The sequence below is a fragment of the Pseudomonas sp. RW409 genome (assembly GCF_003184125.1).
Classification (GTDB): Bacteria; Pseudomonadota; Gammaproteobacteria; order Pseudomonadales; family Pseudomonadaceae; genus Aquipseudomonas; species Aquipseudomonas chlororaphis_I.
The window spans coordinates 326,677-439,155 of record NZ_QHHP01000042.1 but is presented as its reverse complement, the minus strand read 5'-3'; the positions used below and the strand labels follow the sequence as shown (position 1 = coordinate 439,155).

General features: G+C 63.2%; 101 protein-coding genes and 1 pseudogene (2 of these 102 cut by a window edge). 46 read left to right on the top strand and 56 right to left on the bottom strand.

What is annotated here, in order from left to right; translation table 11 throughout:
• Together DK261_RS28970 and DK261_RS28965 are read left to right on the top strand one after the other, a co-directional pair.
• Positions 1-131, top strand: the 3' portion of a protein-coding gene (locus DK261_RS28970) for an acyl-CoA dehydrogenase (protein WP_110177201.1). Its footprint begins 997 nt before the window's first position; 131 of the gene's 1,128 nt are visible here — the last part of the coding sequence; its start codon lies off the left edge, out of view; its stop codon occupies positions 129-131.
• A gap of 20 nt (positions 132-151) precedes the next feature.
• Positions 152-925 carry an enoyl-CoA hydratase gene (locus DK261_RS28965; protein WP_110177199.1) on the top strand — a complete coding sequence of 258 codons (774 nt, stop codon included), beginning with the start codon at positions 152-154 and terminating at the stop codon, positions 923-925.
• A gap of 12 nt (positions 926-937) precedes the next feature.
• Here the strand turns inward: DK261_RS28965 and DK261_RS28960 are convergent, their stop codons facing one another.
• Together DK261_RS28960 and DK261_RS28955 are read right to left on the bottom strand one after the other, a co-directional pair.
• Positions 938-2,131, bottom strand: a complete 1,194-nt coding sequence (locus DK261_RS28960) for an acyl-CoA dehydrogenase family protein (protein WP_256597615.1) — start codon at positions 2,129-2,131, stop codon at positions 938-940.
• Positions 2,132-2,134: 3 nt separating this feature from the next.
• Positions 2,135-3,256 (bottom strand): enoyl-CoA hydratase/isomerase family protein, encoded by a 1,122-nt coding sequence (locus tag DK261_RS28955; RefSeq protein ID WP_110177197.1) that lies wholly within the window; start codon positions 3,254-3,256, stop codon positions 2,135-2,137.
• A gap of 260 nt (positions 3,257-3,516) precedes the next feature.
• On the opposite strand from DK261_RS28955, the gene DK261_RS28950 reads away from it, so the two are divergent.
• Positions 3,517-4,380, top strand: a complete 864-nt coding sequence (locus DK261_RS28950; protein WP_007925718.1) for a LysR family transcriptional regulator — start codon at positions 3,517-3,519, stop codon at positions 4,378-4,380.
• Positions 4,381-4,564: 184 nt separating this feature from the next.
• On the opposite strand, the gene DK261_RS28945 is transcribed toward DK261_RS28950, so the two are convergent.
• From DK261_RS28945 to argH, 9 genes are all read right to left on the bottom strand, one after another.
• Positions 4,565-5,272 carry an HPP family protein gene (locus DK261_RS28945; protein WP_016702913.1) on the bottom strand — a complete coding sequence of 236 codons (708 nt, stop codon included), beginning with the start codon at positions 5,270-5,272 and terminating at the stop codon, positions 4,565-4,567.
• A gap of 157 nt (positions 5,273-5,429) precedes the next feature.
• Positions 5,430-6,614: an MFS transporter gene (locus DK261_RS28940; protein WP_110177195.1), complete on the bottom strand. Its 1,185-nt coding sequence runs from the start codon at positions 6,612-6,614 to the stop codon at positions 5,430-5,432.
• Positions 6,615-6,657: 43 nt separating this feature from the next.
• Positions 6,658-8,010 carry an MmgE/PrpD family protein gene (locus DK261_RS28935; RefSeq protein WP_110177193.1) on the bottom strand — a complete coding sequence of 451 codons (1,353 nt, stop codon included), beginning with the start codon at positions 8,008-8,010 and terminating at the stop codon, positions 6,658-6,660.
• The gene (locus DK261_RS28930; RefSeq protein WP_110177191.1) at positions 8,007-8,894 is read right to left on the bottom strand and encodes a polysaccharide deacetylase; all 888 of its coding nucleotides are present in this window, start codon (positions 8,892-8,894) and stop codon (positions 8,007-8,009) included. Before DK261_RS28930 ends, DK261_RS28935 begins: the two co-directional genes overlap by 4 nt.
• Positions 8,887-9,735, bottom strand: a complete 849-nt coding sequence (locus tag DK261_RS28925) for a polysaccharide deacetylase (protein ID WP_009048964.1) — start codon at positions 9,733-9,735, stop codon at positions 8,887-8,889. Before DK261_RS28925 ends, DK261_RS28930 begins: the two co-directional genes overlap by 8 nt.
• A 111-nt stretch (positions 9,736-9,846) precedes the next feature.
• Positions 9,847-10,671, bottom strand: a complete 825-nt coding sequence (locus DK261_RS28920) for an ABC transporter substrate-binding protein (RefSeq protein WP_110177189.1) — start codon at positions 10,669-10,671, stop codon at positions 9,847-9,849.
• Between the two features lie 53 nt (positions 10,672-10,724).
• A complete protein-coding gene (locus tag DK261_RS28915; RefSeq protein WP_009043823.1) occupies positions 10,725-11,489 on the bottom strand; it encodes an amino acid ABC transporter ATP-binding protein in 765 nt (254 codons plus the stop codon).
• Positions 11,490-11,510: 21 nt separating this feature from the next.
• Positions 11,511-12,389: an amino acid ABC transporter permease gene (locus tag DK261_RS28910; protein ID WP_009048966.1), complete on the bottom strand. Its 879-nt coding sequence runs from the start codon at positions 12,387-12,389 to the stop codon at positions 11,511-11,513.
• Between the two features lie 113 nt (positions 12,390-12,502).
• Positions 12,503-13,930, bottom strand: coding sequence for an argininosuccinate lyase (gene argH, locus DK261_RS28905; protein ID WP_110177187.1), 1,428 nt, complete (start codon positions 13,928-13,930; stop codon positions 12,503-12,505).
• A 304-nt stretch (positions 13,931-14,234) separates the two neighbouring features.
• Between argH and DK261_RS28900 the strand changes: the two genes are divergently transcribed.
• Entirely contained in the window at positions 14,235-15,200 is a 966-nt protein-coding gene (locus DK261_RS28900) for a LysR family transcriptional regulator (protein ID WP_016702918.1), read from the top strand.
• A gap of 376 nt (positions 15,201-15,576) precedes the next feature.
• On the opposite strand, the gene DK261_RS33705 is transcribed toward DK261_RS28900, so the two are convergent.
• The 10 genes and pseudogenes from DK261_RS33705 to arnB all read right to left on the bottom strand — a co-directional run bounded on the left by DK261_RS33705 (position 15,577) and on the right by arnB (position 26,507).
• The gene (locus DK261_RS33705) at positions 15,577-15,978 is read right to left on the bottom strand and encodes a GNAT family N-acetyltransferase (RefSeq protein ID WP_256597622.1); all 402 of its coding nucleotides are present in this window, start codon (positions 15,976-15,978) and stop codon (positions 15,577-15,579) included.
• 105 nt (positions 15,979-16,083) lie between these two features.
• Positions 16,084-17,691 (bottom strand): annotated as a pseudogene (locus tag DK261_RS28895) (ArnT family glycosyltransferase); the annotation flags it as partial.
• Complete coding sequence (locus DK261_RS28890) at positions 17,692-19,065, bottom strand: UDP-glucose/GDP-mannose dehydrogenase family protein (RefSeq protein WP_028683931.1); 1,374 nt, start codon at positions 19,063-19,065, stop codon at positions 17,692-17,694.
• A complete protein-coding gene (gene arnF / locus DK261_RS28885) occupies positions 19,062-19,475 on the bottom strand; it encodes a 4-amino-4-deoxy-L-arabinose-phosphoundecaprenol flippase subunit ArnF (RefSeq protein ID WP_041983903.1) in 414 nt (137 codons plus the stop codon). Before arnF ends, DK261_RS28890 begins: the two co-directional genes overlap by 4 nt.
• Complete coding sequence (arnE, locus tag DK261_RS28880) at positions 19,472-19,816, bottom strand: 4-amino-4-deoxy-L-arabinose-phosphoundecaprenol flippase subunit ArnE (protein ID WP_016702924.1); 345 nt, start codon at positions 19,814-19,816, stop codon at positions 19,472-19,474. Before arnE ends, arnF begins: the two co-directional genes overlap by 4 nt.
• Entirely contained in the window at positions 19,813-21,459 is a 1,647-nt protein-coding gene (arnT, locus tag DK261_RS28875) for a lipid IV(A) 4-amino-4-deoxy-L-arabinosyltransferase (protein WP_009048974.1), read from the bottom strand. The genes arnE and arnT overlap by 4 nt, the downstream gene beginning before the upstream one ends.
• Positions 21,456-22,340: a 4-deoxy-4-formamido-L-arabinose-phosphoundecaprenol deformylase gene (gene arnD, locus DK261_RS28870; RefSeq protein WP_009048975.1), complete on the bottom strand. Its 885-nt coding sequence runs from the start codon at positions 22,338-22,340 to the stop codon at positions 21,456-21,458. Before arnD ends, arnT begins: the two co-directional genes overlap by 4 nt.
• Positions 22,340-24,346, bottom strand: coding sequence for a bifunctional UDP-4-amino-4-deoxy-L-arabinose formyltransferase/UDP-glucuronic acid oxidase ArnA (arnA, locus tag DK261_RS28865; protein ID WP_038632326.1), 2,007 nt, complete (start codon positions 24,344-24,346; stop codon positions 22,340-22,342). The genes arnD and arnA overlap by 1 nt, the downstream gene beginning before the upstream one ends.
• Positions 24,343-25,362 carry an undecaprenyl-phosphate 4-deoxy-4-formamido-L-arabinose transferase gene (arnC, locus tag DK261_RS28860; protein WP_009048977.1) on the bottom strand — a complete coding sequence of 340 codons (1,020 nt, stop codon included), beginning with the start codon at positions 25,360-25,362 and terminating at the stop codon, positions 24,343-24,345. Before arnC ends, arnA begins: the two co-directional genes overlap by 4 nt.
• A complete protein-coding gene (gene arnB, locus DK261_RS28855) occupies positions 25,359-26,507 on the bottom strand; it encodes a UDP-4-amino-4-deoxy-L-arabinose aminotransferase (protein ID WP_110177185.1) in 1,149 nt (382 codons plus the stop codon). The genes arnC and arnB overlap by 4 nt, the downstream gene beginning before the upstream one ends.
• 779 nt (positions 26,508-27,286) lie before the next feature.
• On the opposite strand from arnB, the gene DK261_RS28850 reads away from it, so the two are divergent.
• Positions 27,287-28,078 carry an ABC transporter substrate-binding protein gene (locus DK261_RS28850; RefSeq protein ID WP_053269040.1) on the top strand — a complete coding sequence of 264 codons (792 nt, stop codon included), beginning with the start codon at positions 27,287-27,289 and terminating at the stop codon, positions 28,076-28,078.
• 56 nt (positions 28,079-28,134) lie between these two features.
• Here the strand turns inward: DK261_RS28850 and DK261_RS28845 are convergent, their stop codons facing one another.
• Positions 28,135-29,181 (bottom strand): hypothetical protein, encoded by a 1,047-nt coding sequence (locus DK261_RS28845; RefSeq protein ID WP_256597613.1) that lies wholly within the window; start codon positions 29,179-29,181, stop codon positions 28,135-28,137.
• Positions 29,182-29,515: 334 nt separating this feature from the next.
• On the opposite strand from DK261_RS28845, the gene DK261_RS28840 reads away from it, so the two are divergent.
• The 5 genes from DK261_RS28840 to DK261_RS28820 all read left to right on the top strand — a co-directional run bounded on the left by DK261_RS28840 (position 29,516) and on the right by DK261_RS28820 (position 34,281).
• On the top strand, positions 29,516-30,439 hold the full coding sequence (locus DK261_RS28840; protein ID WP_009048981.1) for an ABC transporter ATP-binding protein: 924 nt from the start codon (positions 29,516-29,518) through the stop codon (positions 30,437-30,439).
• Positions 30,436-31,170, top strand: coding sequence for an ABC transporter permease subunit (locus DK261_RS28835; protein ID WP_009048982.1), 735 nt, complete (start codon positions 30,436-30,438; stop codon positions 31,168-31,170). Before DK261_RS28840 ends, DK261_RS28835 begins: the two co-directional genes overlap by 4 nt.
• A gap of 10 nt (positions 31,171-31,180) precedes the next feature.
• Positions 31,181-33,067: a Gldg family protein gene (locus DK261_RS28830; protein ID WP_053269042.1), complete on the top strand. Its 1,887-nt coding sequence runs from the start codon at positions 31,181-31,183 to the stop codon at positions 33,065-33,067.
• A gap of 106 nt (positions 33,068-33,173) precedes the next feature.
• Positions 33,174-33,698: a cupin domain-containing protein gene (locus DK261_RS28825; protein WP_038632339.1), complete on the top strand. Its 525-nt coding sequence runs from the start codon at positions 33,174-33,176 to the stop codon at positions 33,696-33,698.
• Positions 33,699-33,846: 148 nt separating this feature from the next.
• Positions 33,847-34,281 carry a nuclear transport factor 2 family protein gene (locus DK261_RS28820; RefSeq protein WP_009043842.1) on the top strand — a complete coding sequence of 145 codons (435 nt, stop codon included), beginning with the start codon at positions 33,847-33,849 and terminating at the stop codon, positions 34,279-34,281.
• Between the two features lie 157 nt (positions 34,282-34,438).
• Here the strand turns inward: DK261_RS28820 and ispG are convergent, their stop codons facing one another.
• The 9 genes from ispG to idi form a co-directional block, all read right to left on the bottom strand.
• Positions 34,439-35,731, bottom strand: a complete 1,293-nt coding sequence (gene ispG / locus DK261_RS28815) for a flavodoxin-dependent (E)-4-hydroxy-3-methylbut-2-enyl-diphosphate synthase (RefSeq protein WP_103331238.1) — start codon at positions 35,729-35,731, stop codon at positions 34,439-34,441.
• A 25-nt stretch (positions 35,732-35,756) separates the two neighbouring features.
• The gene (gene ispH / locus DK261_RS28810) at positions 35,757-36,686 is read right to left on the bottom strand and encodes a 4-hydroxy-3-methylbut-2-enyl diphosphate reductase (protein WP_028683941.1); all 930 of its coding nucleotides are present in this window, start codon (positions 36,684-36,686) and stop codon (positions 35,757-35,759) included.
• Positions 36,687-36,785: 99 nt separating this feature from the next.
• Positions 36,786-37,820, bottom strand: a complete 1,035-nt coding sequence (locus tag DK261_RS28805) for a Rieske 2Fe-2S domain-containing protein (protein WP_232539777.1) — start codon at positions 37,818-37,820, stop codon at positions 36,786-36,788.
• Positions 37,821-37,941: 121 nt separating this feature from the next.
• Complete coding sequence (locus DK261_RS28800; protein ID WP_110177181.1) at positions 37,942-39,117, bottom strand: hypothetical protein; 1,176 nt, start codon at positions 39,115-39,117, stop codon at positions 37,942-37,944.
• Positions 39,118-39,381: 264 nt separating this feature from the next.
• Positions 39,382-40,542 (bottom strand): terpene synthase family protein, encoded by a 1,161-nt coding sequence (locus tag DK261_RS28795; RefSeq protein ID WP_110177179.1) that lies wholly within the window; start codon positions 40,540-40,542, stop codon positions 39,382-39,384.
• Between the two features lies 1 nt (position 40,543).
• Positions 40,544-41,572: a Rieske 2Fe-2S domain-containing protein gene (locus tag DK261_RS28790; protein WP_103331241.1), complete on the bottom strand. Its 1,029-nt coding sequence runs from the start codon at positions 41,570-41,572 to the stop codon at positions 40,544-40,546.
• Between the two features lie 21 nt (positions 41,573-41,593).
• A complete protein-coding gene (locus DK261_RS28785) occupies positions 41,594-42,541 on the bottom strand; it encodes a cyclopropane-fatty-acyl-phospholipid synthase family protein (protein WP_110177177.1) in 948 nt (315 codons plus the stop codon).
• A 25-nt stretch (positions 42,542-42,566) separates the two neighbouring features.
• A complete protein-coding gene (gene dxs, locus DK261_RS28780; RefSeq protein ID WP_110177175.1) occupies positions 42,567-44,492 on the bottom strand; it encodes a 1-deoxy-D-xylulose-5-phosphate synthase in 1,926 nt (641 codons plus the stop codon).
• A 57-nt stretch (positions 44,493-44,549) separates the two neighbouring features.
• On the bottom strand, positions 44,550-45,965 hold the full coding sequence (gene idi, locus DK261_RS28775) for an isopentenyl-diphosphate Delta-isomerase (protein WP_016702938.1): 1,416 nt from the start codon (positions 45,963-45,965) through the stop codon (positions 44,550-44,552).
• Positions 45,966-46,460: 495 nt separating this feature from the next.
• On the opposite strand from idi, the gene ispC reads away from it, so the two are divergent.
• From ispC to DK261_RS28735, 8 genes are all read left to right on the top strand, one after another.
• Positions 46,461-47,708, top strand: coding sequence for a 1-deoxy-D-xylulose-5-phosphate reductoisomerase (ispC, locus tag DK261_RS28770; RefSeq protein WP_009048993.1), 1,248 nt, complete (start codon positions 46,461-46,463; stop codon positions 47,706-47,708).
• A gap of 238 nt (positions 47,709-47,946) precedes the next feature.
• Positions 47,947-48,615 carry a GntR family transcriptional regulator gene (locus DK261_RS28765; RefSeq protein ID WP_009048994.1) on the top strand — a complete coding sequence of 223 codons (669 nt, stop codon included), beginning with the start codon at positions 47,947-47,949 and terminating at the stop codon, positions 48,613-48,615.
• Between the two features lie 82 nt (positions 48,616-48,697).
• A complete protein-coding gene (locus tag DK261_RS28760) occupies positions 48,698-49,522 on the top strand; it encodes an ABC transporter substrate-binding protein (RefSeq protein ID WP_177411738.1) in 825 nt (274 codons plus the stop codon).
• 11 nt (positions 49,523-49,533) lie between these two features.
• Complete coding sequence (locus DK261_RS28755; RefSeq protein ID WP_028683948.1) at positions 49,534-50,301, top strand: amino acid ABC transporter permease; 768 nt, start codon at positions 49,534-49,536, stop codon at positions 50,299-50,301.
• A gap of 2 nt (positions 50,302-50,303) precedes the next feature.
• Entirely contained in the window at positions 50,304-51,083 is a 780-nt protein-coding gene (locus DK261_RS28750) for an amino acid ABC transporter ATP-binding protein (RefSeq protein ID WP_009048997.1), read from the top strand.
• A 32-nt stretch (positions 51,084-51,115) separates the two neighbouring features.
• Entirely contained in the window at positions 51,116-52,726 is a 1,611-nt protein-coding gene (locus DK261_RS28745; protein ID WP_009048998.1) for a gamma-glutamyltransferase family protein, read from the top strand.
• 125 nt (positions 52,727-52,851) lie between these two features.
• Complete coding sequence (gene ppk2, locus DK261_RS28740; RefSeq protein ID WP_009048999.1) at positions 52,852-53,673, top strand: polyphosphate kinase 2; 822 nt, start codon at positions 52,852-52,854, stop codon at positions 53,671-53,673.
• A gap of 48 nt (positions 53,674-53,721) precedes the next feature.
• Positions 53,722-55,506: a SulP family inorganic anion transporter gene (locus DK261_RS28735; protein WP_110177171.1), complete on the top strand. Its 1,785-nt coding sequence runs from the start codon at positions 53,722-53,724 to the stop codon at positions 55,504-55,506.
• An 86-nt stretch (positions 55,507-55,592) separates the two neighbouring features.
• On the opposite strand, the gene DK261_RS28730 is transcribed toward DK261_RS28735, so the two are convergent.
• On the bottom strand, positions 55,593-56,252 hold the full coding sequence (locus tag DK261_RS28730; protein ID WP_053269050.1) for an O-methyltransferase: 660 nt from the start codon (positions 56,250-56,252) through the stop codon (positions 55,593-55,595).
• A gap of 129 nt (positions 56,253-56,381) precedes the next feature.
• On the opposite strand from DK261_RS28730, the gene DK261_RS28725 reads away from it, so the two are divergent.
• Complete coding sequence (locus tag DK261_RS28725; protein WP_110177170.1) at positions 56,382-57,020, top strand: TetR family transcriptional regulator; 639 nt, start codon at positions 56,382-56,384, stop codon at positions 57,018-57,020.
• An 86-nt stretch (positions 57,021-57,106) separates the two neighbouring features.
• On the opposite strand, the gene DK261_RS28720 is transcribed toward DK261_RS28725, so the two are convergent.
• A complete protein-coding gene (locus tag DK261_RS28720) occupies positions 57,107-58,039 on the bottom strand; it encodes a universal stress protein (RefSeq protein ID WP_110177168.1) in 933 nt (310 codons plus the stop codon).
• Between the two features lie 264 nt (positions 58,040-58,303).
• On the opposite strand from DK261_RS28720, the gene DK261_RS28715 reads away from it, so the two are divergent.
• The 4 genes from DK261_RS28715 (at position 58,304) to DK261_RS28700 (ending at position 61,966) form a co-directional block, all read left to right on the top strand.
• Complete coding sequence (locus DK261_RS28715) at positions 58,304-59,377, top strand: NAD(P)-dependent alcohol dehydrogenase (RefSeq protein ID WP_016702960.1); 1,074 nt, start codon at positions 58,304-58,306, stop codon at positions 59,375-59,377.
• A 41-nt stretch (positions 59,378-59,418) separates the two neighbouring features.
• The gene (locus tag DK261_RS28710; protein ID WP_016702961.1) at positions 59,419-59,661 is read left to right on the top strand and encodes a hypothetical protein; all 243 of its coding nucleotides are present in this window, start codon (positions 59,419-59,421) and stop codon (positions 59,659-59,661) included.
• A 42-nt stretch (positions 59,662-59,703) separates the two neighbouring features.
• Positions 59,704-60,942, top strand: a complete 1,239-nt coding sequence (locus tag DK261_RS28705; protein WP_016702962.1) for a DUF4010 domain-containing protein — start codon at positions 59,704-59,706, stop codon at positions 60,940-60,942.
• 106 nt (positions 60,943-61,048) lie between these two features.
• On the top strand, positions 61,049-61,966 hold the full coding sequence (locus DK261_RS28700) for a universal stress protein (protein ID WP_110177166.1): 918 nt from the start codon (positions 61,049-61,051) through the stop codon (positions 61,964-61,966).
• Between the two features lie 55 nt (positions 61,967-62,021).
• Here DK261_RS28700 and DK261_RS28695 read toward each other — a convergent pair whose 3' ends face one another.
• Entirely contained in the window at positions 62,022-62,585 is a 564-nt protein-coding gene (locus DK261_RS28695) for a GNAT family N-acetyltransferase (RefSeq protein ID WP_009049007.1), read from the bottom strand.
• A 228-nt stretch (positions 62,586-62,813) separates the two neighbouring features.
• On the opposite strand from DK261_RS28695, the gene DK261_RS28690 reads away from it, so the two are divergent.
• Entirely contained in the window at positions 62,814-63,710 is an 897-nt protein-coding gene (locus tag DK261_RS28690) for a universal stress protein (RefSeq protein ID WP_009049008.1), read from the top strand.
• Between the two features lie 12 nt (positions 63,711-63,722).
• Here the strand turns inward: DK261_RS28690 and DK261_RS28685 are convergent, their stop codons facing one another.
• Together DK261_RS28685 and fnr are read right to left on the bottom strand one after the other, a co-directional pair.
• Entirely contained in the window at positions 63,723-64,706 is a 984-nt protein-coding gene (locus DK261_RS28685; protein WP_038632365.1) for a zinc-dependent alcohol dehydrogenase family protein, read from the bottom strand.
• A 24-nt stretch (positions 64,707-64,730) separates the two neighbouring features.
• A complete protein-coding gene (gene fnr / locus DK261_RS28680) occupies positions 64,731-65,477 on the bottom strand; it encodes a fumarate/nitrate reduction transcriptional regulator Fnr (protein ID WP_009049010.1) in 747 nt (248 codons plus the stop codon).
• A 244-nt stretch (positions 65,478-65,721) separates the two neighbouring features.
• Here fnr and DK261_RS28675 point away from each other — a divergent pair, with 244 nt between their 5' ends.
• The gene (locus tag DK261_RS28675) at positions 65,722-68,097 is read left to right on the top strand and encodes a phosphoketolase (RefSeq protein ID WP_110177164.1); all 2,376 of its coding nucleotides are present in this window, start codon (positions 65,722-65,724) and stop codon (positions 68,095-68,097) included.
• A 3-nt stretch (positions 68,098-68,100) separates the two neighbouring features.
• On the opposite strand, the gene ftsH is transcribed toward DK261_RS28675, so the two are convergent.
• Together ftsH and DK261_RS28665 are read right to left on the bottom strand one after the other, a co-directional pair.
• Positions 68,101-69,936: an ATP-dependent zinc metalloprotease FtsH gene (ftsH, locus tag DK261_RS28670; protein ID WP_016702969.1), complete on the bottom strand. Its 1,836-nt coding sequence runs from the start codon at positions 69,934-69,936 to the stop codon at positions 68,101-68,103.
• Positions 69,937-70,018: 82 nt separating this feature from the next.
• The gene (locus tag DK261_RS28665; RefSeq protein ID WP_016702970.1) at positions 70,019-70,666 is read right to left on the bottom strand and encodes a BON domain-containing protein; all 648 of its coding nucleotides are present in this window, start codon (positions 70,664-70,666) and stop codon (positions 70,019-70,021) included.
• A gap of 233 nt (positions 70,667-70,899) precedes the next feature.
• Between DK261_RS28665 and DK261_RS28660 the strand changes: the two genes are divergently transcribed.
• The 8 genes from DK261_RS28660 to DK261_RS28625 all read left to right on the top strand — a co-directional run bounded on the left by DK261_RS28660 (position 70,900) and on the right by DK261_RS28625 (position 80,416).
• On the top strand, positions 70,900-71,154 hold the full coding sequence (locus DK261_RS28660) for an Lpp/OprI family alanine-zipper lipoprotein (RefSeq protein ID WP_016702971.1): 255 nt from the start codon (positions 70,900-70,902) through the stop codon (positions 71,152-71,154).
• A gap of 82 nt (positions 71,155-71,236) precedes the next feature.
• Positions 71,237-72,157 carry a universal stress protein gene (locus DK261_RS28655; RefSeq protein ID WP_028683964.1) on the top strand — a complete coding sequence of 307 codons (921 nt, stop codon included), beginning with the start codon at positions 71,237-71,239 and terminating at the stop codon, positions 72,155-72,157.
• A 97-nt stretch (positions 72,158-72,254) separates the two neighbouring features.
• Positions 72,255-73,643, top strand: a complete 1,389-nt coding sequence (locus DK261_RS28650) for an MBL fold metallo-hydrolase RNA specificity domain-containing protein (RefSeq protein ID WP_028683965.1) — start codon at positions 72,255-72,257, stop codon at positions 73,641-73,643.
• A 121-nt stretch (positions 73,644-73,764) separates the two neighbouring features.
• Positions 73,765-76,047, top strand: a complete 2,283-nt coding sequence (locus tag DK261_RS28645; protein WP_053269089.1) for a heavy metal translocating P-type ATPase — start codon at positions 73,765-73,767, stop codon at positions 76,045-76,047.
• 175 nt (positions 76,048-76,222) lie between these two features.
• Complete coding sequence (groL, locus tag DK261_RS28640; RefSeq protein WP_110177163.1) at positions 76,223-77,839, top strand: chaperonin GroEL; 1,617 nt, start codon at positions 76,223-76,225, stop codon at positions 77,837-77,839.
• Positions 77,840-78,112: 273 nt separating this feature from the next.
• A complete protein-coding gene (locus DK261_RS28635) occupies positions 78,113-78,997 on the top strand; it encodes a universal stress protein (RefSeq protein WP_016702976.1) in 885 nt (294 codons plus the stop codon).
• Between the two features lie 59 nt (positions 78,998-79,056).
• Entirely contained in the window at positions 79,057-79,764 is a 708-nt protein-coding gene (locus DK261_RS28630) for a phosphoribosyltransferase (protein ID WP_110177161.1), read from the top strand.
• On the top strand, positions 79,757-80,416 hold the full coding sequence (locus DK261_RS28625; protein ID WP_028683968.1) for a dienelactone hydrolase family protein: 660 nt from the start codon (positions 79,757-79,759) through the stop codon (positions 80,414-80,416). The genes DK261_RS28630 and DK261_RS28625 overlap by 8 nt, the downstream gene beginning before the upstream one ends.
• A 26-nt stretch (positions 80,417-80,442) precedes the next feature.
• Here DK261_RS28625 and DK261_RS28620 read toward each other — a convergent pair whose 3' ends face one another.
• Both DK261_RS28620 and DK261_RS28615 read right to left on the bottom strand, forming a co-directional pair.
• Complete coding sequence (locus DK261_RS28620; protein ID WP_028683969.1) at positions 80,443-81,810, bottom strand: erythromycin esterase family protein; 1,368 nt, start codon at positions 81,808-81,810, stop codon at positions 80,443-80,445.
• A 371-nt stretch (positions 81,811-82,181) separates the two neighbouring features.
• On the bottom strand, positions 82,182-82,724 hold the full coding sequence (locus DK261_RS28615; protein ID WP_016702980.1) for an Hsp20/alpha crystallin family protein: 543 nt from the start codon (positions 82,722-82,724) through the stop codon (positions 82,182-82,184).
• Positions 82,725-82,932: 208 nt separating this feature from the next.
• On the opposite strand from DK261_RS28615, the gene DK261_RS28610 reads away from it, so the two are divergent.
• Genes DK261_RS28610 through DK261_RS28580 form a run of 7 tightly spaced genes read left to right on the top strand, consistent with a single transcriptional unit; the run spans position 82,933 to position 89,230 of the window.
• A complete protein-coding gene (locus tag DK261_RS28610; protein ID WP_110177160.1) occupies positions 82,933-83,613 on the top strand; it encodes a thermostable hemolysin in 681 nt (226 codons plus the stop codon).
• A complete protein-coding gene (locus DK261_RS28605) occupies positions 83,603-85,084 on the top strand; it encodes an AMP-binding protein (protein WP_110177158.1) in 1,482 nt (493 codons plus the stop codon). Before DK261_RS28610 ends, DK261_RS28605 begins: the two co-directional genes overlap by 11 nt.
• On the top strand, positions 85,081-85,755 hold the full coding sequence (locus DK261_RS28600; RefSeq protein WP_009049015.1) for a TenA family transcriptional regulator: 675 nt from the start codon (positions 85,081-85,083) through the stop codon (positions 85,753-85,755). Before DK261_RS28605 ends, DK261_RS28600 begins: the two co-directional genes overlap by 4 nt.
• Entirely contained in the window at positions 85,742-86,551 is an 810-nt protein-coding gene (locus DK261_RS28595) for an SDR family oxidoreductase (protein WP_009049016.1), read from the top strand. The genes DK261_RS28600 and DK261_RS28595 overlap by 14 nt, the downstream gene beginning before the upstream one ends.
• On the top strand, positions 86,548-87,192 hold the full coding sequence (locus tag DK261_RS28590; protein ID WP_016702983.1) for a tetratricopeptide repeat protein: 645 nt from the start codon (positions 86,548-86,550) through the stop codon (positions 87,190-87,192). The genes DK261_RS28595 and DK261_RS28590 overlap by 4 nt, the downstream gene beginning before the upstream one ends.
• A gap of 11 nt (positions 87,193-87,203) precedes the next feature.
• A complete protein-coding gene (locus DK261_RS28585) occupies positions 87,204-87,866 on the top strand; it encodes a response regulator (protein ID WP_009049018.1) in 663 nt (220 codons plus the stop codon).
• The gene (locus tag DK261_RS28580) at positions 87,863-89,230 is read left to right on the top strand and encodes a HAMP domain-containing sensor histidine kinase (RefSeq protein WP_009049019.1); all 1,368 of its coding nucleotides are present in this window, start codon (positions 87,863-87,865) and stop codon (positions 89,228-89,230) included. The genes DK261_RS28585 and DK261_RS28580 overlap by 4 nt, the downstream gene beginning before the upstream one ends.
• A 71-nt stretch (positions 89,231-89,301) precedes the next feature.
• Here the strand turns inward: DK261_RS28580 and DK261_RS28575 are convergent, their stop codons facing one another.
• The 7 genes from DK261_RS28575 to DK261_RS28545 all read right to left on the bottom strand — a co-directional run bounded on the left by DK261_RS28575 (position 89,302) and on the right by DK261_RS28545 (position 95,041).
• Positions 89,302-89,625, bottom strand: coding sequence for a DUF2933 domain-containing protein (locus DK261_RS28575; protein WP_080577948.1), 324 nt, complete (start codon positions 89,623-89,625; stop codon positions 89,302-89,304).
• A gap of 95 nt (positions 89,626-89,720) precedes the next feature.
• The gene (locus DK261_RS28570; RefSeq protein ID WP_009049020.1) at positions 89,721-91,904 is read right to left on the bottom strand and encodes a heavy metal translocating P-type ATPase; all 2,184 of its coding nucleotides are present in this window, start codon (positions 91,902-91,904) and stop codon (positions 89,721-89,723) included.
• A 25-nt stretch (positions 91,905-91,929) separates the two neighbouring features.
• Positions 91,930-92,199 carry a DUF5676 family membrane protein gene (locus DK261_RS28565; RefSeq protein WP_009049021.1) on the bottom strand — a complete coding sequence of 90 codons (270 nt, stop codon included), beginning with the start codon at positions 92,197-92,199 and terminating at the stop codon, positions 91,930-91,932.
• Entirely contained in the window at positions 92,196-92,876 is a 681-nt protein-coding gene (locus tag DK261_RS28560; protein WP_009049022.1) for an isoprenylcysteine carboxylmethyltransferase family protein, read from the bottom strand. The genes DK261_RS28565 and DK261_RS28560 overlap by 4 nt, the downstream gene beginning before the upstream one ends.
• Positions 92,877-93,030: 154 nt before the next feature.
• Positions 93,031-93,438: a hypothetical protein gene (locus tag DK261_RS28555; protein WP_028683977.1), complete on the bottom strand. Its 408-nt coding sequence runs from the start codon at positions 93,436-93,438 to the stop codon at positions 93,031-93,033.
• A gap of 106 nt (positions 93,439-93,544) precedes the next feature.
• Positions 93,545-93,940 carry a hypothetical protein gene (locus DK261_RS28550; protein WP_028683978.1) on the bottom strand — a complete coding sequence of 132 codons (396 nt, stop codon included), beginning with the start codon at positions 93,938-93,940 and terminating at the stop codon, positions 93,545-93,547.
• Between the two features lie 177 nt (positions 93,941-94,117).
• On the bottom strand, positions 94,118-95,041 hold the full coding sequence (locus DK261_RS28545) for a LysR family transcriptional regulator (RefSeq protein ID WP_009049025.1): 924 nt from the start codon (positions 95,039-95,041) through the stop codon (positions 94,118-94,120).
• Between the two features lie 110 nt (positions 95,042-95,151).
• Here DK261_RS28545 and DK261_RS28540 point away from each other — a divergent pair, with 110 nt between their 5' ends.
• Positions 95,152-95,904, top strand: a complete 753-nt coding sequence (locus DK261_RS28540; RefSeq protein ID WP_009049026.1) for a 3-oxoacyl-ACP reductase family protein — start codon at positions 95,152-95,154, stop codon at positions 95,902-95,904.
• Positions 95,905-95,914: 10 nt separating this feature from the next.
• Positions 95,915-96,508, top strand: a complete 594-nt coding sequence (locus DK261_RS28535) for an NADPH-dependent F420 reductase (RefSeq protein WP_110177157.1) — start codon at positions 95,915-95,917, stop codon at positions 96,506-96,508.
• Positions 96,509-96,534: 26 nt separating this feature from the next.
• Here the strand turns inward: DK261_RS28535 and DK261_RS28530 are convergent, their stop codons facing one another.
• The 8 genes from DK261_RS28530 to DK261_RS28495 form a co-directional block, all read right to left on the bottom strand.
• Complete coding sequence (locus DK261_RS28530; RefSeq protein WP_110177155.1) at positions 96,535-97,557, bottom strand: XdhC family protein; 1,023 nt, start codon at positions 97,555-97,557, stop codon at positions 96,535-96,537.
• Between the two features lie 79 nt (positions 97,558-97,636).
• Entirely contained in the window at positions 97,637-98,986 is a 1,350-nt protein-coding gene (locus DK261_RS28525) for a cytochrome c (RefSeq protein ID WP_028683980.1), read from the bottom strand.
• Between the two features lie 15 nt (positions 98,987-99,001).
• Positions 99,002-101,251, bottom strand: a complete 2,250-nt coding sequence (locus tag DK261_RS28520) for a molybdopterin cofactor-binding domain-containing protein (RefSeq protein WP_110177154.1) — start codon at positions 101,249-101,251, stop codon at positions 99,002-99,004.
• Entirely contained in the window at positions 101,251-101,718 is a 468-nt protein-coding gene (locus DK261_RS28515; RefSeq protein ID WP_009049030.1) for a (2Fe-2S)-binding protein, read from the bottom strand. Before DK261_RS28515 ends, DK261_RS28520 begins: the two co-directional genes overlap by 1 nt.
• 494 nt (positions 101,719-102,212) lie before the next feature.
• A complete protein-coding gene (locus DK261_RS28510) occupies positions 102,213-102,482 on the bottom strand; it encodes a hypothetical protein (RefSeq protein WP_009049031.1) in 270 nt (89 codons plus the stop codon).
• A gap of 433 nt (positions 102,483-102,915) precedes the next feature.
• Entirely contained in the window at positions 102,916-103,638 is a 723-nt protein-coding gene (locus tag DK261_RS28505) for an SDR family oxidoreductase (protein WP_110177152.1), read from the bottom strand.
• A gap of 227 nt (positions 103,639-103,865) precedes the next feature.
• Positions 103,866-104,927 carry an AraC family transcriptional regulator gene (locus tag DK261_RS28500; RefSeq protein ID WP_110177151.1) on the bottom strand — a complete coding sequence of 354 codons (1,062 nt, stop codon included), beginning with the start codon at positions 104,925-104,927 and terminating at the stop codon, positions 103,866-103,868.
• A 12-nt stretch (positions 104,928-104,939) separates the two neighbouring features.
• Entirely contained in the window at positions 104,940-105,944 is a 1,005-nt protein-coding gene (locus tag DK261_RS28495) for an AraC family transcriptional regulator (RefSeq protein WP_009049034.1), read from the bottom strand.
• Between the two features lie 217 nt (positions 105,945-106,161).
• Here DK261_RS28495 and DK261_RS33275 point away from each other — a divergent pair, with 217 nt between their 5' ends.
• Complete coding sequence (locus DK261_RS33275) at positions 106,162-106,308, top strand: hypothetical protein (RefSeq protein ID WP_016703002.1); 147 nt, start codon at positions 106,162-106,164, stop codon at positions 106,306-106,308.
• Between the two features lie 10 nt (positions 106,309-106,318).
• Here DK261_RS33275 and DK261_RS28490 read toward each other — a convergent pair whose 3' ends face one another.
• On the bottom strand, positions 106,319-106,921 hold the full coding sequence (locus tag DK261_RS28490; protein ID WP_009049035.1) for a TetR/AcrR family transcriptional regulator: 603 nt from the start codon (positions 106,919-106,921) through the stop codon (positions 106,319-106,321).
• A 156-nt stretch (positions 106,922-107,077) separates the two neighbouring features.
• Here DK261_RS28490 and DK261_RS28485 point away from each other — a divergent pair, with 156 nt between their 5' ends.
• The 3 genes in view from DK261_RS28485 to DK261_RS28475 are tightly spaced (at most 27 nt apart) and all read left to right on the top strand, a layout consistent with a single transcriptional unit that may run on beyond the window.
• Positions 107,078-108,235 carry a MexC family multidrug efflux RND transporter periplasmic adaptor subunit gene (locus DK261_RS28485; protein ID WP_009049036.1) on the top strand — a complete coding sequence of 386 codons (1,158 nt, stop codon included), beginning with the start codon at positions 107,078-107,080 and terminating at the stop codon, positions 108,233-108,235.
• 27 nt (positions 108,236-108,262) lie between these two features.
• Complete coding sequence (locus tag DK261_RS28480) at positions 108,263-111,394, top strand: efflux RND transporter permease subunit (protein WP_009049037.1); 3,132 nt, start codon at positions 108,263-108,265, stop codon at positions 111,392-111,394.
• A gap of 4 nt (positions 111,395-111,398) precedes the next feature.
• A protein-coding gene (locus tag DK261_RS28475; RefSeq protein WP_009049038.1) for an efflux transporter outer membrane subunit crosses the window boundary here: on the top strand, positions 111,399-112,479 show its 5' portion. 344 nt of this gene lie beyond the right edge of the window; 1,081 of the gene's 1,425 nt are visible here — the first part of the coding sequence; it begins with the start codon at positions 111,399-111,401; its stop codon lies off the right edge, out of view.

The following is a 112,479-nucleotide window of genomic DNA, read 5'->3' as shown; positions in this document are numbered from 1 at the left end:
TGCAAACCCTGGGCGGCTATGGCTACTTGAACGACTTTCCGCTGGAGCGCATCTACCGCGACGTGCGGGTCTGCCAGATCTACGAAGGCACCAGCGACATTCAGCGCATGGTCATTTCGCGCAACCTCTGACTTTTAGCAGGAGCTGATCCATGAGTTACGAAACCATTCTGTTGGAGATCAAGGACCGCGTCGGCCTGATCACCCTCAACCGCCCGCAGGCGCTGAACGCCCTCAACGCACAGATCGTCAGCGAAGTGAACCAGGCCCTGGACAGCCTGGAAGCCAATCCGCAAATCGGCTGCATCGTCCTCACCGGCTCGAAGAAAGCCTTCGCCGCCGGTGCCGACATCAAGGAAATGGCCGAGCTGACCTACCCGCAGATCTACATGGACGACCTGTTCAGCGACAGCGACCGGGTGGCCAACCGGCGTAAGCCGATCATCGCCGCGGTCAATGGTTTTGCCCTGGGCGGCGGCTGCGAGCTGGCGCTGATGTGCGACTTCATCCTGGCCGGCGACAACGCCAAGTTCGGCCAGCCGGAAATCAACCTTGGCGTGCTGCCGGGCATGGGCGGCACCCAGCGCCTGACCCGCGCGGTGGGCAAGGCCAAGGCCATGGAAATGTGCCTGACCGGGCGTTTCATCGATGCGGTGGAAGCCGAGCGTTGCGGCATCGTCGCGCGCATCGTGCCGGCCGATGAGCTGCTGGACGAAGCGCTGAAAGTCGCGGCGCTGATCGCCGCCAAGTCGGTGCCCGTGAGCATGATGATCAAGGAAAGCGTGAACCGCGCCTTCGAAGTCAGCCTGTCGGAAGGCGTGCGTTTCGAGCGCCGGGTGTTCCACGCGGCCTTCGCCACCGAGGATCAGAAGGAAGGCATGGCGGCGTTCATTGCCAAGCGCGAGGCGCAGTTCATGGACAAATAGTCCGGGCTGTCGTTACCCATAAAAAATCGCAGCCAAGGCTGCGGTTTTTATTTGTGCGGTGTCTGTGAAGACGCTATCGCGGGCAATCAACATGCGCTGGATCTCGCTGGAGCCTTCGTAGATCTGGGTGATCCGCGCGTCCCGGTAGTAACGCTCCACCGGGTAGTCCTCGAGGTAGCCGTAGCCACCGTGGATCTGGATCGCCGAGGAGCAGACCTGCTCGGCCATTTCCGAGGCGAACAGCTTGGCCTGGGAGGCTTCCGACAGGCACGGCTGGCCGGCGCTGCGCAGGCGCGCGGCATGCAGGATCAGCAGGCGCGCGGCGTTGAGGCGGGTGTGCATGTCGGCCAGCAGGTTGGCGATGCTCTGGTGCTCGATGATCGGCTTGTCGAACTGCACCCGCTCGCGGGCGTAGGCCAGCGCCGCCTCGAACGCGGCGCGGGCGATGCCCAGGGCCTGGGCGGCGATGCCGATGCGGCCGCCTTCGAGGTTGGACAGGGCGATGGCCAGGCCCTTGCCGCGCTCGCCCAGCAGGTTGGCCTCGGGGACGGTGCATTGGTTGAAGGTCACCGCGCAGGTGTCCGAGGCGCGGATGCCCATCTTGTGTTCGCTGCGGTCGACGACAAAACCCGGGGTGTCGGTGGGCACCAGGAACGCCGACAGGCCTTTCTTGCCCAAGTCCGGATCGGTCACCGCGAAGACGATGGCCAGCTTGGCGCGCCGGCCGTTGCTGACGAACTGCTTGGCGCCGTTGATCACCCACTGGCCGTCCTTGAGTTCGGCGCGGGTGCGCAGGTTGTGGGCTTCGGAACCGGCCTGGGGTTCGGTCAGGCAGAAGCAGCCGATCGCCTGGCCGCTGGCCAGGTCCGCCAGCCAGGTCTGTTTCTGTTCCTCGCTGCCGTAGTTGAGGATCGGCCCGCAGCCCACCGAGTTGTGGATGCTCATCAGCGCGCCGGTGGCGCCGTCGCCGGCGGAGATTTCTTCCACCGCCAGGGCATAGGCCACGTAGTCGACATAGGTGCCGCCCCATTCCTCGGGGACCACCATGCCCAGCAGGCCCAGCTCGCCCATCTTCGCCACCAGGGCGTCGTCGATCCAGCCGGCCTTTTCCCAGGCTTGGGCGTGGGGGGCGATTTCACCGCGGGCGAAGTCCCGGGCCATGTCGCGGATCATCACCTGCTCTTCGCTCAATTCAATGTCGTGCATGGCTCAGCTCCGGCTCGGGTCGAAAGTGCTGAAGAAACTCGCCACGTGCGCGGCGTCCAGCGCCTGCAGGGTGGGCGGGTTCCAGCGTGGGTTCTTGTCTTTGTCGATCAGCAGGGCGCGCACGCCCTCGATCAGGTCGCCGCGCTCGAACCACTGGCGGTCCAGGTGCAGCTCCAGGGCGAAACACTGTTCCAGGCTCAGCTGGCGACCGCGCCGGAGCATTTCCAGGGTCACCGCCATGGCCAGGGGCGAGCGGGTCGCCAGCAGGTCGGCGGTGCTGCTGGCCCATTCGTGGGTATCGCCAACGGTCACTTCGCGCAACTGTTGCACGATGCTCGGCACGTCGGCCTGGGCGAAGAAATGGTCGATGGCCGGGCGCAGCGCCGCCAGCGGCGCGTCCGGCAACTGCTGCACGGCGAGCTTGGCCAGCAGGCCTTGCAGGTCCTTGAGCGGGGTGTCGCGCCATTGCAGGTTGTCGAGGCGCTGATCCAGCAGGCTCAGTTGGTCGCTCTCCAGGTACCAGTCCGCCAGCCCGCAGTAAAGGGCATCGGCGGCGCGGATCTGCACGCCGCTGACCCCCAGGTAGACGCCCAGCTCGCCGGGGATGCGCGACAGGAAGTAGCTGCCGCCGACATCCGGGAAATAACCGATGGCCACTTCCGGCATCGCCAGGCGGCTGCGCTCGGTGACCAGCCGCAGGTCGGCGCCCTGGACCAGGCCCATGCCGCCGCCGAGGACAAAACCGTCCATCAGCGCCAGCACCGGCTTGCGGTAATGGTGGATCGCCAGGTCCAGCGCGTATTCCTCGACGAAGAACGCCTCATGCAGGGTCTGGCCGTTCTTGTAGCTGTCGTAGAGGGTGCGGATATCGCCGCCGGCGCAGAAGGCTTTTTCGCCGGCGCCGCGCAGGACCACCGCGTGCACCTGCGGGTCCTGGGCCCAGGCATCGAGCTGGCGCTGCAGGGTGCGCACCATGCCGAGGGTGATGGCATTGAGGCCGGCGGGGCGGTTGAGGGTCAGGTGACCAATATGGTTGCGGACTTCGGCCAGCACGTCCTGTTGCGAGGCCTCGACCGACGTGGCGCCGGCGTCTCGCGTGGCCTGGGATGGAACCTGAGCAGTCATCACTAACTCCCTGCTTTTATTGTTCTTTATAGGTGTGTTCGCGCGCGAACGATGAGGGATCGTAACAGTGCAAATTTGCCATGTACAACCCGGATAACTGCAGGTTGGCTGTGCATTTTTGCATGAGGCGCAGATGCCCTCGACGCTGTTTGTCGTGCCGTCCGGGCCAGTATGGCGAGCCCGTATTTATCCGCTGTCCAGGCGCACCGGACGACCAGCGCCGCTACAATGGCGCTCGACTTTCGTGACCCAGAGGCAACATGGACATCGACCTGGCCCGCACCTTTTTGCAAATCGTCCGCAGCGGCAGCCTGATCGCCGCGGCCGAGCGCTTGCACCTGACCCAGACCGCGATCAGCGCCCGGGTGCAGAACCTCGAAGGCCAGCTCAACTGCAAGCTGTTCGTGCGCAACCGCGCCGGGGCCCGGCTGACCGCCGACGGCGAGGCGTTCATCGTCTATGCCAACCAGCTGGTGCAGACCTGGGAGGCCGCCCAGCGCGACCTGCCGTTGCTGGCCGGTTATCGCAACGTGCTGCACATCGGCGGTGAAGTCAGCCTGTGCAATCCGTTGATGCTCAACTGGGTGCGCCGCCTGCGCCAGGCGATTCCCAGCCACGCCGTGCGCAGCCAGATCGCCGAGGGCGCGAGCCTGCAACGCCAGCTGGAGTTGGGTGTGCTGGATGCGGCGCTGGTGTTCCAGCCGGTGTATGGGCCGGGGTTGCAGGTCGAGCAGTTGCTCGAGGAAAAGCTGATCCTGGTGCGCCTGGCCGGCAAACCCGAGCCTTATGTGTACATCGACTGGGGCGAGGATTTCCGCCGCCAGCACGACGCGGCGCTGCCGGACCAGGCCAAGGCCGCGGTGGGTTTCAACCTCGGGCCGCTGGCCTTGCAGTTCATCCTCGAAGGCGGCGGCAGCGGCTACTTCCGTACCCGGGTGGTGCAAAGCTACCTGGACAGCGGCGTGCTGGAACGGGTGGAAAAGGCCCCGGAGTTCAACTTCCCGACCTACCTGCTGTACGCCCGCGAACGGGATTCGGCCCAGCTGCAGCAGGCCTTCGAAGTGCTGCGCGAAGTCATCGCCAGCGACACCGACTGGTCGCAGCGTTGGGATCCGATGATCTGACTTAAAAAACGCGGCATCTGGTTTTACGACTGCTTCGCCCGAACGCGGACCGGGCCGATCGCAGCCTTCGGCAGCGGCTACAGGGACCGCGGTGTTTGTGTAGCCGCTGCCGAGCCTGCGAGGCTGCGATCGGCAACGCAGTTGCCGTCAAACCTGAGTCCGCGATCTGTCCGGATAACCCCGATCACACCCGCGACGCCAACACCTCGCCAATACTGCGCCGGCGCGCATGGGCTTCGCTGGCATGGATCAGCTGTTCCAGGTCTTGCGGGGTGACGTCGAAGAACTCCTGCATCTCATCCAGCGCCAGCTTGAGGTCGGCGGCGGTGATGGCCAGGGCATCGGTGGATGGCTGCTCGGCGGGCAGCCTGGTGGCGGATTCACTCTGGCCCTTGGGGTAGCGGATGCGGGTCAGGTTGTTGTAGGCCAGGGCGCTGAGCAACAGGCACAGGGCCGCCAGCATCACCGGGCCGAGGGCCAGCCAGTCGAGGGCGATGGTCGCCGGGTCGGCCAGCACCATCGTCAGGGCCACCGCGCCGGCCGGCGGGTGCAGGCAACGCAGCCAGCACATCAGCACCAGGGACATGCCGGCGGCCAGGCAGGCGCTGCCCAGGGTACGCCCGAGCACATGGGATACCAGCAACGCCAGGACCGCGGCGCACAGGTAGCCGCCGAGGATCGACCAGGGTTGCGCCAGCGCCCCGGACGACACCGCGAACAGCAGCACCGCCGAAGCCCCCAGCGGGCCGATCAGGTGCAGCGCCACCTCCATGCCGAACACCCGGCTGCACAACCAGACACTGAACAGCGTGCCCAAGGCCATGCCGAGCGCGGCGCGGCTCCATTCCGAGGGGCGGGTATTGATGGCGGCGGGTTTCCAGCGAGCAAGCATGACGAAGCGATCCAATTCCGGTTCAGCGGGCAAAAAGAAGGGCTTGTCTGGATTACCAGAAAGCCCTGAAGCGTTCCAACATTTGGGGGGAGGAACCGGCACAGTGTGCCGATCAATCGAAGTGCCTACAAATTCATAATAATGCTGTTTAAGTGCACTATTTTTGCACTATCGCAACCTGCGCCACCCGCCGTCCGCTGATGAAACACAGCAGCCCGCCGAGGGCGGTCAAGGCGCTCAGGGCATAGAACATGGTCGGTGCCGGGGTGTGCACCAGCAGATAGCCGCAGATCACCGGGCTCAAGGCGCCGCCCAGGGCCGCGAGGTTCTGCGCGCCGTAATAGCTGCCGCGCAGTGCCTCGGGGGCCAGGGTGTCGATGAACAGGAATTCCGCCGGGTAGATGATCATCTCGCCGAGGGTGAAGACGAACATCGCCAGGCACCAGCCCAGCAGGCTGTCGGCCAGGCTGAAGCCGATCAGGCCGAGGATGAACAGGCTGGTGCCGACGGCGATCCAGTAGCGCAATTGTTCGCGCTTGAGGAAGCGGCCGATCTGGTACTGCAGCAGGATCACGCTGATGGCGTTGCAGGCCAGCAGGGCGGCCATGGTGTCGAGGGCGCTTTTCGCGTCTTCGGTGACCAGCAGATACTGCGACAGGTACAGGGTGAAACGCCCGTGGACGATGGTGCTGAGCAGGCAGCCGCAGGTGAACATGATCAGCGTGCGGTCGTTTTTCAGGGTCACCAGGGTATTGAGGAAACTCTGCGGCTTGCTCAGCGAGGACAGGCCCGGCGTGGGTGGAATGCCGCGCATCAGCAGGGTGCTGAGAAAGGCGATGGCGCCGGCGATCAGGAACGGCGCCAGCGGCAGTTGCCCGGCGATCACCACGCCGAGCATGGGGCCGGTGGCGTAGCCGATATTGGTCAGGGTGTAGCGCAGGGAGAACACCTTGGCCCGCTGACTCACCGGCAGGTTTTCGCTGATGATCGCCTTGGAACCGATCAGGAACAGCGCCGAGGCGGTTTCGGTGATCACCAGGATCGCGGTGGTCAGGTAGAGGTTGTGGGCGAAGGTCAGCAGCACAAAACCGATGCCGCTGGAGAGCATGGTCAGGATCAGCAGCCGGCGCTTGTCCAGGCGATCGAGGATGTAGCCGCCATAGAGCGCGAGCAGGGTGGCGATGAACACCGCGATCCCCAGCAGCAGGCCGACGTCCTGCTGATCGAGGCTGAGTTTTTCGCTGAGGAACAGGGTGAGCAGGGGGCTGGTGATGGCGCGACTGACGACAATGGTCAGCGAGCAGATCATCAGGCGGCGGATAACCAGCGAATAAGTGGCCACGGTGGTGCACGAGTCCTTGTTGTCTGAGTGGGCTATGGGAGGCCTATGGTTGGAGCCAGCGGTCCAGCACGGCGACGGATTCCATATCCGCCAGCCGCCACAACTGTTGCAGCAATTCGCCGGCCCGTTCGGCGGGCAGCACCCGGGTCGCCAGGCTGAGAAACTTTTCTTGCAGCGCCTGATCGCCGAGCGGGTTGCCCGGCGCGCCCAACGGTACCCCGACGCACAGGCTGGCCTGGCGCCCGTCACGGGTACGCAGGGTGACCACGGGCTCACCATCCTCTGACAGTTGTGGATCCACTTCAAGGCGGATCCGTGCCATGGCGCTGGCGATCCGCGGTGTTTCGCGGCACGGGCGATCATAGGCATCCAGCCCGGCATGGCCATGCACCAGGCGTGCCGCGAGGGCGTAGGGCAGGCTCATCTGCGCGGCGGCCAGGGAGTCGATGGCGCGACTGCCGCACATGCCGTCGAGGAAGGCGCAGAGGGACACCTGAATGTCTTCCACCTGATCCGCCGTCACCTGCAGTTGTTCGAGCAACAGGCCCAGGGCATCGATGGCCGAGTGGGTGCCCCGGCAGGAGGCATAAGGCTTGATCGAGCAGCGTGCGAGCTTCCACACCTGGCCCAGGTTTTCGTCCAGGGCCTGGGGGATCGCATCGCTGCCGGCCAGGGTCTTGAGGAAGCCGCCCCAGACCTCCTCGAACAGCTGGCCCGGCCCGGTCACGCCTTGCCGGGCCAGCCGCGCGGCCAGCAGACCGCCTTCGGCCGCCCGGCCGCTGTGCAGTTTCTTGCTGTGCGAACCGTCGTGAATAAAGGCCCAGAGCCCGCCGCTGAAGCTGCCGGCCAGGCCCAGGGCCGAGCCCATCTGCCGGGCATCGAGGCCGAGCACCCGGCCGCAGGCGACGGCTGCGCCGAATACTCCGCAGGTGGCGGTGGAATGCCAACCGGCGCCGTTGTGGGCGGAATAACCGCCGCAGGCTTCCAGTACCCGGCGCCCGACTTCGTAACCCATGACCACCGCGGTGAGCAGTTCGCGGCCGCTGAGTGTGGTGCCCCGCAGGCTGACGGCGGCCATCACCGCCGGCAGCACCACCGCCCCGGAATGGTCGCAGCCGCCGGTGTCGTCCAGCTCCAGGGCATGGGCGGCGATGCCGTTGAGCAAGGCCGCCAGGGTGGCGCTGGTGCTCAGGTCGGTGCCCCATACCCGACTGGGGCCGGTTTCGTCGCCGAGGGCCTGTCGCGCCGCCGCGGCGACTTCGCTGTGCGCCCCGGCCAGCGCGGCACCGAAGGTGTCGAGGATATGCCGGGTGGCCTGGGCCACCAGGGCCGGGGGCAGGTCTTCGAAACGGCTGTCGACGCAGAATTGCGCCAGGCGTTGCAAACGATCGGTCATGGCAGGTAGGCCCGATAGTGACGTTCATAAATCGCCGCGGGGTGATCCTCCGCCAGCGGTTGCGCGCGTTCCGCCCACCACTGGGCGATTTCGCCGGCGCGGGCGATCCACGCATCCTCGTGCCGCTGGATGCCCTGCAACAGCTCGCGCAGCAGGCCGATGCGCCCCGGGGTGGCGATGATCTCCGGGTGCAGGCGCAGCACGTAGAGCAGGCCGAAGCGGTGGAAGCCGGCGAAGTCCAACTGCAGGTTGCCCAGGGTGTGGCTGTAGGAGGCGATCCGCGATTGCCCCGGCGGTACCGCCGGGCTGAGGTTGAAGGCGAAGTAGGGCTCGTCTTCCAGCTCGTAGTGCAGGGGCAGCTCTATCACTTGCGGCCGGGTCGCGTGGGGGAAGGGCAGGTCATCGCCGCGCCAGGACGACGACCAGCGAATGCCTTGCCCATGCAGCGCCTCGACGAACCCCGGGGCCCAGTTGCCGGCCGGAATGCGAAAGCCCCTGGGGCGCTGGCCGGTGAGGTCGGCCAGGGCCTGGCAACCGCGTTGCAGTTCCAGCTGCTGTTCGGCCAGGCTCAAGCGGTCGTAGTTGGCGTGGCGATAACCGGCGCAGGCGATTTCATGCCCGGCGGCCTGGATCGCCCGTACATGCCCGGGGTTTTCCTCGGCCACGATCCCCGGAACGAACCAGGTGGCCGGCACCCGCAGTTCGTCGAGCAGCGCCAGCAGGCGTTCGACGCCGCGCTGGCTGCCATAGCGCCAGACCGACAGGGTCTTGTCGCGCCCGGCCACTTCCGGGGCCTGGGTGAGGATGCCGTGGATGTCGTTGTAGTCGACCGTCACCGCCACGGCGCAGCGGTAGCCCTGGGGCCAGGCCTGGGGTTCAGCCATGGTGATGCTCCTTGAGCCACCAGCGGGCGACGTCGCGGCAGGTGGCGAACCACACGTCCTGGCGCTGGCGCATATGTTCGAACAGGCGCTCCAGCAGCAGGATGCGCCCGGGTTTGCCGGTGATCTTGGGGTGGAACAGGGTGGTCAGGCACAGCCCTTCGTCCATGGCGCCGTCGTACTCGCGGCGCCAGTTGTCCAGGGTCAGCTCGTAGCTGGCAGTGCGGTCCAGGCCCGCGGGGAAATCGGGGGCGCGGGTGTAGGCGATGGAGGCGTAGTCGTCCATCTCCCAGCGTCCGGGGATCTCCACCAGCGGCGTGGCATGGCCCGGCACCCGGACCAGGTACGGGCGGTCGTCGCCGCGCATGCTGCTGGAGTAAGTGACGCCGGCTTCCACCAGCATGGCCGGGGTCTCGGCCCGCCAGTCGCCGGACGGGGTACGGAAACCTTCGGCGCGGATATTCAGGTGCTTCCAGAACACCTCGCGGGATTTGGCCATGACTGCTTTCTGCTGCTCCAGGGGCAGGGCATAGAAGGACTCATGCCGGTAGCCGTGGTAGGCCACCTCGTGCCCGCGCTCGACGATCGCCTGGCATTGCCTGGGCCAGTTCTCCACCACCCAGGCCGGAACGAAAAAGGTGGTCGGGATCCGGAAGGCATCGAGCAGGTCGAGCAAGCGCGGCAGGGCCCGATAGGGGCCGTAGCCGCCAAAGCCGAAGTATTCCGGCTTGCGCCAGATCGAGCCGTCGAGCATGGCGTCGCCGGTCGGCCCGTCGAGGTCGAAGGCCAGGGCCAGGCACGCCTGGTGCCCGTCCGGCCAGGTGGGTTGGGGTGAGGAGGACATCGATAGCGCTCCAGTCATTGGGGCGGGCCGGTTTGCCCGCCATCCGCCGAGCAATAGCCACCTCCCGCGGACACGAATGGGCTCGCGCCCGCGGGGGGATTGCTCGGGTGGTTATTTACCGGCGTTGAGGGTCACGGTCTTGATCGCGCCCAGCTCCAGGTTCCATTTTTTCAGGATGGTCTGGTAGCTGCCGTCGTCGACCATGCTTTGCAGCGCGCTCTTCAGGGCTTCGGCCAGCTCGGGCTTCTTGTTGCTCACGCCCAGGCCGGTGAACTGCTCGGAGATCGGCAGGCCCAGGGTCTTGTAGGTGTCCTTTTCCTGGGTCTTGAGGTACGGCAGGGTCTCGCTGCCTTGCATGGCCGCGTCGATGCGGCTCTGGCGCAGTTGGGCGCGGGCGTCGGCCGAACCTTCGGCGCCGATCACCACCACCGCCGGCTTGCCATGGGCTTCGCAGTTGGCCTTGCTCCAGGTGGCGATTTCCGCCGGGAAGGTGGTGCGACGGCTGGTGCCGACCTTCTTCCCGCACAGGTCGGTGGCTTCGTTGATCGCGGTGTTTTTCTGCAGGGTGTAGAACTGCGGCCCGCTGGTGAAGTAGTCGACGAAGGTCACGCTCTTCTGCCGCTCGGCGGTGTCGGTCATGCCCGACAGCACCGCGTCCACGCGGTCGGTGGTCAGGGCGTTGATCATTTGCTCGAAGCCGGTTTCCTGCCAGGCGATCTTCACCCCCAGGCGCTCGGCCAGGGCGTTGCCCAGGTCGTAGTCGAGGCCGGTGAGCTGGTTGGTGGCCGGGTCCTTGAAGTCCATCGGCGGGTAGTTGGGCATGATCGCTACGACGATCTCGCCCTTGGCCTTGAGGCTGGCGGGCAGCTCGGCGGCGAAGGTCAAGCTGCTGGCCATCAGGCTTGCGAGTACTGCTGGAATGACGAAGTTCTTCATGGTCGTTCTCTTATGAGTGTTGTGAGGTCCGCTCCGGGTTTGCGAGCTCGGGCCTAGGTTCGAACGGCAGAAATGAAGCTTTGGGTGCGCGGGTTTTGTGGGCTTATTAGTATTTCTTCGGGGCTTCCAGCCTCCACGATCTGGCCGCCGTCCATGAACACCATGCGGTTGGAAACCTCCCGGGCGAAGCCCAGTTCATGGGTGACGACGATCATGGTCATGCCGGTCTGCGCCAGGTCGCGCATCACCGACAGCACCTCACCGACCAGTTCCGGGTCGAGTGCCGAAGTGGGTTCATCGAACAGCATCAGCTTGGGCCGCATGGCCAGGGCGCGGGCGATCGCCACCCGCTGCTGCTGGCCGCCGGACAGCTCGATCGGGTAGCTGTTGCGCTTGTCGGCCAGGCCCACCCGGGCCAGCAGTTCCAGGGCTTCCTCGTGGGATTCCTTGGGCGAGCGCTTGAGCACCTGGCACGGGCCTTCGACGATGTTTTGCAGCACGGTCATGTGCGGGAACAGGTTGAAGCGCTGGAACACCATGCCGGTGGCCAGGCGCTGGCGGGCGATCTGCGATTCGTTGAGCTCGTGCAGCTTGTTGCCGACGATGCGGTAACCCACCAGCTCGCCGTCGACCCACAGGCCGCCCTTGTCGATCTTCTCCAGCTGGTTGACGCAGCGCAGCAGGGTGCTCTTGCCCGAGCCGGACGGGCCGATGATGCACAGCACTTCGCCTTGCTCGACCTCGATGTTGACGTCCTTGAGGGCGTGGTAGTTGTCGTAGTACTTGTTCAGGCCCACAGCCTTGACGATGTTTCTCATGATCGGATTCTCCAGGGCTGCTTACGAGCGCTTGCCGGCGCCACGGGCGAAACGGCGTTCCAGGCGGCTTTGACCAAAGGACAGGACAGTGACGGCGGCCAGGTACCAGATGCCGGCGACGATCAGCAGCTCCATCACCCGGGCGTTGGCGTAGTAGATGTTCTGGGCGTTGTAGAGCAGTTCCGAGTACTGGATCACGCTGGCCAGGGAGGTCATCTTGACCATGCCGATGAACTCGTTGCCCACCGGCGGGATGATGATGCGCATGGCCTGGGGCAGGATGATCCGGCGCAGGGCCTGCAGGCGAGGCATGCCGATCGACTTGGCGGCCTCGTACTGGCCGGTGTCCACCGACAGCAGGCCGGCGCGCACCACTTCGGCGGTGTAGGCGCCCTGGTTGATGCTCAGGCCGAGCAGGGCGGCCACGAACGGCGTCATCAGGCTCACGGTGTCCAGCTCGAACACCCCGGGAATGCCGATGGTGGGGAAGATCAGCGCCAGGTTGAACCACAGCAGCAGCTGCAGGATCAGCGGCGTACCGCGGAACAGCCAGGTGTAGGTCACGGCCACGTAGCGCAGGATCGGGTTGGCCGACATGCGCATGATCGCGGTGATGACCCCGAACACGATGCCCAGGGCCATGGCCAGGATCGCCATGACCAGGGTGTTGAGCAGGCCGAACAGGATCGCCCGGGACGTGAGGAACTGGCCGATGTACGACCATTCGATCTTGCCTTCGGCGAAGGCCCGGACCAGGCCGACGAGGGCGATGACGATCACCGTGGCGAAGAAGATCCGCCCGTAGTAGCGCCGCGGCACATGTTCGTACTGGGTGATGTCGAACTGGTTTTCGGCTTGTTTGCGCTCGGCGAGGAGGCGCTCTGCCTGGGTCTGGCTCATGGTGTTTCTCCCAACGCAGGCGGATGGCGCCTGCGGTCTGTCGGTCATCATCCCGGCGGAGCGAGCGGGCGGCATCGACGCCGGCTCGCTCCCGCGGGACTGCGTTCAAGGTTTCAGAGACGGAAACCGTCGTACTGCGCGGCCCATTGCCGCTGCGCCGCCAGGGCGGTTTTCAGTCGGGCGATCTGCGTGCGTACCTGTTCCGGCGCGGTGCCGCCCCAACCGCTGCGGGCGGCGATGGCGGCTTCCAGGGTCAGGCTGTCGCGCACCTGCGGGGTCAGGCGCGCATCGATCTCGGCCAGCAGGGCCGGGGACGCTTCCCAGAGTTCGAGGTCGTGTTTTTCGCAGGCCTGGACCAGCGCGCCGGTGATTTCGTGGGCTTCCTTGAATGGCACCCCGCGCACCGCCAGCCAGTCGGCGACTTCGGTGGCCAGGGTGAAACCCAGTGGCGCCTGGCGCCGCAGTTCCTCGACGTTGACGGTCATGGTCGCGACCATCCCGGCCATGGCCGGCAGTACCAGCAGCAGGGTGTCGACGCTGTCGAGCACGCCGTTCTTGTCTTCGCTCAGGTCGCGGTTGTAGGACAGCGGCAACGACTTGAGGGTCGACAGCAGCCCGGTGAGGTTGCCGATCAGCCGGCCGGCCTTGCCCCGCGCCAGCTCGGCGATATCGGGGTTTTTCTTCTGCGGCATGATCGAGCTGCCGGTGGCGTAGGCGTCGTCCAGGGCCACCCAGCGGAACTGCCGCGACGACCACAGGCAGAACTCTTCGGCCAGGCGCGAGATGTTGATCCCGAGCATGCTGGCGACGAACAGGAACTCGGCCACGTGGTCACGGCTGGCCACCGCGTCGATGGAGTTCTCACAGACGCCGGCGTAACCCATTTCCCTCGCCGACTGCTGCGGCTGGCGGGCGATGGCCGAGCCGGCCATGGCCGCTGCGCCCAATGGCGACAGGGCGGTGCGGGCATCCCAGTCCACCAGCCGCTGCACGTCGCGCAGCATCGACTGGGCGTGGGCCAGCAGGTGATGGGCGAAGACGATCGGTTGGGCCTGCTGCAGGTGGGTGAAGCCCGGGCAGATGCTGTCCACATGCTGTTCGGCCTGTTCCACCAGCGCCTGTTGCAGGTCCAGCACCTGCACCGCCAGGGTGCGGACATGGTCGCGCAGGAACAGGCGCAGGTCGTTGGCGGTCTGGTCGTTGCGCGAGCGGCCGGCGCGCAGCTTGCCGCCGAGGGCGCCGAGACGCTCGGTGAGCAGGCGCTCGATGAAGGTGTGTACGTCTTCGTCGTCCAGGGTCGGGCTCACCCGGCCGGCGCGGAAGTCTTCGCCAATGCGTTCCAGGGCCTCGAGCATGGTGCGGGTTTCCTGCTCGTCCAGCAGGCCGGCGCGTTGCAGTTCCCGGGCATGGGCCTTGGAGCCGGCGAGGTCGTAAGGGGTCAGGCGGAAGTAGCGCTCGGGGCAACGCGACAGGGCGGCCAGGGCCTCGGACGGGCCGCTTTTGAAACGGGCGCCCCAGAGGCGATCGGTAGGCTGGTTCATTGTTTTTTCCTCGTCGATAACGCGAATTGAATTCGGTACAGCCGACCGGAAGGACACTCTGACAACCCGCGAAAGGGCATCGGAAAGTCTTCGGGTCAGGCAGGTTTCAAGAGGGCAGTAGCAAGTGGCGAGAACTGATCGAAGTGTCAGTTTTTAATTGCATTGAATCAGCGAGTTGCAGCGGGTCCAGGGAATACTTTGATGGTTGCCAAGCCTTGTTTTCTGTGTTCATTATTATTTGTCGGCTGTGTTTTTGTTGTGCAGCAAAGCCTGTTGAATATGCCGCCCGAGGTCAATAAGCATTATGGAAACCCCACTTTCCAATTCTGGAAACCCACCGATTAAAACCGCCCACAGAGCACCGCTGGCACTCAGCGGACTGGACTTCAAACTGCTCAAGGTGTTCAAGGCGGTGGTCGAGGCGGGCGGCTTCAGCGCTGCGCAAAACGAGCTGAACGTGGGCCTTGCGGCTATCAGCAAGCAGATCTCCGACCTCGAGATCCGCATCGGCATGCGCCTGTGCACCCGGGGCCGGGAGGGCTTTTGCCTGACCGAGGAAGGCAGCCTGGTGTACCAGGCCTCGATTGATCTGTTTGCCTCGGTGGACAACTTTCGTGATCGGCTTAGTTGCGCGCAGAATGAAATAATCGGCGATCTTGGAGTGGGGGTGATTGATAACACGATTACTGATGTTAATTCTCCGCTAGTTGCTGCCTTGCGGCGCATCAATATTGAATCTCCGAAAGTAAGGTTCAGGCTGTATGCTTCACAGCTGGATGAAGTTGAACGGGGGGTGGTGGAAGGACGCTTAGTTGCCGGAATAGTGCCGGTTTATCAAAAACGTGAAGAGTTCGACTACTTCAAATTATATGACGAAGAGTCCGCGGCTTATTGCGCCGAAGGGCATCCGTTGTTCAGCGTGGCCGATAGCGCAATCGACGCCGAGACGCTCAAGCAGCATGAGTTCATCAACCACCGCTACGCGATCCATCAGGAGAAGAGCCACTTCGCCGCGTACGACAGCTTTTCGGCGGCGGCCTCCCAGGTGGAGGCCGTGGCCATACTGATCAAGACCGGGCGTTTCCTCGGGTTTCTGCCCCGGCACTATGCCGCGGCGCTGGTGGAGCGCGGTGAAATGCGCGCGCTGCTTCCAGACCGGGTGCACTACAGCACGCCTTTCAGCCTGATCCTGCGGCACAACACGGTACGCAGCCCTTTGGTGAAGGCCTTCGCCCAGGCGCTGGGAGTGGATCTCAAGAGTAATGGCTGACACTACCCAAGTTCTCGGAGCGGGCTTGTCGGGGATTAAGGGGCTGTTGCTGAAGTCGCTGTGGAAAGTACAGCGGTCAATCAGGCGAGGCGCCTGCAGCGGGTGGCCGATATATCCTGCGTAATGGCATTTTCAACCCAGGACTACTGTCTTTTAGATTCCCGCGCGGTTATCCGCATGAAGTAACCGGTGAGTACAAGACATGCCATTGGCGGTCCCGCCCGCAAGCCACTTTAAATAACGCGGAGTGGCAGCCTTAGATGCCTGGAAACACCCCCGAACACCCCTCTATAGGAACGAAGCGTGCCCGCGATAAAGCCGGCACATTCAACATCGATATGGCCAGCCAGACCGCCACCGCGAGCAAGCTTCGCTCCTACGATGGGCTTGGTTTCGCAGGCAATGTCAGGCGCATGGCGCAGCGCCGGGCCGCTGGCAGGCCGTGGCGAACTTCCTCGGCCAGCACCTGTTGCAGGCGCGGCCCCAGTTGGTCGGCGTCCAGGGTGACGAAACCACAGCGCTGGTAGAAGGGTTCATTCCACGGCAATTGGCGAAAGGTGCTCAGGGTCAGGGCGGCGAAACCCTGCTGGCGCGCCTGTTCGCGCACCGTCTCCAGCAGGTGGCGGCCAATGCCGCGTCCCTGGGCGCTGCTGGCGACCGAGATTTCCCAGATATGCAGCGCATCGGCGCAGGCTTCGGCGTCGAGGAAGGCGCACACCTCTCGATCGAGCACGGCGACCCACACCCGCTGCTGGCGGATATGAGCCAGGTGATGCATAGCATCGGGCACCTCGGCGTCGGCCAGCCAGGCCAGTTCGGGGGCGCGGCGAAACAGCGCGGCGGCGCTGCGTTCGATGGCGGGGAGCAGAAGGGCATCGGCCTCGGTGGCCGGCAGTTGCAGCATGACGAAGTCGTTCTTGTCGAAGCGCCCGCTGAGCACCGGTACCAGCCGCGCCAGGGGCGTGGCCTTGAGCGTCGCCAGGTCACTTTGATCCATGATCACCCAGGCTGGGCCGGGGATGGCGGCAAGGGCCTCGGGGCGTTCGGTGAACAGTGGCTGCAGGTCCTGGTCGAGGTGGACCATGAACTTGATGGCCTTGGCATCCTTGCCCATATGGTGCAGCACCACCGGGGCCGGGTTCTGCTCGATCAGCGTCCAGGCGGCCAGGGTGAAGGTGCGGGTGTCGTAGAGCTGGCGGGCCAGCGGCTCGAACCCAAGGATATAGGCACTCCAGACGGCCAGCACGGCGCCCAGGGCCAGGCCGCCAATCCGCCAGCGCGGCATGCGCAACAGGCCCAGCGCCGCCAGTTGAAAAACGCCGAGCAACACCAGCAGAGGGGTCAAGCCGGACAAGGGTTCGGCAAAGCGCCGCTGCGCCACCAGCAACGCCGCTATCAGCAATCCGGGTGTCAACAGCCACAGGCCCTGGATACCCCGACGCAGCCAGGCCAGGCCGCGACCCTGGATATCGTGGAAGGGATAAGCCGCGACGATCGCCAGCATGGGCAACATCGGTAGCAGGTAGCGGGCTTTTTTCGCCTGGGGAATCGACAGGCCGATCAACACCAGCAGGGCCGCGGCGCTGCACAGCACCAGCAGCCTGCGCGCGCGGTCCTGCTGTTCACGGGGGCCGAGCCACACTGCCAGCCAGGTCAGGATCGCCAGCGGGTAGGCCAGGGCATAGTTGCCCAGGGAGCTGCTGAAGTAATAGAACGGGCCGCTGCTGCCTTCGCTGCCATCCATGCGCCCGGTGAACTGCATGCGGATCACCTCCTGGACAAAGGCCGGGCCGCCGCTCAGTCGGGCCAGCCCCAGCAACAGCGCCACGCACGCCAGCAGCAGGAGCAGGGCGCAGCCACCGAAGATGAACATCCGCCGCCACTGGCCTTCGAGCAGGTAATAGCTGCACAGCATGCCGCAGGGAATCACCAGGCCGATCGGCCCGCGAATGGCGAACCCCGCGACCAGCAACGCGAGGATCAGCCACAGGCGTCGCGGCGCGGCGAAATGATCGTGGGCATACCCCAGGTAGAACACCGCCAGGGCGATGGCCGCGAGCATCAGGTCGAGGGAGACGGCGCGGGTTTCGCTGATGAAGGTGCTGCTGAGCAACAGCAGGGCGATGCTGGTCAAGGCCCAGGTTTTTGAACTGGGCGCCAGCAGGCGGTACATGAGGTTGACGATCAGCGCCCCGGCAATGGCCGTGGGCAGCCAGGCCGCGAGGGTCGTGACCCGGCCCGAGGCCAGGGCGAACAGGTCGATCAGCAGGGTCGAGGCGCTGGAGTAGTCAGCGTAGGGTTGGCCGTAGGTGGTGGGAAAGAAGCCCGGTCCATGGCGCAGCATTTCCTTGGCGAACAGCACGAAGCGCGAATCGAAGCCGATCACCGTCACTTGCCCGGCGCCGGCACAGAACAGCAGCAGGGCCAGCAGCCCCAGCCCCCAGGCTTGCCAATGCAGGGTGCTGGAAGGCGTGCTGCCGACCCTGGGCATTCAGGCCTTGGCCCTGGCGTCGGCCCATTGCCGGTGAGGAATCGGCAGCTGGCGCGACTCGCCGCGACCGATCGGGAAGTAGGTGAAGCCGCCACGGGCCAGGCGCTCGGCGTCGTACAGGTTGCGCCCGTCGAAGATCACCGGGGCCTTGAGGCGCTGTTGCAGCAGCTGGAAGTCCGGCGCCTTGAACTGCTGCCACTCGGTGCAGATGATCAGCGCGTCGGCGTCGTTGAGCACCGATTCCGGGGTGCCCATCAGCATCAGCTTCGGCTCGTCGGGGTACAGGCGTTGGGTTTCCTGCATGGCTTCCGGGTCGAAGGCGCGCACATTGGCGCCGGCGGCCCACAGCGACTCCAGCAGCACCCGGCTGGGGGCATCGCGCATGTCGTCGGTGTTGGGTTTGAAGGCCAGGCCCCAGAGGGCGAAGGTCTTGCCTTTCAGGTCGCCCTGGTAGAAGGCGTTGATGCGCTCGAACAGCTTGTGTTTCTGCCGTTCGTTGATGGCTTCCACCGCTTGCAAAAGGTCGCTGGAGCAATGGGCCTGCTCGGCGCTGTGGATCAGCGCGCGCATGTCCTTGGGGAAGCACGAGCCGCCATAACCGCAGCCCGGATAGATGAAGTGGTAGCCGATGCGCGAGTCGGCGCCGATCCCCAGGCGCACCGATTCGATATCGGCCCCCAGGTGTTCGGCCAGCTCGGCGATCTGGTTGATGAAGCTGATCTTGGTCGCCAGCATGCAGTTGGCGGCGTACTTGGTCAGCTCGGCGCTGCGCAGGTCCATGAACATGATGCGGTCATGGTTGCGGTTGAACGGTGAGTACAGGTCGCGCATCACGTCGCGGACTTCTTCGCGCTCGCAACCGACGATGATCCGGTCCGGACGGCGGCAGTCGGAAACCGCCGAGCCTTCCTTGAGGAATTCCGGGTTGGAGACGATATCGAACTGCAGGGCGCGCCCGTCCAGGGCTTTTTCGATATGGGCTTTCAAGGTGTCGCCGGTACCCACCGGCACCGTGGATTTCTCCACCAGGATCACCGGCTGCTCACGGTGCCGGGCCACGGCGTCGCCCACCGACAGCACATAACGCAGGTCGGCCGAGCCATCCTCGCTGGACGGCGTGCCGACCGCGATAAACAGCACCTGGCCATGTTGCACCGCGAGCTTTTCGTCGCTGGTGAAGCTCAGGCGTTTGCTTTCCAGGTTGTCGCGCACCAGGCTCGACAGCCCGGGCTCGAAGATACTGACGTGCCCCTGTTGCAGCTGCTGGACCTTGTGCTCGTCAATGTCCATGCAGATGACATCGTGGCCGACTTCGGCCAGCACGGCGGCCTGTACGAGGCCGACGTAACCACTTCCAAATACGCTGATTTTCATGGGGTATTCCTGGGACTTGTCGCGGGAGCAGGTCGTGAGTTGATGGTAATGACGCCGAGGATGACCAGGGCCACCCCCAGGGTTTTCGAGAGACTGAACGGCTCGTTGAACAGCGGCAGCGCGGCGGCCAGCAAGTAGACCAGGGCGTAGCTGATGCTCAGCAGGGAATAGGCCCGGCCCAGCGGCAGGTCGCGCAGCGCCGCCAGCCAGCAGAGCATCGACAGGACATAGGCGAGGATTGCCGCCAGCACCACGCCCAGCGCCAGCAGGTCGACCTGGCCACTGGACAGCGCCGCCAGCCAGTCCGCCGGCGCCGGCAGGCGGGTCATGCTCCAGCGCATGCCCAACTGCGCGGCGCTGACCAGCAGCACGCTTCCCATGGCGAAGGTGAAACCCAGAGCCCGGCTCATGCGTGGCGACTCAACAGCAGTACGCCAGCGAGCACCAGCGCCACGCCCAGCCAGTGGCGGCGGTCGATGGCTTCATGGAAGACGAAGCGGGCGATCAGGGTGATCAGCACGAAGTTCAGGCTGAGCATCGGGTAGGCAATGCCGACCTCGACCCGTTGCAGCACCAGCAGCCACACCAGCAAGCCCAGGCCAAGGCTGGCCAGGGCCAGCCACAGCCAGGGCGAGCGCAGTTTGTCGAGCGCGCCCGAAGGCTGGCCGCGCCAGCTTTCCACGGCGAACTTCTGGGCGATCTGGCCCAGGCAGGTCAGCAGGCAGGCGACGAGCAGCAGCAACAGGCTCATGGTTGGCTCTGAGGGAAGATCAGGATCACGAGATTGCCCTGGTCATAACGTTTGAAATCCTGCGGCAACAGATCGATTTCGTAGTGTTCGTCGCCATTGATACGCATCACCACGGCCACCTGGCCCAGCTTGCGGGCCGCAGGCATCCATTCGCCGACCTTGCGCAGGTCGATGTAACGATGCTGGGTGTCAGGATAGGCCAGGCCATATTTCACTTCGCCTGTCGTGTTGTACAAGGCGATATCCGGGCGCTTGAGGCGCCAGGCCAGGGCCGAGGCGGCGCCCAGGTCGTTGCTCACCAGGGTGTGGCTCCGGGCGAGTTCCTCGGCGTGATCGATGATGAATTGATCCGGCATCTTGTTGTAGACCACCGAGTTCGGCAGGCCGGCGGGCAGCAGGGCGATGAACAGCCAGCTGCCAAGGGCCGGCGCGGCCCACAGGCGCAGCGGGCGGAAGGCCGGCAGCAGGTTGCTCATGTTCCAGCCAAGCAGGGCCAGGAACACCAGCACCAGATGCCCGGGCTCGTTGCTGTACAGCGGCTTCTTCAGCTGGAAGTACACCAGCGCCAACAGCAGCAACAGGCCCAGCACCAGGTTGAGCACCGCGTTGAGGCGGATGATCCGGGTCTGCCCGGCGTGCAGCCGGTCGCTCAGGCTATTGCCCATCAGCAGCGCCAGCGGCAGCAGGCACGGCAGGATATAGGCCGGCAGCTTGCCCTTGCTCAGGCTGAAGAACGCCAGCGGCAGGATCAGCCACAGCAGCAGGAAACCGATGCTCGCCTGGCGCCGGGCCTGCCAGGCCTGCTTCAAGGCGCCCGGAAGCACCAGGACCCAGGGCATGCTGAACGCCACCAGCAGCGGCAGGTAGTACCACCATGGCGAAGCGTGTTGGGCGTCTTCCCCGGCAAAACGACGGATGTGTTCATGCCAGAAAAAGAAGCGCCAGTAGTCCGCTTCCTGGGCATGCACCGCCAGGGCCCACGGCAGGCTGACGACAATCGCCACCAGCACCGCTACGCCGCCGTAGATGAACAGCTCGCGCAGGCGTTTCTGCCAGGCCATGTAGGGCAGGGCGATCAGCACCGGCAGCAGCCAGGCGAGGAAACCCTTGGTCATGAAGCCCATGCCACAGGCGAAGCCCAGGCCGGCCCAGGCCAGCAGGCGGCCGCGCAGCGTCTGGTTGTCCAGGGCGAACCACAGGGCCACCAGGCTCAGGTTGACCCAGAAGGTGAACTGCGGGTCGAGGTTGGCATAACCACCGGCGCCGACCACCACGCAGAAGCTCATGTACAGCAGGGCGCAGACCAGACTCTTGCGCGGGTCGTTCCACAGCCGCCTGGCCAGCAGGTAGGTGAGCAGCACGCTGAGGCCCATGCTCAGGGCCGAAGCCACGCGCACGCCGAACAGGTTCTGGCCGAACACCGCCTGGCCGAGGGCGATCATCCAGTAGCCGGCGGCCGGCTTCTCGAAATAACGGATGCCCATGAAATGCGGCGATGCCCAGTGGCCGGTCAGGAGCATTTCCTGGCTGATCTGCGCATAGCGGGTTTCATCGGGAATCCACAAACCGTGGGTGGCCATTGGCAGCAGGTAGAACAGGCCGAAGGCAAGCAGTAGAAGAGGCAGGGCCCAGCGTCTGGTCATGCGCCTTGCACCCCCAGCCAGCCTTCGCGGCCTTCGAGGGCGCCACGAATGACCTGCCCCTGGGGCAGGCTCTGCAAGGACGTGGGCAATAGGTTGCCCAGGGTATTGAAATGAATGTCGCGCTGGCGGGCTTGCGCCAGTAGCTGACGAAAATCGTTGGCCATCAGAATCCCTTCGACTTCGGCGTGAATGGTGTAGACGTTGAGCCTCTCAGGGCTGAACCGGTCCAGGATGAATGTGTTGAAGTCGTGGGCCACGACGGTCGGCCCGACCACCTCGTCGAAGGTCGGCAGGTCGACCGGAATCTGCGGGGCGCCCAGGCCTCCATCCGCCAGCCGTGGCTGGAAGATCGAGGTGCCGCGGCAGTCGCTGTTGTAGCGAAAGCCGAAGCCCTGCTTGGCTGCGATCACCGCCTCGTCGGCGCGCCAGCCGGCGGCCGCCGAACAGTCGATGCGCTGGCCGAGAATGTCATTGAGGGTGTCGACGCCCTGGCGGATCTGCTCGATCAGCTGCGCCTGGTTCCAGCGCCCGGCATTGGCCTGCCAGCCGTGGTGATCCCAGGCGTGCAGGCCGACTTCATGACCGGCGTCCCGGGCCTGACGCATCAGGTGTCCGAGGTCGCGGCCAATCGGTTTGCCCGGCCAGGCGGTGCCCGCCAGCAGGATGTCCCAGCCATACAGGCCGGCGGCGTTGGAGCGCAGCATCTTCCACAGAAATTGCGGACGGATCAGGCGCCACAGGTGGCGCCCCATGTTGTCCGGGCCGACGCTGAAGAAGAAGGTGGCCTTGATCCCGGCCTCGTCGAGCAGTTCCAGCAACCGCGGCACCCCCTCACGGGTGCCGCGATAGGTGTCGACATCGATTCGCAGACCTGCCTGCATCAGCATGCTTCTTCTTTAGAGGACTCCGCGATTTCGAGCATGGCTTCGCGCAGGAAGAAGTCCAGCGTGTTGCCGATGGTTTGCTTCATCTCGACGGTCGGTTCCCAGTTCAACAGGCGCTTGGCGTTGGCGATGCTCGGTTTGCGGTGTTCCACGTCCTGGTAGCCGGCGCCGTAGAACGACTTGCTCTCGACGTCGCGGAAACCGGCGAACGGCGGGAAGTTGCCACGCAGCGGGTGGGCTTCGAACTGACGCAGCAGCTCCTCGCCCAACTGGCGGATGCTGGCTTCGTTGTCCGGGTTGCCGATGTTGATGATCTGGCCGTTGCACACATCGTTTTCGTTGTCGACGATGCGCGCCAGGGCCTCGATGCCGTCGGCAATGTCGGTGAAGCAGCGTTTCTGCTCGCCGCCATCGAACAGGCGGATCGGCGTGCCTTCCACCAGGTTGAGGATCAGTTGGGTGATGGCCCGGGAGCTGCCGATGCGCGCCGAGTCCAGGCGGTCCAGGCGCGGGCCCATCCAGTTGAACGGACGGAACAGGGTGAAGTTCAGGCCCTTGCTGCCGTAGGCCCAGATCACCCGGTCCAGCAACTGCTTGGACACCGAGTAGATCCAGCGCTGCTTGTTGATCGGGCCGACGATCAGGTTGGAAGTGTCTTCGTCGAAGTTCTGGTCCTGGCACATGCCGTAGACCTCGGAGGTCGACGGGAAGATCACGCGCTTGTTGTACTTGACGCAGTAGCGGACCAGCTTGAGGTTCTCTTCGAAGTCCAGTTCGAACACGCGCAGCGGGTTGCGGGTGTATTCGATCGGGGTGGCGATGGCCACCAGCGGCAGGACCACGTCGCACTTCTTGATGTGGTATTCGATCCACTCGGAGTGAATGCTGATATCGCCTTCGACGAAGTGGAAATGCGGATGGTCGCGCAGGCGCTCGATGGCGTCGGAGCCGATATCCAGGCCGTAGACTTCGTACTTGTCGTCACGCAGCAGGCGCTCGGACAAGTGGTTGCCGATAAAACCGTTGACGCCGAGGATCAGCACCCGGGTGCGCCGCGGGGCACGGCCGGATTCGGCGCCGCGCAGCAGCGAGCCGTCCACCAGGCCCAGCTCGTTGGCCAGTTGCGGGCCGCTCAGATACAGGCCGTTGTCGTTGCGCTGGCCGGCGTTGATCAGCAGCGAGTCCTGGCCGCAGGCGATGCGCAGTGGATTGGTGCTGATCACCCGGCCCGGGGCCTGGCCTTCATTGCCCTTGACCACCTCGGCGCTCCAGACGATCAGCTTGTGCTCGCCCACGGCGCAGAACGCGCCCGGGTAAGGCTTGGTCACGGCGCGCACCAGGTTGAACAGTTGCTCGGCCGGTTTGCTCCACAGCAGCTTGCCGTCGGCCGCGGTGCGGCGACCGAAGTAGCTGGCCCTGGATTCGTCCTGGGCGGTCTCGCTGACCTTGCCTTGCGCCAGGGCTGGCAGGGTGTCGCGCAGCAGGCTGGCGGCGGCGTCGCGCAGCTTGCCGTGCAGGCTCAGCGCGGTATCGCTGCGCTCGATGGCCACCCGCTGCTGGGCAATGATCGCCCCGGCGTCGGCGCGCTTGACCATGCGGTGCAGGGTCACGCCGGTTTCGCTTTCGCCGTTGACCAGCACCCAGTTGGCCGGCGCGCGGCCACGGTAGCTCGGCAGCAGCGAACCGTGCAGGTTGAACGCGCCCTTGCTGGCGGTGGCCAGCAGCGCTTCGCTGAGCAGGTTGCGATAGTAGAAGGAGAAGATGTAGTCAGGCTTCAGCTTGGCGATGCGCTCGATCCACAGCGGGTGGTTGGCGTCTTCCGGGGCATGCACCGGGATGCCCTTGAGCGAGCACAACTGGGCCACGGAACCGTAGAAGGTGTTTTCCTGCGGATCGTCGGCATGGGTGAAGACCGCGCCGATTTCATAGCCTGCATTGAGCAGGGCTTCGATGCCTGCGCAGCCGATATCGTGATAGGCGAAGACAACAGCTTTATGACTCATGGCGAAACCTGATCGGAGAGAGTGGAAGTTAGACCGTCGACCGTGACAGCGGGAGCAGGGGCGGCAGGCTGGCTGCGCAGAACTTTTTCAATGAAGAAGCGCGGGCGGGCGCGCACATCGCTGTACATGCGGCCCAGGTATTCGCCCAGCAGGCCCATGCCGATGAACTGGCCACCGGTGAACACGAACAGGATGGCGAACAGCACGAACATACCGTCGCCGGCCCATTCGGCGCCGAACACCAGGCGCAGGAAAATCAGCAGCAGGGCGAACAGCACGCCGAGGCCGGCCATGCTGAAACCGATAATGCTCAGCAAGCGCAGCGGCGTGGTGGTCATGCAGGTGATCAGGTCGAACATCAGGTTGATCAGGCGCATCGGGCTGTACTTGGAATCGCCGTGTTCACGCTCGGCGTGGTTCACCAGCACCTCGGTGGTGTGGCGGGCGAAGCTGTTGGCCAGGATCGGGATGAAGGTGCTGCGTTCGCGGCAGGCGAGCATGGCGTCGACCACGCTGCGGCGGTAGGCGCGCAGCATGCAGCCGTAGTCGTTCATGGCCACGCCGGTGGAGCGTTGCACGGCCAGGTTGATCAGCTTCGACGGCCAGCGGCGCCAGGCGGAATCCTGGCGGTTGTTGCGCACCGTGCCGACCACGTCGTAGCCCAGCTCGGCCTGGGCCACCAGGCGCGGGATTTCTTCCGGCGGGTTCTGCAGGTCGGCGTCCAGGGTGATGACCACGTCGCCGCGGCACTGCTCGAAGCCGGCCATGATCGCCGCATGCTGGCCGTAGTTGCGGTTGAGGATCACCGCCACCACCGGGCTGCCTTCGCGGCTGGCGGCGTCCTCGAGGATCTGCGCCGATTCGTCGCGGCTGCCGTCGTCGACCAGGACGATCTCGAAATCGTGCTTGAGCTGGCGGCAGGCCGCTTCAGTGCGGCGCAGCAGTTCGGGCAGGCTCTGTTCTTCGTTGTAGACCGGAATGACGATCGACACGAACTGGATTGGATAAGGTTTCAAAGGTTTCGGTCCAGACAGGTTTTGATGGCGCCGACGACCCGCTCGACATCGTCGAGGCTCATGTCGGGGAACAGCGGAATCGAGCACAGGCGTGCCGAGTTCCATTCGGTGTTGGGTAAGTGCACATCCGGGAAGCGCTGGCGGTAATAGCTGTGCAGGTGAGTGGCGACGAAGTGGATGCCGCTGCCGATGTTCTGCTCCTGCAAGGCCTTCATGAAGCCGTCGCGATCGATGCCGCAACGCTCGGCGTCGATGCGCAGGATGAACAGGTGCCAGGCATGTTGCTGCGGATACGTCGGAAGCTGCAGCGGTTGCACCGGCAGGTCGCGCAGTTGCTCAAGGTAGGCGTTGGCCAGGACTTCGCGCCGGCGATTGATCGCGTCCAGGCGCTGCAACTGCACCAGGGCGATGGCGGCATTGATATCCGCCAGGTTGTATTTGAAGCCGGGTTCGATCACCTCGGCCTGGGGCTTGCGCCCGTGGGTCAGGCGGTCATAGGCGTCGACCCCCAGGCCATGGAACTTGAGCATGCGCACCCGGTTGGCCAGGGCCTCGTCATCGCTGACGAACATCGCGCCTTCGGCGCAGGTCATGTTCTTGATCGCATGGAAGGAAAAGATCGCCGTGCCCCGGGCGCCGACGGGCCGGCCGCGATAGGTGGTGCCGGCGGCGTGGGCGGCGTCCTCGATCACCGCGATCCGGTGTTTTTCGGCCAGGGCGTACAGCGGGTCGAGGTCGAAGGCGGCACCGGCGTAATGCACCGGGATGATCGCTTTGGTCCGTGGGGTGATCGCGGCTTCAACCGTGGCGGCGTCGGTCATCAGGGTGTGCGGGTCGACATCGACGAAGACCGGCGTCGCCCCCAGCAGGCAGATCATGTTGGCGGTGGAAACCCAGGTCTGCGAGGGGGTGATCACCTCGTCGCCGGGGCCGATGCCCAGCGCCAGCAGGGTGATGTGCATGCCGCCGGTGGCCGACGACAGCGCCACCGCGTGCTGGCAGCCGACCCGCGCGGCGAATTGCTGCTCGAGCTCCTGGTTTTTCGGTCCGGTGGTGATCCAGCCGGAACGTAGAACCTGCTCGACCGCGGCGACCTCTTCATCGCCAATACTCGGGCGCGAGAAAGGAAGGAAAACCTGGCTCATTGAGACCTCGGGGAAAAAGGATTTCAGCAATCGAAAGAAGAAAAAGCGCCTGTGCTACAGCGGGGGGCATTCAAAAAAGGCGTTTTTGGTTCGGTCATTGAAGCGCGTCCATAAGTGAGGTCGGTGTGGTCATCCATGCCTGATTGCAGTAAAGACCATGCAAGGTAAAAGTAAAGCCATATCAATGTGTTAGCTTTTGTTTCGATTAGATGACCGGGCTGACTCCCAGCGCCCCTGAATGGATTCAGGTTAAGCGGAAAAATGTGAAACGAACATGAAAAAAAGGCCAACGGCGCGTTTATCTTTCACCTAGACAGCCGGTGTTCAGACTTCGCCACGCGTTGACCGGGAAAACCCCGGTTACAGCAATCCCAGCGGTGTTTTTTTGCGCTGATGACACAGGTGAAAGTCGCTTGGCCGAGAGACGTTTTTTGCCTTTGCAGGCGCCACTGTTTTCAAACACCACCTGAACTAAGGAGCATCCGTTTGCCCACCAGCGATCCGTGGACGCTCTATCTGGCTGCCTTGACACCTTCGGGGCGCTCGACCATGGCGACCGATACGACCTGTGATAAAGCCATAGCGTTCCCGTCATATACTCCGTCGGGCTTGTAGCGGCGCCCGATCGTTTGCCTGAAGTCAAAAAACAGGGGGAAAAACCGACGCTATCGCTGTCCGAATCGGCAGAAGCAGGGCACGGACAACGACACTGCTCTACCATTCACCCCCTGACCACCAACCACTCGATATCGAATAAAAGCCAACAAGAGGCTCGTTGTGTGATTGACAGAACATCAGCCAAAGGCGTCTCTCTTTTCAGCTTATTGCTACTGCCGCTATTCCTGGGAACGGTTCCTGTGCTTGAGGCACACGAATCTCTCGAGTTCCTTATTCCGGACGCGCCGCCCCTGACCATGGCCAATCAGGGTGATCGTCACGGCATAGTCGGCGACATTGTCTTGCAGGCGCTGAAAAACAGTGGCTATGCCAGTGAACCCAGAACCCTGCCGTGGGCGCGGGCGCAGAAATACGCCATCGAAAAGGACAACGTCCTGATCGCTCCACTCAGCCGCACACCCGAGCGGGAACATCGCTACACCTGGATCGCCCCGATCATGCAGATGGACCGGGCATTTTTCAGCCTCGAACATAAAGTGGCGAACTTCGAAGAAGCCCGGCGACGTTTCAAGGCCATCGCCGTGGGGCTGGGCAGCGCCCAGGAAGAAATCCTGCGTAGCAAAGGCTTCGCCCCGGAACAGATCTATGCCATCAAGATCGGCGAGAACCCCGCGCAATTGCTGTTGAAGGGCAGGGTGGACGCCTGGTTCAACGGGGTCCAGGAAAGCCGCTATATCTGGAAGCGCGTCTCCAGCCGGCCGCTGTTGATGAGCCCGCCCATGGTCGGCCATGAGCTTTACCTCGCCTGTTCCAAAGTGTGCGACGTCGAGGTCGTGACCCATGTCGCGAAAGCCATAGAAACGATGCGTCGTGACGGTTATATCGAGAAAGTCAAAGGCCGTTATCTAAATAACGATCCGATGGAAAAGTCGACAAGGTCAGGCAGCTTGTAATTGAGTGGCCCACCAATTCTGGCAATAACGAAGTTTGCCTGGCAGCCAGGGTAGATTTATTCGGACAGCACATCCTCATTGACTCGAATGATCTCATTGAGGTTTTTCAGGGTGTTGTTGAAGTGGTCCTTGGCATGGTTGAGCTTCTTGAATTGCTGCGCCAGTTCCCTGGTCTTTTGCTGCAGTGCTTCTTCACGTTTATCCAGTTCGCGCTGACGTTCTTCTTGTTGCGCGCGTAGCGCACTGTCGGCTTGTCGATCCTGATCAAGTTGCCGTTGCCATTGCTGTAACTGCTCTTCCTTCTGTTCGAACAGGCGCTCTTTCTCCTGCAGTTGGGACTCCCTGGAGTTCAAGGTCTGTTGTTGTGCCTGGCTGTGCTGTTTCTGTTGCTTGAGCCGGTCGGCGATGCTGGAGAATTCCATCAGGCTGGCCTCGACATCCTGCAGGAACTGCTCGGGGTCGGTGCCCGGGAAAGGCCAGTCGTCATCCTGGAGGCCGCCCGGGTTCTGCTGCTCGGCCGGCATCGGCAGGGGGCCGGCGTCGGAGTAGCGAATTTCGGCCGCAGGCGCCTCTGGCCGGGGGCTTTCCGCGTCGCAGCCATCGGCCGTCTCGGTGGATTCGTGGTGTTTCTGTTCTTCAGCGCTGTCGTCCAGCTGTTCGTCGAGCTGTGCCAGGGCGGCGTCGAGTTGCTGGTCGTCGATGACGGTGGGTGAATGTTTGACCGCCGGGCCAAATTGAGCCGAAGCCTGGAAGCTCAGCAGCCTGGCGACCCATTCCTTCTTGGTGCTCAAGAGTCGATGGTGCGCCGCGGCGGCGGCAGGCAACTGTTGTTTGTTCAGGTCCAGCAGATGGTAGGGCACATCGCTTTCACGGCGTTCGCCAGTGGCGGCTTCGCGCAGGATCTGGCCGAACACGCGCATCGCCAGTTGTCCGTCTTCTTCCGAGTCCAGGGCGCCCAGGCAGTAATTGCCCCCTTCGTTGAATAACAAGGCGATATAGACGCGCAGATTATCCTCATCAATGCTTTCGTTCAGGCTATAGGCGAGAAAGTTTCGACCTGCTTCTGGAACAGAAAAACTGCAGAGCAAAGCCGCTGTCAGCATTTGCTGCTCTTTGTTTTCGATGAAGATAGTGCGTAAGAGCATATGTCACCCAGTAAACTCAAGTAAAAATATGAGCGGTAGGATACTAGGAAATAATGTCGGTTGGCGTTAAGAGCAATACTTCGAATGCGTAAGATAAATCTTATATTTCTATTGAATGGTCTTATTCATATGGCCTTATCCCCTCATTAAAAATATCAACGTGTATTGTATTGCGCCCATTCCGGCACAACACAGCTATTGATCCTGTTGCAACTACTCAATCTCAACCCCCGCTGAATATGAATGGCCTTTAGCTGTTCACCTCAGACTTCTCTTGCTGAACCTGGAAGCCATGATTGAAATATCCAAACTAACCAAGTCTTTTTCCGGACAGGTCGCGGTCGACGACCTGTCCTGTCATATCGGCCCGGGAGAAGTTCTGGGGATTCTTGGGCCAAACGGTGCAGGTAAATCCACCACGATGAAAATGCTCACCGGCTTTCTGGCGCCGACCTCCGGCACCGCGAGCATCATGGGCTTCGACATCCGCACCCAGACCCGTCACGCCCAGCAGCAGATGGGTTACCTGCCGGAAGGCGCGCCCAGCTACAGCGACATGGCGGTCCAGGGGTTTCTCGAGTTCATTGCCAGTGTTCGCGGCTATCGCGGCGCGCAGAAGCGCGAACGGGTGGACCGGGTGATCGACCTGCTGGAACTGGGCGACGTCCGCCGCCAGACCATCGAGACCCTGTCCAAGGGCTTCACCCGCCGGGTCGGCCTGGGCCAGGCGATCCTCCACGATCCGCGGGTGCTGATTCTCGACGAACCCACCGACGGGCTCGACCCGAACCAGAAGCAACTGGTTCGCCAACTGATCCAGGACCTGGGCCAGGACAAGATCGTGATCATCTCGACCCACATTCTCGAGGAAGTATCGGCCGTCTGTAACCGCGCCCTGATCATCAGCAATGGCCGCTTGCTGGCCGACAGCACGCCGTACGAGCTGGAACGCAGTTCGCGCTATCGCCAGGCGGTGACCTTGCAGGCCGACGAGCCGCTGGACCTGCTGGCCCTGGTGGTATTGCCGGGCGTGGCGGGCGTCGAGGAGAACGCGGCCGAGGGCAGCCTGACGCTGCTGGCGCGGCCTGGCGAAGTGATTTTCCCGCAGGTCAACGCGCTGGTGACGGCGCGTGGCTGGAAGATGAAGCGCCTGGAACTGGAGCAGGGCCGTCTCGATGAGGTGTTCCAGACCCTGACCCGGGGAGAATCGGCATGAGACAGTTACCAGTGATTTTCAAGCGCGAGCTGGGCAGTTATTTCGCCACGCCGCTGGCCTTCGTGTTCATCGAGATCTTCCTGGTGCTCTCGGGCGTCTTCACCTTCTACCTGGGCAGTTTCTACGAGCGCAACCAGGCGGACCTGGCGCCGTTCTTCGACGTCCATCCCTGGCTTTATCTGTTCCTGCTGCCGGCCCTGGCCATGCGCCTGTGGTCGGAGGAGCGCAAGTCCGGCAGCATCGAATTGCTGATGACCCTGCCGGTGAGCTGTTTCGAAGCGGTGGTCGGCAAGTTCCTCGCCGCCTGGGTCGTCGCTGGTCTCACCCTGCTGCTGACCCTGCCCATGGTGCTGACCGTGAATTACCTGGGCAACCCGGACAACGGCGTGATCCTGACCGGCTATCTGGGCAGTTGGTTGCTCGCCGGCACCTACCTGGCGATCGGCTCCTGCATGTCGGCCATGGCCAAGAGCCAGGTGATCGCCCTGATCCTCGCCTTCACGGTGTGTTTCCTGTTCGTTGCCTGCGGTTTCTCCCTGGTGCTGGATGCCATCAATCCGTGGGCGCCGCAATGGCTGTTGGACTTGCTGGCCTCGCTGAGCCTGCTGACGCATTTCGGCGCGATCAGCAAAGGGCTGATCGACCTGCGCGATCCGCTGTATTTCCTCAGCGTGATCGTCGCCTGGCTGATGGCCACGGTGGTGACGGTCAACCTGAAGAAAGCCGAGTGAGGACGATTCGATGAAACGCATGCTGTATTCCACTTCCGGCCTGTTGCTGATTGCCTTGCTGTTCCTGGCCTTCAATCTGGCGACCGGGTTGCTGCTCACCGGTGTCCGGCTCGACCTGACCCAGAACAAGCTCTACTCCATCAGCGCCGGCACCCGGCAGATTCTCGCGGAGCTGAAACAACCGCTCGACCTGTATTTCTACTTTTCCGACAGCGGCTCGAAGGAGCTGGTGCCGATGCGTGGCTATGCCCAGCGCGTCCAGGAACTGCTCAAGGTTTATGAGCGCGAGGCCGACGGCAAGATCCGCCTGCATGTCATCGACCCGCTGCCGTTTTCCGCGGACGAGGACAAGGCCAGCGAGTTCGGCCTGCAGGCCGTGCCGCTGGGGCAGGGCGGGGCGCCGGTGTATTTCGGCTTGGCCGGCACCGATGAGCAGAACAACGCCCAGACGATCGAGTTCTTTGCGCCGGACCAGGAGGAGTTTCTCGAGTACGACATCAGCCGCTTGCTGCAGGCCCTGGCCAACCCCAAGCGCCCGACCCTGGGCCTGCTGAGCAGCCTGCCGGCCAACGGTGGCTTCGATATCCGCACGCAGAGCAAGACCGAGCCGTGGATGCTGATCCAGGAGCTGCGCCGGGAGTTCGATCTGCAACAGCTCAAGCCCGATACCCAGGACATCCCGAAAGACCTCGACATCCTGATGCTGCTGCACCCGAAAAAACTCTCGCAGCCGACCCTGTACGCCATCGACCAGTTCGTGCTGCGCGGCGGCAAGCTGCTGGCCTTCGTAGATCCCTACAGCGAACAGGACTCCGGCGAGGAGTACTTCGGCATCCAGAGCAAGGACAAGTCGTCCAATCTCGAGCCATTGTTCAAGGCCTGGGGCATTCATATGCAGCCGGGCAAGGTCCTGGGGGACAACCTCTATGCCTTGATGGAGACTTCCGAGGAGGACGGGCGTCCGCTGCCGCGGCCGTTCACCCTGGGTGTGCCGCAAGCCGCGTTGAGCCAGCAGGACCCGAGTACCGCCGGGCTGAAGTTCATCGCCCTGAGCACCGTCGGCATCCTCGAACCGCTGGCCGGCGCCAGTACGCGCTTTACCCCGCTGATGTACAGCTCCGACTCGGCCAAGGCCTTCGAGGCGGACCGTTTCGACAAGCCCGCCGACCGCAAACAAATGTTGCGTGACCAGGAGCAGCCCAGCCAGCGCTACATCGTCGCTGCCCGAGTGCAGGGGCCGGTAAAGACCGCCTTTGCCGAGGGCATCGAGGGGCGCAAGGACGGCCTCAAGGAAGCGCAGCAGGTCAACCTGGTGGTGGTGGCCGATACCGACCTGTTGAGCGACCGGATGTGGCTGGAGATGCAGGACATCAACGGGCGCCCGGCAACGCGGCCATGGGCCGATAACGCCTCCTTCGTGCTCAACACCCTGGACAACCTCGCGGGTTCGGATGCCCTGAACAACCTGCGCTCGCGCGGCCCCTACAGCCGTCCGTTCGTGGTGGTGGAGCAATTGCGCCGCCAGGCTGAAGACAGCTTCCGCGCCAAACGCTTCGCCCTCGAGGAAAGTCTCGAGGAAACCGAAGGCAAGCTGCAGCAGCTGCAGGGCTCGTCGGAAAAGGGCGAGAGCCTCAGCACCGAACAGCAGGCGACGGTGCGCCAGTTCCTGCAGGAGAAAACCCGCATTCGCAAGGAACTGCGCGAGGTGCAATACCAGCTGAACGCCGATATCGATGAGCTGGGCAGGACCTTGAAGATGCTCAACATCGCTGCGGTTCCGCTGCTGTTGAGCCTTGGCATGCTGCTGGTCTGGGCCGTACGTTACCTGCGTCGGACCAGGACCCTGTCGCGCAAGCCTGCACCGGCCGGCAAGGTAGCCGGCACGCGGCGGGCGTAAGTGACCAGGGCCCGACCTGCCATTCGTACGGCAGGTCGGGCCAGCCAAGGGCGCCAGGGCGAAGCGCTGCTACGCTGGGAGCAACTCCCTGACCTGCGATCCCGCCATGACTGACCCGCTCCCGCCCAAGCCTGCTTGCAGCACCCAACAATTGCTCAGCGCCCTCAACCTGGAACCGCACACGGAAGGCGGCTACTACCGCCGGACCTTCCAGACGGACCAGCGGCCGATGCTCGCCAGCGCGGGCGGGCAGCGTTACTTGATGAGCTCCATCTATTACCTGCTGACCGGGGATTCGCCCATCGGTCACTTTCATCTGAACCAGTCCGACATCCTGCATTACTTCCATCTCGGGGATGCCCTCGAATACTGCCTGGTGTTCCCGGACGGCCGCCTGCAAACCCGGGTGATGGGCAGCGATGTCCTGGCCGGCCAATGCTTGCAGCTGCACGTTCCCGGCGGCGTATGGAAGGCCTCGCGGCTGCTGCCCGGCGCGGCGGGTTATGGGCTGATCAGTGAGGCGGTATGTCCCGGGTTCGACTACGCGGACATGCAGCTGGGCTGCAAGCATCGGCTCAGCGAACGCTTCCCGCAGCACGCCAGACTGTTCGAGCAACTCTGCCAGGCCTGAAGAGGCCGCCACGGGGATTGCTCATTGCGATCAGTCAAGTGTCACTTGCGATCATTGTTGCGCGCGGCGCCCGGCGCTTATGGTGGCTCGGTCATCGAAGCGAACCACAGCTCCCCAGTCCGACCCTTACCAGTGACAGGAGAACACCATGTCCGATCTGAAACTGCATCCCCAGGCTGCCGCCTCCCTGCAACGCTGGCACGCCATGCTTGCCCAGGGCGACCTGGGCGCCTTGCCTGAACTGCTGGATTCGAAAGTGGTATTCCGCTCGCCCATGGCCCATACGCCTTATCCGGGCGCGCCGGTGGTTTCGACCATCCTCAACACCGTGTTCAAGGTGTTCAGCGACTTCGCCTATCACCGCCAACTGGTCACCGCCGATGGCCTGAGCGTGGTGCTGGAGTTCAGCGCGCGGGTCGGCGAAAGGCAGATCAAGGGCATCGACCTGATCCGCTTCGACGAAGCCGGCAAGATTGTCGAATTCGAGGTGATGGTCCGTCCCATGAGCGGCCTGCAGGCCCTCGGAGAAGAAATGGCGCGCCGCCTGGCGCCCTATCTGGCGGCGAGCAAGGCGTCTGGCTGAGCAGCGAGCGAGAGCAGGGCGGCCATAGGCCAACGATCCGGGCGCCGTGACAGGCGCCCGTTTTTCGTGGGTTTCACAGGCCGTAGCTTTTCGGTTCCAGGCACCAGCAGCCGTTTGCCCTTGGTGTGGCGCTGGGCAGGTGATGTCGGTGGAGCCTTTAGCGCACCAGGATTTGCTGCTCTGCCGGGTCTTTCTGCAACAGGTGCTGCAACTGTTGGCGCGCCTGTTCCTGCCCGCCGTAACGGGCTTCGACATAGGCCTCGAGCAAGCGGGTGAAGTCGCTGGCGATCCCCGGCCCCTTGAGGGTCGTGACCCGTTCGCCATCCATGTACACCGGTGCCGAAGGATGCTCGCCGGCCCCTGGCAGGGAAATCCCGATATCCGCCAGCCGGCTTTCGCCCGGGCCGTTGACCACGCAGCCCATCACGGCCACGTGCATTTGCTCGACCCCGGCGAAACGGGTTTTCCAGACCGGCATCCGCGCTGCGAGGAACTGCTCGATCTGTTGCGCCAGTTCCTGGAAGAAGCTGCTGGTGGTGCGGCCGCAGCCGGGGCAGGCGACCACGGTCGGGGTGAAGGCCCGCAGCCCCATGACCTGGAGGATCTGCTGGGCCACCAGTACTTCGCGGGTACGCTCGCCGTTGGGCTCCGGGGTCAGGGAGATCCGCAGCGTATCGCCGATGCCTTCCTGCAGCAGCACCGCCAGGGCCGCCGTCGAAGCCACGATACCCTTGGAGCCCATGCCAGCCTCGGTCAGCCCCAGGTGCAGCGGAAAGTCGCAACGGGCGGCGAGATTGCGATAGACGGCAATCAGGTCCTGGACATGGCTGACCTTCGCCGACAGCACGATACGCTCCGCCGGCAAACCCACCTCGATGGCTCGCTGGGCGTTGTCCAGGGCCGAGACCACCAGGGCCTCGCGCATTACCGCATCAGCTTGCAGCGGCTCGGGCAACGCCGCATTGGCGTCCATCATGCGCGCCAGCAGGTCCGGGTCGAGGCTGCCCCAGTTGACGCCAATGCGCACCGGTTTGTCGTAACGACAGGCGACCTCGATCATGCTGCAGAACTGCTCGTCGCGCCGCGCGCCCTTGCCGACGTTACCGGGGTTGATCCGGTACTTGCCCAGGGCCTGGGCACACTCGGGGTAGGCCGCCAGCAAACGGTGGCCGTTGAAGTGAAAGTCGCCCACCAGGGGCACCTGGATATCGCGGCGGTCCAGCAATTCGCGAATACGCGCGACCTGGGCCGCCGCCTCATGCCCATTGACCGTGATGCGCACCAGTTCGGCGCCGGCCAGCGCCAGGGCTTCGACCTGCCGGGCCGTTGCCTGGGCATCGGCGGTGTCGGTGTTGGTCATGGCCTGGACTACGATGGGGCTGGCGCTGCCCAAGGTGACCGGGCCGACGGCAACCTGTCGGGTCTGGCGCCGGGCGAGGGGCGTGTTCATCGGTTCGACTCCTGTGGAGGGCGTCTCACTGGCGGGCGATCAGCCCGGCCGGCAGACGAAACTGGACCTGCTCTTCAGGCCCCGGCAGGCTCGTGATATCCAGTGGTGCGATGCGTGCCAGGGCCGCCAGCACATCGTCGATCATGGACTCCGGCGTCGAGGCCCCAGCGGTAATACCGACGGTCGGTCGCTGATCGAACCACTCGCGACGCAACGCACGGCCATCGGCAATCAGGTAGCTGGGAATGCCGCTTTCGCCGGCGATGTCGCGCAGGGTCACGGAGTTGGCGCTCTTCTGGCTGCCGACCACCAGCACCAGGTCGACACAGGCACTCAAGGCCCGCACGGCGACCTGGCGGTTCTGTACCGCGTAACAGATATCCCGGGTGTCGGGGCCGACAATCTGCGGGTAGCGCCGACGGAGCGCTGCCACGACCTGACGGGTGTCGTCGACGCTCAAGGTGGTCTGGGTGATGTAGGCCAGTGGTGTATCGGCCGCAAACTCGAGCGCCTCGACCTGGGCCACTGTCAGCAAGACCGTCACCTGTGCCGGAATCTGCCCCAGGGTGCCGAGCACTTCCGGGTGCCCGGGCTCGCCGATAAGAATCAACCGATAGCCGCGGGCCGCGTACTGACGGCCCTGGTTGTGCACCTTGCTCACCAGCGGACAAGTGGCGTCCAGCACCCGCAAATGGCGTTGGCGGGCCTGGTCTTCGACGACCCTGGCCACGCCATGGGCGCTGAAAATGACCAGCGCATTCGCCGGTACTTCATCCAGTTCCTCGACGAACAGCGCACCCTTGCGCCGCAGGCTATCGACCACATGCTGGTTGTGCACGATCTCGTGGCGCACATACACCGGGGCACCCTGCAGCTCGAGTGCCTGCTCGACAGTCTCTACCGCCCGCACCACGCCTGCGCAGAAACCGCGGGGCTGGGCAAGGATGATTTTCATGGCGATCCCTCAGTCGGTTGTTGCCGCACAGTGTTGGTCTGGCGTGAAGACTTGCCGGGCGTTCATTCCACCCCATAGCCCTGGAAGCATTGAATGAGGTCACTCGGTCAATTTCGCAGAAATTTTTTGCGCAGTCTGTTCCGCTCCGCGGATATCTAACTGTGGTTCGACTTCATGGGGATAAAACCGGGACGCCCAACGTCGGTACGCCATCAATGCGCCCTCGCCAGCGATCAGTTTCGGATCCACCACATAGCGTCGGTTGTTCCAGATAGGAAAGTCGTCACTGACCACTCGCACGAACCAGAGGTGTGCAAGCTTGATCAGAAGGGCATACGCAGGCTTGCGCAGAATGGCCGGGAACCTGTCCAAGTATGCAACGCGAACGATATCGGACCAGCGGAATGTCCACTCCAAAGGGCGCGTCTGAGTGGCAAACCCTCGGGTCTTTACTTGCACCCCGAAGCGCGGCATTTGGCTTTTTACAAGTACGTATCCAAGGCCATGACTTGTAACGTGCATGTGTAACGGCACCCCGCGCCAGCGAGCACTTAGATTGAGCTCCATCTTGGAGCTGTCTGTCTGGTGGGACATGGCGACGTCCGTGAACCCATGGACCCAGGCAAAGTGCAGCATATCCGCGCTATTTTCGATCATGTCCTGGGCATACCCGGCCAGGTCGTAGCGGCTATAGGCGGGAAGGGAGAACCCGGTGGTGTCGAGCTCCGGTATTTCCCAGTCAGGCGGGTATCCGCCGCTACTGTTCCATACCAGTACTACGCCATTGGATTCACGTGTCTGCTTGTGGGGCAATTTTGCACAAGGCGGCTTTTGCCCGATTCCGGTGCGTATGCAATGGCCTTCGGGGTTGAATGCCAAGCCATGAAACGGGCAGACCAGATTCTCGCCTTCGACTTTGCCACCATGCCCAAGATGCGCTCCGAGATGTGGGCAATATGGATCGACGGTGCGCACCTGCCCCGATCGAGTGCGGTACACCACAAGCTCCTGGCCCATGAACGGCAACGCAAGAACGGCTCCCTGCTTGAGTTCATGGCTGAAACATATCGCGAACCAACCATTGGCATAGGGCAATGGCTGACGTGTGTCGACGCTGGATTGGCGCTGATTCATGTGCACTCCCAGGCTTTTCAGGCCGCATATCAACGGCTGCCAATCTGCAGAGGGCATGCATCTTCAGTCCTTGACTTGCCGATGCTCCAAGTTCTGCTCAGCCGTTGTTTGATCGATGTGTTCAGCCCCGCTGTTGCTTGTAGACATAGGGCACTTGACGGGCGTTGAACTCACGCCCAGCTTGTCTGGCCGCTGCAACATGATCATTGGGATGGAACTTTTTGACAGGTGCAGGACGAGCAGGGTCGTAGTCCCACCACCATTGAATCGACGGTATGGGAACCGGATCGAGGCTGTGATCATGTGACTGGTCGGTACTGTGGCCACCTTCGTAACAAGGCGTGGGGTCTCCGGGGCCCAGAATGCGATAGCGCTCATCCATTCGATGCCACTCGAGGACGCCTGTCTGATAATGAATCAGCGCTTCAATATATTGTTCGACCTCGGCAGAGGCGTCCTGAAGCAGTTGTTCGCGCAAGCGGACAAACAAACCGATAATCCGGTCGTGCATCACGTTGAACCATGCCAGTGCTTGCCGCTCGGTGTAGTTGAACTCCCTCCTTACGGCATCGATGAGGTTGTGTCCACGCTCGTCGAGGCTGGCGCGCATACTCTCTTTCGCGTAGGAAAAAAACTCGTTTTCCCATACCACGAGAGTGGCTGCCATTTCCGTCATCGCCACTATCCGGCGGTCAAGAAACTCTTCCTGGCTAATATCGATACCGGCAACAACATGGGTAAGGCTCGGAAAAACCATCCCGCCGCCGCCCGTCAGACGCATGAACGTAGACTCATTCAAGCCGGGCGAAAGGGACGCCGCCTTGATCATTTCGATCATGAAATAGCCTTTTTGGGCTTCAACCACACGATTCACCTGAATGGGAGTGGCGTGTTGCTCGAGGCGGATGCGCAGTTCTTGCATGGACAAGGCATAACGGTCATCCGGGGCGACGGGGAACTCCGGGCATTCCAATGCCCGGTTCATTCTTGCGAATGCGACGATCATGTCCTCCGGCTTCTTTGTAACCGGGCTTTCATCGCACCACTCATCGTCCCAGGCAAAGGCCCACGCCATCCAGTCGGATGCGATCTGAATCAATTCGTCAGTGCCTTTGGGGTAGGCCAGTGATGCCAATACTCCCCAGCCAGGCCGAATCATTCTCTGTCTCTGTTTATCATCCCAATAGAGCTCCCAGTGTTGCAGCCAGTCCGCCGTGCATTGGTCGAACTGGTCGGCCTTTGGGTGTTGAGTGTGTGAAAAAGGGCAATAGATACTAGGTAACGTAATAATTGCCATGACACTCTCCTTAATTATGAATAGTCCTAGGCTGAATAGAGGGAAAGTGCTCCATCCATAACGCAGACTGGGCATCGGTGTGCTCGGAATCAGGATGAATGGCACTGGTGATGGGACGGTGGACTGTTTCATTTCCCTCTCCTTGGAACAAACCGACAAACCGAGTACATCATCAGGTTTTATATCGGGTCGTTAGGGTACTGCTGGGTTTTCGTCCGGTTATGCACGATCTTGTGACGCACATACATCGCTACGCCATACAGCCTAAACACTCGCCGGACGATACTTAAGGGTAGCCCCATCTGATGCTTGTTTATTGAGTGGGTCGTATTCCCACCACCATCTCACCCCGTCTATATCAATGGGCTTTGTGTTGCTGAAGACCTCCGGTGGTTGTGGCGCTGTTAACTGTCCTCCTACAAAAATATGGTCATCTATGTTGCCGCTCAATGACTTGTATCGCCTGGTATTTTGCGACCAGACAGTCGCGCCAACATAGTAGCGAATAACAGATTCAATATAGGCTTTAACCCCTTCGGAGGCATAACTGTCTACCTCAGCCTTCAAACGTAGAAAAAGACTTAGCAAGCGCAAACGCATTTCCAGATAATCTTCAACAGCCGAGTCGAAACTGCACTGGTTTTCGCGCATCATCACCCGGATCAAATTGTGCTCTTTATAGTTTGCCCCTCGCTCCATCTCCTTGCTGAAGGCATGGGGTTCCGTTTCCCAGGCCATTAAGCTGGAGAGCATTTCGAATAGCGCTCGCACACGCCGATCTTCATATTCCCGCTGGGTAATATCGATATCGGCAATAGCATGTCCCAATGCCGGAAATGCCCAGGCCCCACCGCCGGTAGCCCGCATAAAAACACAATCGCTGACAGTAGGCGTGGCATTGGTCGCTTTCCACATCTCCGCCATCAAATAGATACGCATGGCTTCGACAAACCTGCCGGTCTGCTCCGGCTTGGCATACTTATCAAGGCGAATACGCAAGTCCCGGGCAGCCAATGCATAACGATCGTTGGTCAGTTGGTATTCCGGAGATTCGAACTGCCGCCAGATTTCCACCGATGCCTGTATGAGTTTATTCGGGTCTCGGGCAATCGGCCCCTCGTCGCAATATTCATCATCGTAGGCAAAAGCCCACATGCAAAAATCAACACCAACCTGCAATAACTCCTCCGTCCCAGTCGGATACATCATGGCACCCAACCAACTACAGTGAATGTTTGCCAGGCGCTGACGCTGAATCTCGTCCTGATACAATTCAAAACGATCCGCATAGCCCCTGGTGACCCGCTCGAACGGACTATGATCGTAAATATCCAGATCAAGAAACGGACTCGGATTTCCAGGGCAATAACTCGGGTGCACGGCAAACGAGAAGGGTTGAGGTAGCGGGGGAAGTTTGATAGTCATTTCATGATTTTCCTGTTGGGTAGAACTGTGCGGACCAGCGGCGATAGATGGCAATGTTGCCTTCACCACTCATAAAGTGCGGGCGCTCCATATATTTCCGGTTGTTCCAGATTTCGAAGTCCTCCTGTACCGTTTTCACAAACCAGCGATGAGCATAGGGCAGCAAAATGGTGTAGCTGATGTAGCGCAGAAAACGAGGAAGTTTTTCTATTTTTGCAATATGGAGATCGTCGCTCATTCTCAGCGTCCATTTCCGCGGTGCGGTTTGTGTTCCTGTCACTTGCGTTCGAGCAATCAACCCCAAGCGCGGGAATGACGCTTCACCGAAGGCAAACCCCAGGCCATAGCAGACGATTTTCATACTGACCTGCTGACCAAGAAACTTGGCTTGCATAATGTAGGTCATCTTTATGCCGTCCTCTTGATGTTGAGTGTCAACGTCTTGAAGTCCGTGCAAGTAAGAAAAGTGGAGAACATCGGAACTGTTTTCTGTCATGTCCTGACAGAGCCCTTGCAGGTTGAATGTCTTGTACCTTCTCTGAGAAAAACCTTCTGGATGCAATATCGGCAACTGCCAATAGGGAGGGAGAGAGCCTTCATGGCACCAGATAAATATCCCGCCATTGATTTCGGTCGAGTAACGCTGCGTCAACGCGGCGGTCGGCGGCTTTTGGCCACTGGGGATCCCCACACAAATGCCATCTGGGTTAAATGCCATCCCATGAAAAGGGCAAACCAGCTCCTCCCCGACAATATTCCCGCCATGCCCCAGATGGGCACCAAGATGGGGGCAATAAGGGTCAATGGCTCGGGCAATACCGGACATGGTTCGATATATAACCAGCTCCTGCCCCATAAACGGGACTGTCAGTACCTGTCCGGGTTTCAGGTCATGGCTGAAGCAGGCGCAGAACCAACCATTGGGGTAGGGCAACACCGTTTCTTCCAGGCCGGTTTCGCTGCGCTTGCGCCCAGGCAAGAAGGTGATGGGGACGATGCTGTCTTGCTCTACCATCGAGAACACTTCCATGATTAATCTCCGGTCGCTGCCCTATTTTTTGCAGACAATCACGCTATAGGTCGAGACCTTGTTCTTGAGCAGCGCCACCGACCAGTTCTCCGCCAGCACCCGCAGTTCCTCCAGCGCGCCCGTGACCCCATGGGGAAATAGCTCTTTGTTTTCGATGTTGGCCTTGGCGTCCATCAACCAGCGGGCGACATCGATATTGGCCGGCAGGACCCGCATGTCATGGAGGGTGAAACCGCTCTGTTCGAGCACATCGCGAAAGTACCCCGGCGCCTTGCGGTGCTTGCAGGCCAGCCGGTCGACCTCGTCCGGGGTATCGGAGGTATAGGCTTGCGGCGGAGTGTTGTAGAGGTTGTCCGAGATGATCACGCTGCCGCCCTGGCGAACCCGGCCGGCAAGGGCGCGCATGGCGGTTTCGTACAGTTCGTCGGGGAAGTGCGAGATCACTCCGCGAATGATCACCAGGTCATAAGGCTCATCCGCGTCGGGCAACAACTCGATGTCCTTGGCATTGCATAGGTAGAGATCGATCCGCTCCGACAGCCCTTGCTCGGCGTGAAACTTCGCGCAGTACTCCAGCTGGCGCCGGCTGACATTCACCCCGTCCAGGCGCTGGCATTCCGGGAAACGTTCGGCCAGGTACTTGAGGATGTAGCCCCAGCCACAGCCGATATCGAGAATGCGCCTGAGCGGCGGCCGATCGGGCTCTTCCAGGCCGGCCAGTTTCAGTTGTCGCTCGAAATAACGAATTCCCGATTCGTCGAGGCTGATTGGCGGCGTCGAGCGAGGATCGTCATAGACTCCGAACTGGAACAGGATGTAGTTGCCAATGGCCTTGCGCCAATCTTCGGGGCTGTCTCCGTAGGTATAAACGACCTTTTCCTGATAGGTATCGACACTGGAACCCTGGATGACGCGATACGGCAGACGGGTTTCATCGGCGATGGCTGGCTCTCTGGCTTGAATGCTCATGGCTGTCTCCTTGTGAAGATTCACTTCAGGCTCTGGCACGCAGCGAAAGCCTGTCCGTTGCGTGGTCACTGACCGGGTCTTGCAGACTGTGCTCGACGAGGAAAGCGTGGATCGATGCGCTGATGCCCTCGGCATCGAGGCCGCAGAGCCCGAGCAGTCTTTCCGGCGCGCCGTGCTCGATGAATTGATCGCCCAGGCCCAGTTGCAGCACGGGGCGCGAGAGCCCGGTGGTGGCCAGATACTCCAGGCAAGCCGAACCGGCACCGCCCATCACGCAACCTTCTTCCAGGGTGACCAACAGGTCGTGGTTGCACGCGAGCCGCTCGATCAGGGCGCCGTCGAGAGGCTTGATAAAGCGCATGTTGGCGACGCTGGCATCGAGGGTTTCGGCCGCACCCAGCGCGGGTAGCAGCATCGAACCGAAGGCCAGGATGGCGATGCGACAGCCCGACGACTGGCTGGAAATCCGCCGCATTTCGCCCTTGCCCAGTGCCAGCGGCGTCAGCTCGGAGCGGGCCGCGATCCCGCTGCCGACACCCCGTGGGTAGCGCACCGCGCAAGGACCGTCCTGGAGCAGGGCGGTATGCAGCATCTGCCGGCATTCGTTTTCGTCCGCCGGGGCCATCACCACCAGGTTCGGCACGCAGCGCAGGAAGGCGATGTCGAAGGCACCCATGTGGGTCGCACCATCGGCGCCGACGATGCCGGCGCGGTCGATGGCGAGCACCACGGGCAGGTTCTGGATCGCGATGTCATGAATCAACTGGTCATAGGCCCGCTGCAGGAACGTCGAGTAGATCGCCACCACCGGTTTCAGCCCCTCGCTTGCCAGGCCGGCGGCGAAGGTCAGCGCGTGCTGTTCGGCAATCCCGACATCGAAGTAGCGCGCGGGGAATCGTTGCTCGAATTCCACCAGCCCCGAGCCTTCGCGCATCGCCGGGGTCACCGCGACGACCCGCGCATCCCGTTCTGCCTCATCGCAAAGCCAGCGGCCGAACACCTGGGTGTAGGTCGGCTGGCTGGCTGCGCCGGGCAGGATGCCTTGCACCGGGTTGAACCTGCCCGGGCCGTGATAGAGCACCGGGTCGGCGGCGGCCGGCGAGTAGCCGTGGCCCTTTTGCGTGACGATGTGCAGCAACTGGGGCCCGCGCAGGTCCTTGAGCGCTTGCAGCGCCGGTATCAGTTCGTCCAGGTTGTGACCGTCGATGGGGCCGCTGTAGTTGAAGCCCAAAGCTTCGAACAGCGTGGCCGAGGTCATCAGGCCCTTGACCTGGGTTTCGGCGCGATGGGCCAGCTCGCGCAGGACCGGTGCTTCCTGCAGCAAGTGCTTGATGCGTTCCTTGACCGCCACCGCACAGCGCTGGGCGGTGAGCTTGCCGAAATAGTGCCGCAGGGCGCCGACGGGGGGCGAAATCGACATGTCGTTGTCGTTGAGGATCACCAGCAGCGGCAGGTCCTGGTACAGGCCGGCGTTGTTCATCGCTTCGAATGCCATGCCACCGCTCAAGGCACCATCGCCGATCACCGCAATGCTGTGCCGTGGCTCGCGACTGTGGCGTGCCGCCAGCGCCATGCCCAGCGCGGCGGAAATCGAGGTGCTGGAATGGGCCGTGCCAAAGGCGTCGTATTCCGACTCCTGGCGCCTGGGGAAGCCGGAAATCCCGCCCAACTGACGAATGCCGGCCATGGCCTCGCGGCGTCCGGTAAGGATCTTGTGGGCATAGGACTGATGGCCGACATCCCAGACGATCCGGTCCCGTGGCGTGTCGAACACATAGTGCAGGGCGATACTCAACTCGACGGTGCCCAGGTTCGCGGCCAGGTGCCCACCCGTGCTCGAGACGCTATGCAGGATGAACGCCCGCAACTCATCCGCCAGGGGAGCGAGGGCCGCACTATGCAGGGCGCGCAGGTCGGCCGGGGTGTTTACCGTGTTCAGTAGCTCGAACATGCTGGGATTCCTTCCGTTGAGCCATGCCCACGTATTCCCGTGAGCGGGGAGAGCGAGTCAGTGCAAGCGGTTGATCACCAGGTCGGCCAGCTCGTGCAGCTGCTCCGCACGTTCAGCCAGCGGCTCGAGTGCCTGGTGCGCGCGCTCGTCCAGTTGCCTGACGAGTCGTCGCGAAGGCTCCAGGCCAAGGAGCGAAACGTAGTTGGGTTTGTGGTCCTGGGCATCCTTGCCGGCGGTCTTGCCCAGGGTCGCGGTGTCGGCCGTGGCATCGAGGATGTCGTCGACCACCTGGTACGCCAGGCCGATCGCGGCCGCGTAGCGATCCAGGGGCTCGAGGTCGAACGGCGCGCCCTCGGCACACAGGGCGCCCATGCGCAGCGCGGCCCGGATCAAGGCGCCGGTCTTCATCCGGTGCATCTGCTCGAGCCGGGTGAGGTCCAGCGCCTGACCGACACTGCCGATGTCGATCATCTGACCGCCGGCCATGCCCAGTGAACCGACCGCCATGGCCAGCTCACCCATCAGCAAAGCCTGACGCTCGGCCGCCACCGGCACACGGCGCAAGGTGATGAATGCCTGGGACTGCAAGGCATCGCCCACCAGAATCGCCGTGGCCTGATCGAACTGCACATGCACGGTGGCACGGCCATGGCGCAGCTCATCGTCGTCCATCGCGGGCAAGTCGTCATGGACCAGCGAGTAGACGTGCATCATTTCCAGCGCGGCCCCCACCATGTCCAGCGCCGCCGGGTTGGCTCCGGCGGCCAGGCCGGCAGCCTGGCACAACAGTGGGCGCATACGTTTACCACCCCCCAGCACGGCGTAACGCATGGCCTGGTGCAGGGCCGATGGCAAGGTTTCGGAGGAGGGCAATTGCTGCTCGAGCATGCGTTCGGTGCGCTCGACGATGGCGTGCCGCCACGCATCGAACAGGGCGCTTCGCGCCTGCTCTTGCCAGGCGCGCAAACCGATGATTCCGTGGCGTTCGAAGATCCGGCGAAACCAGATGCTGAAGGTCTGTGGCGCCTGGCTGAGGCGCTGGGATACTTGCGCCAGGCTCAGCCATTGCCAGGCGAGCGCTTCCTCGGGATTGGCGACCGGATCCTGCTGGCAGATGCCGGCGAACACATGGTCGTATTCATGCTCGATCAACTGGTTGGAAACCTGCTCATGGTAGAGCAGCTGGGAGACGAGCCGCAGCTCGCATTCAAGCCCCATTTCCTCGAACAGCCGGCGCCTGGCCGCGGCCTCGGTGGTCTCGCCGCGACGTGGATGGCCGCAGCAGGTATTGGTCCACAAACCCTGAGAGTGATACTTGCCCAGCGCCCGTTGCTGTAACAGCAAACGGCCCTGTCGATCGAAGATGAAAATCGAGAAAGCCCGGTGCAAGAGCCCTTGCTGATGGATATGCAGCTTTTCCGCAAACCCGGTCTGACAGTCGTCTTTATTGACCAGAATAAGTGTTTCTTCCATGAAACCTCCGATACAACTCCATAATTGTGCTGGCAATTTTTATTGCGTAAAGCGCATGACAACTATATCGGGACAAGACTTTGTCGAGATGAGACTTTTTATGCGATGTAACGTGAGTGCTCACATTAGGCAGTTTCCAAAGCGCTGCAAGAGTGCGCCCTATAATTTTTAATTTCAGGCTGCGATGGTTTTATTTCGAATGCTCGAGTCTGCTAGATGCCTACATTAATTCAATTTTTTGCTCGATAGAACAATTGGCAGCGCTTTGTAATTCGCTTATTTCGATTTATTCAGCGGCTGCACTGGCTAATGGATTTTGCCTTGCTAGCCTTGGCAAACCGGAAATCCGGGTGCCCGGCGCCGTTGCCAGCGAGGCAACATTCGAGTGCGGTTTTTTTACTGCCATTTTTTAAAGTGATCGTTTCATTGTTCTAAGTAAGTTGCTGTTTGTTCTGTAAGAACATGGATTAACTTTCTACTTCAGGACGATAAATCATGTCGCAGCGGCTGTTTGTTCTCGGTTCCACCGGGTCTATTGGCGACAATGTGCTGGATGTCGTCGCGCGCAATCCGCAGACGGCCGTTATTCATGGCCTGACGGCACATCGCAACATAGGAAAACTCTATCGGCAGTGTTTGAAGTTTCGTCCGGCACTGGCGATTGTCAGTGAGCCGCACCACGCCATCGAACTTCAAGCCAACTTGCAGGCAGCCGGGTTGAATACCGAAGTTCAATGCGGGGCACAGGCTCTGTGTGCGGCAGCCTGTGCCGCCGACTGCGACACGGTGGTGGCCGCTATCGTCGGCGCAGCCGGATTGCCGCCCACTTTGAGTGCCGCGCGGGCCGGGAAAAAGATACTTCTGGCCAACAAGGAAGCCCTGGTCATGTCCGGTACGCTGTTCATGGAAGCCGCGGCGAATTCGGGGGCGACCATCCTGCCGCTGGACAGCGAACACAATGCCATTTTCCAGTGTCTGCACGGCGCACAACGGGCTTCCGGAGACGTGCAGCGACTGATCCTTACCGCGTCTGGAGGCCCGTTCAGGAATCGCCCGTTACAGACATTGGATCAGGTCACTCCGGACGAAGCCTGCGCCCATCCGAACTGGCGCATGGGGCGCAAGATTTCCGTCGACTCGGCGACCATGATGAACAAGGGCCTGGAGCTTATCGAGGCGCGCTGGCTGTTCGATATTCCCGCCGAACGCATCGAGACATTGATACACCCGCAAAGCATCGTTCACTCGATGGTGGTCTATCGCGACCAGTCCGTGCTGGCGCAACTGGGCAGTCCGGATATGCGCATACCGATTGCCCATGCGCTGGCCTACCCCCAGCGTATCGATTCTGGTGCCGAACCGCTCGACCTGGTGAAAGTCGCCACGCTGACCTTCGAAGCACCCGACCTGGCGCGGTTTCCGTGTCTGGCCCTGGCCCTTGAAGTCATCCGTGAAGGCGGGGCGATGAGCACCGTGCTCAATGCCGCGAATGAGGTGGCTGTGGAGGCCTTTCTCACCCACCGTATCCGCTTCACCGATATCGCCCGGGTCGTTGATGAGGTCCTGCAAAAAATACCCGGTGCAGCAGTGACCAGCTTCGACGAGGTCATGGACATCGATCAACACTCCAGGCGTATCGGGAGCGCGGTCGTGCAGCGTGTTTGCCGGATGCCGCACTCAAGTCCCAGCCTCTATGCCGCGTCCAGCGCGGCGGCGGTGAGTTTCCTGCAAGGAGGCCGTTAGAACCTCGGGTGACTCGCCTGCAGCCGGTGTTACCGCCAGCACCTGTTCTGCGCACCATGAGCCCCGTCCTGGGGCGTTTTCACTCGCTGTCGTGATCAGCAATTCTCTTCGCCAGCCTTTCTGATTAACCAAAAACCAACCGAATCAAGCACCTGCACAACGCGGCGGGTCCTTGGCACGCAATGTGCTGTTTTGGCTATATGGATAATTGGATACAAAAATACAAAAGGTGCCGCCGATGAAATTCGCCCCAGCCTATACCGAGCGCCAGCCCGTGACCGCGGAGGAGGAGGCCTACAACTTTCTGTTGGAAGCGATCTGCAAAGGGCGCTTCCGCACTGGCGAGCGGTTGATTGCCGAGGACATCGCCAGCGAAATCAACATGAGCCGCATGCCGGTGCGCGAAGCCTTCCGGCGCCTGGATGCCGATGGCCTGGTGACCTTGCGGCCCAATCGCGGGGCCATTGTCCGTGGCCTGAACATCGATGAAATGCGCGAAGTCTTCGAAATGCGTAGCGCCCTCGAAGGCCTGGCGATCCGCGTGGCGGTGGGCAAGATCACCGAGCGCCATTTCAGCCATCTGGAGCGCCTGCTCGATGAGATGGATGACTACCGCGAAGACGGCGCCGAGTGGGTCAGCCGCCATCGCGCCTTCCATGAATACCTGTGCAGCCTGAGCGAACGCCCGCGGCTGATGCGGCAGATCTCGGCGCTGTATTCGGTGATCGAGCCGCACATGCGCCTGTGGCTGCAACACGCCGACAAGCCCCGCAGCGCCCGTGACGAACACGCCTCGATCATTGCCGCGCTGCGTTCCGGCGACCCGGACAAGGCGGCGCAGGTGGTGTGCGAGCACATCGAAGGCACCATCCCGCGGCTGATCCAGTTCCTGGAGGCCCATCAGTAAAAAATCGCATTTCTTGCCGAGCGCTTAACGCCTGCCGTGAGCGCGATCCCCCCTTGCTACCCGACATGACTGGAGTAATGCCATGCACAAGCCTTGCGCGTCAGCTGCCGTTCTTACCTTGAGTCTATGTTTCCTGAATCTAGGTTGTCCCCAATGGGCGCAAGCCGCCCCCGAGTTGCCGGAGCGCTTGAGCAAGAGCGAGAAGATCGTCTACTGCTCCGGCATGGACTCGCCGCCGCTGGTGTCCTTCGACACGCAACAGAAACCGGTCGGGCTGCAGGTGGACATGGGCGAGGCGATTGCCCAGCGCCTGGGCGGCAAGCAAGTCGAGTGGCGCATCTCGCCTTTCGCCGGGTTGATCCCGGCGCTGCTGGCGCAGCAATGCGACATGATCGTCGACCAGTTGTTCGACAAGCCCGAGCGCCGGGAAGTGATCGACATCGTCAATTTCATGTACTCCAGCCAGTCGATCGTGGTGCCCAAGGGCAACCCGAAAGCGGTAAACAGCCTGGAGGACCTGTCCGGGCTCAAGGTGGCGGTGAGCAACGGTTCGACCATCCGCCTCCTGCTCGGCGCCGAGAACGACAAGCTGGTGGCGGCCGGCAAGCCACCGATGAAACTGGTGGTGTACAACGTCGACGCCGATGCCTTCCAGGCGCTGCGCATCAACCAGGTGGACGCTTTCGGCACCACGGTGGAATCCGCCGGGCACTATCAGCAACTGGCCCCGGACCTGTTCCAGTCGGCGGTGCCGGCGTTCAACCGGATCCTCACTGGCTTCGGCGTGCGTAAGCAGGACCCGCAACTGAGCGCGGCGCTGGGCACGATCCTGCAGGACATGCGCGCCGACGGCAGCTACGCCGCGTTGCTGGATAAATGGCATGTCGGCAGCGACAAACTGGACTGAGGGCAGGCTCGATGAACTTCAATTGGGACGTGTTCTGGCAGTACCTGTTGCTGCCCAGCGATGTCTACCTGACGGGGCTCGGGCTGACCTGCCTGATCAGCGTGTCGGCCATGCTCCTGGGCTGTGTGCTGGGGTTGCTGGCGGCGCTGATGAAGCTGTCGCGCAACCCGCTGTTGCAGTACCCGGTGCGCTTTTATGTGTGGCTGATGCGCGGCACGCCGCTGCTGGTGCAGATCGTGTTCCTGTACACGGCGCTGGCGGCCGGGGGGATTTTCCGCTTCGAGGACCTGGACCTGGGCTGGTTCGTGGTGCCGGGCAATATCCAGGCGGCGATCATCGCCCTGGGCCTCAACGAAGGCGCGTACATGGCCGAGATCATCCGCGCCGGCATCGGTGCGGTGGATAAAGGCCAGTACGAGGCCGGGCGCTCCCTGGGCATGACCTTCCCCAAGCTGATGCGGCGCATCGTGCTGCCCCAGGCGTTCCGGGTGATAGTCCCGCCACTGGGCAACGAGTTCAACGTGATGCTGAAGAACACCACCCTGGTCAGCGTCATCGGCGTGCAAGAGCTGTTGCTCAGTACCCAGATGGTCACCTCGGCGACCTTCCGGGTGTTCGAGCTGTACCTGGTGGTTGCTATCTACTTCCTGGCGTTGACCACGCTCTGGGGCTTTTTCCAGCGTTGGCTGGAGAGCCGTTTCGGCCAGTCCGAGCGGCCGGCGCCGGCGGCCAGCCGCCTGTTCGGGCGTAACACCATGAAGCTGCTGAGGGGGCGTTGAGCATGGCGCACATGAGTGAAGAACTGGTCATCGAAGCCCTGGATATTCATAAGTCCTTCGGCGACCTGGAGATCCTCAAGGGCATCTCCCTGCAAGTCCGGCGCGGCGAAGTGGTGGTGCTGATCGGCGCCTCCGGCTCGGGCAAGACCACCTTTATCCGCTGCATCAATCTGCTGGAAGACATCCAGGCCGGGCAGATCCGCGTCGCCGGCCAGCCCATGGGCTACCGCACGCGGGCCAATGGCAGCCTGGTGCGCGACTCGGAACGCAACATCGCCCGCCAGCGCCGGGACATCGGCATGGTGTTCCAGCGTTTCAACCTGTTCCCGCACATGACTGCCCTGGAAAACATCATCGAGGCACCGGTCCACGTGCTCGGCGTTCCGCGCGCCGCCGCGGAGCAACAGGCGCGGGCACTGCTCAAGCGGGTGGGGCTGGCGGAGAAGGCCGGCCACTATCCTTCAATGTTGTCTGGCGGCCAGCAGCAGCGGGTGGCGATCGCCCGGGCGCTGGCGATGAAACCCCAGGCGATGCTGTTCGACGAGCCGACCAGCGCCCTCGACCCGGAGACGGTGGGCGAAGTGCTGCAAGTGATGAAGGAACTGGCGGAGGAGGGCATGACCATGGTGGTGGTCACCCACGAAATGGGCTTTGCCCGCGAAGTGGCCGACCGGGTGGTGGTGCTCGACCAGGGTGAGCTGATCGAGCAGGGCCCGCCCGAGCAGATCTTCAGCCAGCCCCGCCACGCCCGGACCCGGGCCTTTCTCAGCCGGGTGTTGTGAACCCGAATCCTCAATCTTGTGTGAGTCTTGCCATGTTCAAATTTTCTGCCCACGAGTATCCCTACGCCTCCCAGCGGCAAAGCGTGTTCGCCAAGCGCGGCATGGTCGCGGCGTCCCAGCCATTGGCCGCCGAGGCCGGCATTGAAATCATGCGCCGCGGTGGCAACGCCATCGACGCCGCGATCGCCACGGCGGCGGCCTTGACCGTGGTCGAGCCCACCGGCTGCGGCATCGGTGGCGACGCCTTTGCCCTGGTCTGGACCCAGAACAAACTGCATGGCCTGAATGCCAACGGCGTGGCCCCCCAGGCCCTGAGCATCGAGGCGGTGAAAGCCGCCGGCCATGAACAGATGCCGTTGCACGGCTGGACGCCAGTGACGGTGCCGGGTTGCCCGTCAGCCTGGGCCGAGCTGTCCAAGCGTTTCGGCCGTCTGCCATTCGCCGACTTGCTGCAGCCCGCCATCAGCCTGGCGCACGACGGTTTCCCGGTGTCGCCGGTGGTTGCCCTGCAATGGCAAAGCGCGCTGGAGAACTTCACCCCGAGCCGCAACACCGTGCTCGACAGCTGGTTCGACACCTATCTGATCGACGGCCGGGCACCCCGGGCCGGGGAGATGTTTCGCAACCCCGCGCAAGCCCGGACCCTGGCGGAACTGGCCGCCAGCGGCTGCGAAAGTTTCTACCGGGGTGCCCTGGCGCAACGCCTGGACCAGCACTCGCGGGCCACCGGCGGTTACCTGCGCGCCAGCGACCTGCAGGATTACCGCGCGCAGTGGGTCGAGCCGATCAAGGTCAACTATCGCGGCGTGGACGTCTGGGAGATTCCACCGAGCGGCCAGGGCCTGGTGGTGCTGATGACCCTGAAGATCCTTGAAGGCTTCGACTTCGATCACCGCGACAGCCAGCAGACCTGGCACCGCCAGCTCGAGGCGATGAAGCTGGCCTACAGCGACGGTCTGCACTACATCACCGACCCCGCGCATATGCGGGTCGCGGTGGAGGATTTGCTCAGCGACCGCTATGCGGCCCGGCGCCGGGCGCAGATCGGCGAACAGGCGCAGGCCCCGCAGCCGGGCGACCCGCACGCCAGCGGCACGGTCTATCTGGCCAGCGCCGATGCCGAGGGCAACATGGTGTCGTTCATCCAGAGCAACTATCACGGTTTCGGTTCGGGCGTGGTGCTGCCCGACAGCGGCATCGCCCTGCAGAACCGCGGCGAAGAGTTCAGCCTCGATCCTGCGCACGCCAACTGCCTGGCGCCCGGCAAGAAGACCTTCCACACCATCATTCCGGGTTTCCTCAGCAAGGGCGGCGTGCCAATGGGGCCGTTTGGCGTGATGGGCGGCTACATGCAGCCCCAGGGGCATGTGCAGATGGTCATGAACCTGGTGGATTTCGGCCTCAACCCGCAGGCGGCCCTGGATGCGCCGCGCTGGCAATGGCTGGGCGGGCTGCAGGTGGGGATCGAACAGAACGCCTCGCGGGACATGAGCGCCGCCCTGGCGCGGCGCGGGCACGAGGTGCAGGTGGCCTGCGACCTGACCAGCTACGGGCGCGGGCAGATCATCCTGCGCGACCCGCAAAGCGGCGTGCTGTGCGGCGGCACCGAACCGCGCACGGATGCCCATATCGCGGTGTTTTGAGCCTGGGACGAGCGGGCGGGGGCGCTGGTCCTCGCCGCGCTCCCGGCCGGCCTGGGCAGCCCTGTGGATGGCGGATCATCGACTAGACTCACGCGATCTATAACGTCTGGCACGAGGTTCCGGTCATGGCAAAAAACAACAAGGGCGCCACCAAGGGCACTGCCGTTGAGCACGCGAAGCTGAGCAAAAAGGACTATGAGGACGAGTTGCGGCGGCTGCATGTCGAGCTGGTCAAGCTGCAGGAATGGGTGCGCGAAAAGGGCATCAAGATCTGCATCGTCTTCGAAGGGCGCGACGGCGCCGGCAAGGGCGGCACCATCAAGGCCCTGACCGAACGCCTGAGCCCGCGGGTGTTCCGGGTGGTGGCGCTGCCGGCGCCGACCGACCGCGAGAAAAGCCAGATGTACCTGCAACGCTACCTGCCGCACCTGCCCGCCGCGGGCGAAGTGGTGATCTTCGACCGCAGCTGGTACAACCGCGCGGGCGTCGAGCGGGTGATGGGCTTTTGCAGCGAAGAGCAGGCGGTCGCCTTCCTCAAGGCGGTGCCGCTGGTGGAGCGGGCGATCGTCGATTCGGGCGTGATCCTGCTCAAGTACTGGCTGGAAGTCAGCCCGGAAGAACAGACCCGCCGCCTCGAAGCGCGGATCAAGGATGGCCGCAAGATCTGGAAGCTGACGCCCATGGACGTCAAGTCATACAGCCGCTGGTATGACTACTCCCGCGCCCGCGACGAGATGTTCAAGGCCACCGACACCGAACATGGGCCCTGGCTGGTGGCCGACTCCAACGACAAGCGCCGCGCGCGCCTGAATATCATCTCCGACCTGCTCAGCCGCATTCCCTACAAGGAAGTGCCACGAGAGAAAGTGGTGTTGCCCAAACGCCAGAAGCCGGGCGGCTATCGGGCGTCGGACCATCCGCTGCGGCGGGTTCCACAGAAGTTCTGACCGGCGCCTCCAGGCACATCCGCACCGCACACAAAGGACCAGCGTTCCATGAACCACTCGGGTTCTCCACCGCCCGTCCCGGAGCCCGGCCGGATTGCCCGCCGGGATGCCGGCGCCGGGCACAACCGCTGGAGCCGCTGGCTGCCCGGGCTGCGCATGCTGCAGGACTACCGGATGGCCTGGTTGCGCCACGACTTCGAAGCCGGGCTGGTGCTGACCACGGTGCTGGTGCCTGTCGGCATCGCCTACGCGGTGGCGTCGGGCCTGCCCGGCATCTATGGCCTCTACGCGACCATAGTTTCGTTGCTCGCCTATGCACTGTTCGGGCCCAGCCGGATCCTGGTGCTGGGGCCGGATTCGTCGCTGGCCGCGGTGATTCTCGCCGTGGTCCTGCCATTGTCCGGCGGCGACCCGCAGCGCGCGGTGGCCCTGGCGGGGATGATGGCCATCGTGGCCGGGGCGGTGTGCGTCCTGGCCGGCATCGCGCGCCTGGGGTTTGTCACTGAATTGCTGTCCAAGCCGATCCGCTACGGCTACATGAACGGCATCGCGCTGACGGTGTTGATCAGCCAGTTGCCGAAGTTCTTCGGCTTTTCGGTCGAGGCCGACGGGCCGCTGAGCAACCTGTGGGCCATCGTCACCGCGATACTGGAGGGCAAGACCAACTGGACCGCCTGCCTGGTCGGCGCCGCGACCCTGGGGGTGATCCTGCTGTTCAAGGACAGCAAGCGTGTGCCGGGGATCCTGATCGCCGTCACCGCCGCGACAGTCGCCGTCGCCGCGCTGGACCTGGCGGCAAACTCCGGCGTGTCGGTCCTCGGCAAGCTGCCACAGGGCCTGCCGGCGTTCGCCATCCCCTGGATCACCCGCGCCGATATCGGCCCGGTGCTGATCGGCGGTTGCGCGGTGGCCCTGGTTTCGTTCGCCGATACCAGCGTGCTTTCGCGGGTCTACGCGGCGCGGACCCGCAGCTATGTCGATCCGAACCAGGAGATGGTCGGGCTTGGCGTCGCCAACCTGGCGGCCGGTCTTTTCCAGGGCTTTGCCATCAGCAGCAGTTCCTCGCGCACCCCCGTGGCCGAGGCCGCCGGCGCCAGAACCCAGTTGACCGGGGTCGTCGGCGCGCTGGCCGTGGCCTTGCTGCTGATGCTGGCGCCGGACCTGCTGGAGGACCTGCCCATCAGCGCCCTGGCCGCGGTGGTGATCGCATCGGCCATCGGCCTGATCGAAATCCGCGACCTGCGGCGGATTTACCGCATCCAGCGCTGGGAGTGCTGGCTCTCCATCGTCTGCACCGTCGGCGTGGCCGTGCTGGGCGCGATCGAAGGCATCGGCCTGGCCATCGTGATTGCCGTCATCGAGTTCCTGTGGGATGGCTGGCGCCCTTACTCGGCGGTCCTGGGACGGGCGGAAGGGATCAAGGGCTATCACGACATCACGCGTTATCCCGATGCGCGCCTGATCCCCGGCGTGGTGCTGTTTCGTTGGGATGCACCGTTGTTCTTCGCCAACGCCGAGCTGTTCCACGACCGGGTGCTGGACGCCGTGGCGGCCTCGCCGACACCGGTGCGCTGGCTGGTGGTGGCGGCGGAACCGGTGACCAGCGTCGACGTGACGTCCGCCGACATGCTGGCGGAACTGGACGATACCCTGCACCAGGCCGGCATCAAGCTGTGCGTGGCGCAGATGAAAGACCCGGTCAAGGACAAGCTCAAGCGGTTCGGCCTGTTCGCACGGTTTGGCGAAGCGGCGTTCTTCCCGACCATAGGCGATGCCGTCGACAGCTACCTCGCGCTGTATCCGTCGGAGGAGGAAGGGCGCGAGGATCGCTGAGCGGCAGGGTCGAGGTTCAAGGGCATGGCAAGGTCGCAGGTGATCAGCCCCCGGCCCTGCTCAGGACCTCGTCTTCCAGGGGCGACTCAGCCGAGCCGCATCGACAGTTCCACGTCGTCGCTGAAGGGCACGGACAGATAGCCGCTGCCGGGCGAACGGACCCGGGCCAGGTAGTCCGGGCAGTAGTCCGTGTTGTCGGCGACGATCAGCGCGCCCGGGCGCAGGCGGCTTTCGACCAGGGCCAGGATATCGGCATACAGCGCCTTGGCGCCGTCGAGCAGGAGCAGGTCGATGGATTCCGGAAGGTCGACCGCCAGGGTCTTCAGCGCGTCGCCCTCGCGGATCTCCACCAGGTCAGCCAGGCCGCCTTCGAGCAGGTGCTGGCGCGCCCGTTGCACCTTGGACGCCTCGAACTCGCTGCCGATCAGGCGGCCGCCGCCGTTGTCGCGGAGGGCCGCGGCCAGGTGCAGGGTCGAAATGCCGAACGAGGTGCCGAATTCGACGATGTGCCGGGCCCGGGTGCTGCGCGCCAGCATGTACAGCAGCCCGCCGGTGTCGCGTGAAACCGGCAGCCAGAGGTCTTTCAGGCGGCCATAGAAATCCAGGTATTCGGTCTTGCTGTGCATCAGGCGCTCGCGTTCTTCGCGGGAGATGCCGGCGACGGCCGGGCTGGTTGCCGTATGGGCCTGGTCGAACAGGCGATTGAGCAAGGGCGCGAGCGGGGAAGTAGTCAGTGTGCTGGTCATGGGGGTATCCCTTCCAAAATTGACGCCTGGCGGCGCGTGGCTAAAATGCGATCAATTCGTCGCATTTAGAGGATATGAGCAAGTGCCCCCACCCGCTATTCGCATTGGCTCCGGCCCCGTGGGGCCGTCATGAGCAATCGCCGGACCCCGCAGGTTTCCTCGCGAAAAGCCCCTAAACAGGCGCGCTCGACGGAGCTGGTCGCGGCGATCCTGGAAGCCGCTACTCAGGTTTTGGCCAGGGAAGGCGCGCAGCGTTTCACCACCGCGCGGGTGGCCGAGAAGGCCGGCGTCAGCATCGGTTCGCTGTACCAATACTTCCCGAACAAGGCGGCGATCCTGTTCCGGTTGCAAAGTGATGAGTGGCAACAGACCACGCAGATGCTGCGCAGCATCCTCGAAGACCTTGGCAAAGCCCCGCTGGAACGGTTGCGCGTGCTGGTCCGGGTGTTTATCCAGTCCGAGTGCGAGGAAGCCAGGATGCGCGTGGCGCTCAACGACGCCGCGCCGCTGTATCGCCACGCCCCCGAAGCGCAGGCCGTGAAGGCGCAAGGAGAGAGGATCTTCCAGGCTTTCATGGAAGAGGCGCTGCCCGACGCACCGCAGGCAACCCGCGCCCTGGCTGCCGACTTGATCACCACCACGCTCAGCAGCGTAGGCAAGGACTTTTCAGAAAGCCCGCGCAGCGCCGCAGAGATCCAGACCTACGCCGACGCGATGGCAGACATGTTCTGCGCCTACCTCACGCAAGTGGCGCGCGGTGCTGGCTGACCGGTACAGGCCGCGAGGTTGCCGGGCGCCCCGGGCGGCGTTCGATGCCGGCCAGGCGCGCGGGGCAGGCCTTCTGAAAAGGCGTTTTATTCAGCCGTCAGCACCTCGGGCGAAACCACCCATACGCTGCAAGGCATCTTGTACAGCAACTGCTCTGTCGTGCTGCCGATCAGGCGCCCCAGGCCGCCACGATGACCGACCCTGCCCATGACAATCACGTCGACGTCATAGGCGTCTGCGTAGCTGGTCAGGACCTTGGCCGGGTTGCCCATGATCATGTGCTGGCGTTCCGCTGGAATGCCGTTGCGTTCGGCCAGTTCGTTGAAGGCGGCGCCCTGTGCGTCGAACAGGGTCTTGACTTTGCTGGACGAGAAAAACGTCGAGCTCTGGTCGAAGTTGAATTCGTCCGCGTCGATGGAAGACAGGTCATGGGCATAGATCACGTCGAGTTCGGCGTTACAGGCGCTGGCCAGTTTCGAGGCTTCATGCAGTATCCGGTCGTTGAAGTCCTGGTACTGACCATCGCGATGGAACGGGTCGACCGCTGCGACGATCTTGCGTGGCAACGCATGCTGTAGATGGCTGACAAAATGCAGGGGCACCGGGCACTCGCGCAGCAGGTGGATATCCAGGGGGGTGAAGAACACCCGCGACAGCCGCGATTGATGCTCCAGGGCCTTGATCAGCAGGGCCATGGGCTGTTCCTTGAGGTGCGTCAGGATCTCCTGCAGCGGGTTTTGCACCCACACCACTTCAGTGGTGACGGTGACACCCAGTTTGCGCATCGGGCGGGCCTGCTCTTCAAGCCATTGACGATGGCGCTCGACGTAGCCCAGGCGCATCTGCTCCAGGGCCTGTTCGTTGACCAGGCTGGCCGTGGCCAGACCCTCCAGGTAGTCGAAGGCGACGATGTGCAGGGCTGCATCTTCGGCCCTGGCCAGCGCGGCGGCCCGATCGAAGGCCGGACTGTTCTCCATCAGTGGCGAGGCGACCAGCATGAAACGTGCTTGCTCGGACATGACAAATCTCCCGTGGGTAGTTGCAGGTATCGGCAACGATGCGTCTTCGGTCGTGAAACCTTGCCCCGATCCTGCCTCTGGCCGGTGGCGCGCGCTTGATCTGTATCAACCCGTCCGGTCGTGGAGCAGGCCGGCAGACGTGTGGTTGGGCGCAAAGGGCTCCATCGATGAATTGTTGATCATGATCAACCCCAGGGCCTTCCTTCCGGCGCAGCCTGAACGTCTTGCTGGACTCTAGAGCGGGCACCGGACCGGAGAATCGTCATGGCCACCATGAAAGCGGCAATTTTCGTTGAAAAGAACCGGATCGTGCTCGATGAAAAGCCGATCCCCGAAGTGGGCCCGCTGGATGCCCTGGTGCGTATCACCACGACGACGATCTGCGGCACCGACGTGCACATCCTGCGTGGCGAGTACCCGGTGGCCAAGGGCCTGACCATCGGTCATGAACCGGTGGGCATCATCGAGCGGCTGGGCTCGCAGGTGCGCGGCTTTACCGAGGGGCAGCGGGTGATTGCCGGGGCCATCACGCCCAGCGGGCAAAGCTATGCCTGCTTGTGCGGCTGCGCTTCCCAGGACGGCCCGGACACCCGTCATGGCTTTCGCGCCATCGGTGGCTGGAAGTTCGGCAACATCATCGACGGTTGCCAGGCCGAGTACGTATTGGTACCGGATGCCCTGGCCAACCTGTGCCCGATCCCCGACGGCCTCAGCGACGAACAGGTGCTGATGTGCCCCGATATCATGTCCACCGGGTTTTCCGGGGCCGAACGTGGCGAGGTCAATATCGGCGACACCGTCGCGGTATTCGCCCTGGGCCCGATCGGCCTCTGCGCGGTGGCCGGTGCGCGGCTCAAAGGCGCCAGCCAGATCATCGGCGTGGATGCCGTGGCCGAGCGCATGACGGTGGCCAAACGCTTGGGGGCGACCCAGGTGGTCAACTTCAGGGACGGCAACGTGGTCGAGCAGATCATGGCGCTCACCGATGGCCGTGGCGTCGACGTGGCCATCGAAGCCCTGGGCACCCAGGGCACCTTTGAGTCCGCCTTGCGCGTGCTGCGGCCCGGCGGGCGGTTGTCCAGCCTCGGCGTGTATTCCAGCGACCTGCACATCCCGCTCGACGCCTTCGCCGCCGGGCTGGGCGACTACAGCATCGTCAGCACCCTGTGCCCCGGCGGCAAGGAACGCATGCGTCGCTTGATGGCAGTGGTGCAAAGCGGCGGGGTCGACCTGTCGCCGCTGGTGACCCACCGCTTCAGGCTCGACGATATCGAAGCCGCCTATGAGCTGTTCGCTCACCAGCGGGACGGGGTCATGAAGGTCGCGATTACCCCGTGATACCGGGGCGGTTGACGTTCGTGTTTGCGCGGAGGTGATCGATGATCATCGACATTACAGAAAAACCGGCAGGCCACGGCTGGGTGGTGCACATGGATGCCCTGGAAGTGGACTTCGACAGCCTGGAAGCCGCAACGGCCTTCGTCGGTCAACTCAGGGCGCGCATCGATGCGCCGCATGCCTGGCCGGCCAGCCCTGGCCAGACGAGGGATGCCCCTCGGGCCGCCGGCAACCGATCCGCCCCGACGACCAGCAAGGGAGCCTGCCCAGGCCTGGTGAAGTGACCCTCGTGGCCAGGGCGGCAGGTTCATCCGGATGGAGGTTCTATGAGTGCGACCCTTGGCCTGGAGGGCGCGGCGGCTGCGCTGGGCATCGGCCTGCTTATCGGCCTGGAGCGCGAGCGGCACAAGGGGCGAGGAGACAGCCGTGCCTGTGCCGGGTTGCGCACATTCGCCATTACCGCGCTGCTGGGGTACGTGGCCATGCAGGTCGGTGGTGGCCTGCTGCTGGGGATCATGGCGATCTGCCTGGCCATGCTGGTCACCGTGGCGTATTGGCGAAGCCTGGGCAGCGACCCGGGCGTGACCAGCGAAGTGGCGTTGCTCACGGTACTGGCGCTGGGGGCGATGTGCGGTACGGCGCCGGAACTGGCGATTGCCATTGGCGTGGTGATGGGCGGGCTGCTGGCCTATCGACAAAAGTTGCATCACTTCGCCCGCAGCCAACTGAGCGAAGCGGAAATGCGCGACGGCCTGGTACTGCTGATCGCCGCGCTGGTGGTGTTGCCGCTGGCGCCGGATCGTTACATCGGGCCTTATGCCGCGATCAATTTGCGCACCATCTGCACCCTGACCGTGTTGCTGATGGCCGTGGGCGCGATAGGCCATATCGCCGTCCGTAACCTGGGCACGCGTTACGGTTATGCGATCAGTGCCATCGCCTCGGGGTTCGCCTCCAGCACGGTGACCATCGCCGCCATGGGGCATATCGCTGCCAAGGAACCGGACAGCATCAAGGTCCTGGGCGCGGCGGCGTTGCTCTCCAACCTGGCCACCCTGACCCAGGTGGGCCTGATCCTCGGCGCGGTCGATACCGGTCTGCTGGGGCCGATGTGGGGGCCGCTGTTCGCCGGTGCGGCCGCCACGGCATTGTATGGCCTGTGCCTGATGTTTCCCGCACCCGCCCAGGGCACCCGCCAGCCGATCAAGGTCGGCGGCGCGTTCAACCTCAAGCTGGCCTTGCTCGTCACGCTGGCCATGACCGCTATTACTTTCCTGTCGTCGGTGATGTTGAGCCACTTTGGCGAAGTAGGGGTGATGGTCACGGCGACCCTCAGCGGTTTCGCCGACGCCCATTCCTCGACGGCGTCGATAGCCTCCCTGGCCAAATCCGGCCAGTTGCCGTTCCAGGCCATCGCCACGCCGGTGCTGATCGTGGTCAGCAGCAATTCCCTGAGCAAATGCCTGGTGGCCTGGGTCAGCGGCGGGCACCGCTTCGCCGCTTATGTCATTCCCGGCCAGGTACTGCTGACGTTGGCGATGTGGGCCGGCATCTGGTTGTACTGAAGCCTGTCGCTTCGGGTAGCTGACAAAGATCAAGTCACCCGGTCCTGAAACCTTCAATCTGCAATTCCAGCCAGGGTTTTTAGACGACCGCGTGCCGAGGTGCCTTATGTCACAGACTCAGCGTTTACTGCTCATTGCCCCGCCAGCCATGAACCGGACGCCAGCGTTCGACCGCGCCGCGGCGCTGGCTCGGGCGATGCAATTGCCCTTGCATATCGTGGCCTTCGATTATCTGCAGGCGCTGGCGGTGGCCGGCCTGTTCGCGCCCGAACAGATCGCCCAGGCCCGGGACGGGTACCTGCAAAACCATCGGCAATGGCTTGACGAGCAAGCTCGCTCGATGAGCGAACAGGGCATCGAGGTCACCAGCGAAGTGGTCTGGGTGCACCGCCCGTTCGAAGAAATCCTGCACTTGGTCAATGAGATGCCCCTGGCCCTGATCGTCAAGGATGCCGAAGAAGAGCCGGCCTTGAAGCGCGTGTTCTTCACCCCGCTGGATTGGCAGCTGCTACGGGATTGTCCGGTGCCGGTGCACCTGGTGACCAATGCCTTCAACCCGCGGCCACGCAATGTGCTGGCCATCGTCGATGTGCTGCGCAGCGACGAGCAGGACAAGGTGTTCAATGACCAGATTATCGATGCCGCGGTAAAGCTGGCCGGGCAATGTGCCGCCGGACTCGAGCTGGTGCATGTGTATGACTGGGCCGCGGTGTATGCCCAGGACATGGGGGTTGGCGTGCTGCCGTTGAGCGCCGGGATCTACGAAGTGTTGGGCGAGGCGCAATTCGAGGCATTCGCGGCACTGGCCGAACGCCATGGCGTGCCGCCGGAGCGTCGCCACTTCATCGAGGGTACGCCGCTGTCGTGCATCTGTGATTTCGCGATTGCCCACCGCACTGACGTCATTGTCATGGGAACCGTGCGGCACAAGGGATTGAAAAAACTCTTGGGCAGCACCGCCGAGCAACTTTTGCATCGGACACCTTGCAGTGTGCTGGCAATAAAACCGGACAAGAGGCTGTAATCGAGGGTGAGTCGCCCCTGGCGGACCGCTGGCCGGCACGCCAAGGGCGGCGGTTTTACAGATGGAGGCGATGGATGACCTGGCGGCTGTCGTCGGGATCGTGACTGCGTTCGAAACCCAGGGCCTTGGCCAGGTCGCGCATGGGCGCATTGCTGGCGGCGTCGATCGAATACATCTGGCGAAAGCCGTTCTGGCGGGCCGCCTTGATCAGGTGCTCCATCAACAAGGTGCCCAGGCCCAGCTGCGTCCATTCGTCGGCGACGGTCACCGCGCATTCGCATTCGTGCTCGCCCGTGGCGGCGTAGCGGCTGATGCCGATCTCGATCAGTTGTCCGTTATCGTGAGCCAGCGCGACGTAGGCCATGCGCTGCTTGCCGTCGGTGTTCATCAACTGATCGAGCAAGGCGCCACTGGGGTCGCTGATCTGGGCAAGAAAGCGCATGTGCCTGGATTCGGGAGACAGGCGCTTGATAAAGGCGTACTCCCGCTCGCGGTCCTTTTCCGCCAGAGGCCGGATCAGCACATGACGGCCGTCCCTCAGCGCTTCGATCCAGTGTTCTCCGGGGACCGCGGCGTAGACGCCGGCGGCCCGTTCGTTGTGGTCTTTGACAGTGAGCATGATGGGGTTCTCCATACGGCCGCAGGGGCGTGTGCGGCAGGGCGCACACGCGGTTTGTTCGGTTTTATTTACCCTGCTGACAGCACGCGGATCTGATCTGGATCAGACACAGGCGACAGGCCTCGTTCATTGATCGGCACCTGATGTAAATCAAACCGCGCATCGGGGGACAAGGCGCACTCTTGGCGCATGCCGGCCTGTTCGACCGGTGCCTGAGCGAGGTGTGTGATGGGGCATTACCAACATTTGCTGCTGATCGCCGATCCAACCCTGCATCAGTCGCCTGCCTCGCTGCGGGCGGTTGCGCTGGCCAAGGCCAGCGGGGCTGCGCTGCATGTACGTGCCTTCGCCGAGCCAGCACCGGTCGTGCGCTTGTGGGAAGAGAAGATCGACGAGGCGGGTTATCAGCGTTATATGCGGCGCCATCGCCGCTGGGTGGCCGAAGAGACCCAGCGGCTCGGCGACCTGGGGCTGGAGGCGACCGTCGACGTGCTGTTCACCACCCATCCGCTGCTGGACATCCTGAAGACGGTCGAGGAGCTCGGCCCCGACCTGCTGATCAAGGACGCCAGCCTGGAACCGCTGCTCAAGCGGGTGTTCATCACGCCGCTCGATTGTCATTTGCTGCGTGAGTGCCCGGTCCCCGTGCACCTGGTCAATCAGGCCCGCTACGGGTTGCCGCACCGGGTCGTGGCGGCGGTGGATCCATTCGATCCATCGACACAGATCAGCGGCCTGAACGACACCATCATCCAGACCGCCAATGCCCTGGCCCTGCAATGCGATGCGCCACTGCACCTGCTGTACGCCTATGACCTGTCGCCGGCGTTCAATGGCGATGCACCGCTGGTCAGCGGTGGCTGGGGCATGGACGTCGTCGAAGAGCTGCGTGAGTCCCTGCACCAGGCGTTTGTCACCCTGGCGGAGCGCTACGCCATCCCGCCGGAGCGCCGGCACTTCGTCCCGGGCCCGCCGGTGCCGGCGATCGGTGACTTCGTCGAGCAGTACCTGGCCGATGTGGTGGTGATGGGGACTGTGCATCGGCTGGGGATTGACCGCTTGATCGGCAGCAATACCGAGCGGGCGCTGTATTCGGTGCCGGGCAGTATCCTGGCGGTCAGATGAACGGCTCGGGCGTCACGGGGTGAGCACGATTGCACCGTTGAACTGACCGGCCCGCAGATGCTCCAGTGCCTGGTTGGCATCGTCCAGGGCGAAGCAGGTGACGTCGCAGTGAACCGGGGTGTGCTGCAATTCTGCGAAGAACGCGATGCCGTCTTCGCGGGTCAGGTTGGCCACCGAGCGCACGCTGCGTTCGCCCCAGAGCAGTCGATAAGGGAATGCCGGGATGTCGCTCATGTGGATGCCGGCGCAGACCACGCAGCCGCCCTTGGCCGTGACGGCCAGCGCCAGCGGCACCAGCGGGCCGACGGGGGCGAAGATCAGGCTGGCGTCGAGCGGGTGCGGCGGGGGCTGGTCCGAGGGGCCGGCCCAGCAGGCCCCCAGCGACCGGGCATAGTCCTGGCCCGCGTGGTCATCGGGTCGGGTGAAGGCATACACCTGCTGCCCACGCCCCAGCGCCACCTGGATCGCCAGGTGCGCTGCCGCGCCGAAACCGTAGAGGCCCAGGTGCCGTGCGTTGCCAGCCATGCGCAAGGCGCGAAAACCGATCAGCCCGGCACACAGCAACGGTGCGGCCTGGGTGGCCGAGAGCGCTTCGGGAAGCGGCAGGCAGAAACGGGCGTCGGCGAGGGTGTAGTCGGCGTAGCCGCCGTCCAGGTGACAGCCGGTAAATTGCGCCTGGTCGCACAGGTTTTCCCGGCCCGTGCGGCAGAACTCGCATTCGCCGCAGGTCCAGCCGAGCCAGGGCACGCCCACCCGCTGGCCGATCCAGTCCGGCGCGACGTCGGCGCCCACCGCGGTCACCTGGCCAACGATTTCGTGGCCCGGCACCCGTGGCAGCACCGCCTGGGGCAACTCGCCATCGACCAGGTGCAGGTCGGTGCGGCAGACGCCGCAGGCCAGGACTTTGATCAGCAGTTGCTGGGGGCCGGGTGCCGGGACCGGGCGTTCTTCCCGGCGCAGCGGCTCGCCGGGGATATGCAGGACCATGGCGCGCATGATGGTTTTCCACGCTTCCAGGGATCAGCGCGGGGCTGAACGGTGGCAACCTGCGACCAATTGCTTGAGCCCCTCCATGTTCAGGACCTTGACTTCCCGGCCGGAAATTTCCACCAGCCCCTGGTCCCGCAGGTGCGCGATGCCGCGGCAGATGGTTTCCAGTCTCAGCCCCAGGTAGGAGCCGATCTCCTCGCGGCGCATCTTCAGGATGAAGTCCCTGGACGAGTAGCCACGCTGGCTCAGGCGTTGCGACAGGTTCAGCAGGAAGGCCGCCAGGCGTTCGTCGGAGTTCATGTTGCCCAGCATCATCAGCATGTCGTGATCGCGCACGATCTCGCGGCTGAGGATCCGGTTCAGGTTGTGCTGCAGCGACGGCAGCTCCAGGGCGAGCTTTTCCAGGTGGGCAAAATGGATAGGGCAGACTTCGCTGTCTTCGAGGGCCAGCGCGTTACAGGTGTGCATGTCGCTGCTGATGGCGTCCAGGCCAAGCATTTCGCCCGGCATCTGGAAGCCGGTGACCTGCTCGCGCCCATCGAGTGAAAGCACGCTGGTCTTGAACGAGCCGATACGCACGGCATACAGCGAGCGCAATGGATCGCCGGCGCGATAGAGGGCGGCGCCTTTCCTGACCTTGAACCGTTGCACGATCAGGGTGTCCAGGCGCTCGATTTCGTGCCCGGTCAGGCCAAGCGGCAGGCACAGCTCCAGGACGCTGCAGTTGGCACAGGCAGTCTTGAGATGATGGTTCGGGTGCGTCCGGGCGTCCGGCATGCCATAAGACCCCTCTATCGGTTGGTAAAGCATAGTCCTTGAACCTCGCTAGGGCGGGCCGTCCGGCTGCTGGCAAAAAGCAGGCGACGAGTGGAAGGGCCTGGTCAAGACGGCGTCGATGGAACGATGGCTTATTCAGCTTCAATGGCTTCATCGGTGCTTGATGTAAATCAAGTCCTGAGCGTTCCAGGCTCCCAGAATCGATGCATGTTGATCGGTGGGCCGGGCCCTGGCGGAGAACTTCATGAGCGGTTTCCTGAGTGCGGAACAACTGGAGACGCTGGATGCCTACTGGCGGGCCTCCAATTACCTGGCGGTCGGGCAGATCTACCTCAAGGACAACCCGCTGCTGAGGACGCCGCTGGCCCTGGCTCATATCAAGCCGCGGCTACTGGGGCACTGGGGCACCACGCCGGGGCTCAACCTCATCTACACGCACCTCAACCGGCTGATCAACCAGTACGACCTGAACATGATCTTTGTCGCCGGCCCCGGTCATGGCGGGCCGGCTGTCGTGGCCCAGACCTACCTGGAAGGCACCTACACCGAGCTCAATCCGGAGGTGGGGCGCAACGCCAGCGGCCTGAGCCGCCTGTTCAGGCAGTTTTCCTGGCCATACGGGATCTCCAGCCACGTTTCGGCGCAGATTCCAGGGTCGATCCATGAAGGCGGCGAGCTGGGTTATAGCCTGGCCCATGCCTACGGCGCCGCCTTCGATAATCCGGACCTGATCGTGGCCTGTGTCATCGGCGATGGCGAGGCGGAAACGGCAACGCTGGCGGCCAGCTGGCATTCCAACAAGTTCCTCAACCCGGCGCGCGACGGCGCGGTGTTGCCGATCCTGCACCTCAATGGCCACAAGATCGCCAATCCGGCGCTGCTCTCCAGGATCAGCGAGGACGAGCTGTCGGCCCTGATGTATGGCTATGGCTACGACCCGTATTTCGTCGAAGGCGATGACCCGATGGAGGTGCACCAGGCGCTGGCCAGGACACTGGACACGGTGCTGCAGGAAATTCGCGAGATCCAGCGCATCGCCCGCCGCAATACCCAGGACCAGGCTCCGGAGCGGCCTCTGTGGCCCATGCTGGTGTTACGCACCCCCAAGGGCTGGACCGGGCCGAAATTCGTCGACGGCCATCGGGTCGAGGGTACCTGCCGTGCGCATCAGGTGCCCCTGGCCGATTTCCAGCAGCCGCTGCACCTGCGCCAGCTCGAGGAGTGGCTCAACAGCTACCGTCCCGACGAGCTGTTCGATGCCAACGGTGCCTTGCTGCCCGAGCTTGCCGCACTGGCGCCCACCGGACACCGGCGCATGAGCGCCAACCCCCATGCCAATGGCGGCGTGTTGTTGCGGTCGCTGGATCTGCCACGGTTCGCCGACTACGCCGTGCCGCTCGCGGCGCCGGGCTGCCTGCGGGCAGAGGCCACCCGCGTGCTGGGCAGGTTCTTGCGCGACGTGATGAAAAACAGTCTGCTGTCGCGTAACTTTCGCCTGTTCGGCCCGGATGAAACGGCCTCGAACCGGCTGGACGCGGTCTATGAGGTCAGTGCCAAGGCCTGGATGGATCCACAAGAGCCCGATGACAGCCACCTGGCGGCTGACGGTCGGGTGATGGAAATCCTCAGCGAACAGGTCTGTGAAGGCTGGCTCGAGGGCTACCTGCTGACGGGGCGGCACGGCCTGCTGTCCTGCTACGAGGCGTTCATTCATATCGTCGATTCGATGGTCAATCAGCACGCCAAATGGCTGAAAACCGCCGCCGAGGTGCCGTGGCGCAAACCCGTGGCCTCGCTCAACTATCTGCTGACTTCCCATGTCTGGCGCCAGGACCACAACGGCTTCTCCCACCAGGACCCGGGGTTCATCGACCTGCTGGCGAACAAAAAGGCCGATATTGCGCGAATCTATCTGCCACCCGACGCCAATTGCCTGTTGTCGGTAGCCGATCACTGCTTGCGCAGCCGCAACTACATCAACGTCATCGTGGCCGGCAAGCAACCGGAGTGGCAGTGGCTGGATATCGATGCGGCCATCCGCCATTGCCAGGCCGGGATCGGTCGATGGGACTGGGCCAGCCGGGATGACCAGGACCCCGACGTGGTGATGGCCTGCGCCGGCGATGTGCCGACCCTGGAGACCCTGGCCGCCGTTACCCTGCTGCGCGAGTACGTTCCGGACCTGCGGGTGAGGGTGGTGAATGTCGTCGACCTGATGGTGCTGCAGCCCTCATACCAGCACCCCCATGGTTTGCCGGACAGCGCCTTCGAGGAGCTGTTTACCCTCGACCAGCCGGTGATCTTCGCGTTCCACGGTTACCCGGCGCTGATCCACAGGTTGCTGTACAAGCGAAACAATCCCGAGCGTTTCCATGTGCGTGGTTTCAAGGAGGAGGGCGCGACCACCACCCCGTTCGACATGGCGGTGATCAACAACCTGGATCGTTACCAGCTGGCGCTGGACGTGATCGAGCGGGTACCCCGGCTGCATGATCAGTTGCAGCTGGCGCGGTCGCGCTACTGGTCGACCCTGGAAAAACACAAGCTCTACCTCATCGAACACGGTCAGGACATGCCCGAGGTGCTGAACTGGCAATGGACGCCCGCGACCGGTACTTGAGTGTCAGAGCGCGCTCAGCCGCTGCGAAGCCTGGGCCGGCACCAACGGCCGGAGCGGTGGAAATTCCTCGGGAGTCAGGGTCTCCTTTTCCAGCAGCAGGCGGGCTCCGGCATCCAGGTCGTTCCGGCGGTTCTGGAGCAGGGTCTTGGCCTTGTCATAGGCTTCATCGAGCAAGGCGCGGATGGCCAGGTCAATTTCCCGGGCGGTTTGTTCCGAATAGTCTCTCTCGCCACCTCGCGGCAGGCGTTCGCCCAAATAGCTTGCAGGTTGCCGCTCGAGTACCGACTGGCCGAGGGTCGAGTCCATGCCGAACCGAGTGATCAACTGGCGGGCAATATCGGTGGCGTGCCCCAGGTCGTCAGCGGCGCCGGTGGATATCTGACCATAGGCAAGGAACTCGGCGGCGCGTCCGGCCATCAGCACGACAATCCGGTCCTTGAGCATCTGGCAACTGATCAGGAAGTGGTCCTCGGTCGGTCGCTGCAAGGTATAGCCCAGAGAACCGGCGGCGCGCGGGATGATCGACACCTTGTGGACCGGGTCCATGGCCGGCAGGCTGCTGGCGGCCAGGGCATGCCCCATCTCGTGATAGGCCACCACCTTGCGTTCGTCGGGGTGCAGCAGGCTGCTCTTGCGTTCGATCCCCGCGACAAGGCGCTCCACCGCCGAGGTGAAGTCGTCGAGGTGGACCGACTCGGCGCCGCGGCGGGTGGCCACGATGGCGGCTTCGTTGACCAGGTTGGCCAGGTCGGCACCCGTGAAACCGGTGGTGATGTCGGCGATACGCTGGCAATCGAGGTCCGCGGCCGCGGTAATTTTTTTCAGGTGGACCTTGAGAATCGCCTCTCGGCCTTTGCGATCGGGGCGATCGATCAGCAACTGCCGGTCGAACCGGCCCGCCCGTAACAGTGCCGGGTCCAGAATCTCGGGACGATTGGTCGCGGCCAGCAGGACGACGCCTTCGCGGGGATCGAATCCGTCCAGCTCGGCCAGAAGCTGGTTGAGCGTCTGTTCTTTTTCGTCATTGCCACCGAACGCGCCGATACCCCGCATCTTGCCCAGGGCATCGAGCTCATCGATGAAAATAATGCAGGGTGCGGCCTGCCTGGCCTGCTCGAACAGATCACGCACTCGGGCGGCGCCGACGCCAACGAACATTTCGACGAATTCGGAGCCTGAGATCGAGAAAAACGGTACCCCGGCTTCCCCGGCGATGGCCTTGGCCACCAGGGTCTTGCCTGTACCCGGTGGACCGACCAGTAACGTCCCCTTGGGAATATGCGCCCCAAGGCGCGCGTACCTGGCCTTGTCCTTGAGGAACGAGACGATCTCCACCAGTTCGGCCCTGGCTTCATCGATGCCCGCGACATCGGCGAAGGTCACCCCGGTATCGCGCTCCACGAACACTTTGGCCCGGGACTTGCCAATGCTCATCAATCCACCCAGGCCCTGTTTTTCCGCCAGCCCGCGAAACAGGAAGTGCCAGACCGCCATGATGAGGACAAAAGGTAGCAACCACCCCAGCAGGTTACTCATCAGGGTGTTTTCATTGATGCCTCTGAATCCGACAGTCGATCGGGCAAGATCCGCCGCCAGCGCCGGTTCGACCCGCACCGTCGAGAACCGGTCGTGCCCATCGATGGGGGGCTGCAGTTTGCCGCTGATCCGATCCTTCTCAATCCGCAAATCGCTGACCTTCTGCTCGTTCAGCAGTTGCAGAAACTGGCTGTAAGGAATGTCCTGCACGGCATGACGATCGAAAAAGAGAAACTGAGCGAGGGCGACCATGGCCAACGCGATCACGAAGTAGGACAGGTTCCATTGGTGACTTTTGTTCATGGCCTTGGCTCACGGAGAGGGCATGGGGGCCGGACAGGCCGCCTATCACCCGGGGAAGCCGTGGGCGCCCCGGGTGATCGATTCAGGCAATCAGCAAATGATCGTCTACCTTCCTTACTCCCGGCACCGACCAGGCAGCTCGTTCGGCTATCTGCCGTTCGCGCCACAAATGGACCTTGCCTTCAAGCTTTACCACATCGCCGTCGACCTTGATGTGAATGGCCTTGGCATCGATTTCCGCATTGCGCTTGAGGGCGTCCTCGATACGCTGCCGGATATCGCCGGCATCCACTCGCGGACGCAGGGTGAGCTGGTTGTCCACGCCCACCACGCCAGACAATTTACGTACCGCCCGCTCCGCGGTTTCTTTCTGGTACTGCCAGTCGACTTCGCCTTCGAGGGTGATCCAGCCGTTCTGTACCATGATCTTGATGTCTCCTTCAGGTACGTCTGAACTCCAGTTGAGGATGTTCAAGGCTCGGTTGGCAATGGTGTCGTCCGCCGTGCCGGCGCCTTTTTCCAGCCTGACCTGGATTTCCTCGGCCAGCGCACGCACTCCCTTGATGCCTTTTACCGCACGTTCGGCACTGATTTTCTGGGCGTAGCTGTTGACGTGGCCAGTGAGCGTGACCACACCGTTCTCCACTGTCACACCGATGTTGGCGGCATCGATATCGGGCTGGAACTCCAGCTCCTCCAGAATGAATTTACGCAGATTCAGGTCGCTCATGATGGTGTCCTTTGGCTGATGCGTTGGTTGTCCGGGTCATAAACCGGCCTCTCTGGTTTTTTTACGCCTGAGCGACGCTGTGACATTGAGCTAAATCAACAAGGCTTCGCTGACGCCGCCCGCTGATCGCTAGCCGGTATTAGTTGATAAAGATCAGAGGCTCGGCTCGATAACGCCCGATACTCGAAGCACAGCCTGAAGCTATCCAGTCGTAATCGACTGAGGGGGAAACCATGGATAAGCACTTGCCCGTTGTACTGCTGGGCATCGTGTTGGCGACGACGGCCGGTTGCAGTCAGCGACATGCCCAGGAAATCGACGCGCGCCTGGAGTCCGCGGAAAACAACGCCGCGACGGCGAGGCTCAGGGCCGATGAAGCTTATTTGAAAGCGGAACGGGCAGAGGCAACGGCCAGCCAGGCGCAACGGACCGCGGATGAGGCGAATGAACGTGCTCGTCGGATGCTCGATAAGGCGACCCGCAAGTAATGAATGATTTTTGAACGATGCTCCCGGCAGGAAGCCGGGCTGGCAGCTACACGGGTAAAGCGTTTCCAGGACGAGGTGTGTGATGTTGAAAATACAACGTTTACTGCTCATTGCGCCGACGGAGATGATTCGCACCCCCGCATTCGAGCGGGCGCAGGCGCTGGCCAACGCAACAGGTGCGATGTTGCATATTGTCGCGTTCGATTACGTCAACGCACTGGCGGTGGCCGGCCTGTTCGACCACGACGCGATGACCCAGGCCCGGGAAGGTTACCTGCAGGTGCACCGCCACTGGCTCGAGCAACAGGCCAGGCTTGAGCGATGCAAAGGAGGGCAGGTGACCACTGAAGTGGTCTGGGCCAGGTTGAGCCCGGCCCACGTGCTTGAATACGTGAACGACTTCTACCCGGACCTGGTGATCAAGGATATGCAGCCGGTGCCGGCACTCGACCGGGTGTTCCATCGGCCTCTGGACTGGTTGTTGCTGCGTGACTGTCCCGCCCCCTTGCACCTGGTCATCCGTGCGGAAAACCCCAGGCCGTTGAAGATCCTCGCCGCCATCGACCTGTCCCACCTGGAAGCACTGACCCAAGGGCTCAACGAACGGATTCTCGACCTGGCCTCGACGCTGGCAACGTCCTGCGGCGCGACCGTGCACCTGCTCAATGTCAGCAACTGGTCGGTGGTGGGCGACACGGTGACGAGTGTGCCGACCTCGAGCCTGGACGACAGCCTGCGGGATGCGGTCAACGATGCCCAGCAAGAGGCCTTCGATCTGCTCGCCGAGCGCTATGGGGTCGAGCAGAAACACCGACATCAGCTGGCTGGCATCCCCCATCAGGTGATCGGCCATTTCGCCCGCCGGAACGTGTTCGACATGGTCGTGCTGGGCACGGCCTGCCGCCACGGCGTCGAGGTTTTCGTCGGCAGTACCGCCGAGAACCTGCTGCACCATCCCCCCTGCAGCCTGATGCTGGTCAAGCCGCCCGCCGAGGCCGGCTGAAATGACCGCGGGCACAGCCACGGTTGATAAAAATCAACGGTCGCCAGGGCGAAAGGAGCGATCAATAGCGTTCCCATGAAGGTTCAAGGAGACAAGCATGCGAATGTCATTTCTCGGCGCGGCCGGTACGGTCACCGGCAGCAAGTACCTGCTGGAGCATGAAGGCCAGCATGTACTGATCGATTGCGGCCTGTTCCAGGGCTACAAGCAATTGCGCCTGCATAACTGGGACCCGTTCCAGCTACCGGTTCGCGAGCTGGACGCCATTGTCCTGACCCATGCCCACCTGGATCACAGCGGCTACCTGCCGGTATTGGCGCGCAACGGTTACCGCGGCCCGGTGTATGCCACGGCCGCCACCTGTGAGCTGGTGAAAATCCTGTTGCGCGACAGCGGCCGCCTGCAGGAGGAAGAGGCCGAGTTCGCCAATCGCCATGGCTACTCGAAACACACCCCGGCGTTGCCGCTCTATACCGAGCAGGATGCGGAGCGCGCCCTGAAGCTGCTGCGGCCGCTGGAGTTGCACCACCGGGTCGATATCGTCCCGGGTATGAGCATCCAGTTGCGCTGCGCCGGGCATATTCTCGGCGCGGCCACGGTGGAAGTCGTGGCCGGCGGCATCACGCTGGTGTGCTCCGGGGACCTGGGGCGGCCCAACGACCCTTTGATGTTCGCCCCGGAAACCATCGAGCACGCCGATTATCTGCTGGTGGAGTCGACCTATGGCGACCGCCGGCATCCCGTCGAGTCACCGGAAGAGCAACTGGCACAGGTCATCAGCCGAACCGCGATGCGCCGTGGCATCACCCTGGTACCGTCGTTTGCGGTAGGGCGCGCGCAATTGCTGATGTATCACCTGTACCGGCTGTTGCAGAAACGTGCGATCCCCGACCTGCCGATCTACCTCAACAGTCCCATGGCCACCGATGTCACACGCCTGTACCAGCGTTTTCGCAGTGAGCACCGCCTCTCCCAGGAGGAGTGCGAAGGCATGTGCCATGTCGCGCATTTCGTGCGCACGACCCAGGAATCAATCAACCTGGATCTGCAGCGCACGCCCGCGGTGATCATCGCCGCCAGTGGCATGGCCACCGGTGGCCGGGTGGTTCACCACCTCAAGGCGCTGGCCCCCAACCCGATCAATACGTTGCTGGTACCGGGCTTCCAGGCTGGCGGCACCCGCGGCGCGCAGATAGTCGCAGGCGCCGAGTCGGTGCGTATCCACGGCAAGGATGTGCCGATCCGCGCCGAAGTCGTGCCGATGGAAACCTTGTCCGCGCACGCCGACGCCGATGAAATCATGCAGTGGTTGCGCGGGTTCAAGCGGCCGCCGAAACACACCTTCGTGGTGCACGGCGAACCCAACGCCTCGGACGTACTGCGCCGCCGCATCAGCCAGGAGCTGGGATGGTCGGTCTCGGTGCCGGAGTACCGCGACAGCGTCGAGCTCTCGGCTGCCGACCAGCCTGCAAGCTCATCGCTCTGACAACCCCCCCGGTGTTGCCACTCACCGATCGAGGCGTCGTGGGGGCGACGAGAGTAATCCTATGAAGGACAACGGTTTTCCCAGCGCTGAATGCGAATCGCCTTTTGAGGAACTCTCCTCGATGTTCGGCAAGTGGCTGAACCCGCTGCTATTGCTGTTCTGCGTGTTGACGCTCCTGGCCGGTGGCGTTGCGTACATGGCGCAGAAGCCCGGCTGGGCATCGCTAGGCTGGGCCGCAGGCAGCCTGGTGATGGCCCTGGTCCTGCTCGTCGAGATTGCCCAGCGCCTGGCCCGGCGCGAGGCGGGTGTAGACCTGATCGCGCTGATGTCGATGGTCGCCGCACTGGTCCTGGAGCAGATGCTGGTGGCGGCGGTGATTGCCTTGATGCTGGCTACCGGACGCACCCTGGAGTTCTTCACCAGGCAACGCGCCGAGCGCGAGCTTCGTGCGCTCATCGATCGGGCACCACGTTTTGCCTGGCTGCAGGAGCAGGGCGGCTTGCGCAGGATCCCGGTCGAGCAGATCCAACCGCAGCAGACATTGCTGGTGCGCCTGGGGGAGGTGATACCGGTCGATGGTCGCCTGCTGAGTCCCGCGGCCATCCTGGACGAATCGGCGCTCAGCGGTGAGTCGTTGCCGGTAACCCGTCGCCAAGGTGAGCAACTGCCCAGTGGCGTATCCAATGTCGGCGCACCTTTCCTGTTAACCGCCACGCGAACGGCTGCGCAAAGCACCTATGCCGGGATAGTGCGGCTGGCGGAGACGGCACGACGTTCGCGCGCACCCTTTGTGCGCCTGGCCGACCGCTATGCGCTGCTGTTCATTCCGCTGACCTTGCTGATCGCCACCGTGGCCTGGCAAATGAGTGGCGATCCCTTGCGGGTGCTGGCGGTCCTGGTGGTCGCCACACCTTGCCCGTTGATCCTGGCGGTGCCGATTTCCATCATGTCAGGCATTTCGAGGGCGGCGCGGCGCGGGATATTGATCAAGGACGGCACGACCCTGGAGGCGTTGGCCGGGATCAGGCAGGTGTTTCTCGACAAGACCGGCACACTGACCAGCGGCCATGCGCGCCTGCAGTCGATAGAGGTCAACGGGCTGGCCAATCCCCAGCACCTGCTTGGCCTGGCCGCCTCGCTGGCGCAGGCTTCGACGCATCCGATCTGCCAGGCAATGGTCGAGGCGGCACATCAACACCATTTATCACTCAGCGCTCCGCGGGAGGTTCAGGAACATCCTGGCTCGGGGCTTTGTGGTCTGGTCGAAGGCCGGCGCGTGCGTTTCGGCACCTTGTCTTTTGCACATGAACAAGCGCCTGCGACTGACTGGAGCACGGCCATGCTGCGCCACATGGATTACCTGGCGTGTAGTGGCAGCTTCATCGACGTGGACGGGGAGCTGGCTGGCCTGCTGGTGTTTTCGGATAAGGTGCGCCGAGAAACCCCGCAAACCTTGCGGCGATTGCGCAACCGAGGCATCGAGAAAATCGTCATGCTCACCGGGGACCGCCTGGAAACCGCCGAGATGATTGCCCTGTCTGCCGGGATCGACGAGCTGCGAGCCGGGTTGACGCCCAAGGATAAAGTGCAGGCTGTCCAGCAGGGCTGCCAGCGTGCCAGCACACTGATGGTCGGCGACGGCATCAACGATGCCCCCTCGCTGGCGGCGGCCAATGTCGGTGTGGCGATGGGCGCCAGCGGTGCCACGGCATCTGCGCAAGCGGCGGGTGTCGTATTGCTGGTCGATCGCCTGGACCGTCTGGTCGATGCGCTGGACATCGCTCGCCGGACCTGCCGGATCGCCCGGCAGGGCGTATGGGTCGGCATGGGCATGTCATTGCTGGCCATGGTCGTGGCTGCGCTCGGTTACCTGCCACCGCTTGTCGGTGCCGTTGTGCAGGAGGGCATTGATGTGTTGATCATCATTAACGCCCTGCGTGCATTGGGACCTCTGCAGGGAACGGGCCCACGAAAGCTTGCCGCAGAACATATCGATCGCCTGCAAGACGAACACCAGCAACTGGCCGCAGTGCTGAGCGATCTGCATCAACTGGCCAGTGACTTTTCGCGGCGCCCCCTTGAGCAGGCGCAGGCCGACTTGCGGGAACTGGTTGGAAAACTGCAGACATCGCTGGCGCAACATGAGCGCGACGATGAAAACACCCTGTACCCGCTGCTGACTCGCAGCCTGCCGGGCGAGGACCCCCTGTCGACGATGAGCCACGCCCATCGGGAAATTTTTCGCCTTATCCATTTGCTGGTACGCATGAGCGCCGACTTCAGTGCCGACCCCGCCACGGCTTCTGCCGAGGAGATTCAGCATCAGTTGATTCGCCTGGACACCCTCGTGAGGCTGCATTTCGATCAGGAGGAAGAACTGTTCCGTTATCTCGACTGGCGCTAGTCGTGTGAAGCCGGCCCCAGCATTTGACGGCACTCGTCATCGGTCATCCGCGCATTGGCCTTTATGCGTGGCGCAGGGGCTCGCCGACAACGTGGGTTTGTTGATGAAAGTCAAGGTTTCAGGGGCTGTTTCATGGAAGCTGAAAGGACTATCGAACGGGTAGGAGAGCGACTTCATGGCTCACAGTAAAATCGTGTTTCGTGCTGCTGCTCGCGAGAAGATCCTGAGTGGCGCCACACAGTTGGCGGACGCCGTGCGCGTGACGCTGGGCCCGAAATCGAAATCAGTGCTGATTCAGAACAAGTGGGGCAATCCGACGGTCTGCAATGATGGCGTGACGATTGCCAAGCGCATCGACCTGCTCGACCCCGAGGAAAACCTCGGGGCTCAAATGCTGCGTCAAGCGGCCGAGCGCACAGGCGACGCGGTAGGCGATGGGACCAGCACGTCAACGGTATTGGCCCATGCGATCCTGGCCGATGGCATACGCAACGTCGTTGCGGGAGCCAGTGCGATCGACCTCAAGCGCGGCCTGGATCGGGGGTTGTCGTTGGTCGTGGCGTCGCTCCAGGCCCAGTCGCGGCCGGTGGGCACGCCCAGGGAAAAGGCACAGGTGGCCTCGCTGTCGGCGCATAACGATGCCGTCATCGGCCAACTGGTGGCTGACGCTCTGGAAAAGGTGGGCGTTGAAGGCGTCGTCAGCGTCGAAGAGTCCAAGACCACCGAGACCGTGGTCGAGGTCATGGAGGGGATGCGGTTCGACCGGGGTTATGTCTCGCCTTACTTCGTCACCGATACCGAGAAGATGCAGGTCGAGCTCGATGACGCCTACTTGCTGCTCTGCGACCATAAGATCGGCGTACTCAAGGACTTGCTGCCATTGCTTGAGCTGGTTGCCAAAAGCGGGCAACCCCTGGTGTTGATCGCGGATGACATCGAAGGAGAGGCGTTGACCACGCTGGTCGTCAACCAGATACGGGGTGTCCTGCGCGCAGTGGCGATCAAGGCGCCAGGCTTTGGTGACCGACGCAAGGAGGTACTTCAGGACATGGCTGTCCTGACAGGGGCAACGGTGGTTTCCAACGAGTTGGGCGTCAGCCTCGAACAGGTGGAACTGGGCCAGTTAGGACGCGCGCATCGAGTCGTGGTGCAAAAAGACAGCACGGCGCTGATTGGCGGGGCAGGTAGCCGTGAAGCTATCGAGGCGCGCCTGCAACAGATTCGCGCGCAAATGGGCAGTTCTGCCAGCGATTACGACCGGGAAAAACTTCAGGAGCGGCTGGCCAGGTTGTCTGGCGGTGTCGCAGTGATCCGGGTCGGGGCGCCTTCCGAGGTTGAAATGAAGGCCCGCAAGGATGCACTGGATGACGCGATCTCGGCGACCCGGGCGGCGATTGCCGAAGGCATCGTTCCGGGGGGCGGCCTGGCCCTGCTCAAGGCTGTCCCGACGGTTGCCGCCGAGGAGACCTTGCATGAGGGCGATGCCAGGACCGGTCTGCAGATATTGCGTCGGGCGTTGGAAGCCCCGGCGCGGCTCATCGCCGAAAACTCGTCGGTGGACGCCGGCGTCGTCGTTGCGCGCATGCTGGCGGAACCTGGGAGCATTGGCTTCGATGCATCCACCAACAGCTATGTCGACATGTACGAAGCCGGCATTATCGACCCGACCAAAGTGGTGCGCATTGCCCTTGAAAATGCCGTTTCGGTGGCCAGTATCTTGCTGCTGACCGAGGCGACCATGACCGATATTCCGGAAAAGGAATCGCCTGCCCAGCCACCATTCCCTGAGTGATGGCCGTGAGCCGGGTCGTACTCGCGCATGGGTGAAGAAGGGCGCTCCCGCCCTGATTGATATTGATAAATATGCTGGATAACAGGCCGGGTGTCCGGGCCGGAGGGGGCATTTTGCCTGCCTTGCGCGGGCACTTGATATAAATCAACGCCAAGGGGGCATCGACGGAGGACGCTGGATTGCAAGCGCTGGTGCCTGCGCCAGCGAGGACGCCGCGGCGGCCGTCGAAAGGGCCACGGCAGGCGTTGAAACCCATCTGCCCGGAGCCCGCTCATGAGCCAGTATCAACGGTTATTGCTGATCATCAACCCGGCCCTGCGTCACTCCCAGGTCATCAACCATGCCGCAGCCCTGGCCAAGGCCAGCGGAGCGAGCCTGCATGTCTGTGCCTTGATGCCTTCCTGGAAACTCTTGGCGTTGCTCGAAGAAGGCGACCGGAAAAAGGCGCGCGCCGATTACCTGCAAGACCATCGCGACTGGCTCAAGGAACAGGCGAAAAACCTGCGCGACAAGGGGCTGGTGGTGACGACAGAGGTGACCTGGGCCGATGACCTGCAGCAAGACATTCTCGATCACGTCATGGAGATGCAGCCCGACTTGCTGATCAAACAAGTGCAGCACGAACCGGCACTCAAGCGCGCGTTTTTCACCCCGCTGGACTGGCGCTTGCTGCGCCATTGCCCGATACCGGTCTATCTGGTTGGCGAAGGTGGCCATGCCATGCCGCGCAAGGTGGTGGCGGCGGTCGATGCTTCGAGTTCCGAGCCACAGGGCGACGAGCTCAATGAGCGGATCATCAAGCAGGCCTGCGACCTTGCCATGCAGTGCGACGCCGAGCTGCACCTGCTGTATGCCTGCGATATTTCAGCCGCCTATCTGGCCGACATGGGCGGGCTGACACTTGCCGACCTCACTAAGGAGCAGCTCAGGGACATGGAGAAATCGTTCCTCAAGCTGGCCGGTCGGTATGGCGTGTCCTCTGACCGCCGGCATTTCATCCAGGGCCACCCCGTTCCGGTGCTGAGCGAATTCGCCCATCAGCAGCAGGTGGATGTGATCGTGATGGGCCGAGTCCAGTCCCGGGGCCTGGAGAAGCTGCTGGGCAGCACGACCGAACATATCCTCTATCAGGTGCCTTGCAGCGTCTTGGCGATATAGGGAAGGCCGCATCCCCACGTTACGCGGCGAGCGCCGTCATCGCCTGAGGAAGTTCTCCGATGTCCAAGAGTCCTTCATTGCAAACCATCTTGCGCGATCGGGCAGATGCCGGTCGCCGCCTGGTGGAGCCGTTGCTCGAATATGCCCATCGGCCCGATGTCATTGTCCTCGCCTTGCCCCGTGGCGGTGTTCCGGTTGCCTATGAGGTGGCCAGGGCCCTGGACATTCGCCTGGACCTGATGCTGGTCCGCAAGCTGGGCGTACCCTCTCGCGAGGAGTTCGCCATGGGCGCCATAGCCAGCGGCGGCATTCAGATCCTCAATGAAGACGCCCTGCGTGCCCATCCAGTCGATCAAGCCCGTTTCAATGCCGTGGTCACGCGGGAAACGCAGGAGTTGTTGCGTCGTGAACAGGTTTACCGGGAGGGCCGTCCACCGTTGCAGCTCAAGGATCAGGTGGTGATTCTGATCGACGACGGCCTGGCCACAGGCGCCTCGATGATGGCGGCGGTTCACGCGGTGCGTGCGCAAGCACCGGCGCGCATTGTCGTTGCGGTGCCGGTTGCACCGCTTGAGACAGCGGAGGCGCTGCGCAGCGAAGTGGATGAACTGGTCTGCCCGCTCACCCCCGAGTGGATGATGTCGATCGGCTATTGGTACCTGGATTTTTCCCAGACGTCGGATACCGAGGTCATCGATCTGTTGCAGCGCGCCTGGCAACGGGAATCGGTTCCCGGTCCCTCGGCCCAGGAGCCTCGCGATGTTTGAACCTCGAGTTCGACAGCTGGACCTGGAGGGCATCGAACTATCAGCCGATTTGCGCCTGCCTCCGGGCGCCAGGGCGCTGGTGGTCTTCGCTCATGGCAGTGGCAGCGGCCGTTCAAGCCCGCGCAATCGGTACGTTGCCGAGTCGCTGGCCAGGCGCGGGCTGGGGTCGCTGCTGTTCGACCTGCTCACGGAGACCGAGCAACGCCTGGATAACCGGACCCGGGAGCTGCGTTTCGACATCGCATTGCTTGCCAGGCGCCTGACTGAGGTGCTCGACTGGATCGATCGGGACCTGGAGTTGCAATCGCTGCGGGTCGGCCTGTTCGGCGCAAGTACCGGCGCGGCCGCGGCGCTGCTGGCCGCGGCCGCGCGGCCGGATGTGGTGCACGCCGTGGTCAGCCGGGGAGGGCGCACCGATCTGGCGGGGCCTGCGCTGTCTCGGGTGAAGGCACCGACCCTGCAGATCGTCGGCGCACAGGACCCGGTGGTGTTCGGCCTGAATTGCCAGAGCAGTCGTGCCCTGCAGTGTGAGCAGCGCCTGGAAGTCGTGGCTGGCGCCACGCATCTGTTTGAAGAGCCCGGTGCCCTCGAGGAAGTCGCCAGGCTTGCTGGCGACTGGTTTGAGAAGTATCTGCACGCCCCCCCTCCATAGAAGGGGCTGGCATTCGTTGACCGGCCTCACACACCGAACGGAAAGGTTTCGTCTTCCGGTTCCAGCTCCTGGCTTTTCGGCAGTGGCAGCGCCGTTACCGGTTTCGTTTGCTCGATCCAGATCATGGCGTCGAACTGTTCGGCCAGCACCGCTTCGAAGTAGTGACTGCCACGCTCGCTCTCGGGGCGATAAATCACACCGATGGCTCGCTCCAGCAAGGGTTTGGAAAGGGCTCGACGCAGTTCTTTTCGCTGTGGATCGCGCCAGTCGGTCAATGACGCGGCGACGCCGGCCTTGAGGAACTGATACTCCCAACTGTCCGGGCGCGACGGCCGGATATCCTTGATCAACAGGTCGCCATCCCAGTCATCGGCCGCAGCCACCTGGCCACGATCAGTGCCCATGCCGATCAGGACGACCTCTCGCCCGAAGGCACTGCGGCACAGTTGACCGATATTGAACTGGCCCTTCCAGCCCATCTCCGTGGCTGCCGCATTGCCGATATGGGAGTTGTGCGCCCAGACCACGGCCTTGGCTTGCGGGCCTCGGTGTTCAAGCAGCGCGCGCAACGTATCGAACATATGTCGGTCGCGCAGGTTCCAGGAGGCCGTCGAACCTCGATAAATCGCGCGGTAGTACTGTTCCGCCGCCAGCACCACCCGGGCGTTTTGCGCCGCATCGAAGAACGCCTCGTCGTCCTTGATAAGCCCGGCCAGTTGCTCGGCCAGCAGGCTGTTGAGCTGTTCGACCACTGACTGCTCACACGGCATCAGGCCACCGCGCTCGACGAAGTGACCGTAGCGCGCCGGATCATCCTGCCAGGGCGTCAAGCAGCCATAGCGCTGGCGAGCTTCACGGGCCAGCTGCGGGTCGACCCGGTCCAGATAGCTCAGGACTTCATGAATGGAGTTGCGCAAACTGTAAACGTCCAGGCCACGGAATTCGACGCGGCGCTGCGGGGCGTGCTGGTGGTTGAATTGGTGCAGCCAGTGGGCGAATCCCTTCACTTCGGTGTTGCGCCACATCCAGGTCGGGAATCGGCTGAAGATATGGCGCTTCCAGGCCGAGTGTGCCAACCCGCGCACGTAACGGTCGACATGGCCCGCGTCCGGCCAGTCGGCTTCAACGGCAACGATATTGAACCCGTGCTGCTCGATCAGCCTTCGGGTGATCGCTGCACGGGCTTGATAGAAGTCGCTGGTGCCATGACTGGCCTCGCCGATCATCACCACACGCGCCTCCGCGTAGCGGTCGAACATTTCACCGAAAGCGGGCGAATCCAGCTCCGGCAGGGGCTCGGCGTATTGGCGCAAGAGCGGGGTAATGGCGGCCTGGTCAATGTGCGCAGGCAAGCCGTACAGACTATCGAGCATGTCTTGGGAAGGGGTGTTCATGACGGTCATCCCCATCAGGATGGATTACCCGACGTGCAGCATCACGTCGACTGCCAGGAGCACAGGCGGAGGCGTTTCATTCAACGTCTCAGGCTTGCGCCGCCTCAGCCATCATTCCTACGCCTGCAGACCGTCGCCCGCTTGAGTTTTATCAATAAGGTGCCGCCTGCAGTCATTGCGCCTGGCTGGAAAAAACGACGCGCTCGATGCCCGTTCGCTGACCGAACTCAAACGAGTTCTGCAACTTGTTCCAACTGCCGCTGGTTGACGCTCGGGACGAACTCGCCTGTATCGACTAGTCCTCTTATCCATGGCGTTGACAACAAAAAGCCCCATGCCGGGTTCCCGGCAAGGGGCAGGCTGGTCCGGACTCAATCGGCTTTGATCGGCACGACTTTCTCGGCCTTCATGGCTTCGGGCTTTTTCGGTAGCGAGATGCTCAGCACGCCTTTGCTGAAACTGGCTTCGATCTTATCGGCGTCGACACCTTTGGGCAGGTTGAACACCCGCTCGAAGGAGCCGTAGTGACGCTCGCTGAGGTGATAGCCTTTTCTTTTCTCTTCCTTGTCCTCTTTCTTTTCTCCCTTGATGATCAGGCAGCCGTTGGACAGCTTGAGCTCGATGTTCTTCTGATCCATGCCCGGCAGTTCGGCGGAGATCTCGAAGCTCTTGTCTTTCTCGGTAATGTCCACGGCGGGCAGGCCATGGCCGATCAGCTCACGCCGCCAGAGCGGCTCGACATCGAACAGCCCGCGGCTGAAGGGAGACAGGCCGGAGCCGCGATTGAAATCTTCGAACAGGTGATCGACCTGCTGCCGCAGTTTTTCCAGGGGCCGCCAGAGGTCTGTCGTCAGCGATGGCTGACGGGCCTTGTCTTCGCTGGTCACTGGCATTTTTTTCACGGAACTGCTCATTTTTCACTACTCCTCTTGGGTAAAGGGCAGGTTGCGAACGCTAAGTGTCAATTTCTGCGTAAATGCCCGGTTCGTGTTTGATTTAGGTCAGAAGCCGGAAAGCATTTCGTCGCCCCAGCCGTCCTGCCGGATCGTTTCGCCACCTTCAGATTCCGTTAAGAAACACCACCGATACTCCTCCCGAACTTAACCAGGGAGGCATCCATCCATGCCCGATCACGACTGGCACATCCCTCTGCCTCTGCACTTCGGCCAAGCCGAAGCGCCGCCGATGTGCCTTGCCAGGGCCTTGCCGGGCGAGCCTCAGCGTCCGCTCCTCGAAGCCTTTATCCAGCGCCGTTTCCGCAAGGCCCACGGTGCCGACATCCGTCATTTCATGCCGCAGCTGTTTGGCATGCGCAACAACGCATCGGGTGAACTCTGTGCCGTGGCCGGCGTGCGCCTGGCAATCCACGAGCAACTGTTCCTGGAGCGCTATCTGGACGATCCGATCGAGCCGCTGATCAGCGCAGCAGCTGATCGCGCCGTGGACCGGGCGGGCATCGTCGAGGTCGGCAACCTGGCCGCCAGCGATACGGGCAGTGCACGGCTGAGCATCATCGCCATGACCTACCTGCTGGCCATGGGGGACCTGGAATGGGTGGCGTTCACCGGCAACATCGGGCTGGTGAACAGCTTTCATCGCCTGGGCCTGAAACCCGTGACCCTCTGTGCCGCCGACCCACAGCGGCTGGGCGATGAGCGACACAGCTGGGGCAGCTATTACGAGAGCAAGCCTTGGGTGCACGTTGGCAACATTCGCGCCGGTTTCATTCATCTACGCAACATCGGGATGTTCGATCGCCTCGGGTTGCCGTCGTCTTTTGCAGAGGTCAGCCATGTCGCCTGAAAGGGAGCGCTTCAAGCAGGTTCTGCGTGACCATGCCGAGCACAGGCCCAATGCCATTGCCTTGTGGGGCGATCACCTGAAGCTGGACTACGCCACGCTGTACGCACAAGTGATGCAGCGCCAGCAGCGTTTGCGCGACGAAGGCGCCAAGGTGGTTGCCCTGGCCCTGGACAATGGCGTCGAAGCCATGCTCTGGGACCTGGCCGTGCTGTTCGAAGGCCTGACGTGCGTGCTATTGCCGCCGTTCTTCAGCCCGGCCCAGCGCGCCCATTGCCTGGAACAGAGCCAGGCAGGCTGGGTGATTGCCGAACCGGAACTGGACGCCGAGCTGGAAACGGCCGGCTACGAGCAGGCCGCAACCTTCTGGCGTCGCACCTTCAGTGGCCCGCGCCGGATGTTCGAAGGCACCGCCAAACTGACCTTCACCTCGGGCACCACCGGCACTCCCAAAGGCGTGTGCCTGAGCGCCGAGAGCATTCTGCGGGTGGCTCGCGAGCTGGATCAGGCCAGCAAACCGGCGGATCCGCAGCACCACCTTGCGCTTCTGCCGCTGGCGATCCTGTTGGAAAACCTCGGCTGTTATGCCGCCTTGTATGCCGGCGTGCCCCTGAGCCTGCCCAGCCAGAAAACCCTGGGCATCCAGGGTGCCAGTGGCGTTGATGTGCCGCGCCTGCTCGGTTGCCTGGCCAGCCGTGCACCGCAGAGCCTGATCCTGGTGCCGCAGCTGTTGCAGGTGCTGGTCGGCGCCGCCGAACACAAAGCCTTCAACCCCGGCACGCTGCGTTTTGCCGCGGTGGGCGGGGCACGGGTTTCTGCAGCGCTGCTGCAGCGTGCGCAACGCGTCGGCCTGCCGGTCTATGAAGGTTATGGCCTGTCCGAATGCGCATCGGTGGTCTGCCTTAACCGGCCGGAGGCGAACCGCCCCGGCAGTGTCGGCCAGCCGCTGCCCCATGTGCAGGTCCGCCTGGGCGAAGACGGCGAAGTGCTGATCAAGGGGGCGACCTTGCTCGGCTACCTGGGCGAACCGCCGCACACCGATCAATGGTGGCCCAGCGGCGATCTCGGCGAGTTCGACCCCGATGGCTTTCTTTACCTCAAGGGGCGCAAGAAGCATCAGTTCGTCACCAGTTTCGGGCGCAACGTGAACCCGGAATGGGTCGAGGCCGAATTGACCCAGCGCCGCCATATCGCCCAGGCGTTCGTCTATGGCGAAGCCATGCCGCGCAACCATGCGCTGCTCTGGCCCCATCGCCCGGACTGCAGCGACGATGAACTGGCCGCCGCCGTGACCGAGGCCAACGAGGCCTTGCCCGATTACGCCCAGGTCCACCACTGGGCCCGGCTGGATCAACCCTTCACCTTTGCCAATGGCCTGCTGACCGCCAATGGCCGGCCGCGTCGCGACGCCATCGTCGAGCGTTACCGGGCGCAACTGACCGAATCCCTACCTTGCGAGGAATCCGCATCATGAGTTTTTTTGACCGCCTGCAAGAAGCTACCCACCAGGAACGTAACGAGCTGTTCAACCTGCCGATCATTCTTGATGCCCTGCAGGGCCAGGTCAGCCTGGACAGCTACCGGGCTTTCCTGGCGCAAGCCTATTACCACGTGCGTCACACCGTGCCCTTGATGATGGCCTGCGGTGCACGCCTGCCGCTGCGCCTGGAGTGGCTGCGCAAAGCGGTGTGCGAGTACATCGAGGAGGAATACGGCCATGAACAATGGGTGCTCGATGACATCGAGGCCTGCGGCGGCGACAGGGACGAGGTGCGCAACGGTCGTCCCTCCTTGCCAATCGAATTGATGGTCAGCTTTCTCTACGACCTGATCGCCCGGGACAATCCGGTGGGGCTGTTCGGCATGGTCAATGTGCTCGAGGGCACCAGCATTGCCCTGGCCACCCATGCCGCTGGCAGCATTCGCCAGCGCCTGGGCTTGCCGGAAACGGCCTTCAGCTACCTCAGCTCCCATGGCTCGCTGGATGTCGAGCACATGCAGACTTACCGCCGGCTGATGAACACCCTCGATGATCCGGCCGACCAGGCTGCGGTCATTCATGCGTCCAAGGTGGTCTACAGGCTTTACACCGACATGTTCCGCGGCTTGCCCCGCGGCGGGGAGGCGCTGCATGCGCCTGTCTGACGCTCGCGTAGTACTCACCGGGGCCAGCGGCGGCATTGGCCTGGCGATCGCCGGCGCCCTGTGCGCCAGTGGCGCCAAGGTCCTGGCGGTGGCGCGCCGGCGCGACCCCCTGGAGCCTTTGCTCGCCCGTTATCCCGGCCAGTTGTGCTGGGTGGCGGCGGACCTGACCTTCCTCGCCGACCGGCGCAAAGTGCTGACTGCCGCGCAGGCCATGGGCGGCATCAACCTGCTGATCAATGCCGCCGGGGTCAATCACTTCGCCATGCTCGAACAGCTCGATGACAGCGACATCAATGCGATGCTGGCGGTGAACATCGGCGCGCCGGTCTGCCTGACCAAGACCTTGCTGCCACTGCTCAAGCAAGCCGAGAGCGCGATGGTGGTGAACGTCGGCTCGACCTACGGTTCCATTGGCTACCCCGGTTATGCCGTTTACTGCGCCACCAAGTTTGCCTTGCGCGGGTTTTCCGAAGCCCTGCGCCGGGAGCTGGCAGACACCCGGGTCGGTGTTCTGTATGTCGCGCCACGTGCTACCCACACCAGCATGAACAGCCCGGCGGCCCAGGCCTTGAATGACGCCCTCAAGTCCAATGTCGACGATCCGCAGACCGTCGCCTCGGCGGTGATCCACGCCATCGCCGGTGACCGCCGTGACCTGTACCTGGGCTGGCCGGAGCGCTTTTTCATGCGCCTCAACAGCCTGCTGCCCAATCTGGTGGACCGCGGCCTGCGCAAGCAGCTGCCGTTGATCCGTCGCCTGAGCCAGAAACCTGATAACGAGCATCTCAAACCATGAAAAAACTCATCATTGGTCTGCTGCTGGGGGCCTTGGGCCAGAGCGTCTGGGCGCTGGAGCCCGCTGACCAGCAACGCCTGAACGGTATCCAGCAACGCTGGGCACAGATTCAATACGAACTCCCGGAAGAGCAGCGCAGCGCCGCGTTCGAACAACTGGCCAGCCAGACCTCCGCGTTCACCCAGGAGCGTCAATCGCTGGCCGAAGCCTGGATCTGGTCCGGCATCGTCACCAGCAGCTGGGCCGGCGCCCAGGGCGGTCTCGGCGCGCTGAGCAAGGCCAAGGCGGCGAAGGGCTACCTGGAAAAAGCCATGACCCTGGACCCCCAGGCCCTGCAAGGCTCGGCCTACACGAGCCTGGCCGCACTGTACGACCGGGTGCCGGGCTGGCCCATCGGCTTCGGTGACGCGGAAAAAGCCGAGCAGTTACTCAAGCAGGCCTTGCAGGTGAACCCGAACGGCATCGACAGTCTGTACTTCTGGGGCGATCATCTCTACCGTCAAAAACGCTACGGCGAAGCCCGGGACGCGCTGCAAAAGGCCCTGCGGGCAGCCCCGAGGCCCGGCCGGGAAACCGCCGACGCCGGGCGCCGCAAGGAAATCGAGGCACTGCTGGTGGACGTGAACAAGAAACTCAACTGACAGGAGTCCATGTGCGCTTACTACTGATTGAGGATGACGTGGCCCTCGGCGAGGGGATCCAGCATGCCCTGGAACGCGAGGGCTACACCGTCGACTGGCTGCAGGATGGGAGCAGCGCCCTGCATTCGCTGCTCAGCGAAACCTTTGACCTGGCCGTGCTCGACCTCGGCCTGCCGCGCATGGACGGCCTGGATGTGCTGCGGCGCTTGCGTGACAGTGGCTGCAACCTCCCGGTGCTGATCCTCACCGCCCGGGATGCCACGGAAGACCGTATCGCCGGGCTCGACGCCGGGGCCGACGACTACCTGATCAAGCCCTTCGACCTGGCTGAACTCAAGGCGCGCCTGCGCGCCTTGCTGCGGCGCAGCGCCGGCCGTGCCCAGATGCTGATCGAGCATGCAGGCATCAGCCTGAACCCCGGCACCCAGCAAGTCAGCTATCTGGGCGAGCCGGTGGCCCTGACCCCCAAGGAATACCAACTGCTCCACGAACTGTTGTCGCCGCCTGGCCGCGTGATCACCCGCGACCACCTGATGCAGTTGCTCTACGGCTGGAGCGAGGAGGCGGAAAGCAACACCCTGGAAGTGCATATCCACCACCTGCGCAAGAAGTTCTCCAGCCATCTGATCCGGACCGTCCGGGGCGTCGGTTACCTGGTGGAAGGGCGCCCATGACCTCCATCAGGCGCCGTACCCTGAGGTTGATCCTCGGGCTGTTGTTCCTTGGCCTGCTGATCATGACCGTGCTCAATCTGCACGACAGCAATCATGAAATAGACGAGGTCTACGACGCCCAGCTGGCGCAGAACGCTCGCCTGCTGCAAGGGATCATGCGCATGCCGATGGCCAGCAAGGAGCACGCCGAGCTGTATCAGGCGTTCAACCAGGCGCTGGGCCAGGCAGCCCCCAAAGTCGATGGCCACCCCTATGAAAGCAAGATCGCGTTCCAGGTCTGGAACGCCCAGGGCGAGCTGTTGGTCCACACCTTGAGCGCGCCGGCCTTTGCCGCGGCGTCGGCCGCGCCCGGCTTCAGTGACGTGACCGATCCAAGTAGCCATAAATGGCGGGCATTCACCCTGGATGACACGCAATACGGCCTGAAGATATGGGTCGGTGAGCGGGACGATGTGCGTGCCGACCTGGTGGATCGGATTGTTCGTCACACCGTTGTCCCTAATCTGCTTGGCGCCCTGATGCTCGCCGCGGTGATCTGGCTGGCAATCGGCTGGGGCTTGAAACCGCTGGAGGATATGGCGGCGACGCTGCGCGCGAGGCATCCCGGCTCTCTCGAACCGTTGCAGTTGATGCCACTGCCCACCGAGCTTGAGCCCATGCAGGCGGCACTCAACCGGGTGCTGGCACAGATCCAGGAAGTCATGGGCCGTGAACGGCGTTTTATCGCTGACGCCGCCCATGAAATGCGCACGCCATTGGCGGTGCTCAGGGTGCATGCGCAGAACCTGATGGAGGAGGGGAGCGAGGAGGATCGCCGTGAATCGCTCGAGCATTTGATTGCCGGCGTGGACCGCACCACCCGGCTGGTCAATCAGTTGCTGACGATGGCTCGTATCGAGCCGCAAACGGACACTCCGGCGGCCCCCAGCATCGATCTGGCGGCGACGGTTCGCGACAGCCTGGTCCAGCTGACGCCCTGGTTGTTGGACCAGGGGCTCGAACTGGCTTTCGATGTCGACGAAGACATCGGCCGGGTCAGGGTCAACGCGGCCGCCATCGATATCGCCCTGAACAACCTGGTGACCAACGCGGCAAACTTTTCGCCGCCCCACGGGCTGATCAGGGTGCGACTGGCGAAGCAACAGGATCACTACGAACTGTCCGTCGAAGACCAGGGGCCGGGAATCGATGAGGCTGAACGCGAGCGGCTCTTCGAACGTTTCTATAGCCGCGGAAACGCTCAGGGAGCAGGGTTGGGGCTGACCATAGTGCAGGCCATTGCAGCGCGCCTGGGCGGGCAGATCAGGCTGGAGAATAGCCACGCTGGCGGGCTGCGGGCGACGTTGGAGATTCGTCGCTTTTAATGCAGCCAGGGCCCACGACGCCAACCGAAGCTCGATGAGCTTCGTTGCATTGCGCAGGTACGACGAATCCGTCATGCAGGGCGGTCGGGGTACTTCCTGTTGCCATCGGGTAGGCCCGTATGTTCCTGGTCATTGCCAGCGTCGCCGGGGTGATGGCCACAGCCACTGCCATGTTCAGCCCTGTCAGCGTGTCCATGCCTGCCATGCCCATGCCCATGCCCACGATGCATGAAGACATGCATCAGGGGGCAGGCCAGGAGCAGCAGGAATGGCAGATACGGCACGACATGGGCCCTGTGCTCGGTGAACAGGAAATAACCGACGATGGCAAGGAAGCCTAAAAAGTACCCGTTGATACCTCTTGCGCGATGCTGGGGCACGTTATGTTGATTCATGACAGCACTCCTGAGGGAGCTGGAGGGATGGTTATGACGCAAGACCTCTGGACCCACACCACTCACCAGGAGGCAGATTGCAAGAACTTCGCGCTTCATGATCCGGGCTCCTGGCTCAAGCCAATACGGGCACGTTTGAGCAGCGCGGAGTTGGCAATCACCGACAACGAGCTGAGTGCCATGGCGGCGGCAGCGATGATGGGATTGAGCAGGCCAAAGGCTGCGATGGGAATGCCGACGCTGTTGTAGATGAACGCCCAGAACAGGTTCTGTTTAATCTTGACCATGGTCGCGCGCGACAGCTTGATCGCCGTGACCACGTCACGCACATCGTTCTTGAGCAAGATGATGCCGCCGGTTTCCTTGGCGACATCCGAACCCGAGCCGATGGCGATGCCGATGTCGGCGGTGGCCAGGGCCGGCGCATCGTTGACACCATCGCCAACCATGGCCACGACCTGCCCATCGCTTTGCAATTGACGGATCACGGCGGCCTTGTCATCCGGCAAGACCTCGGCGATCACCCGCTCGATGCCGACCTGGCGCGCGACCGCTTCGGCGGTACGGTGGTTATCGCCACTCAGTAGCACGACCTTGATGCCGCTTGCCTGCAATGCCGCAACGGCTTCAGCCGCTTCGGGCTTGATGGTATCGGCCACGGCAATCACCCCGAGCAGGCGTTCATCGGCACCGACCAGCATGGAGGTCTTGCCATCGGCTTCCAGGCGGATGAGGTGCTCTTCGGCCGCTTCGGTCGAAATGCCTTGGCGGGCGCACAATCGCCGGTTGCCCAGCCAGATGTGTTGATTGTCGACACGGCCTTCGATGCCGTGGCCGGCGATCCCCTGGATGCCGGTGGCTTGCGGCAAGCGGATGCCACGATGCCGGGCGGCGCGCACTATCGCTGCGCCGAGTGGATGTTCCGAACCGGACTCCACGGCGGCGGCGAGCATCAAGACCTCGTTTTCCTGTGCGGTCCCCAGCGTGATGACTTCGGTTACATTCGGTTCGCCTCGGGTAATGGTGCCGGTTTTGTCGAACACCACCGTCCGCAGTTTTTCTGCCCGCTCCAAGACTTCGCCGCCGCGGATAAGGATGCCGTTATCGGCCCCCTTGCCCACACCGACCATTAATGCGGCCGGCGTCGCCACGCCCAGCGCGCAGGGGCAGGAAATGATCAGAACCGCGATAAAGGCCAATAATCCCTGGGCAAAGTTTCCCGCAAGGGACCAGCCGATCAGGGCCAGCATCGCGACTGCCAGCACTGCGGGCACGAAGTAGGCGGTGACCTGATCGGCCAGCCGCTGGATCTGTGCCGTGCTGGCCTGCGCCTCCTCGACCATCTTGATAATCTGCGCCAGCGCGGTGTCGGCACCGATCCTGCTCGCCTTGAAACGCAATACCCCGCTGCCATTGAGCGTGCCTCCGATCAGCGGACTGCCCGGGTGCTTGTCGACGGGCATCGACTCGCCGGTCAGCATGGACTCATCCACCGTGGACTGGCCTTCACTCACGTCGCCATCGGTAGGGATTTTTTCGCCTGGCTTGACTATCAGCAACTCGCCGGCCATGACGCTCTCGGCAGGCAGGTCGACTTCTTGCCCGTCACGCATCACATGGGCGATCGCCGGTTTGAGATCGAGCAAGCGCCGTACCGCGGCAGAGGACTTCTTCTTGATGATCTCCTCCATGTACCTGCCCAGCAGCACGAAGGCGATGATGACCGCCGACACCTCGAAATAGACGTCGCGCTCGGCCACCTTGACTGGCAGGACGTCCGGGAAGAACAACACCACGACGCTGTAGAAATAGGCGACTGAGGTGCCGAGGGCGATCAGAAAATCCATGTTGATGTTACGGGTGCGAACGGCGTTCCACGCCCCCTTGTAGAAACTCCAGCCACCGATGAACTGCACCGGTGTGACCAGCAGGAATAGCCAGATGCCCCATGTGAACCAGGGGAGCGCCGGGATCGGCACCCACGTCAGCAGCGTGGCGCCCGCCGCCAGTGCAATGAAGGCGCCTGCACGCAGCAGCGCCAAGGCCAGAACCCCGGTCAGGGCGATAGTGACCCGGGTTTTCATCGCCTTCAGTTCACGTTCTGGCGACTCGAAGGTGCGCAGGCAGGTATCGCTGCAAAAGTAATAGCGGCGCCCGCCACGTTCTCGTGACAAGGCTGTGGTCTTGTCCACCATCATTCCGCAGATCGGATCCTTCGCCATGGTTTCTGACGCGAGCGCCTGCCGATGGTGGCTGTGCTGCATGTGTGACGGGTTCATCGCGGCCTCCTGCTCGAAGCGGTTATCAGGGCCGGCCATGGAGCTTGTTGGACAGCCACGCGAACACGGTGCCGACGATTGCGCCCCACGCACTCAAGACCAGCAGCGGCCCGACGAACGTCGTCACGCTGTAGTCCCGTGGCGCCTGGAGGCGAGCAAAGTCGAGGCCATGGAACAAGGCACTGAGAAAAGCGACACCCTGCGCCGGCCACAGCGCATAGAGCAGCGCACAAAGGGTGTAGGAAATGGCCATGGTCAGGGCCAGAGAAATGCCGGTTTTCCAGGGAGCGTTCATGACTGTTCTCCTGGGCCCGGAGGGGCACCAGTAGGGGGGCTGTGAGGGGTTGTCCAGGGCAGGAATGCCGGCGTCTGTTGCGAGTAAGTGCGGTAGGTATCGCCGAAATGCGCAAGCATCTCCTGTTCTTCCCGCTTCGCCAGCCTGGCGTAGACCACCAGGAGGATTGGAAACATCACCAGGGTGATCAAGGTAGGCCACTGCAACAGAAAGCCGAACATGATCAGCACGAAGCCGACGTACTGCGGGTGACGGATCCGCGCATAGGGCCCGTCGAGGGCCAGTTGCCCGGTACTTTGGGCCGTGTAGAGCACGCGCCAGGCGGCCGCCAATAACCAGAAGCCGCCGGCGATCAGCAAGTTGCTGAGAATGTGGAATGGCCCCCAGTGCGGATTGACCTTCCAGCCCATGACCATTTCCAGCAAATGCCCGGCATCGTGCGAAAGGAAGTCGATGCCAGGGAAGTTGCGCGTGAGCCAGGGCATCAGCAGGTAGATCGTCAGCGGAAACCCGTACATTTCGCTAAACAGCGCCACCAGGAACGCCGAGAACATGCCAAAGGAGCGCCAATCGCGGTTCGTCCTGGGCCGGGTGAAGCTGAAGGCGAACAAGATGAACACTAATGAATTGATAATGACCAGCGACCAGAGGCCGTAGGCCGGTTCAGCATGATTCATGGTTGGCGCTCCTCACTTGCCAGGTGTGTTTGCCGTTCATGCCTTTACTGATGATCGCCGTGGCGTGGGGCATGAACAGCTGCACAAGTGGGCAGTCAGTGTCGGCTCGGCCAGTGACTTCGCCTTGCCGGATTCTTGGCGACACACATCAGGTTCATTTCTTCATTGGCATATCCATCATCGACGACTGTTGCTCCATCATCTGCATCATCATGTCCATCATGCCTTTGCCTGCGCCGTCCTTGGCTCCGGACATCCCCATGCACCCCATGGAGCTCTGCTCCTTGCTCATCATGGCCATGCCGTTCTTCAGCGCTTTCATGCCTTCCTGCAGGGCGGCCTGGCGCTCGGCAGGCGTTTTAGCCGCCGCGGCCTTGTCATGGGCAGCCTGCATTTTCTCCATCTGCTCGGTCATGGCGCCAGTCATGGCCGTTGGCGCCGGTGCCGTGCTCTGGATTGCTCCGCCTGGAGCATCGGCCGGGTGATGCGCGTCCTCGGCAGAGGCCATGAGTGCTCCGCCAGCCAAGACGGCAGCCAGGACGAATGTTGAATGTTTATGCATGATGAACTCCTGAGTTCGTGGGGGAATAAGCAGGAATGACAGAGGCACGAAAAGCGGCGCAGCAGAACGGAGCGACCCGTGCTCTGCCAGTTTGAAAACAGGGGGGCTAATCGTTGAAGCGGACGAAAGCCAGGCGGGCCGGTTCTTTCGGCGGGGCAGGGCGCTTCAGTGCAAGGGCGGCAAAGGAGAAATCCTTCACGGGATCGAGCACCAGTATGACTGCCGCAGTTAACAGCAAGAGGGCGGCCCACTGGAGGGCGTCCAATGCTGGATGCTGCAATGCAGGTTTTATCGCCGTGACAGTGTCCTCACAGCTTTGCAGGCAACCACTGGCGTGGAGGGCATGATCATCCGCCACCTGCTGCTCGGCATAATGTGGCGCGGCTATCTCGTGATTCGGTTGCACCAGGCAACCCTGGATGGCCATCACGCCCATGGCTAACACCCACACCACGAGGGTGAGGTGCAACAGGCGTTGGCGATGACGGCGGAACCAGGACATGAAGTACAACCTCGACTGATGGCGTCGTATTGGTTTTCAGTCTAGCCAGCAAGGCAATGGAGAGTTTGATCAAAATCAAACTTCAGTAACAGGGTGTGCGCGATCGACCGAAGAATACCCGCGGTTTCTGAAGCGCGAGATTGCAGCGATCTGTGTTGAAGGCCAGTGCAGGCATATTCAGTTGGCATCGAAGCGCTTCGCCCATTGCTGCTCGCGGGCATGATTCACCAGCAGGTCTACGAAGACACGCGTCTTGGCCGGCAGCAGCTTCTGGCCAGCGAAGTACAGTGAGATAGGCCCCGCGTCGACATGCCAGCCCGGCAGTATCCGTTCAAGGGCGCCACTTTCCAGCGGGCCAAGCACATCGGGAATCGCCAGCAGCGCGACCCCCAATCCCATGAGAGCGCTCTGGCAAAGTGCTTGAGGGTCGTTGACCAACAACCGTGGGCGCAATTCCAGTGCCGCCCGCTGCTCCTTGGGGCCTTGAAGTGTCCAACTGCGGACCTTGCCGCTTTGTAGCGAGCGCATGGCCAGATGCTCGAGGTCATTCAACTGCTCAGGACGACGTACAAGAGGGTGCCTGGACAGGTAGTCCGGCGCGGCTACGAGAACCAGATGCGCCGGCGCCAGATCCCTGGCGACCACTCCGGGCGAAAGTTCGATCCCACCTCCGATGGCAACGTCAAATCCATCGGCGATAAGTTCCACCTGGCGATTGTCGAAGTGCCACTCAGGAACCACGGCCGGATATCGCTTCATGAACTGCGGCATCAACGGCAGCAGGTAGTCACGGCCAAAAGCGGGTGCCGCGGAAATACGCAGCACTCCAGCCGGTTCTCCGGCGTGACGGGTCACATCGGCAATCGCAGCCTGGACAGTCTCCAGCCCACCCTCGAGATTGCCGAGAAAGCGCTCCCCAGCCTCGGTCAGGGCCAGTCGGCGCGTACTGCGTTGAAACAGCCGTACCCCCAGGTTGGCCTCCAGTTGGGCGACATTCCTGCTCACTGCAGCGGGCGTGATACCCAGGCGCCGTGCGGCGGCAGAGAAACTGCCTGCCTCTGCGCTGCGAACAAAGGATTGCAGATTGGCCAGGGTCTCCATGATCGATACCTTCAAGTAAACGTTGAAAGTGATTCTAGCCACTCCCTACTACTTGATGAAAAAAGAAAAGCGTTTCATAGCCTCACCAACCACCACCTGAGGCTCACGCCATGAACCCTGCAATTCTTCCTCTCTCTGGCAAGATCGCCATCGTCACCGGCGGCTCACGCAGCATTGGGGCGGCCATTGCCAAACGCCTGGCCGCAGACGGCGCCTCTGTCGCCATCACTTACAACGCCTCGCCAGACCGTGCCGCGGCCCTGGTCGAGGAGATCGCCTCCGCCGGCGGTCGAGCTGTCGCGTTGGCTGCCGACGCTGGAAACCCCGAGGCTGTACGCGCAGCCGTGCAGCAAGTCGCCACGTTATTCGGCAAGGTCGATATCCTGGTCAACAACGCCGGTATCAGTGTCCTGGGGGCTCCTGAAGACATTGCTTTCGAAGACTTCCAGCGCATCCTTGCGGTGAATGTCACCGGTGTCTTTGTGGCCACCCAGGAGGCGCTCAAGCATATGGGGCAGGGTGGGCGGATCATTCATATCGGCAGCTCGATGGTGCAGTACGCCGCTTTCGCCACAGCCTGCGCCTACACCCTGACCAAGGGGGCCGTGGCGGGCTTCAGCCGAGGCCTGGTGCGAGACCTGGGACCACGCGGTATTACTGTGAATACCGTTCACCCCGGGCCGACCGATAGCGACATGAACCCCGCCGATGGTCCGGTGGCCGACTTCGTCCGTCCCAATATCGCCGTGGGACGTTACGGAGAAGGCCAGGACATCGCCAGCGCAGTGGCCTATCTGGCCAGCCCCGAGGCCAGTTTCGTCACGGGTGCCGAGTTGCTGATCGATGGCGGCTTTACCGCCTGAGGAGCCCGTCATGAGCATAAGCATCATTGGTGCCGGGGCCATTGGCAGTGCCATCGCCAGGTTACTGACGCAGGCCGGCCTGGAAGTCAGCATCGCCAATAGCCGTGGCCCCGAAAGCCTTGCGTCGTTGATCGCCGATCTGGGGCCCAAGGCTCGAGCCGTTACGACTGCACAAGCTGCCTTGGCAGACCTGGTCTTCCTGGCGGTGAACTGGTCGAAGATCCCATCGGCACTTGTTGGCCTGGGGCCATGGGAAGGACGGGTTGTGGTGGATACCAACAATCCGATTGAGGCGCCGCTGTTCACCCCCTTTGACCTGGGAGGCAAACCTTCGACCCAGGTCGTGGCGCACAGGCTGCCCGGGGCGCGTGTGGTCAAGGCATTCAACCATCTACCGTCGCATCTGCTGGCCACCCCGAACGCCGAAGGGGGCAAGCGCGTGTTGTTCATCTCTGGCGAGCATGCGGACGCCAAGCAACAGGTCATCGAGCTGATCAGGCAATTGGGGTTCCATGGCGTCGACTTGGGTGACTTGCAGCAAGGGCAACTGGCGCAGTTTCCCGGAGGGCCTTTGCCGGCGCTCAACCTGGTCAAACATGGCTAACGAGTAGGTTCAAGGAATCCCTGGGATCAGGCCACGGACGCCTCTTGCTCGCGGGCCTGCTTGGCGCTTGAAACGTCGACGGCGCGGGGCAGGGCGACACTGTTCTTGGCGGCGAGGATCTCGGCCATGACGCTCACCGCAATCTCGGCGGGCGTCTTGCTGCCGATGTAGATCCCGATCGGGCCGTGCAGGCGCTGGAGCGAGGCTTCGCTCTCGCCGAAGTGCTCGATCAGGCGTTCGCGGCGCAGCTGGCTGTTGCGCCGCGAACCGATCGCGCCGATGTAGAAGGCCGGGCTGTGCAGTGCCTCGAGCAGGGCCAGGTCGTCGAGCTTGGGGTCATGGCTGACGGCGACGATGCAACTGCGCAGGTCCGGGGCGAAGGCCCGGACCACATCGTCCGGCATGCCGAGCAACTGCTCCACGCCCGCCACGTTCCAGCCGCCGATATATTCCGGCCGGGGATCGCAGACCGCGACCCGGAAGCCGTTGAACAGCGCCATGGTCGCCAGGTATTCGGCCAGCGCGCCGGCCCCGATCAGCAGCAGGCGGTAGCCGGGGCCCAGGGTGTTGACCATCTGCTGGCCATCGAATAAGAACTGTTCCGGCGCCGTGCTGGTGGCCAGGGTCACCTGGCCGGTGCCCAGGTCCAGGCTGCGGCGCACCAGCTTGCCGGCGTTGAGCTGCGCCAGCAGTTGTCCGAGGGCGGGCCTCGATGGGGTGAATTCGAGGATCAGTTCCAGGGTGCCGCCACAGGGCAGGCCAAAACGGTGGGCCTCGTCGGCGCTGATGCCGTAGCGCACCACCTGCGGCGGACCGTCCGGCAGGGCGTTGCCACTGTAGGCGCTGGTGTAGCGGTGGATCAGGTCGTCCTCGATACAGCCTCCCGAGACGCTGCCGACCACCCGACCATCGCCGCGCAGGGCCATCATCGAACCCACGGGGCGGGGCGAGGAGCCCCAGGTGCGGGCCACGGTGGCGAGCAGGACGCGATGGCCGGCCTGGAGCCAGTCATGGGCGGTACTCAGGACCAGTAGATCGATGCTTTCCATGGGGGCCTCTGTTGTTCATGCAAGGGGCTGCTGGCAAACCCGGTCCTGGTGGAGAGGGATCGCCTGCAAGCCCCCGCTTTCAGCGCATGTGCAGGACGATCGGGCTGCTGCTGGCCGGGTCGGTATGCCCGCGCAGCTTGCCGACCGCTTGCGCATCGACCGCGCCTCCCTGGTTGCCCCAGGTGCCGCGCACGAAGGTCAGGACCTCGGCGATTTCCCGATCCGACAACTGCTCGCGAAAGGCCGGCATGCGGTAGGCATCCGGCACGCCGGCGGCGACCACGCGCTGCGAGCCGTTGAGGGTGATGTTGATCGCCGATGCGTTCTCCTTGGCCAGGGCTGAAGTGGCTCCCGCCAAAGGCGGCATCCACTCGGCCTGGCCCTGGCCGTCCAGGCCGTGGCAGGAGGCGCAGCGGGTCACGTAGGTGTGGGCTCCGGGGCTGTCCAGACGGGCGGCGGACACGGCCTGGTACTGCCAGGGCGTGCCGTCGCGCTGCGGATCGCCGGGCAGCGACTTGAGGTAGCGGGCGATCGCGGCCAGGTCCTCGTCGGCCATGAACTGGGTGGAGTTGTTGAACGCCTCGGTCATCGAGCCGTAGACCACCGCATGCTTGTTGCGCCCGGTCTTGAGGAACTGCACGATCTGCGGCTCGCTCCAGCGCCCCAAGCCGCTGTTGGCGTCCTGGCGCAGGCTCGGCGCGTACCAGCCGTCGAGCAGGGCGCCGGCGAGGAACGGCGCGCCGGACTCGTCCAGGGCCTTCTCGTTGAATGCCAGGCCACGCGGGGTGTGGCAACTGCCGCAGTGGCCCGGCCCCTGGACGATGTAGGCGCCGCGGTTCCACAGCGCGTCCTCGGCGGGCTTGGCCGCATAGGGCGTGGTCGGGGCGAACAGGCCGTTCCACAGCGCGATGGGCCAGCGCATGTTGAGCGGCCAGGGAATATCGCTGGGGACATTCGGCTGGCTGGCCGGTTGCACGCCTTTCATGAAGAACGCGTACAGCGCGCGCATGTCATCGTCGCTGAGCTTGACGTAGGACGGGTAGGGCATGGCCGGGTAGAGCCGCCGACCGCCCGGCGCGACGCCCTGGCGCACGGCGCGGTCGAAGTCGGCCAGGCTGTAGGCGCCGATGCCGGTGTCCCGGTCGGGGGTGACGTTGGTGGCGTGGATGGCCCCCAGCGGCGTGGCCATCTCCAGGCCGCCGGCGAAGGGCGCCTTACCCGGCAGGCTGTGGCAGGCCACGCAGTCGCTGACCCGGGCGACATATTCGCCGCGGCTCACCAGGGCGGGATCGAAGCTGGCCGCCGCGGCCTGTTCCTGCTCGAAGGGCGAGGCGGGCTGGCGGGTCACATACCAGGCCAGCAGGCCTGCCGCGACCAGGCACGGCAAGGCCAGCCAGCCTGCGGTTCTTGCGAATCGGCGGTTATTCATGGGCAGTCCTTGTCGTTAGCTGAAGGTGTATCGGCTCAATGGCAGGCTACGGATGCGCTGGCCGGTCAGCCGCGCTACCGCGTTGGCCACTGCCGGCGCCACCGCGGGGAGCGGGGGCTCGCCGATGCCGCCCATCTTTTCGCCACTCTCGACAATCCGCACATGCACCCGCGCCATGCGTGAAGGCGGCAGGATCGGGTACAGGTCGTAGTTGCGCGCCCGTGGCTTGCCGTCGACGTAGACCGCTTCTTCCACCAACGCCTGGGACAACCCCAGGGCCACGGCGCCATTGACCTGGGCCTCGATGATCGCCGGGTTGACGATGCTGCCCGGGTCGATGGCCTGCCAGATGTCGTGGACCTTGACCTGGCCGCCTTCGATCGACACCTCGGCGATCACCGCCGTGTACGAGCCGAATGGCGAGGCCATGGCCACGCCGCGGGCGCGTCGAGTGCCGTCCTCGGCGGTGAACGGGCCACGCTTCCAGCCGCCGGACAGTTCGCCCACCGCCTGTAGCAGCGTGGTCAGACGCGGGTTGTCGCGCAGCAGGTGCTGGCGGAGCTCGTAGGGGTCGCGGCCGCCTTTGTCCGCCAGTTCGTCGAGGAAAGCTTCGTAGAAGAAGTCGTTGAGCGAGTTGCCCACCGAACGCCAGTAGCCGAGCATCACCGGCCCCTTGACGTAGATCTGCGCGATGCGCTTGTTGGCAATCGCGTAGGACTTGCCCGACAGACCTTCAAGGGCCGAGGGGTCGAGTTTTTCGCCCTGCTTGCCGGCGATGGCTTCGGTGGGGCCTTCGGTGGCGCTCACCGCTTCGATCGCCACCGGCAAGCCTTCGGCGTCCAGCGCGGCGCGGAACTTGACCACGGCGACCGGGCGCAGCGCATCGCGCACGAACTCTTCCTCACGGCTCCAGATCAGCTTGACCGGACGGCCGACGGCCTTGGCCAGGGCGATGGCCTGCGGGTAGGGATTGGCCGAGTCATAGAGAAAATGCCGGCCGAAAAAACCGCCCAGCAGCGGCGAGTGCAGGGTGATCTGCGAAGCAGCAAGGCCGGTGCGCCTGGCGATGTCGTCACGGAACATGTCCGGTGCCTGGTTGGGCAGCCAGACCTCCAGCGAGCCATCGGGGTTGTAGCGCGCCAGGGCCGAAGGCGGCTCCAGCTGGGCGTGGTTGAGGTACTGGTTGTGATAGGTGGCTTCGACCCGGGTCTTGGCGCTGGCCAGGGCGGCGGCCACGTCGCCTTCGTTCTCGTCGTCGCGGGCCGGGCCTTGCTGGGCGGCGAGAAAATCGCGGAACGCATCGCTGGAAAAATCGGCGGGCATCGCCCGCACCTTCGAATCGGCCGCCGCTTCCAGCCAGTCGACCTGGATCGCTTCCACCGCGCGCTTGGCGTGCCACCAACGTTCGGCGACCACCGCCACCGCGCCGGGCAACTGGTGAACGGAGTGCACACCCTTCATGGCCTTGACCTGCGCCTCGTTGCGCAGGCTGCCCACGGTCATGCCCAGGCGCGGCGCGTGCTGCACGGCGGCGTGGAGCATGCCGTCGACCTTCAGGTCGATGCTGTACAGCGCCTTGCCGGTGGATTTCTCGTAGGCATCGACGCGCCGCACCGGCTTGCCGATCCAGCGGAACTGGCTCGGGTCGCGCAGGGTGATGCTGGCCGGGTCGGGCACCGGCATATCCAGGGCCCGACCGGCCAACTCACCGTAGCCCAGGGAGCGACCGGAAGCGGCATGCAGCACCCGGCCAGGCGCGGTGGACAGCTCGGCCACCGGTACGCCCAGTTGTTCGGCGCCGGCCTGCAGCAGCATGGCGCGGGCGAGGGCGCCCAGGCGGCGCATGGTCGGGTAGCTCATGCGCACCGACATGCTGCCGCCGGTGATGCGCAGACCGTTCTCCATCACCACGTAGGCTTCGCCAGGCGGCGCGCTCTCGACCACAAAGGTGGCGGGATCGGCATCCAGCTCTTCACCGACGATCTGGGCCATGGCGGTATGGGTGCCTTGTCCGCCTTCCATGAAGGGGCTGAGCAGGCGCACGGTGCCATCCGGGCGAATCTCGAGAAACGCCGGAACCTGGGTCCCGCGTTCCGCGGCGGTGGCCGTGGCGGCCAGGGCCCTGGCCGAGCCAAGTGGCAGGCCGAAACCGAGCACCAGCGCACCCACGGCGGTACCGGTCAGAAAGCGCCGGCGGGACAGGTTGACCGGCTCGTCCAGCGGTAGGTTCAGGAGGTCTTCAGCGGAGTCGATGGGCTTGTTCATCAGGCGCTTTCCTTCTTGGCAGGCTGTGCGGCCAGGTCATGCACGGCGGTACGGATGGCGTTGTAGGTGCCGCAGCGGCACAGGTTGACCATCGCCGCATCGATCTGCGCATCACTGGGCGCGGCGTTGTGCTTGAGCAGCGCGGTGGCCGCCATCACCTGCCCGGACTGGCAGTAGCCGCACTGCGCCACCTGATGTTCGACCCAGGCGGACACCACACGCTTGCCGACCTCGTCCGTTTCGATCGCCTCGATGGTGGTCACCTCGCGGCCGACTACCCCGGCCACCGGGGTGACGCAGGCGCGCACCACGTTGCCGTCCACCAGCACGGAGCAAGCGCCGCACTGGGCCAGGCCGCAGCCGTACTTGGTGCCGGTCAGGCCCAGGTCATCGCGGATCACCCACAGCAACGGCGTGTCGGCGTCGGCATCGACCTGATAGGTCTTCTGGTTGATTCGTAGTTCCATGGCTCACCTGCTGATCATCGGTTGGTGTGTCGTTGTTTTTTCTTCAGGGAGGCGCTACGAGGCGCCTCCTTGGTCAATAAACGCGGGTAAAGGCGCGGGTACGCCAAGCCGCTGCCCCGTGCGCCGGGCTGGCCACAAGCACGTTGGAGTGGGCCGGCAGGCCCGGTGAGATAACGGGAAAATGCGAGGAGGTATCGAGAGTGTGTGCCAGGGGCGATGCCTGGCCGGCGCTGGCGTGGGTCATGGCGGCTGGCTCCTAGTGACCGGAACTCTAGCCCAGGGGCCAAGGGTTTCCTATCCGATACCCGGCAAGCTCATAGGATCAGGCAAGTATTCCAGAGGATTGCGCAAAAGCTGGGGGGCTTGGCTGGCTGGAGTAACCGCACAGGGTAGGGGGATGGGGCAGTTGCTCAGGAGGAGGGCGAGGAGGGAGAGCGTCGCGATGAACCATCGGGCCGCGCAACCTGTGCGCGACCCGACGGGTTTGTCCCTGCTTAGATCCGGTGGATCTGGGTGATGTGCGGCTTGCCTTTGATAGGCGCGTAGATTTCCACTACCGCTTGCCAACTTTCCGACGAGCCAGGCAGCGTCGCTTTCGATTGATAGCGATAGTTCGTGCCGTTGACGACCTGGGTCGAAACCAGTTCAGGTGTGTACTGCACACCCACGAACCCGGCCAGGGCTTCTTTGAATACTTCCTGATCCTTTGGGGTCAGTTTGTGATAAGGAGTCCATCCGCCAACAAAGTTCTCTTGAGCCGACATACGATATATCTCCATATATAAGTTCCTACTCGTCTGGCTTTTCGGAGTCCGCCCCGTTTATTGAATGGTTTCCGGAATCCATTGTGCCGGGTGGTTTTCCCGAGTGCTGTTCCTCGTGGAACAGGGCGTTTGGGAGAGCACCGGCACGTACTGCACACATCGCGCACTGCAGGCCAGCAAGTGGCGAGCGCGAATGTCGGGTCATGGAGGATGGGGTGGTAGTCGCCGGCTTCAGATCCTTGTCCCTGATAGAAACAGCCTTCGATGAACGATGACTGCCAGACCTCCATGTCTTGTCCGCAGCAGCTCTGCTTATGGGGCATGCCGCTGGATGGCCTTAAGCTATCAGGCATCGGCGGAAAGTCTGTGCGCATTTGGCTGTCCGAGCTGTAAGGCGTTGGCTATTGGCTACCAACGGCCACAGGCATTGTCGTTAGAACGTCGATTTGCCAATGGACGCTCCGCCATCGACAAACAATGTCTGGCCAGTGATAAAGCCGCTCTGTTCCGATAACAGGAAAGCAATGGCCGCCGCGATTTCATCCGGCTGACCGAGCCTGCCCATGGGAACGCTCGCCAGGTAACGTGCTTCACCGTCGCTGCCGAGCGGATTCCCGGCGCGGAACAACTCAGTTTCCGAGGGGCCTGGAGCAACGGCGTTGACGGTGATCCCGCTGGTTGCCAGCTCCAATGCCCAGGAGCGCGTGAAGCTGACCAGCGCGGCTTTTGCCGCGGCATAGGCGGTACGGTGCGGGATCCCCAGGATGGTCAGGCTGGAGATATTGACAATCCTTCCCCAACCTCGATTGCGCATCCCCGGCAGCAAGGCTTGCGTTGCCTGCAAGGCGCTATGCAGGTTGATCCGCATGACTTCATCAAAATCGTCGAGCTGTACATCGCCCAAAGCCTGCGGGCGCACCAGGCCAACGTTATTGATCAAACCATCGAAGGCATAACGTGAAACCAGGCCCGCCAGCGTTTTTTCGGTCTGCTCCCGGTCGCCCAGATCGAGGGCAACAAGGGTGCCGGGAAAGTCTGGATCGTCGCTGTTGCGAGCGATGCCGACCACATGGTGGCCCGCTTGGGACAATTGGTTCGCAAGCGCACGGCCGATGCCTTTGCTGGCTCCGGTGATAAGGAAAGTACGAGTTTTCATTGCGATGCTCCAAACACCCGGCAACATCCGGGATTGGGGGAGGGGACAGGTTCATAACCAGGATGTGGTATTCGCGATGGCTGCAGTCAATGCAATACGAGGCGATTCAGGTCGGGTCCAGAAATAATCAGGAGAGCCGTTGTCGCCCCTGCCTGGATACTCTAGTGAGGCGCGCCGTGACGATAAACCACCCCTGGTGGAATTCATCTGGACTTAAAAAGCAATATTCACGGTCGGCTTTGCCGATCATTCAACCGGCTCTGAAGCAGAAATGGTTGTCTGCGTAACCCCAACTGCTTCTGGCATTCCAGCGGGGACATGCCGAACCAGCGATTGAATGCTCGGGAAAAGGTGCTGACGTCGGCGTAGCCGAGCAGTTGCGCCACGTGGGTCATGCTGATCGAGGGGATTTTCAGGTAGTTGTGCACCATTCCCTGGCGGGTCTCATCCAGCAGTCGCTGGAAGGAGGTACCTTCCTGCGCCAGGCGGCGCTGCAGTGTGCGTGGGTTTATCGCCATGCAGTCGGCAACCCGCTCGATCGTGACCCGACCGCTGGGCAACAGGTTGCGCAGCAATTGCCTGACGTAGCCCGGCATTTCGTCCGCGGCCAGGCGCTCCATGCCGCTCAGATGTTCAGCCATCAGTTGGTGCAGGGTTTCATCGGCAAGACTCAGTGGCAGCGCCAGCACCGAGGCGTCGAACAGCAGCCCGGTGTGGGCCGCGGCGAACGTCGGCGTAATACCCAGCGCCCGCCGATAGGCCGACTCATTGTCAAGGGGAGGGTGGCGAAGCAGCACCGCCTTGGGTTGCCAGTCTCCGCCTGCCAAGGTGCGCATCAGTCGCAGGCCGACACCACAGGCCAGCTCTTCTGCCTGGGGCAGTCCGGGAACGGCCTGTTCACCGGCCCGATAGCTGAGGAGTGCCATGCCGTCGACGACATCCAGGCCGATTTGCGCCGCGCCGTTGTAAAACCCGTAGTGGGTCCGCAGTTCGAACAGCGCATCACCGACGGTCCTGGTGTTGTGGATCAGGTAGAAAATATCGCCAAAGACATCGATCCCCTGGTAGAGCCCATACTCCAGGCCGAACAACGCGTTGCTGGAGCTCTGCTGGCAGAGCTCCAGCAACTCGCAGTAGCGACGGAAGGACAAGATATCTTCCGGACGGCGCAGGGATGCCGGCGGCAGGGAAGCGCAGCGCAACATATGGGTCGGATCCAGACCCTGACGGGCAGCGAATTTGTCGAAACCCGCAAGGCTGAGTGCGCGAATGAAAGGATTGATCGTCATGTTCCGCCACTTCTATTGCCGATGAGGGGGTTGCAAACGCTGCTTCCACTTTTGCGGGCTCATGCCGTTCCAGCGGTGGAAGGCCCGGGAGAAGGCGCTCAGGTCCGCGTAACCGAGCAGGCTGGCCAGCTGCGTCAGGCTGATCGACGAGTCGCAGATATAGCGCGTGGCCATTGCCTGGCGCGTCTTGTCCAGCAGCTCCTGAAAGCCAGTGCCTTGGGCCTGAAGATAGCGCTGCAGGGTACGCGGGCTGATCATCATGTACTCGGCGACCTGGCGTATCGTCACCTGGCCGCCGGCAAGCCGGCTGCGCAACAGTTTCTGCACGTAGGACGGCAGCTCCTGCAGCGTCACCCGGGCCAGCTCGTCGATATGCTGCTGGACCAGTTGCTGGCATCTGGCATCCGTCGGGCCCAGCGGGGTCGCCAGCAGCGACTCATCGAATACCCAGGCATTGACCGGGCTGTCGAAGCGCGGAAGCACACCCAGCAGGGCCCGGTAGGCTCCGCGGTCCGCGGCGGCAGCATGGCGCAACATCAAGGCCCGCGGTTTCCAGGCGTGCCCCAGCAAGTCATGCAGCAAGTGCGCGGCCACGCCCATGGCCAGCTCCACGGTCTGCCGCACCGAGGTCAGATCGCCGTCGGTGATGTCGTACAACAGCAGGGCACTGCCGGCCTGTCGTTCGAGACGCACTTCCGCACCATCGCTATGGACATGGAAATAACGGGTCAGCAGCGTCAGCGCTTCCCCCAGGTTGCCGGTGCTGCGCATTGCGTACAGCAGCGGCCCTAGCCCTTGCGGCCCTTGGCGCAGGCCGAACTGCAGACCGAACAGGGGATTGTTCGCACGCTGTGCGCACAGCTCGATCAAGGCATTGAACTGCACGCCGGAAAGCTGCCCGGGTAACGGGTCTGCGGGCAGCTTGACCTCAGCCAGGGCCTGGGACGGATCGAGCCCCAGGCTGCTGACAAACTCAGTGAACCCAAGCAGGGCGGTGCCTCGGACAGTAGACGTCATCTCAAGCCCTCGAGTGAGCCATGGGGCGTGGCCAGGCGCGCGGCTGCCGGCCTGACACCCGCCTGTTGCCAGAGCGCCCGAGCCGAGTCGCGTCTGGCAGGATTTGCACAATAACTGGCGCGATCTGCAAAGCTTTTACCCCTGCCGGCGACCAGACTCGAATCACCAATAACAAAAGACCTGCGTTCAGCCCGAGGCTGGATGATGGAGGTATTCGATGCGCCGGTTCCTGTCCGCTTTCCTGGTTGTCGCCCTGATCTCGGGCGCCGTCTATTTTCAGTTTCAGCCTTCGAACAAGACGATTCACCATCAACCCAAGCACCCTCCGGTTGCCAGCATCAGCGAAGCGCTCGGCCATTTCTGAGGGCGCGCACTCACACCCAAAGAGCCGTTTCCGGCGTGGGCGAACGCTCGTTCGACACGCCGGGACACAGGGCTCCATGCAAAAACATCTGCTCCAGTGTGCGGGCTGAATTGGCATTGGCCGCGCGCCCGCGTTGTTCGGCATCGACCATGCCGTAGATCAGGGTGATGAACAGTTCGCTGAAGATCGCCGCGGTAATGTCGATACGAAACACGCCTTTTTGCTGGCCGCGCAGGAAAAACGCGTCCAGCGCTTCGATGTAAGGCCGCCAGCGCGCGTCGCCGCGTTCGAAGTCGAGGAAGTCGGGGCGGTATTGCACCATCAGGAACGCCAGCAGCTCACGATGGGCCAGGTGTTCTCTGATCAAGCGGCGCAGTGCCTCCAGCGGCTCGGCGTGCTGCAACCCGGCGCTCTTGATGATCCGCTCGAGCGTGCCCTCGGCGTACGCCTCCAACTGGTGTTCCAGGTTTTCCCGTGTGCCGCAGTAGCGATGCAGTGTCGCCTTGCTTACCCCTGCCAATTGCGCCAGCTCCTTCATGGTGGCGCGCGGTCGATTGACCACCGCCAAGGTCAGCGTCTTGAGCAGATGTTCATCATGGGAAGTCGGGGTCATCACCAAGCCTCGGATGGATTTTCCGGATGGGCACCTGTGCAGGTCACTATCCAGGTTTCTGAAATATGACAAATATTACCCATATGAGACATTGTTGACTCATTGGGATTTAGAAAGTAGCATTCGAGTCGTTTTCAATCAAGCCTCGGGTGATTTATGGGCAATTTGCGTGCAATAGGGATGGCAGGCTCGTTGGCAGCAGCCATTGCGCTGGCCGGATGCGGTCCGGCGAATGAACAAGAGAGCGTGGCCGAAGTGGCGCGTCCGGTAGACGTGGTAGCGGCGGTGACCGAACCCCTGGCCCTGATCTCGGAGCTGCCGGGCAGGGTCGAGCCCATGCGTGTGGCGGAAGTGCGTGCACGGGTGGCGGGGATCGTCATGAAAAAACGTTTCGAGGAGGGGGCTGATGTAAAGGCCGGCGACCTGCTGTTCCAGATCGATCCGGCGCCGCTCAAGGCGGCGGTATCGCGGGCCGAAGGCGAGCTGGCGCGTGCCCAGTCCGCAGTGCAGGAGGCGCAGGCGCGAGTCAAGCGCTACGAACCGCTGGTGAAGATCGAGGCGGTCAGCCAGCAGGACTTCGACAGTGCCACCGCCGACCTGCGCAGTGCCCAGGCCGCGACCCGTTCGGCCCAGGCCGATCTGGAAAGCGCCCGGCTGAACCTGGGTTATGCCTCGGTCACCGCGCCGATTTCCGGCCGTGTCGGCCGCGCCCTGGTAACCGAAGGCGCTCTGGTCGGCCAGGGTGATGCCACGCTGATGGCGCGGGTTCAGCAGCTCGACCCGGTGTATGTCGATTTCACTCAGTCGGCGGCGGATGCGCTGCGCCTGCGGGAATTGCTCAAGGACGGAAAACTCTCCGGCGACGACAACAAGGTGCTGTCGATCCGCGTTGAAGGCACGCCTTTCGAGCGCCAGGGCTCACTGCTGTTCACCGATGTGGCCGTGGATCGCGGCACCGGGCAGATTGTCCTGCGCGGCAAATTCGACAACGCCGACGGCACTCTGCTGCCGGGCATGTACGTGCGGGTGAGCACACCCCAGGGAACGGATAACCAGGCGATCCTCGTGCCGCAGCGCGCGGTGCAACGCACCAGCGATGGCAGCGCCCAGGTGTTCGTGGTCGGCGCGGACGAGCGGGTCGAGGCGCGCGCGGTGCGCACCGGCACCATGCAGGGTTCTCGCTGGCAGATCAGTGAAGGGTTGAAGGCGGGGGACCAGGTCATTGTCGGTGGTCTGGCCGGCCTGCAACCGGGTGCCAAGGTCACGCCTAGCCAGTCGCAGGCCCAGGCTCAGTTGCCTGAGTCGAAACAGTAAGGCCGAGTTCGCCGCGAGGATTTTCCGATGTCTCAATTCTTCATCAAGCGCCCGAACTTCGCCTGGGTCGTGGCGCTGTTCATTTCACTGGCGGGCCTGCTGGTCATTTCCAAGCTGCCGGTGGCGCAGTACCCCAGCGTCGCGCCGCCGCAGATCACCATCACTGCCACCTATCCCGGCGCCTCGGCGAAGGTGTTGGTGGACTCGGTCACCACCGTGCTCGAGGAGTCGCTCAACGGTGCCAAGGGCCTGCTCTACTTCGAGTCGACCAACAACTCCAACGGCGTGGCCGAGATCGTGGTCACGTTCCAGCCCGGGACCGACCCGGACCTGGCCCAGGTGGACGTGCAAAACCGCCTGAAGAAGGCCGAGGCGCGCATGCCGCAAGCCGTGCTGACCCAGGGCTTGCAGGTCGAGCAGTCCAGTGCCGGCTTCCTGCTGATCTACGCCCTCAGCTACAAGGAAGATGTGGAGCGTAGCGATACCACGGCGCTGGGTGACTACGCCGCGCGCAACATCAACAACGAGCTGCGGCGCCTGCCGGGCGTCGGCAAGTTGCAGTTCTTCTCCTCCGAAGCGGCGATGCGCGTCTGGATCGACCCACAGAAACTGGTGGGCTACGGGCTGTCCATCGACGACGTGAGCAATGCCATTCGTGGCCAGAACGTCCAGGTGCCGGCCGGTGCCTTCGGTGCCGCTCCGGGCAGCTCCCAGCAGGAGCTGACCGCGACGCTGGCGGTCAAGGGGACCCTGGACAATCCGGATGAGTTCGGCCAGATCGTGCTGCGCGCCAACGAAGACGGCTCCCTGCTGAAGCTGGCCGATGTCGCGCGCCTGGAAGTCGGCAAGGAGAGCTACAACCTTTCCTCGCGCCTGAACGGCAAGCCGACCGTGGGCGGCGCGATCCAGCTGTCGCCTGGCGCCAACGCCATTGAGACCGCCACCCTGGTGAAGGCGCGCCTCGCCGAGCTGTCGGCATTCTTCCCCGACGACATGGAGTATTCCGTACCCTACGACACCTCGCGCTTCGTCGACGTGGCCATCGAGAAGGTGATCCACACCCTGATCGAGGCGATGGTCCTGGTGTTCCTGGTGATGTTCCTGTTCCTGCAGAACGTGCGCTATACGCTGATTCCATCGATCGTGGTGCCGGTGTGCCTGCTGGGTACGCTGCTGGTGATGTACCTGCTGGGCTTCTCGGTGAACATGATGACCATGTTCGGCATGGTCCTGGCCATCGGTATCCTGGTGGACGACGCCATCGTGGTGGTGGAGAACGTCGAACGGATCATGGCGGAAGAGGGGCTCTCTCCGGCCGAGGCCACGATCAAGGCGATGCAGCAGGTCTCCGGGGCCATCATCGGCATTACCCTGGTGCTGTCGGCGGTGTTCCTGCCGCTGGCGTTCATGGCCGGTTCGGTGGGTGTCATCTACCAGCAGTTTTCGGTATCGCTGTCGGTATCGATCCTGTTCTCCGGTTTCCTTGCCCTGACCTTCACCCCGGCGCTGTGCGCCACGCTGCTCAAGCCGATTCCCGAGGGGCACCACGAGAAGCGCGGCTTCTTCGGCGCCTTCAACCGGGGTTTCGCCCGCGCCACCGAACGCTACTCGTTCCTGAACACGAAGCTGGTGGCGCGCACCTCGCGCTTCATGCTGGTGTACGTCGGCATCATCGCCGTACTCGGCTATTTCTACCTGCGCCTGCCGGAAGCCTTCGTGCCTTCGGAAGACCTGGGCTACATGGTGGTCGACGTGCAACTGCCGCCCGGCGCAGCCCGCTCCCGTACCGACACCACCGGTGAAGAACTCGAGCGTTTCCTCAAGTCCCGCGAGGCGGTGGCCTCGGTGTTCCTGGTCTCGGGCTTCAGCTTCTCCGGCCAGGGTGACAACGCTGCGCTGGCCTTCCCGACCTTCAAGGACTGGTCGCAACGCAGTGCGCAACAGTCGGCCGAGGCGGAAATCGCGGCGGTCAACGAACATTTCGCAATGCCTGGCGATGGCTCCATCATGGCCGTGTCGCCACCGCCCATCGATGGCCTGGGCAACTCCGGCGGTTTCGCGCTGCGCTTGATGGATCGCGGCGGCCTTGGCCGCGAGGCGTTGCTGCAAGCCCGGGATACGCTGCTCAGCCAGGTCTATGGCAACCCCAAGTTCCTCTACGCGATGATGGAAGGCCTGGCCGAGGCGCCACAGCTGCGCCTGGTGATCGACCGCGAGAAGGCACGCACCCTGGGTGTGAACTTCGAGACCATCAGCGGCACGCTGTCCTCGGCTTTCGGCTCGGACGTGATCAATGACTTCACCAACGCCGGGCGTCAGCAGCGCGTGGTGATCCAGGCCGAGCAGGGCGCACGGATGACTCCGGAGAGCGTGCTCAAGCTGTATGTGCCCAACGCCAAGGGCGACCTGGTACCGCTCAGCGCCTTCGTGACCATGAAGTGGGAGGAGGGGCCGGTCCAACTGGTGCGCTACAACGGCTATCCGTCGATCCGCATCGTTGGCGACGCCGGGCCCGGTTTCAGTACCGGCCAGGCCATGGAAGAAATCGAGCGCCTGGCCTCGCAGTTGCCGGCCGGTATCGGCTACGAATGGACCGGCCTGTCCTATCAGGAGAAGGTTTCCAGCGGCCAGGCGACGCAACTGTTCGCCCTCGCCATCCTGGTGGTGTTCCTGTTGCTGGTGGCTCTTTACGAGAGCTGGGCGATCCCCCTGACGGTGATGCTGATCGTACCGATCGGCGCGATCGGCTCGGTGCTCGCGGTCATGGTGGTCGGCCTGCCCAACGATGTGTACTTCAAGGTCGGCCTGATCACCATCATCGGCCTGGCGGCGAAGAACGCGATCCTCATCGTCGAGTTCGCCAAGGAACTGTGGGAGCAGGGCTACAGCCTGCGCGACGCGGCGATCGAGGCGGCCCGCCTGCGTTTCCGGCCGATCATCATGACCTCCATGGCCTTCATTCTCGGCGTGGTGCCCCTGGCGCTGGCCACCGGTGCCGGCGCGGCCAGTCAGCGCGCGATCGGTACCGGGGTGATCGGCGGCATGCTCAGCGCGACCTTGCTGGGTGTGCTCTTCGTACCGATCTGCTTTGTCTGGGTGCTGTCAATGCTGCGCAGCAAACCGGCCCCCATCGAACAACCGGCCCTGGCCCAGGAGTGACTCCATGCGTATCTCAGCCTTTTCTACGCTTCTGATCGCCATGGCGCTGGGCGGGTGCTCGCTGGCGCCCACCTATGAACGTCCTGTCGCGCCGGTGGCCGACAGTTGGAGCGGCCAGGCCCATCAGCGGGGCAGTGCAGTCAACGAGATGGTCTGGCAAACCTTTATCGTCGACCCCGACCTGCGCCGCCTGGTCACGACCGCGCTGGACAACAACCGCTCGCTGCGCCAGACGCTGCTGGACATCGAGCAGGCCCGGGCGCAGTACCGGATCCAGCGTGCCGACCGGGTGCCGGGGCTGAACGCGGGTGCTTCGGGCAATCGCCAGAGAGTACCGGCCGACCTGTCCAACAACGGCAGGTCGGGCGTAGTCAGCAGCTATCAGGTGGGCTTGTCGCTGCCTGAATACGAGCTGGACCTGTTCGGTCGGGTGAAGAGCCTCAGCGATGCCGCGTTGCAGGAATACCTTGCCACCGAAGAAGCCGCGCGTGCTGCGCAGATCGCCCTGATCGCCGAGGTCAGCCAGGCTTACCTGATTCATGATGGCGCCCTGCGCCGCCTGGACCTGACGCAACAGACCCTGGCCAGCCGCGAGTATTCTTTCGCCCTGATCAGCCAGCGTCGCTCGGCCGGTACCGCGACCGCGCTGGACTACCAGGAGGCCTTGGGCCTGGTGGAGCAGTCCCGCGCCGAAGAGGAAAGCAATCAACGGCAGAAGCAGCAGGCGTTCAACGCGCTGGTTCTGCTGCTCGGCACCGCGGACGCCGCGAAGTCGATACCTCAAGGTGTGCGCAAGGAACCGATGCTGGTCCAGGACATCGCGCCGGGCACCCCCTCGGCGCTGATCGAGCGGCGCCCGGACATCCTCGCCGCCGAGCATCGCCTGCAGGCGCGTAACGCCGATATCGGCGCGGCGCGCGCGGCGTTCTTCCCGCGCATCAGCCTGACCGGCAGCTTCGGCACCTCCAGCGCACAGATGTCCGGTCTGTTCGATGGCGGTTCGCGCTCCTGGAGCTTCGTGCCGAACCTGTCCCTGCCGTTGTTCGACGCCGGTCGCAACAGTGCCGGCCTGAGCCTCGCCGAAG

What these genes read in the sequence shown, in the direction of transcription:
- DK261_RS28965 (WP_110177199.1), top strand. Translation starts at nt 152, where the DNA reads ATGAGTTACGAAACCATTCTGTTGGAGATCAAGGACCGCGTCGGCCTG.
- DK261_RS28960 (WP_256597615.1), bottom strand. Translation starts at nt 2,131, where the DNA reads ATGCACGACATTGAATTGAGCGAAGAGCAGGTGATGATCCGCGACATG.
- DK261_RS28955 (WP_110177197.1), bottom strand. Translation starts at nt 3,256, where the DNA reads ATGACTGCTCAGGTTCCATCCCAGGCCACGCGAGACGCCGGCGCCACG.
- DK261_RS28950 (WP_007925718.1), top strand. Translation starts at nt 3,517, where the DNA reads ATGGACATCGACCTGGCCCGCACCTTTTTGCAAATCGTCCGCAGCGGC.
- DK261_RS28945 (WP_016702913.1), bottom strand. Translation starts at nt 5,272, where the DNA reads ATGCTTGCTCGCTGGAAACCCGCCGCCATCAATACCCGCCCCTCGGAA.
- DK261_RS28935 (WP_110177193.1), bottom strand. Translation starts at nt 8,010, where the DNA reads ATGACCGATCGTTTGCAACGCCTGGCGCAATTCTGCGTCGACAGCCGT.
- DK261_RS28930 (WP_110177191.1), bottom strand. Translation starts at nt 8,894, where the DNA reads ATGGCTGAACCCCAGGCCTGGCCCCAGGGCTACCGCTGCGCCGTGGCG.
- DK261_RS28925 (WP_009048964.1), bottom strand. Translation starts at nt 9,735, where the DNA reads ATGTCCTCCTCACCCCAACCCACCTGGCCGGACGGGCACCAGGCGTGC.
- DK261_RS28920 (WP_110177189.1), bottom strand. Translation starts at nt 10,671, where the DNA reads ATGAAGAACTTCGTCATTCCAGCAGTACTCGCAAGCCTGATGGCCAGC.
- DK261_RS28915 (WP_009043823.1), bottom strand. Translation starts at nt 11,489, where the DNA reads ATGAGAAACATCGTCAAGGCTGTGGGCCTGAACAAGTACTACGACAAC.
- DK261_RS28910 (WP_009048966.1), bottom strand. Translation starts at nt 12,389, where the DNA reads ATGAGCCAGACCCAGGCAGAGCGCCTCCTCGCCGAGCGCAAACAAGCC.
- argH (WP_110177187.1), bottom strand. Translation starts at nt 13,930, where the DNA reads ATGAACCAGCCTACCGATCGCCTCTGGGGCGCCCGTTTCAAAAGCGGC.
- DK261_RS28900 (WP_016702918.1), top strand. Translation starts at nt 14,235, where the DNA reads ATGGAAACCCCACTTTCCAATTCTGGAAACCCACCGATTAAAACCGCC.
- DK261_RS33705 (WP_256597622.1), bottom strand. Translation starts at nt 15,978, where the DNA reads ATGCATCACCTGGCTCATATCCGCCAGCAGCGGGTGTGGGTCGCCGTG.
- DK261_RS28890 (WP_028683931.1), bottom strand. Translation starts at nt 19,065, where the DNA reads ATGAAAATCAGCGTATTTGGAAGTGGTTACGTCGGCCTCGTACAGGCC.
- arnF (WP_041983903.1), bottom strand. Translation starts at nt 19,475, where the DNA reads ATGAGCCGGGCTCTGGGTTTCACCTTCGCCATGGGAAGCGTGCTGCTG.
- arnE (WP_016702924.1), bottom strand. Translation starts at nt 19,816, where the DNA reads ATGAGCCTGTTGCTGCTGCTCGTCGCCTGCCTGCTGACCTGCCTGGGC.
- arnT (WP_009048974.1), bottom strand. Translation starts at nt 21,459, where the DNA reads ATGACCAGACGCTGGGCCCTGCCTCTTCTACTGCTTGCCTTCGGCCTG.
- arnD (WP_009048975.1), bottom strand. Translation starts at nt 22,340, where the DNA reads ATGCAGGCAGGTCTGCGAATCGATGTCGACACCTATCGCGGCACCCGT.
- arnA (WP_038632326.1), bottom strand. Translation starts at nt 24,346, where the DNA reads ATGAGTCATAAAGCTGTTGTCTTCGCCTATCACGATATCGGCTGCGCA.
- arnB (WP_110177185.1), bottom strand. Translation starts at nt 26,507, where the DNA reads ATGAGCCAGGTTTTCCTTCCTTTCTCGCGCCCGAGTATTGGCGATGAA.
- DK261_RS28845 (WP_256597613.1), bottom strand. Translation starts at nt 29,181, where the DNA reads ATGCTGACAGCGGCTTTGCTCTGCAGTTTTTCTGTTCCAGAAGCAGGT.
- DK261_RS28840 (WP_009048981.1), top strand. Translation starts at nt 29,516, where the DNA reads ATGATTGAAATATCCAAACTAACCAAGTCTTTTTCCGGACAGGTCGCG.
- DK261_RS28835 (WP_009048982.1), top strand. Translation starts at nt 30,436, where the DNA reads ATGAGACAGTTACCAGTGATTTTCAAGCGCGAGCTGGGCAGTTATTTC.
- DK261_RS28830 (WP_053269042.1), top strand. Translation starts at nt 31,181, where the DNA reads ATGAAACGCATGCTGTATTCCACTTCCGGCCTGTTGCTGATTGCCTTG.
- DK261_RS28825 (WP_038632339.1), top strand. Translation starts at nt 33,174, where the DNA reads ATGACTGACCCGCTCCCGCCCAAGCCTGCTTGCAGCACCCAACAATTG.
- DK261_RS28820 (WP_009043842.1), top strand. Translation starts at nt 33,847, where the DNA reads ATGTCCGATCTGAAACTGCATCCCCAGGCTGCCGCCTCCCTGCAACGC.
- ispG (WP_103331238.1), bottom strand. Translation starts at nt 35,731, where the DNA reads ATGAACACGCCCCTCGCCCGGCGCCAGACCCGACAGGTTGCCGTCGGC.
- ispH (WP_028683941.1), bottom strand. Translation starts at nt 36,686, where the DNA reads ATGAAAATCATCCTTGCCCAGCCCCGCGGTTTCTGCGCAGGCGTGGTG.
- DK261_RS28805 (WP_232539777.1), bottom strand. Translation starts at nt 37,820, where the DNA reads ATGAATCAGCGCCAATCCAGCGTCGACACACGTCAGCCATTGCCCTAT.
- DK261_RS28800 (WP_110177181.1), bottom strand. Translation starts at nt 39,117, where the DNA reads ATGGCAATTATTACGTTACCTAGTATCTATTGCCCTTTTTCACACACT.
- DK261_RS28795 (WP_110177179.1), bottom strand. Translation starts at nt 40,542, where the DNA reads ATGACTATCAAACTTCCCCCGCTACCTCAACCCTTCTCGTTTGCCGTG.
- DK261_RS28790 (WP_103331241.1), bottom strand. Translation starts at nt 41,572, where the DNA reads ATGGAAGTGTTCTCGATGGTAGAGCAAGACAGCATCGTCCCCATCACC.
- DK261_RS28785 (WP_110177177.1), bottom strand. Translation starts at nt 42,541, where the DNA reads ATGAGCATTCAAGCCAGAGAGCCAGCCATCGCCGATGAAACCCGTCTG.
- dxs (WP_110177175.1), bottom strand. Translation starts at nt 44,492, where the DNA reads ATGTTCGAGCTACTGAACACGGTAAACACCCCGGCCGACCTGCGCGCC.
- idi (WP_016702938.1), bottom strand. Translation starts at nt 45,965, where the DNA reads ATGGAAGAAACACTTATTCTGGTCAATAAAGACGACTGTCAGACCGGG.
- ispC (WP_009048993.1), top strand. Translation starts at nt 46,461, where the DNA reads ATGTCGCAGCGGCTGTTTGTTCTCGGTTCCACCGGGTCTATTGGCGAC.
- DK261_RS28765 (WP_009048994.1), top strand. Translation starts at nt 47,947, where the DNA reads ATGAAATTCGCCCCAGCCTATACCGAGCGCCAGCCCGTGACCGCGGAG.
- DK261_RS28760 (WP_177411738.1), top strand. Translation starts at nt 48,698, where the DNA reads ATGCACAAGCCTTGCGCGTCAGCTGCCGTTCTTACCTTGAGTCTATGT.
- DK261_RS28755 (WP_028683948.1), top strand. Translation starts at nt 49,534, where the DNA reads ATGAACTTCAATTGGGACGTGTTCTGGCAGTACCTGTTGCTGCCCAGC.
- DK261_RS28750 (WP_009048997.1), top strand. Translation starts at nt 50,304, where the DNA reads ATGGCGCACATGAGTGAAGAACTGGTCATCGAAGCCCTGGATATTCAT.
- DK261_RS28745 (WP_009048998.1), top strand. Translation starts at nt 51,116, where the DNA reads ATGTTCAAATTTTCTGCCCACGAGTATCCCTACGCCTCCCAGCGGCAA.
- ppk2 (WP_009048999.1), top strand. Translation starts at nt 52,852, where the DNA reads ATGGCAAAAAACAACAAGGGCGCCACCAAGGGCACTGCCGTTGAGCAC.
- DK261_RS28735 (WP_110177171.1), top strand. Translation starts at nt 53,722, where the DNA reads ATGAACCACTCGGGTTCTCCACCGCCCGTCCCGGAGCCCGGCCGGATT.
- DK261_RS28730 (WP_053269050.1), bottom strand. Translation starts at nt 56,252, where the DNA reads ATGACCAGCACACTGACTACTTCCCCGCTCGCGCCCTTGCTCAATCGC.
- DK261_RS28725 (WP_110177170.1), top strand. Translation starts at nt 56,382, where the DNA reads ATGAGCAATCGCCGGACCCCGCAGGTTTCCTCGCGAAAAGCCCCTAAA.
- DK261_RS28720 (WP_110177168.1), bottom strand. Translation starts at nt 58,039, where the DNA reads ATGTCCGAGCAAGCACGTTTCATGCTGGTCGCCTCGCCACTGATGGAG.
- DK261_RS28715 (WP_016702960.1), top strand. Translation starts at nt 58,304, where the DNA reads ATGGCCACCATGAAAGCGGCAATTTTCGTTGAAAAGAACCGGATCGTG.
- DK261_RS28710 (WP_016702961.1), top strand. Translation starts at nt 59,419, where the DNA reads ATGATCATCGACATTACAGAAAAACCGGCAGGCCACGGCTGGGTGGTG.
- DK261_RS28705 (WP_016702962.1), top strand. Translation starts at nt 59,704, where the DNA reads ATGAGTGCGACCCTTGGCCTGGAGGGCGCGGCGGCTGCGCTGGGCATC.
- DK261_RS28700 (WP_110177166.1), top strand. Translation starts at nt 61,049, where the DNA reads ATGTCACAGACTCAGCGTTTACTGCTCATTGCCCCGCCAGCCATGAAC.
- DK261_RS28695 (WP_009049007.1), bottom strand. Translation starts at nt 62,585, where the DNA reads ATGCTCACTGTCAAAGACCACAACGAACGGGCCGCCGGCGTCTACGCC.
- DK261_RS28690 (WP_009049008.1), top strand. Translation starts at nt 62,814, where the DNA reads ATGGGGCATTACCAACATTTGCTGCTGATCGCCGATCCAACCCTGCAT.
- DK261_RS28685 (WP_038632365.1), bottom strand. Translation starts at nt 64,706, where the DNA reads ATGCGCGCCATGGTCCTGCATATCCCCGGCGAGCCGCTGCGCCGGGAA.
- fnr (WP_009049010.1), bottom strand. Translation starts at nt 65,477, where the DNA reads ATGCCGGACGCCCGGACGCACCCGAACCATCATCTCAAGACTGCCTGT.
- DK261_RS28675 (WP_110177164.1), top strand. Translation starts at nt 65,722, where the DNA reads ATGAGCGGTTTCCTGAGTGCGGAACAACTGGAGACGCTGGATGCCTAC.
- ftsH (WP_016702969.1), bottom strand. Translation starts at nt 69,936, where the DNA reads ATGAACAAAAGTCACCAATGGAACCTGTCCTACTTCGTGATCGCGTTG.
- DK261_RS28665 (WP_016702970.1), bottom strand. Translation starts at nt 70,666, where the DNA reads ATGAGCGACCTGAATCTGCGTAAATTCATTCTGGAGGAGCTGGAGTTC.
- DK261_RS28660 (WP_016702971.1), top strand. Translation starts at nt 70,900, where the DNA reads ATGGATAAGCACTTGCCCGTTGTACTGCTGGGCATCGTGTTGGCGACG.
- DK261_RS28655 (WP_028683964.1), top strand. Translation starts at nt 71,237, where the DNA reads ATGTTGAAAATACAACGTTTACTGCTCATTGCGCCGACGGAGATGATT.
- DK261_RS28650 (WP_028683965.1), top strand. Translation starts at nt 72,255, where the DNA reads ATGCGAATGTCATTTCTCGGCGCGGCCGGTACGGTCACCGGCAGCAAG.
- DK261_RS28645 (WP_053269089.1), top strand. Translation starts at nt 73,765, where the DNA reads ATGTTCGGCAAGTGGCTGAACCCGCTGCTATTGCTGTTCTGCGTGTTG.
- groL (WP_110177163.1), top strand. Translation starts at nt 76,223, where the DNA reads ATGGCTCACAGTAAAATCGTGTTTCGTGCTGCTGCTCGCGAGAAGATC.
- DK261_RS28635 (WP_016702976.1), top strand. Translation starts at nt 78,113, where the DNA reads ATGAGCCAGTATCAACGGTTATTGCTGATCATCAACCCGGCCCTGCGT.
- DK261_RS28630 (WP_110177161.1), top strand. Translation starts at nt 79,057, where the DNA reads ATGTCCAAGAGTCCTTCATTGCAAACCATCTTGCGCGATCGGGCAGAT.
- DK261_RS28625 (WP_028683968.1), top strand. Translation starts at nt 79,757, where the DNA reads ATGTTTGAACCTCGAGTTCGACAGCTGGACCTGGAGGGCATCGAACTA.
- DK261_RS28620 (WP_028683969.1), bottom strand. Translation starts at nt 81,810, where the DNA reads ATGAACACCCCTTCCCAAGACATGCTCGATAGTCTGTACGGCTTGCCT.
- DK261_RS28615 (WP_016702980.1), bottom strand. Translation starts at nt 82,724, where the DNA reads ATGAGCAGTTCCGTGAAAAAAATGCCAGTGACCAGCGAAGACAAGGCC.
- DK261_RS28610 (WP_110177160.1), top strand. Translation starts at nt 82,933, where the DNA reads ATGCCCGATCACGACTGGCACATCCCTCTGCCTCTGCACTTCGGCCAA.
- DK261_RS28605 (WP_110177158.1), top strand. Translation starts at nt 83,603, where the DNA reads ATGTCGCCTGAAAGGGAGCGCTTCAAGCAGGTTCTGCGTGACCATGCC.
- DK261_RS28600 (WP_009049015.1), top strand. Translation starts at nt 85,081, where the DNA reads ATGAGTTTTTTTGACCGCCTGCAAGAAGCTACCCACCAGGAACGTAAC.
- DK261_RS28595 (WP_009049016.1), top strand. Translation starts at nt 85,742, where the DNA reads ATGCGCCTGTCTGACGCTCGCGTAGTACTCACCGGGGCCAGCGGCGGC.
- DK261_RS28590 (WP_016702983.1), top strand. Translation starts at nt 86,548, where the DNA reads ATGAAAAAACTCATCATTGGTCTGCTGCTGGGGGCCTTGGGCCAGAGC.
- DK261_RS28580 (WP_009049019.1), top strand. Translation starts at nt 87,863, where the DNA reads ATGACCTCCATCAGGCGCCGTACCCTGAGGTTGATCCTCGGGCTGTTG.
- DK261_RS28575 (WP_080577948.1), bottom strand. Translation starts at nt 89,625, where the DNA reads ATGAATCAACATAACGTGCCCCAGCATCGCGCAAGAGGTATCAACGGG.
- DK261_RS28570 (WP_009049020.1), bottom strand. Translation starts at nt 91,904, where the DNA reads ATGAACCCGTCACACATGCAGCACAGCCACCATCGGCAGGCGCTCGCG.
- DK261_RS28565 (WP_009049021.1), bottom strand. Translation starts at nt 92,199, where the DNA reads ATGAACGCTCCCTGGAAAACCGGCATTTCTCTGGCCCTGACCATGGCC.
- DK261_RS28560 (WP_009049022.1), bottom strand. Translation starts at nt 92,876, where the DNA reads ATGAATCATGCTGAACCGGCCTACGGCCTCTGGTCGCTGGTCATTATC.
- DK261_RS28555 (WP_028683977.1), bottom strand. Translation starts at nt 93,438, where the DNA reads ATGCATAAACATTCAACATTCGTCCTGGCTGCCGTCTTGGCTGGCGGA.
- DK261_RS28550 (WP_028683978.1), bottom strand. Translation starts at nt 93,940, where the DNA reads ATGTCCTGGTTCCGCCGTCATCGCCAACGCCTGTTGCACCTCACCCTC.
- DK261_RS28545 (WP_009049025.1), bottom strand. Translation starts at nt 95,041, where the DNA reads ATGGAGACCCTGGCCAATCTGCAATCCTTTGTTCGCAGCGCAGAGGCA.
- DK261_RS28540 (WP_009049026.1), top strand. Translation starts at nt 95,152, where the DNA reads ATGAACCCTGCAATTCTTCCTCTCTCTGGCAAGATCGCCATCGTCACC.
- DK261_RS28535 (WP_110177157.1), top strand. Translation starts at nt 95,915, where the DNA reads ATGAGCATAAGCATCATTGGTGCCGGGGCCATTGGCAGTGCCATCGCC.
- DK261_RS28530 (WP_110177155.1), bottom strand. Translation starts at nt 97,557, where the DNA reads ATGGAAAGCATCGATCTACTGGTCCTGAGTACCGCCCATGACTGGCTC.
- DK261_RS28525 (WP_028683980.1), bottom strand. Translation starts at nt 98,986, where the DNA reads ATGAATAACCGCCGATTCGCAAGAACCGCAGGCTGGCTGGCCTTGCCG.
- DK261_RS28520 (WP_110177154.1), bottom strand. Translation starts at nt 101,251, where the DNA reads ATGAACAAGCCCATCGACTCCGCTGAAGACCTCCTGAACCTACCGCTG.
- DK261_RS28515 (WP_009049030.1), bottom strand. Translation starts at nt 101,718, where the DNA reads ATGGAACTACGAATCAACCAGAAGACCTATCAGGTCGATGCCGACGCC.
- DK261_RS28510 (WP_009049031.1), bottom strand. Translation starts at nt 102,482, where the DNA reads ATGTCGGCTCAAGAGAACTTTGTTGGCGGATGGACTCCTTATCACAAA.
- DK261_RS28505 (WP_110177152.1), bottom strand. Translation starts at nt 103,638, where the DNA reads ATGAAAACTCGTACTTTCCTTATCACCGGAGCCAGCAAAGGCATCGGC.
- DK261_RS28500 (WP_110177151.1), bottom strand. Translation starts at nt 104,927, where the DNA reads ATGACGATCAATCCTTTCATTCGCGCACTCAGCCTTGCGGGTTTCGAC.
- DK261_RS28495 (WP_009049034.1), bottom strand. Translation starts at nt 105,944, where the DNA reads ATGACGTCTACTGTCCGAGGCACCGCCCTGCTTGGGTTCACTGAGTTT.
- DK261_RS33275 (WP_016703002.1), top strand. Translation starts at nt 106,162, where the DNA reads ATGCGCCGGTTCCTGTCCGCTTTCCTGGTTGTCGCCCTGATCTCGGGC.
- DK261_RS28490 (WP_009049035.1), bottom strand. Translation starts at nt 106,921, where the DNA reads ATGACCCCGACTTCCCATGATGAACATCTGCTCAAGACGCTGACCTTG.
- DK261_RS28485 (WP_009049036.1), top strand. Translation starts at nt 107,078, where the DNA reads ATGGGCAATTTGCGTGCAATAGGGATGGCAGGCTCGTTGGCAGCAGCC.
- DK261_RS28480 (WP_009049037.1), top strand. Translation starts at nt 108,263, where the DNA reads ATGTCTCAATTCTTCATCAAGCGCCCGAACTTCGCCTGGGTCGTGGCG.